120 protein-coding genes, 6 tRNA genes and 1 riboswitch (2 of these 127 running past the window's edge) are annotated in these 112,638 nt (G+C 56.0%); of the genes, 56 read left to right on the forward strand and 70 right to left on the reverse strand.

The genetic code is table 11. From position 1 onward, the window contains the following. A protein-coding gene (locus tag FY550_RS08940; RefSeq protein WP_233350186.1) for a YjbH domain-containing protein crosses the window boundary here: on the forward strand, positions 1-67 show its end. It extends 2,006 nt beyond the left edge of the window; only the last 67 of its 2,073 coding nucleotides appear in the window; its start codon lies beyond the left edge, outside the window; it ends in the stop codon at positions 65-67. Positions 68-155: 88 nt separating this feature from the next. On the opposite strand, the gene FY550_RS08945 is transcribed toward FY550_RS08940, so the two are convergent. After that, positions 156-545 carry a histone-like nucleoid-structuring protein, MvaT/MvaU family gene (locus FY550_RS08945; protein WP_070977597.1) on the reverse strand — a complete coding sequence of 130 codons (390 nt, stop codon included), beginning with the start codon at positions 543-545 and terminating at the stop codon, positions 156-158. Positions 546-883: 338 nt separating this feature from the next. Then, positions 884-1,504 (reverse strand): YrbL family protein, encoded by a 621-nt coding sequence (locus tag FY550_RS08950; protein WP_070977598.1) that lies wholly within the window; start codon positions 1,502-1,504, stop codon positions 884-886. Between the two features lie 142 nt (positions 1,505-1,646). Between FY550_RS08950 and dinB the strand changes: the two genes are divergently transcribed. After that, positions 1,647-2,693 (forward strand): DNA polymerase IV, encoded by a 1,047-nt coding sequence (gene dinB / locus FY550_RS08955; protein WP_149054488.1) that lies wholly within the window; start codon positions 1,647-1,649, stop codon positions 2,691-2,693. Between the two features lie 23 nt (positions 2,694-2,716). On the opposite strand, the gene purU is transcribed toward dinB, so the two are convergent. Beyond that, positions 2,717-3,568, reverse strand: a complete 852-nt coding sequence (gene purU / locus FY550_RS08960) for a formyltetrahydrofolate deformylase (RefSeq protein ID WP_070977599.1) — start codon at positions 3,566-3,568, stop codon at positions 2,717-2,719. 212 nt (positions 3,569-3,780) lie between these two features. On the opposite strand from purU, the gene FY550_RS08965 reads away from it, so the two are divergent. Continuing rightward, on the forward strand, positions 3,781-5,325 hold the full coding sequence (locus tag FY550_RS08965; protein WP_070977600.1) for a ribonuclease J: 1,545 nt from the start codon (positions 3,781-3,783) through the stop codon (positions 5,323-5,325). A gap of 24 nt (positions 5,326-5,349) precedes the next feature. Here the strand turns inward: FY550_RS08965 and FY550_RS08970 are convergent, their stop codons facing one another. The 11 genes from FY550_RS08970 to FY550_RS09020 form a co-directional block, all read right to left on the reverse strand. Further along, positions 5,350-5,667, reverse strand: coding sequence for an H-NS family histone-like protein (locus FY550_RS08970; RefSeq protein ID WP_070977601.1), 318 nt, complete (start codon positions 5,665-5,667; stop codon positions 5,350-5,352). 131 nt (positions 5,668-5,798) lie between these two features. After that, positions 5,799-6,788 carry a GTP 3',8-cyclase MoaA gene (gene moaA, locus FY550_RS08975; protein WP_070977602.1) on the reverse strand — a complete coding sequence of 330 codons (990 nt, stop codon included), beginning with the start codon at positions 6,786-6,788 and terminating at the stop codon, positions 5,799-5,801. Further along, positions 6,769-7,245 (reverse strand): molybdopterin synthase catalytic subunit MoaE, encoded by a 477-nt coding sequence (moaE, locus tag FY550_RS08980; protein ID WP_070977902.1) that lies wholly within the window; start codon positions 7,243-7,245, stop codon positions 6,769-6,771. The genes moaA and moaE overlap by 20 nt, the downstream gene beginning before the upstream one ends. Before the next feature lie 44 nt (positions 7,246-7,289). Further along, entirely contained in the window at positions 7,290-8,090 is an 801-nt protein-coding gene (gene moaC, locus FY550_RS08985; RefSeq protein WP_070977603.1) for a cyclic pyranopterin monophosphate synthase MoaC, read from the reverse strand. Further along, positions 8,087-8,671, reverse strand: coding sequence for a molybdopterin-guanine dinucleotide biosynthesis protein B (gene mobB, locus FY550_RS08990; protein ID WP_070977604.1), 585 nt, complete (start codon positions 8,669-8,671; stop codon positions 8,087-8,089). The genes moaC and mobB overlap by 4 nt, the downstream gene beginning before the upstream one ends. After that, a complete protein-coding gene (mobA, locus tag FY550_RS08995; RefSeq protein WP_267902455.1) occupies positions 8,671-9,288 on the reverse strand; it encodes a molybdenum cofactor guanylyltransferase MobA in 618 nt (205 codons plus the stop codon). Before mobA ends, mobB begins: the two co-directional genes overlap by 1 nt. A gap of 117 nt (positions 9,289-9,405) precedes the next feature. Continuing rightward, entirely contained in the window at positions 9,406-10,035 is a 630-nt protein-coding gene (gene upp, locus FY550_RS09000; RefSeq protein WP_070977606.1) for a uracil phosphoribosyltransferase, read from the reverse strand. Positions 10,036-10,100: 65 nt separating this feature from the next. Beyond that, positions 10,101-10,793 carry a uracil-DNA glycosylase gene (ung, locus tag FY550_RS09005; RefSeq protein WP_070977607.1) on the reverse strand — a complete coding sequence of 231 codons (693 nt, stop codon included), beginning with the start codon at positions 10,791-10,793 and terminating at the stop codon, positions 10,101-10,103. A gap of 3 nt (positions 10,794-10,796) precedes the next feature. Further along, complete coding sequence (gene gpt / locus FY550_RS09010; RefSeq protein ID WP_070977608.1) at positions 10,797-11,285, reverse strand: xanthine phosphoribosyltransferase; 489 nt, start codon at positions 11,283-11,285, stop codon at positions 10,797-10,799. An 83-nt stretch (positions 11,286-11,368) separates the two neighbouring features. Continuing rightward, complete coding sequence (locus FY550_RS09015) at positions 11,369-11,914, reverse strand: adenine phosphoribosyltransferase (protein WP_070977609.1); 546 nt, start codon at positions 11,912-11,914, stop codon at positions 11,369-11,371. Positions 11,915-12,101: 187 nt separating this feature from the next. Next, positions 12,102-12,716 (reverse strand): riboflavin synthase, encoded by a 615-nt coding sequence (locus FY550_RS09020; protein WP_070977610.1) that lies wholly within the window; start codon positions 12,714-12,716, stop codon positions 12,102-12,104. Positions 12,717-12,820: 104 nt separating this feature from the next. Beyond that, positions 12,821-12,897, forward strand: a riboswitch (SAM riboswitch). Positions 12,898-13,043: 146 nt separating this feature from the next. Between FY550_RS09020 and FY550_RS09025 the strand changes: the two genes are divergently transcribed. From FY550_RS09025 to FY550_RS09040, 4 genes are all read left to right on the forward strand, one after another. Then, positions 13,044-14,087, forward strand: a complete 1,044-nt coding sequence (locus FY550_RS09025; protein WP_149054489.1) for a methionine ABC transporter ATP-binding protein — start codon at positions 13,044-13,046, stop codon at positions 14,085-14,087. Beyond that, on the forward strand, positions 14,068-14,721 hold the full coding sequence (locus FY550_RS09030; RefSeq protein WP_149054490.1) for a methionine ABC transporter permease: 654 nt from the start codon (positions 14,068-14,070) through the stop codon (positions 14,719-14,721). The genes FY550_RS09025 and FY550_RS09030 overlap by 20 nt, the downstream gene beginning before the upstream one ends. Positions 14,722-14,770: 49 nt before the next feature. Beyond that, positions 14,771-15,637 carry a MetQ/NlpA family ABC transporter substrate-binding protein gene (locus tag FY550_RS09035; RefSeq protein ID WP_070977611.1) on the forward strand — a complete coding sequence of 289 codons (867 nt, stop codon included), beginning with the start codon at positions 14,771-14,773 and terminating at the stop codon, positions 15,635-15,637. Between the two features lie 62 nt (positions 15,638-15,699). Continuing rightward, positions 15,700-16,179, forward strand: coding sequence for a GAF domain-containing protein (locus FY550_RS09040; RefSeq protein WP_070977612.1), 480 nt, complete (start codon positions 15,700-15,702; stop codon positions 16,177-16,179). A gap of 54 nt (positions 16,180-16,233) precedes the next feature. Here FY550_RS09040 and FY550_RS09045 read toward each other — a convergent pair. The 4 genes from FY550_RS09045 to glpK form a co-directional block, all read right to left on the reverse strand. Then, positions 16,234-16,310: transfer RNA gene (locus FY550_RS09045), tRNA-Val, on the reverse strand. 42 nt (positions 16,311-16,352) lie between these two features. Next, positions 16,353-16,429: transfer RNA gene (locus FY550_RS09050), tRNA-Val, on the reverse strand. Positions 16,430-16,554: 125 nt separating this feature from the next. Next, positions 16,555-17,280, reverse strand: a complete 726-nt coding sequence (locus FY550_RS09055; protein ID WP_070977613.1) for an MIP/aquaporin family protein — start codon at positions 17,278-17,280, stop codon at positions 16,555-16,557. Between the two features lie 93 nt (positions 17,281-17,373). Then, positions 17,374-18,873, reverse strand: a complete 1,500-nt coding sequence (glpK, locus tag FY550_RS09060; protein WP_070977614.1) for a glycerol kinase GlpK — start codon at positions 18,871-18,873, stop codon at positions 17,374-17,376. A gap of 339 nt (positions 18,874-19,212) precedes the next feature. Here glpK and FY550_RS09065 point away from each other — a divergent pair, with 339 nt between their 5' ends. Together FY550_RS09065 and glpD are read left to right on the forward strand one after the other, a co-directional pair. After that, the gene (locus tag FY550_RS09065) at positions 19,213-20,022 is read left to right on the forward strand and encodes a DeoR/GlpR family transcriptional regulator (RefSeq protein WP_070977615.1); all 810 of its coding nucleotides are present in this window, start codon (positions 19,213-19,215) and stop codon (positions 20,020-20,022) included. Positions 20,023-20,194: 172 nt separating this feature from the next. Continuing rightward, positions 20,195-21,724: a glycerol-3-phosphate dehydrogenase gene (gene glpD / locus FY550_RS09070; protein ID WP_070977616.1), complete on the forward strand. Its 1,530-nt coding sequence runs from the start codon at positions 20,195-20,197 to the stop codon at positions 21,722-21,724. Between the two features lie 89 nt (positions 21,725-21,813). On the opposite strand, the gene FY550_RS09075 is transcribed toward glpD, so the two are convergent. The 3 genes from FY550_RS09075 to attM form a co-directional block, all read right to left on the reverse strand. Further along, positions 21,814-23,193, reverse strand: a complete 1,380-nt coding sequence (locus tag FY550_RS09075) for a class II fumarate hydratase (RefSeq protein ID WP_070977617.1) — start codon at positions 23,191-23,193, stop codon at positions 21,814-21,816. Between the two features lie 230 nt (positions 23,194-23,423). Next, positions 23,424-24,551 (reverse strand): zinc-dependent alcohol dehydrogenase family protein, encoded by a 1,128-nt coding sequence (locus FY550_RS09080; protein WP_070977618.1) that lies wholly within the window; start codon positions 24,549-24,551, stop codon positions 23,424-23,426. Between the two features lie 109 nt (positions 24,552-24,660). Next, entirely contained in the window at positions 24,661-25,446 is a 786-nt protein-coding gene (gene attM / locus FY550_RS09085) for an AttM family quorum-quenching N-acyl homoserine lactonase (protein WP_070977619.1), read from the reverse strand. Between the two features lie 213 nt (positions 25,447-25,659). Here attM and FY550_RS09090 point away from each other — a divergent pair, with 213 nt between their 5' ends. Further along, positions 25,660-26,079 carry a secondary thiamine-phosphate synthase enzyme YjbQ gene (locus FY550_RS09090; protein WP_070977620.1) on the forward strand — a complete coding sequence of 140 codons (420 nt, stop codon included), beginning with the start codon at positions 25,660-25,662 and terminating at the stop codon, positions 26,077-26,079. 20 nt (positions 26,080-26,099) lie between these two features. Here the strand turns inward: FY550_RS09090 and hda are convergent, their stop codons facing one another. Both hda and FY550_RS09100 read right to left on the reverse strand, forming a co-directional pair. Further along, the gene (gene hda / locus FY550_RS09095; protein ID WP_070977621.1) at positions 26,100-26,798 is read right to left on the reverse strand and encodes a DnaA regulatory inactivator Hda; all 699 of its coding nucleotides are present in this window, start codon (positions 26,796-26,798) and stop codon (positions 26,100-26,102) included. Continuing rightward, the gene (locus tag FY550_RS09100; protein WP_070977622.1) at positions 26,798-27,865 is read right to left on the reverse strand and encodes an AI-2E family transporter; all 1,068 of its coding nucleotides are present in this window, start codon (positions 27,863-27,865) and stop codon (positions 26,798-26,800) included. The genes hda and FY550_RS09100 overlap by 1 nt, the downstream gene beginning before the upstream one ends. Before the next feature lie 158 nt (positions 27,866-28,023). Between FY550_RS09100 and purM the strand changes: the two genes are divergently transcribed. The 3 genes from purM (at position 28,024) to FY550_RS09115 (ending at position 31,059) form a co-directional block, all read left to right on the forward strand. Further along, positions 28,024-29,097: a phosphoribosylformylglycinamidine cyclo-ligase gene (purM, locus tag FY550_RS09105; RefSeq protein WP_070977623.1), complete on the forward strand. Its 1,074-nt coding sequence runs from the start codon at positions 28,024-28,026 to the stop codon at positions 29,095-29,097. Then, on the forward strand, positions 29,094-29,819 hold the full coding sequence (gene purN, locus FY550_RS09110; protein WP_070977624.1) for a phosphoribosylglycinamide formyltransferase: 726 nt from the start codon (positions 29,094-29,096) through the stop codon (positions 29,817-29,819). Before purM ends, purN begins: the two co-directional genes overlap by 4 nt. 160 nt (positions 29,820-29,979) lie before the next feature. Then, a complete protein-coding gene (locus tag FY550_RS09115) occupies positions 29,980-31,059 on the forward strand; it encodes an aldo/keto reductase (RefSeq protein ID WP_070977625.1) in 1,080 nt (359 codons plus the stop codon). A 63-nt stretch (positions 31,060-31,122) separates the two neighbouring features. Here the strand turns inward: FY550_RS09115 and dcd are convergent, their stop codons facing one another. The 5 genes from dcd to FY550_RS09140 form a co-directional block, all read right to left on the reverse strand. Beyond that, positions 31,123-31,689: a dCTP deaminase gene (gene dcd, locus FY550_RS09120; RefSeq protein WP_070977626.1), complete on the reverse strand. Its 567-nt coding sequence runs from the start codon at positions 31,687-31,689 to the stop codon at positions 31,123-31,125. A gap of 140 nt (positions 31,690-31,829) precedes the next feature. Then, positions 31,830-32,648, reverse strand: a complete 819-nt coding sequence (gene apbC, locus FY550_RS09125; RefSeq protein ID WP_084388058.1) for an iron-sulfur cluster carrier protein ApbC — start codon at positions 32,646-32,648, stop codon at positions 31,830-31,832. A 72-nt stretch (positions 32,649-32,720) separates the two neighbouring features. After that, positions 32,721-33,137, reverse strand: coding sequence for an alternative ribosome rescue aminoacyl-tRNA hydrolase ArfB (arfB, locus tag FY550_RS09130; RefSeq protein ID WP_070977627.1), 417 nt, complete (start codon positions 33,135-33,137; stop codon positions 32,721-32,723). Positions 33,138-33,182: 45 nt separating this feature from the next. Then, positions 33,183-33,644, reverse strand: coding sequence for a tellurite resistance TerB family protein (locus tag FY550_RS09135; protein ID WP_070977628.1), 462 nt, complete (start codon positions 33,642-33,644; stop codon positions 33,183-33,185). Between the two features lie 115 nt (positions 33,645-33,759). Continuing rightward, positions 33,760-36,144 (reverse strand): DNA polymerase II, encoded by a 2,385-nt coding sequence (locus tag FY550_RS09140; RefSeq protein WP_149054491.1) that lies wholly within the window; start codon positions 36,142-36,144, stop codon positions 33,760-33,762. Between the two features lie 236 nt (positions 36,145-36,380). On the opposite strand from FY550_RS09140, the gene metG reads away from it, so the two are divergent. From metG to nth, 4 genes are all read left to right on the forward strand, one after another. Further along, positions 36,381-38,462, forward strand: a complete 2,082-nt coding sequence (gene metG / locus FY550_RS09145) for a methionine--tRNA ligase (protein ID WP_070977629.1) — start codon at positions 36,381-36,383, stop codon at positions 38,460-38,462. 139 nt (positions 38,463-38,601) lie between these two features. Beyond that, positions 38,602-40,185, forward strand: a complete 1,584-nt coding sequence (locus FY550_RS09150) for a sensor domain-containing diguanylate cyclase (protein WP_070977630.1) — start codon at positions 38,602-38,604, stop codon at positions 40,183-40,185. 119 nt (positions 40,186-40,304) lie between these two features. Continuing rightward, positions 40,305-41,363, forward strand: coding sequence for an RnfABCDGE type electron transport complex subunit B (locus FY550_RS09155; protein ID WP_070977631.1), 1,059 nt, complete (start codon positions 40,305-40,307; stop codon positions 41,361-41,363). Between the two features lie 31 nt (positions 41,364-41,394). Further along, positions 41,395-42,033 (forward strand): endonuclease III, encoded by a 639-nt coding sequence (gene nth, locus FY550_RS09160; RefSeq protein WP_070977632.1) that lies wholly within the window; start codon positions 41,395-41,397, stop codon positions 42,031-42,033. A 60-nt stretch (positions 42,034-42,093) separates the two neighbouring features. Here nth and FY550_RS09165 read toward each other — a convergent pair whose 3' ends face one another. Further along, positions 42,094-42,750 (reverse strand): C40 family peptidase, encoded by a 657-nt coding sequence (locus FY550_RS09165; RefSeq protein ID WP_070977633.1) that lies wholly within the window; start codon positions 42,748-42,750, stop codon positions 42,094-42,096. A 398-nt stretch (positions 42,751-43,148) separates the two neighbouring features. Between FY550_RS09165 and FY550_RS09170 the strand changes: the two genes are divergently transcribed. Next, positions 43,149-44,549, forward strand: a complete 1,401-nt coding sequence (locus tag FY550_RS09170; RefSeq protein WP_233350317.1) for an N-acetylmuramoyl-L-alanine amidase — start codon at positions 43,149-43,151, stop codon at positions 44,547-44,549. A 10-nt stretch (positions 44,550-44,559) separates the two neighbouring features. On the opposite strand, the gene FY550_RS09175 is transcribed toward FY550_RS09170, so the two are convergent. From FY550_RS09175 to FY550_RS09185, 3 genes are all read right to left on the reverse strand, one after another. Further along, the gene (locus FY550_RS09175; RefSeq protein ID WP_070977634.1) at positions 44,560-45,615 is read right to left on the reverse strand and encodes a tRNA-queuosine alpha-mannosyltransferase domain-containing protein; all 1,056 of its coding nucleotides are present in this window, start codon (positions 45,613-45,615) and stop codon (positions 44,560-44,562) included. A 29-nt stretch (positions 45,616-45,644) separates the two neighbouring features. Then, positions 45,645-45,953: an HlyU family transcriptional regulator gene (locus FY550_RS09180; RefSeq protein ID WP_070977635.1), complete on the reverse strand. Its 309-nt coding sequence runs from the start codon at positions 45,951-45,953 to the stop codon at positions 45,645-45,647. A gap of 85 nt (positions 45,954-46,038) precedes the next feature. After that, a complete protein-coding gene (locus FY550_RS09185) occupies positions 46,039-47,259 on the reverse strand; it encodes an argininosuccinate synthase (RefSeq protein ID WP_070977636.1) in 1,221 nt (406 codons plus the stop codon). A gap of 293 nt (positions 47,260-47,552) precedes the next feature. On the opposite strand from FY550_RS09185, the gene rnt reads away from it, so the two are divergent. Continuing rightward, positions 47,553-48,212 carry a ribonuclease T gene (rnt, locus tag FY550_RS09190; RefSeq protein ID WP_070977637.1) on the forward strand — a complete coding sequence of 220 codons (660 nt, stop codon included), beginning with the start codon at positions 47,553-47,555 and terminating at the stop codon, positions 48,210-48,212. An 89-nt stretch (positions 48,213-48,301) separates the two neighbouring features. Here rnt and grxD read toward each other — a convergent pair whose 3' ends face one another. Then, a complete protein-coding gene (gene grxD, locus FY550_RS09195) occupies positions 48,302-48,652 on the reverse strand; it encodes a Grx4 family monothiol glutaredoxin (RefSeq protein ID WP_070977638.1) in 351 nt (116 codons plus the stop codon). Between the two features lie 340 nt (positions 48,653-48,992). Here grxD and argF point away from each other — a divergent pair, with 340 nt between their 5' ends. Then, a complete protein-coding gene (gene argF, locus FY550_RS09200) occupies positions 48,993-49,913 on the forward strand; it encodes an ornithine carbamoyltransferase (protein ID WP_070977639.1) in 921 nt (306 codons plus the stop codon). Positions 49,914-49,982: 69 nt separating this feature from the next. Here argF and FY550_RS09205 read toward each other — a convergent pair whose 3' ends face one another. Continuing rightward, a complete protein-coding gene (locus tag FY550_RS09205) occupies positions 49,983-50,309 on the reverse strand; it encodes a hypothetical protein (RefSeq protein ID WP_070977640.1) in 327 nt (108 codons plus the stop codon). Between the two features lie 159 nt (positions 50,310-50,468). Further along, positions 50,469-50,544: transfer RNA gene (locus FY550_RS09210), tRNA-Ala, on the reverse strand. Between the two features lie 147 nt (positions 50,545-50,691). On the opposite strand from FY550_RS09210, the gene uvrC reads away from it, so the two are divergent. The 6 genes from uvrC to FY550_RS09240 all read left to right on the forward strand — a co-directional run bounded on the left by uvrC (position 50,692) and on the right by FY550_RS09240 (position 54,835). Further along, positions 50,692-52,509, forward strand: coding sequence for an excinuclease ABC subunit UvrC (gene uvrC, locus FY550_RS09215; protein WP_149054494.1), 1,818 nt, complete (start codon positions 50,692-50,694; stop codon positions 52,507-52,509). A gap of 60 nt (positions 52,510-52,569) precedes the next feature. Next, positions 52,570-53,118, forward strand: coding sequence for a CDP-diacylglycerol--glycerol-3-phosphate 3-phosphatidyltransferase (gene pgsA, locus FY550_RS09220; protein ID WP_070977641.1), 549 nt, complete (start codon positions 52,570-52,572; stop codon positions 53,116-53,118). Between the two features lie 87 nt (positions 53,119-53,205). Continuing rightward, positions 53,206-53,280 (forward strand) — tRNA-Gly (locus tag FY550_RS09225). Positions 53,281-53,289: 9 nt separating this feature from the next. Beyond that, positions 53,290-53,363 (forward strand) — tRNA-Cys (locus FY550_RS09230). A gap of 61 nt (positions 53,364-53,424) precedes the next feature. Continuing rightward, positions 53,425-53,511 (forward strand) — tRNA-Leu (locus FY550_RS09235). A 166-nt stretch (positions 53,512-53,677) separates the two neighbouring features. Continuing rightward, complete coding sequence (locus FY550_RS09240) at positions 53,678-54,835, forward strand: tyrosine-type recombinase/integrase (RefSeq protein ID WP_070977642.1); 1,158 nt, start codon at positions 53,678-53,680, stop codon at positions 54,833-54,835. On the opposite strand, the gene FY550_RS09245 is transcribed toward FY550_RS09240, so the two are convergent. The 25 genes from FY550_RS09245 to FY550_RS16860 all read right to left on the reverse strand — a co-directional run bounded on the left by FY550_RS09245 (position 54,818) and on the right by FY550_RS16860 (position 77,833). Then, on the reverse strand, positions 54,818-56,692 hold the full coding sequence (locus FY550_RS09245) for a hypothetical protein (protein WP_149054495.1): 1,875 nt from the start codon (positions 56,690-56,692) through the stop codon (positions 54,818-54,820). The genes FY550_RS09240 and FY550_RS09245 overlap by 18 nt on opposite strands. A 28-nt stretch (positions 56,693-56,720) precedes the next feature. Continuing rightward, the gene (locus tag FY550_RS09250; protein WP_149054496.1) at positions 56,721-58,478 is read right to left on the reverse strand and encodes a Kelch repeat-containing protein; all 1,758 of its coding nucleotides are present in this window, start codon (positions 58,476-58,478) and stop codon (positions 56,721-56,723) included. Next, positions 58,478-59,452, reverse strand: a complete 975-nt coding sequence (locus tag FY550_RS09255) for a carboxypeptidase regulatory-like domain-containing protein (protein WP_070977646.1) — start codon at positions 59,450-59,452, stop codon at positions 58,478-58,480. The genes FY550_RS09250 and FY550_RS09255 overlap by 1 nt, the downstream gene beginning before the upstream one ends. A 27-nt stretch (positions 59,453-59,479) precedes the next feature. Beyond that, positions 59,480-59,992 carry a hypothetical protein gene (locus FY550_RS09260; protein ID WP_070977647.1) on the reverse strand — a complete coding sequence of 171 codons (513 nt, stop codon included), beginning with the start codon at positions 59,990-59,992 and terminating at the stop codon, positions 59,480-59,482. 98 nt (positions 59,993-60,090) lie between these two features. Next, positions 60,091-63,174, reverse strand: coding sequence for a phage tail tip protein J-related protein (locus FY550_RS09265; protein ID WP_070977648.1), 3,084 nt, complete (start codon positions 63,172-63,174; stop codon positions 60,091-60,093). Further along, positions 63,167-63,562: a DUF6950 family protein gene (locus FY550_RS09270; protein WP_199287793.1), complete on the reverse strand. Its 396-nt coding sequence runs from the start codon at positions 63,560-63,562 to the stop codon at positions 63,167-63,169. Before FY550_RS09270 ends, FY550_RS09265 begins: the two co-directional genes overlap by 8 nt. An 11-nt stretch (positions 63,563-63,573) precedes the next feature. After that, positions 63,574-64,176: a hypothetical protein gene (locus FY550_RS09275; RefSeq protein ID WP_070977650.1), complete on the reverse strand. Its 603-nt coding sequence runs from the start codon at positions 64,174-64,176 to the stop codon at positions 63,574-63,576. Between the two features lie 9 nt (positions 64,177-64,185). After that, a complete protein-coding gene (locus tag FY550_RS09280; protein WP_070977651.1) occupies positions 64,186-64,785 on the reverse strand; it encodes a hypothetical protein in 600 nt (199 codons plus the stop codon). Then, the gene (locus tag FY550_RS09285; protein ID WP_070977652.1) at positions 64,782-67,958 is read right to left on the reverse strand and encodes a phage tail tape measure protein; all 3,177 of its coding nucleotides are present in this window, start codon (positions 67,956-67,958) and stop codon (positions 64,782-64,784) included. Before FY550_RS09285 ends, FY550_RS09280 begins: the two co-directional genes overlap by 4 nt. Before the next feature lie 81 nt (positions 67,959-68,039). Next, complete coding sequence (locus FY550_RS09290) at positions 68,040-68,399, reverse strand: superinfection immunity protein (protein WP_084388059.1); 360 nt, start codon at positions 68,397-68,399, stop codon at positions 68,040-68,042. A 62-nt stretch (positions 68,400-68,461) separates the two neighbouring features. Further along, entirely contained in the window at positions 68,462-68,779 is a 318-nt protein-coding gene (locus tag FY550_RS17285) for a phage tail assembly protein T (RefSeq protein WP_420843353.1), read from the reverse strand. A 14-nt stretch (positions 68,780-68,793) separates the two neighbouring features. Beyond that, positions 68,794-69,165, reverse strand: coding sequence for a hypothetical protein (locus FY550_RS09300; protein WP_070977655.1), 372 nt, complete (start codon positions 69,163-69,165; stop codon positions 68,794-68,796). 46 nt (positions 69,166-69,211) lie between these two features. Further along, a complete protein-coding gene (locus FY550_RS09305) occupies positions 69,212-69,721 on the reverse strand; it encodes a phage tail tube protein (RefSeq protein WP_070977656.1) in 510 nt (169 codons plus the stop codon). A 75-nt stretch (positions 69,722-69,796) separates the two neighbouring features. After that, the gene (gene gp17, locus FY550_RS17240) at positions 69,797-70,159 is read right to left on the reverse strand and encodes a tail completion protein gp17 (protein ID WP_070977657.1); all 363 of its coding nucleotides are present in this window, start codon (positions 70,157-70,159) and stop codon (positions 69,797-69,799) included. A 1-nt stretch (position 70,160) separates the two neighbouring features. Continuing rightward, the gene (locus FY550_RS09315; protein WP_070977658.1) at positions 70,161-70,610 is read right to left on the reverse strand and encodes an HK97-gp10 family putative phage morphogenesis protein; all 450 of its coding nucleotides are present in this window, start codon (positions 70,608-70,610) and stop codon (positions 70,161-70,163) included. Next, positions 70,597-70,947, reverse strand: coding sequence for a phage head closure protein (locus FY550_RS09320; RefSeq protein WP_070977659.1), 351 nt, complete (start codon positions 70,945-70,947; stop codon positions 70,597-70,599). The genes FY550_RS09315 and FY550_RS09320 overlap by 14 nt, the downstream gene beginning before the upstream one ends. 5 nt (positions 70,948-70,952) lie before the next feature. Continuing rightward, positions 70,953-71,180 (reverse strand): Head fiber protein, encoded by a 228-nt coding sequence (locus FY550_RS09325; protein WP_139148658.1) that lies wholly within the window; start codon positions 71,178-71,180, stop codon positions 70,953-70,955. Continuing rightward, on the reverse strand, positions 71,122-71,493 hold the full coding sequence (locus FY550_RS17245) for a head-tail connector protein (RefSeq protein ID WP_070977660.1): 372 nt from the start codon (positions 71,491-71,493) through the stop codon (positions 71,122-71,124). The genes FY550_RS09325 and FY550_RS17245 overlap by 59 nt, the downstream gene beginning before the upstream one ends. A 36-nt stretch (positions 71,494-71,529) precedes the next feature. After that, on the reverse strand, positions 71,530-72,684 hold the full coding sequence (locus FY550_RS09335) for a phage major capsid protein (protein WP_070977661.1): 1,155 nt from the start codon (positions 72,682-72,684) through the stop codon (positions 71,530-71,532). After that, positions 72,684-73,355, reverse strand: coding sequence for an HK97 family phage prohead protease (locus tag FY550_RS09340; RefSeq protein WP_070977662.1), 672 nt, complete (start codon positions 73,353-73,355; stop codon positions 72,684-72,686). Before FY550_RS09340 ends, FY550_RS09335 begins: the two co-directional genes overlap by 1 nt. Further along, entirely contained in the window at positions 73,352-74,656 is a 1,305-nt protein-coding gene (locus FY550_RS09345) for a phage portal protein (protein WP_070977663.1), read from the reverse strand. Before FY550_RS09345 ends, FY550_RS09340 begins: the two co-directional genes overlap by 4 nt. 2 nt (positions 74,657-74,658) lie before the next feature. Further along, positions 74,659-76,173 carry a terminase large subunit gene (locus FY550_RS09350; RefSeq protein ID WP_070977664.1) on the reverse strand — a complete coding sequence of 505 codons (1,515 nt, stop codon included), beginning with the start codon at positions 76,171-76,173 and terminating at the stop codon, positions 74,659-74,661. An 11-nt stretch (positions 76,174-76,184) separates the two neighbouring features. Further along, positions 76,185-76,655: a TerS protein gene (locus FY550_RS09355; RefSeq protein WP_070977665.1), complete on the reverse strand. Its 471-nt coding sequence runs from the start codon at positions 76,653-76,655 to the stop codon at positions 76,185-76,187. Between the two features lie 693 nt (positions 76,656-77,348). Beyond that, positions 77,349-77,663, reverse strand: a complete 315-nt coding sequence (locus FY550_RS17140) for an HNH endonuclease (RefSeq protein WP_084388029.1) — start codon at positions 77,661-77,663, stop codon at positions 77,349-77,351. After that, positions 77,660-77,833, reverse strand: a complete 174-nt coding sequence (locus FY550_RS16860) for a hypothetical protein (RefSeq protein ID WP_168169295.1) — start codon at positions 77,831-77,833, stop codon at positions 77,660-77,662. Before FY550_RS16860 ends, FY550_RS17140 begins: the two co-directional genes overlap by 4 nt. Before the next feature lie 208 nt (positions 77,834-78,041). On the opposite strand from FY550_RS16860, the gene FY550_RS09365 reads away from it, so the two are divergent. Next, a complete protein-coding gene (locus FY550_RS09365) occupies positions 78,042-78,809 on the forward strand; it encodes a hypothetical protein (protein ID WP_139148659.1) in 768 nt (255 codons plus the stop codon). An 81-nt stretch (positions 78,810-78,890) separates the two neighbouring features. After that, the gene (locus tag FY550_RS09370) at positions 78,891-79,208 is read left to right on the forward strand and encodes a hypothetical protein (RefSeq protein ID WP_070977667.1); all 318 of its coding nucleotides are present in this window, start codon (positions 78,891-78,893) and stop codon (positions 79,206-79,208) included. 588 nt (positions 79,209-79,796) lie between these two features. Here FY550_RS09370 and FY550_RS09375 read toward each other — a convergent pair. Continuing rightward, entirely contained in the window at positions 79,797-80,279 is a 483-nt protein-coding gene (locus FY550_RS09375; RefSeq protein WP_070977669.1) for a 3TM-type holin, read from the reverse strand. Here FY550_RS09375 and FY550_RS16865 point away from each other — a divergent pair. After that, positions 80,278-80,601 carry a hypothetical protein gene (locus FY550_RS16865; protein ID WP_168201481.1) on the forward strand — a complete coding sequence of 108 codons (324 nt, stop codon included), beginning with the start codon at positions 80,278-80,280 and terminating at the stop codon, positions 80,599-80,601. The genes FY550_RS09375 and FY550_RS16865 overlap by 2 nt on opposite strands. A 175-nt stretch (positions 80,602-80,776) precedes the next feature. Here the strand turns inward: FY550_RS16865 and FY550_RS09380 are convergent, their stop codons facing one another. Continuing rightward, the gene (locus FY550_RS09380) at positions 80,777-81,301 is read right to left on the reverse strand and encodes a glycoside hydrolase family 24 protein (RefSeq protein ID WP_070977671.1); all 525 of its coding nucleotides are present in this window, start codon (positions 81,299-81,301) and stop codon (positions 80,777-80,779) included. A gap of 325 nt (positions 81,302-81,626) precedes the next feature. After that, the gene (locus FY550_RS17250) at positions 81,627-82,004 is read right to left on the reverse strand and encodes an antiterminator Q family protein (protein ID WP_070977672.1); all 378 of its coding nucleotides are present in this window, start codon (positions 82,002-82,004) and stop codon (positions 81,627-81,629) included. Positions 82,005-82,120: 116 nt separating this feature from the next. Here FY550_RS17250 and FY550_RS16875 point away from each other — a divergent pair, with 116 nt between their 5' ends. Further along, positions 82,121-82,279, forward strand: a complete 159-nt coding sequence (locus FY550_RS16875; protein WP_168169296.1) for a hypothetical protein — start codon at positions 82,121-82,123, stop codon at positions 82,277-82,279. Between the two features lie 701 nt (positions 82,280-82,980). On the opposite strand, the gene FY550_RS09385 is transcribed toward FY550_RS16875, so the two are convergent. The 3 genes from FY550_RS09385 to FY550_RS09390 form a co-directional block, all read right to left on the reverse strand. Further along, on the reverse strand, positions 82,981-85,536 hold the full coding sequence (locus FY550_RS09385; RefSeq protein WP_070977673.1) for a virulence-associated E family protein: 2,556 nt from the start codon (positions 85,534-85,536) through the stop codon (positions 82,981-82,983). Between the two features lie 82 nt (positions 85,537-85,618). Next, a complete protein-coding gene (locus tag FY550_RS16880) occupies positions 85,619-85,789 on the reverse strand; it encodes a hypothetical protein (RefSeq protein WP_168169297.1) in 171 nt (56 codons plus the stop codon). Then, the gene (locus FY550_RS09390) at positions 85,786-86,022 is read right to left on the reverse strand and encodes a hypothetical protein (protein ID WP_070977674.1); all 237 of its coding nucleotides are present in this window, start codon (positions 86,020-86,022) and stop codon (positions 85,786-85,788) included. Before FY550_RS09390 ends, FY550_RS16880 begins: the two co-directional genes overlap by 4 nt. Between FY550_RS09390 and FY550_RS09395 the strand changes: the two genes are divergently transcribed. Together FY550_RS09395 and FY550_RS09400 are read left to right on the forward strand one after the other, a co-directional pair. Beyond that, positions 86,015-87,907, forward strand: a complete 1,893-nt coding sequence (locus tag FY550_RS09395; protein WP_139148660.1) for a hypothetical protein — start codon at positions 86,015-86,017, stop codon at positions 87,905-87,907. The two genes, FY550_RS09390 and FY550_RS09395, sit on opposite strands and share 8 nt — an antisense overlap. 117 nt (positions 87,908-88,024) lie before the next feature. Further along, positions 88,025-88,477 carry a hypothetical protein gene (locus FY550_RS09400; RefSeq protein WP_070977676.1) on the forward strand — a complete coding sequence of 151 codons (453 nt, stop codon included), beginning with the start codon at positions 88,025-88,027 and terminating at the stop codon, positions 88,475-88,477. A 23-nt stretch (positions 88,478-88,500) separates the two neighbouring features. On the opposite strand, the gene FY550_RS09405 is transcribed toward FY550_RS09400, so the two are convergent. Further along, positions 88,501-88,884: a helix-turn-helix domain-containing protein gene (locus tag FY550_RS09405; protein ID WP_139148661.1), complete on the reverse strand. Its 384-nt coding sequence runs from the start codon at positions 88,882-88,884 to the stop codon at positions 88,501-88,503. Positions 88,885-89,034: 150 nt separating this feature from the next. Here FY550_RS09405 and FY550_RS09410 point away from each other — a divergent pair, with 150 nt between their 5' ends. The 18 genes from FY550_RS09410 to FY550_RS09495 all read left to right on the forward strand — a co-directional run bounded on the left by FY550_RS09410 (position 89,035) and on the right by FY550_RS09495 (position 104,384). Beyond that, on the forward strand, positions 89,035-89,214 hold the full coding sequence (locus FY550_RS09410; RefSeq protein WP_070977678.1) for a hypothetical protein: 180 nt from the start codon (positions 89,035-89,037) through the stop codon (positions 89,212-89,214). A 171-nt stretch (positions 89,215-89,385) separates the two neighbouring features. Further along, a complete protein-coding gene (locus FY550_RS09415) occupies positions 89,386-90,555 on the forward strand; it encodes a DUF2800 domain-containing protein (RefSeq protein ID WP_070977680.1) in 1,170 nt (389 codons plus the stop codon). 77 nt (positions 90,556-90,632) lie between these two features. Further along, on the forward strand, positions 90,633-91,247 hold the full coding sequence (locus FY550_RS09420; RefSeq protein WP_070977681.1) for an ssDNA-binding protein: 615 nt from the start codon (positions 90,633-90,635) through the stop codon (positions 91,245-91,247). 179 nt (positions 91,248-91,426) lie between these two features. Continuing rightward, the gene (locus FY550_RS09425; RefSeq protein WP_070977682.1) at positions 91,427-91,765 is read left to right on the forward strand and encodes a hypothetical protein; all 339 of its coding nucleotides are present in this window, start codon (positions 91,427-91,429) and stop codon (positions 91,763-91,765) included. Continuing rightward, a complete protein-coding gene (locus FY550_RS09430) occupies positions 91,762-92,406 on the forward strand; it encodes a hypothetical protein (RefSeq protein WP_070977683.1) in 645 nt (214 codons plus the stop codon). The genes FY550_RS09425 and FY550_RS09430 overlap by 4 nt, the downstream gene beginning before the upstream one ends. Then, positions 92,403-95,426: a hypothetical protein gene (locus FY550_RS09435; protein WP_070977684.1), complete on the forward strand. Its 3,024-nt coding sequence runs from the start codon at positions 92,403-92,405 to the stop codon at positions 95,424-95,426. The genes FY550_RS09430 and FY550_RS09435 overlap by 4 nt, the downstream gene beginning before the upstream one ends. 65 nt (positions 95,427-95,491) lie before the next feature. Continuing rightward, positions 95,492-95,794 (forward strand): PDDEXK family nuclease, encoded by a 303-nt coding sequence (locus FY550_RS09440; RefSeq protein WP_070977685.1) that lies wholly within the window; start codon positions 95,492-95,494, stop codon positions 95,792-95,794. After that, positions 95,794-97,665 carry a glycyl radical enzyme family protein gene (locus FY550_RS09445; protein ID WP_070977686.1) on the forward strand — a complete coding sequence of 624 codons (1,872 nt, stop codon included), beginning with the start codon at positions 95,794-95,796 and terminating at the stop codon, positions 97,663-97,665. The genes FY550_RS09440 and FY550_RS09445 overlap by 1 nt, the downstream gene beginning before the upstream one ends. Positions 97,666-97,682: 17 nt before the next feature. Then, positions 97,683-97,997, forward strand: a complete 315-nt coding sequence (locus FY550_RS17255; protein ID WP_407657387.1) for a cysteine-rich CWC family protein — start codon at positions 97,683-97,685, stop codon at positions 97,995-97,997. Continuing rightward, positions 97,981-99,384, forward strand: a complete 1,404-nt coding sequence (locus FY550_RS09455) for a DEAD/DEAH box helicase (protein WP_070977687.1) — start codon at positions 97,981-97,983, stop codon at positions 99,382-99,384. Before FY550_RS17255 ends, FY550_RS09455 begins: the two co-directional genes overlap by 17 nt. A 25-nt stretch (positions 99,385-99,409) precedes the next feature. Then, on the forward strand, positions 99,410-99,955 hold the full coding sequence (locus tag FY550_RS17080; protein WP_233350190.1) for a DUF6378 domain-containing protein: 546 nt from the start codon (positions 99,410-99,412) through the stop codon (positions 99,953-99,955). Further along, entirely contained in the window at positions 99,952-100,131 is a 180-nt protein-coding gene (locus FY550_RS09465; RefSeq protein ID WP_070977688.1) for a hypothetical protein, read from the forward strand. Before FY550_RS17080 ends, FY550_RS09465 begins: the two co-directional genes overlap by 4 nt. Further along, a complete protein-coding gene (locus tag FY550_RS09470; protein ID WP_139148662.1) occupies positions 100,124-100,330 on the forward strand; it encodes a hypothetical protein in 207 nt (68 codons plus the stop codon). The genes FY550_RS09465 and FY550_RS09470 overlap by 8 nt, the downstream gene beginning before the upstream one ends. Next, positions 100,327-100,689 carry a hypothetical protein gene (locus FY550_RS09475; RefSeq protein ID WP_139148663.1) on the forward strand — a complete coding sequence of 121 codons (363 nt, stop codon included), beginning with the start codon at positions 100,327-100,329 and terminating at the stop codon, positions 100,687-100,689. Before FY550_RS09470 ends, FY550_RS09475 begins: the two co-directional genes overlap by 4 nt. A gap of 163 nt (positions 100,690-100,852) precedes the next feature. Next, positions 100,853-101,071: a hypothetical protein gene (locus tag FY550_RS09480; RefSeq protein WP_149054498.1), complete on the forward strand. Its 219-nt coding sequence runs from the start codon at positions 100,853-100,855 to the stop codon at positions 101,069-101,071. A gap of 656 nt (positions 101,072-101,727) precedes the next feature. After that, complete coding sequence (locus FY550_RS09485) at positions 101,728-102,147, forward strand: hypothetical protein (RefSeq protein WP_070977692.1); 420 nt, start codon at positions 101,728-101,730, stop codon at positions 102,145-102,147. Between the two features lie 108 nt (positions 102,148-102,255). Next, positions 102,256-103,278, forward strand: coding sequence for a tRNA dihydrouridine(20/20a) synthase DusA (gene dusA, locus FY550_RS09490; RefSeq protein ID WP_407657366.1), 1,023 nt, complete (start codon positions 102,256-102,258; stop codon positions 103,276-103,278). A 134-nt stretch (positions 103,279-103,412) separates the two neighbouring features. Then, entirely contained in the window at positions 103,413-104,384 is a 972-nt protein-coding gene (locus tag FY550_RS09495; protein ID WP_070977694.1) for an aldo/keto reductase, read from the forward strand. A 55-nt stretch (positions 104,385-104,439) separates the two neighbouring features. Here the strand turns inward: FY550_RS09495 and FY550_RS09500 are convergent, their stop codons facing one another. After that, positions 104,440-105,306 carry a CDP-alcohol phosphatidyltransferase family protein gene (locus FY550_RS09500; protein WP_070977695.1) on the reverse strand — a complete coding sequence of 289 codons (867 nt, stop codon included), beginning with the start codon at positions 105,304-105,306 and terminating at the stop codon, positions 104,440-104,442. Between the two features lie 168 nt (positions 105,307-105,474). On the opposite strand from FY550_RS09500, the gene FY550_RS09505 reads away from it, so the two are divergent. The 5 genes from FY550_RS09505 to FY550_RS09525 are packed head-to-tail and all read left to right on the forward strand — an operon-like array spanning position 105,475 to position 109,956. Then, positions 105,475-106,449: a zinc-dependent alcohol dehydrogenase gene (locus tag FY550_RS09505; RefSeq protein ID WP_070977904.1), complete on the forward strand. Its 975-nt coding sequence runs from the start codon at positions 105,475-105,477 to the stop codon at positions 106,447-106,449. A 35-nt stretch (positions 106,450-106,484) separates the two neighbouring features. Next, entirely contained in the window at positions 106,485-106,883 is a 399-nt protein-coding gene (locus FY550_RS09510) for a 6-pyruvoyl trahydropterin synthase family protein (protein WP_070977696.1), read from the forward strand. Continuing rightward, on the forward strand, positions 106,880-107,965 hold the full coding sequence (locus FY550_RS09515; protein WP_233350191.1) for a glycosyltransferase family 4 protein: 1,086 nt from the start codon (positions 106,880-106,882) through the stop codon (positions 107,963-107,965). Before FY550_RS09510 ends, FY550_RS09515 begins: the two co-directional genes overlap by 4 nt. Before the next feature lie 24 nt (positions 107,966-107,989). After that, entirely contained in the window at positions 107,990-108,931 is a 942-nt protein-coding gene (locus FY550_RS09520) for a class I SAM-dependent methyltransferase (RefSeq protein WP_070977697.1), read from the forward strand. Further along, positions 108,928-109,956, forward strand: coding sequence for a lysylphosphatidylglycerol synthase transmembrane domain-containing protein (locus tag FY550_RS09525; protein ID WP_070977698.1), 1,029 nt, complete (start codon positions 108,928-108,930; stop codon positions 109,954-109,956). The genes FY550_RS09520 and FY550_RS09525 overlap by 4 nt, the downstream gene beginning before the upstream one ends. Positions 109,957-109,969: 13 nt before the next feature. Here the strand turns inward: FY550_RS09525 and FY550_RS09530 are convergent, their stop codons facing one another. Further along, complete coding sequence (locus FY550_RS09530) at positions 109,970-110,809, reverse strand: RibD family protein (protein WP_070977699.1); 840 nt, start codon at positions 110,807-110,809, stop codon at positions 109,970-109,972. 277 nt (positions 110,810-111,086) lie between these two features. On the opposite strand from FY550_RS09530, the gene ribA reads away from it, so the two are divergent. After that, positions 111,087-112,238 carry a GTP cyclohydrolase II RibA gene (ribA, locus tag FY550_RS09535; RefSeq protein WP_070977700.1) on the forward strand — a complete coding sequence of 384 codons (1,152 nt, stop codon included), beginning with the start codon at positions 111,087-111,089 and terminating at the stop codon, positions 112,236-112,238. A 40-nt stretch (positions 112,239-112,278) separates the two neighbouring features. On the opposite strand, the gene FY550_RS09540 is transcribed toward ribA, so the two are convergent. Continuing rightward, a protein-coding gene (locus tag FY550_RS09540) for a creatininase family protein (RefSeq protein ID WP_070977701.1) crosses the window boundary here: on the reverse strand, positions 112,279-112,638 show its 3' portion. Its footprint extends 453 nt past the window's final position; 360 of the gene's 813 nt are visible here — the last part of the coding sequence; the start codon falls outside the window, past its right edge — the gene reads right to left on this strand; its stop codon occupies positions 112,279-112,281.

Below are 112,638 nucleotides of genomic sequence, written 5' to 3' on the forward strand. Positions count from 1 at the left end.
CTATGAGATGACGCGGCATCGCGATATGGACCATTACTGGCAGGATAACGACGCATCCTATGAATAACTGATGTATCAGCAATGAAATAACCGCCTTCCCGGGAAGGCGGTTATTTTTTCGATCACTCATGCCATATATGCAATGGCATAACGAATCAGCTCTCGGTGCGCTCGACCCAGTTTTCCACGGTGTCGTTACCGTACTCTTCCTTCCACGCCTTGAGCGTCTTGTGATTACCGCCACGTGTTTCCACAACCTCGCCGGTATGCGGATTACGATATACCTTGAGCTTGCGTTTACGACGTGAACCTGAAGTGCCATTGGAAGCCCTGGAGGTATCACGCTGGCCAGATTGGCGACGCTCCGGATCCAGAATTGCAATGATATCGCTGGCGTTCTTGTCGTACTCCGACATCAGTGCCTCAAGCTTTTCCTTGAACTCCAGCTCACTCTTCAGGCGCTGATCCTGCTCAAGCTGTTGCAACTCATCACGCAGCTGCCTGAGCTGCTGCTCTTTCTGCATATATTCATTGAGTAACGACATTAATAACCTCATTCAAAAGAGCACTGACAAGGACGTATGACCGATAACCTCGGCCAGAGGAATCTGCACAAGCCAGCGTTTCTGCCATATCGCAACAAGTGCGGATGTCTTTCACATCCTGACAATTTACAGGTGTAGAGTTATTATATTGTCACTCATGGAGTTTTTCAAAATGCATCTTCGCTTTTTTTGACTCTTTACCTGAATATGCACAAATAATGTTTGTATCAGCACATTCAGTCGAACACCATCAAAGTTTTCTCCCGACTCAAAGGACAAGGCACATTGCCGAACAATCAATTATTTCGAAGTTACCAAACAGTCTTCTCTCATATAAGCTATTGACTGACAACAATAGGCAACTGCATATCTTCGGCAGCGGATTGAGTTAGAAGTTCGTAATCCACCAGTTTCGCCAGAAAACGATTAAAGCGACGTCGTATCCTCTGACGAGCAAACCAGGGCCAGTAAGTCGCCAGCGGTAAGAGAGAAGGATTGGCGACACCATCAATTAACCAGAGCCTGAGGCCTTCCTCGCCCAGCTGACAGACTATATTACGATCATTGAGATCTGACGGGACGATCCAGTAGTTTTCCAGATACTGTCCCAGAGAGAGCAACTGCTGGCGAAAGCGTTCGCACATCAGTAATGATGGATCAGTCTGGCGATAATAACGAATAGTTCTCGATACACGCCCATCATGATCAGTAATCAGCGTATAAACCAGTCCCTCGCCATAATCCGTCATTAGAGTGCCGTAATAACGAGGAACATGATGCCAATTGTCGAGCCGCCATGTCAGCCGGGCAAAATAGGCCTTTTCACGCTCATTCTGTTCACTGCCACGCGAGGGATAGCGAGGCACCTTGACACAACGTTCAGGCTCCCCGGGGTGGCGATAGACTCGTCGGTCGTTGCCTTCGCCGATCAATACTCCAGCCGAACCGAGCCTTATCATGTCACGCATCTCCGGACATTGACCACTCCCGAAACCAGGCTGTTTCGTATCGCCTCGTGCCTCACTGAGTCTTCACCTTGAATCCAAAAACAGACTATCCTGTAAAATACTGGATATAAATACATGAACCTGCTCTAAAGCCATGCGAAAGATACTTCACGCAGACTGTGACTGCTTTTACGCAGCCGTTGAGATGCGAGACGACCCGTCGCTAAGCGATATCCCTCTGGCCATAGGAGGCCGCGCTGCACAACGTGGCGTAGTGGCAACATGCAACTATCCTGCACGCAGATTCGGCATCCATTCAGCCATGTCGATGGCTCAGGCTGTAAGGCTCTGTCCTCATCTTCATATTCTGCCACCGGACTTCGATCGCTATCGAAGGGTTTCCGCTCAGATACAAACCATATTTCATGAACTGACGCCACTGGTAGAACCCCTCTCACTGGATGAAGCCTATCTGGATGTCAGTGATATCGAAAGGTTTCACGGCAGCGCTACCTGGATGGCACGCTGGCTTAAACGTCGTATTTACGAGCAGGTCGGCATTATCATTTCCATAGGCGTAGCACCCAACAAGTTTCTGGCCAAGATCGCCAGCGACTGGGATAAACCGGATGGTCTTTTCGTCATCTCCCCCGATCAGACCGATCACTTCATTGCCAACCTGCCTATCGATAAGCTGCATGGTGTAGGCCCGGCCACAACCGAAAAGCTTCATAACATGGAGATCCGCACCTGCAGCGATCTTCAGCGGCAACCTCTCGCCCATCTACTGGAGCACTTTGGAAAGTTCGGTGCACGGCTTCACGAACTATCCAGAGGCATTGATGAACGACCGGTCAAACTGGAACGTGAACGCAAATCGATCAGCGTTGAAACAACCTTTGATCGGGATCTCAAATCATTGGAAGAGTGTCGAACAGCTCTGGCACCTCTGTTGGTAAAGCTCGACGAGCGTATCGAAAGAAACGGTCGCCCTGCCCTTCAGAAGCTGTTTGTCAAAATACGCTTCGATGACTTTTCCCTGACAACCTTCGAAATTGCCGGCACAAGTGCAGAGGCTGCGTATTTTCTACCCCTGCTGGAACAGGCCTGGCAGCGTAGTGCCAGGCCTGTTCGTCTACTGGGCGCAGGTGTGCGACTCACTCCGCCCGAGGCCGGACGCCAGATATCACTGTTTGACTGACATGGCATTGATTATCCACTTGCTCAGGCAAATACCACAGTCTTGTTACCCTGAATCAGAATACGATCCTGAAGATGCCATCGCACGCCCCGTGCCAGTACGCTCTTTTCGACATCACGCCCCAACCTGACCAGATCATCTGCCGTATGGCAGTGCGTGACCCGCTGAATATCCTGCTCGATAATGGGACCGGCATCGAGCTCATCGGTCACATAATGACAGGTAGCACCAATCAGTTTGACACCACGCTCAAAAGCCTGATGATAAGGCCGCGCGCCAGCGAATGATGGCAGAAAGCTGTGATGTATGTTGATCACCTGCCCCTGATAACGAGCACAAAACCACGGCGGCAGAATCTGCATGTATCGGGCAAGTATGATGGTATCGACATTATGGGACTCGATCAGCTGATCGATGTGCATGAATGCCGCTTCCCGGCCTTCAGACGTAACCGGTACACAGTGATACTCCAGACCGTGCCATTCAACCAGCGAACGCAAATCCTCGTGATTGGCGATGACACACGCAATCTCACAGTTGAGCTCATCGGTTGACCAGCGATAGAGCAGATCCACCAGACAATGCGACTGTCGTGAAACCATGATGGCCACTCGTCGCTTCTGCGCCGTTTCCTGCCAGCGCCATTCCATGTCGAATGATTCGGCAATGGGCTGAAAGGCTTCATTCAGTTGAGCCTGTGATCGTGGTTGTTCGAAGCGCACTTCATAGCGCATGAAAAAACGCTGTGAGGTCAGATCCGAATGCTGGCTGGCCTCGATAATCGAGCCGGAATGCGCCGCAATAAAGGTCGAGACGCGCGCCACAATACCGACCTGATCGGGACAGGCAACGACGAGTCTGTAATCGTATGACATGATAACGTAAGTACTGCCTGACAAAAGGAAAGGATAAGTTTAACGAATTCAGATACTTTTGCGCACCTTTCGTTGTTCCCCTTTCCTGCGGTGCGTATAGTAAAGCCTCCAGGGTTGAAAGGTTGTCCATGACTCAACCACGCGTACATATCCGACCGCGCCGTCGTCCCGAACTGGATATTATCCCTCTTGGCGGGTGCGGCAGCATTGGCATGAACCTGACATTATATGGTTTCGAAGGTCGCTGGATAGCCGTCGATTGCGGGATGGCCCTGCGTCAGGACCTGCCTGAAACACCTCTGCAGATCCCTGATATCGGGCCTTCTCTTGAAGAAGGCATCAGACCCGAGGCCGTTCTGGTGACCCATGGGCATGAAGACCATCTTGGGGCGCTGAGCTGGTTATGGCCACACTGGGGATGTCCAATCTTCGCCTCTCCTCTGGCCGCCGAGATCCTGCGGTGTAAATTTGCCGACAAGGGGCTGAGTACCGCCTCCATACAGACTTTCCAGCCCGGCGACTCACTGGAGCTTGCTGGATTCGGTGTGACCACTATCCCGGTCACTCACTCGATTCCTGAAAGTTGCGCGATACTGATTCAGACACGCTCGCATCGTGTATTGCATACAGGCGACTGGAAACTGGACAAAACGCCAGTGCTTGGCCCACCTATTGACGAATCTGCCTTGCAAGCACTCTCGCCGATCGATCTTGTCATTGGAGACTCCACCAACGCTAACGTCGAGGGTGTATCAGGTAGCGAAGCCGATGTATCGCAGAATCTGGCGAAAACGATTGCCGAATGCCAAAAGCGCGTTGTCGTCAGTTGCTTTGCCAGTAACCTTGCCCGTATTGCCAGTATTGGCCGTGCTGCCAACGCCAATAATCGGCGCATAGCCCTGATGGGACGCGCCATGGAGCGCATGGTCAGGATCGCTCGAAATCTGGGATATTTTGACAATTTCCCTGAAATTGTACCGCTCGGGGATATGGGATATTTACCCCCCGAAGAAGTACTGCTTATTGCCACTGGCAGCCAGGGAGAGCCTCGCGCGGCGTTATCGAAACTGGCGATGGGTCGACACCCGGAAGTTGAGCTGACAGCAGGCGATAGCGTCATTTTTTCTTCCAGGACCATCCCCGGTAACGAACCGGCCGTCGGCCGGCTGCAGAATGCTCTACGACAACTGGGCATAGAGGTATTCGAAGAACACCACCACTCCGAACTTCATGTATCCGGTCATCCGGCACAGGAAGAATTGAAACAATTCTACAAGTGGGTGCAGCCCGGCACATTGCTGCCCGTACATGGTGAGCTTCTGCATCAACAGGCACATGTCGAATTGGCAGGAAAGCTGGGGATCACCGCCCCTGTCATTCCTGTCAACGGCAACTGGCTTAAATGGGACCACCAACGGCTATGGATTCACAGCCGCCTTACACTTGAAACAAGGCTGGTGCAGAATCATCCGAAACAACCTGCTTCAACTACCAGTGTATCGCTGATTATCATCCTGCCCGTTGCTCAATCGGCTGACTATATTGAGCGGCAGGGCAGGCTCATTCTGGATGGAGAAAACGATCACCTGGTGGATGAAACATCACTTTGTGAGTGGTTTGACGAACAGCTGGCCCAATGGCGAGTAAAAGATCACAATCGTTTATATCCACTCCTTGCACCACGCCTGCAGGAATGGGTCACCCGACATTCAGGTCAATTCATCAGAATCGAACTGAATGTCGTGAATACGAGCTGATAAAGAAGCAACCACGGTTCGGATTTATTTGTTGTCCCTGCTCCTGTGGCTCTCGCCACCATCATGCTCCTTGGGGGGTCGTCCACGACGGCGGCGAGGTTGCTCGCTGACAAGGTCGTCAACAGATAGCCCTGCATCATTCATGGCAGCCCTGATCTCCGCCAGCTTTTGCTCTTTTTCGGCCTCAACCTGCTGGCGCTGACGCTCTTCATCTTCCTTCTGCTCAATAACTTCGGCAACCACCTCGGATAACTTGTGTAGCTGCTCCATGCTCAGTTGGCGCGCAGCGGCACGAGCAACATTCTTGTTGCGTGCAATGCGCTCAAGCGATTCGTTCGACATTATGGCAGTACTCCTGTCTGTTACCGATGCTTCCAATCAGTATAAAAGGAATTAACTACTTGGCAATCCGCACCAAATTAGCTGAGGAATAACCACCTGTGGGCTGATACCCAACCACCGTCGACCGAACCCTAACCCCCGGTCATATTCATGAAGCGAACTATCTGAACATCACCATCCGTTGTAAAGTGATGGCGGTGCGGCTTCAGCGACATGGCATCACGAATACGTTCCTTGAGTGGTTCCATTTCTCCCGGATGGTTACGCAGTACTTCGCGCAGATCAGTAGAGTGCTCATTGCCCAGACATAGCAGCAGCCGCCCTTCCGCTGTCACACGAACGCGGTTACAGCTATCACAGAAATTGTGGGTATGCGGTGAAATGAAACCGATACGACTATGACTGTCCGCCATCCGGTAATAACGAGAAGGCCCCAGCGAGTCTTCGGTCGAAGGCAACAGCGGATAGTGCTGTTCGATTCGATCACGAACTTCGTCGCTGGAACAGAATGTCTCTTCACGACCATGATCGGAAACATCCCCCAGGGGCATTTCCTCGATGAAGCTGATGTCGACCCCTTCCTGACGGGCAAATTCGACTAGGTCAATCACTTCATCTTCGTTGCGCCCCTTGAGCACAACAGTATTCAGCTTGACCCGTTCAAATCCGGCTTCTCTTGCCGCTCGGATACCATCGAGCACCTTGTCGAGATTACCGGTGCGGGTCAGCTGATTGAAACGGTCATGGCGGAGCGAATCCAGACTGATATTAAGCCGGGTCATGCCACCTTCACGCAGCTGTTGGGCATAGCGCCTAAGCTGCGCGCCATTGGTGGTCATTGTAAAATCCTTCAGACCATCCAACTGGCCGATATTGCTGACCAGCTTGTCGATATCTCGTCTGACCAGAGGCTCGCCTCCTGTCAGACGGATCTTTTCAACACCCAGCTCGGTAAACGCCTGAGCAACCTGGCTCAATTCTTCGATTGACAGCACTTCACTACGAGGCAGAAAAGTCATCTGCTCGCTCATGCAATAAACGCAGCGAAAATCACAGCGGTCCGTTACGGAGATTCGCACATAGCGGATCCGTCGCTGAAAATTATCGATCAACTCGCTCATCGGACCTCCAACGTTGCAACGCTTCATTATCAGAAGCGCGCTCTCTGACCCAGTGATCGCCGTTTCGGGTGTGTTCCTTTTTCCAGAAAGGCGCCCGGGTCTTCAAATGATCCATACTATAGGCACAGGCTTCGAAAGCTGCCTGGCGATGCGCACTGGCAATCAGTACGGCCACGATGTCATCTCCGGGTGATAACCGCCCGACACGATGCACAATAAGGCCGGCCGATAGAGACCAGCGAAGCCGTGCTTCTTCCAATACGTCCTGCAGGGACGACTCCGTCATGCCTGGATAGTGCTCCAGCGTCATGGCAGTGATATCAGATCTTTCGCTGAAATCTCGCACCCGCCCCGTAAAGGTAACAATAGCGCCAATATCGGTACGTCCACTGACGATCTGTTGCTGCAGAGAACCGATCTCGAACGGCTCGGTCTGGACTATCACGTTGAAACTCATGAAGACCTCAACCAGTGCACTACGACAGACGGGAAGAGCCAATTTCAACCGCCGGTAACAGGAGGGAAGAAGGCGATTTCATCGCCGGGTGCGAGCGTGATGTCTCCCTGAACCACTTCATGATTAACAGCACAGAGAATACGAGGCTGTTCAAGCAGTTCGCCGGACTGAATCCGTTGCAACAAGAAAGCACGCAGTGCAGACAAACGCGTGTCTTCAAGATCAGTCAGAGAGACATGCAGACTTTCCACGTTCAGGCGTTCACGCAATTCGGCAAAAAACCGGACAGTAACCTGCATCTCCGGGTGTTCGAGAGGCGGGATGCCGGCTGTATCATCAGCCATGGTCTGATCCATTGCCCCACTCTGCGAATCTTCCCGGTGCCATTCGCCGGAACGGCCACCAGACTTGGTCTCCAGCTGCACGCCACCGATAACCATGCCTCTATCCACAGCCTTGCACATATCGTATAGCGTCAGACAGGCCACCGAGGCTGCAGTCAGCGCCTCCATTTCGACCCCAGTACGCCCTGCCAATCGACAGAAACTCCGGACTCGAACACCCGGCAATTGATGATCGAACTCGAAATCGACACTGACCTTCGACAGCATCAGTACATGACACAAGGGAATCAATTCATGCGTACGCTTGGCCGCCTGAATACCGGCAATACGTGCCGTCGCCAGCACATCACCCTTGGGCATGTCGTCATCTACCAGCAGCTTCAATGTTTCCGGCTGCATGCGAATCCAGCCGCTGGCCAGTGCTTCGCGGCGAGTTTCATCCTTGTCGTGCACGTCAACCATACTGGCCTGGCCGCGCTCATTCAGATGCGTTAGCGTCATGCATCACCTCCCCCGGAGGTCTCCAGGCTGCGTGGTCGGCAACACATGGGCCATCTCAGAGGCCATGTCAGCAACCACTCCGACAGCATGTCGTGATCGTCCAGCGACAGACGCGTCACTGAATCAGGTAATACCATCTCGTCAGTAGTAGCCACTGCGTGAATCCAGGGATCTTCCCAGGCTCGCAGGGGTTTGTTCAGTTCAGGTCGATAAAGCTCGAGTTTGGGCAGCGGCCACTGCTTGAACCCTTCAATCAGGATCATGTCCGGATTCAGCGATTGCACCTGATCAATCAGCATGGGCAGGTCGGGTTCATCCCGGCCCGGCGTTTCCATCATCAACGCAAAGCGTCTGCCGGAGGCTACCAGCATGGGGGCAGCTCCTGCCTGACGCAATCGGTGACTGTCCTTGCCGGGCTGATCCACATCAAATTCATGATGCGCATGCTTGATAACAGCAACATGCATGCCCCGCTCACTCAGTCGGGGTAACATCGCTTCCAGAAACGTAGTCTTGCCGGTCCCGCTCCATGCTGCAATACCCAGCAGCGGCGTGGTCTGTTGGCTCAGATCGAGTGACATCATGATCCCGGATTATCGTCTCGAGGTTTATCCAGCAATGATAACAGAGCCTCACCATCGGACTCGTGATTGACATTGGCAAAGGCCATATGTGATTCGAAACAGACGCTTGCCAATCGATGGCGGGCATACCAGCGGTCAATACGACGCTCACCAGCTGCCAGCGTTGTTGCCAGATCATCGGCGAGGCTCGTACGCATCAGTGCCACGACCGGGTGTACACGCTCGCTGTCACAAGCCTGCACAATATCCCTGTCTTCGGAAGCTGCGCTCTGAAGTCGAGAAACCAGGTCATGAGGGAGGAGCGGCGTATCGCACGGTGCAATCAGCACCCAGGGGGTTCGAACATGACGCATGGCGGTCAACATACCCATCAGAGGGCCCGCATAGCCCTCTTCCTGATCTGGTATTACCGGCCATCCAAGCGCACGATAGCGCTCATGAGAACGGTTGGCATTGATAATCAGGTGTCGAACCTGCGGCGCCAGCCGCGTAATGACATGACTGATCATGGGCAGTCCTGCCAGTGGTACCAGCCCCTTGTCCTGGCCTCCCATGCGTCTCCCCTGCCCGCCGGCAAGGATCACAGCAGTCAGATTTTCAACAGACATCGGCATCAACGGCGCCTGTATATTCAACCACCACTATAGTCGGAAGCAACCGATCGATTCAAATCGATTGCCATATCCGATATAGCGTTCGTGCTGTCTGACGCCGGGCAGGGACAGAAAGAATCAACGCGTCCCGAAGATGCGATCGCCGGCATCCCCCAGACCCGGGACGATATATCCATTGCCATCGAGATGATCATCCACGGAAGCCGTATAAAGATCGACATCCGGGTGCGCCTTTCTGACGCGCTCGATACCCTCAGGCGCCGCGACCAGTACGATGACCTTGATATCCCGGCAACCTCGAGTCTTGAGCATATCCAGTGTAGCGACCATCGAGCCGCCCGTGGCCAGCATGGGATCGATGACAATGGCCAGACGCTCGCCAAGATCATGCACGAACTTCTCGAAATAAGGGACCGGTTCAAGCGTTTCTTCATTACGATAGAGACCGACAACACTGATTCGGGCACTCGGTAGCAGTGATGTCACTCCATCCAGCATCCCCAACCCGGCTCGAAGAATCGGTACTATCGTTACCTTCTTGCCCTTGATTTCTTCGATCTCAACCGGATCGCCATTCCAGCCTTCAATGGTACGTTTTGTCAGCTCCAGCCCCTGGGTCGCTTCATAAGTCAAAAGCTGTGCAAGCTCATTGGCCAGTTCGCGAAATCCCTTGGTACTGACATGAGCAGTGCGCAGGATTCCCAGTTTGTGTTTGACCAGCGGATGGTCGATGGCGTGAACAGGCATGGCCAAAAGGTCCTCTGTTTTCAGAATTTGGGAAGGCAAGGCATTCGCCTGGCAATAAATCGACTTCAGCCTTCCGGCTGAACCGGCAGCCGCCAGTCGACAGGCGTCATGCCATGCTCCTGGAGAAAGGCATTGGCTCTGGAAAAATGACGACAACCGAAAAAGCCGCGATGCGCGGATAATGGTGAAGGGTGAGGTGCATGCAGAACGAGATGGCGCTGCCGATCAACAAACGAGGCTTTCTTCTGGGCATAGCTTCCCCAGAGCAGAAACACCACATGCTCACACTGTTCATTGATCGTGGCGATCGCACGGTCGGTGAAGGTTTCCCAGCCTTGCCCGCGATGCGCGGCAGCCTGCCCTCGCTCCACCGTCAGCACACTATTGAGCAGCAATACCCCCTGGCGCGCCCAGCTTTCCAAAAAGCCGTGACTGACCGCTGAAAATGGCACGTCATCGGCTTCCAGTTCCTTGTAGATATTGATCAACGAGGGAGGGATGGCTACGCCAGGGCGTACAGAGAAGCACAGACCGTGCGCCTGCCCGGGGCCATGATAGGGGTCCTGGCCGAGTATGACGACCTTGACGCTATCCAGAGGCGTCAGGGTAAAAGCACGAAACCAGTTCTCGGAAGACGGATAAACAATCCGGCGCTGATCCTTTTGTACGCGCAGAAACTCTTTTAACGTCTGCATGTAGGGCGCATCGAATTCACCATCGAGATGGCGCCCCCAACTCTCCGGCAAGGGTGAACTCATGGCCTACTCCTGTTGCGATCGCAGCTGATCAACCAGCGGCTCGACATAGGTGACCCCCATATCCCAGGGAAACTGGATCCATGTATCCTGGGGTACTTCGACCAGATACTGATCTACCAGAGGCCGACCTTCGGGTTTGGCATACACGGTGACAAAGTGCGCCTGAGGCAGCATGTCCCGCACTGCCCGTGCCGTTCGTCCGGTATCGACAAGGTCATCCACCAGCAGCCAGCGAGCGCCGTCGTGATCAATACCCTTGAGCACCTGCAATCCACCCTGCTCCATATGCTCATAACTCTTGATACAGACGGTATCAATCAGCCGCACATCAAGCTCACGGGCAATCAGCGCCGCTGGAATCAGTCCGCCACGCGTGACGGCTGCAATACCTTCAAAGTCTCGTTCGACCAGCTGTTGACACAGACTGCGCACGTCACGGTGCAGTTGATCCCAGGAAATCACGAAGTATTGATGGTAGCGATCAACGCTCATGGCTCGGGTTCCGGACAGAGGCACATGACTTTGCCAGCAGGTGCGTTAAAAAAATGCCGATTCGAAAATCGGCGCGGTCGTCATCATTCATTTTCGGTAAATTCACAGACAGCAAAAACACTATGTCCTTCGCGTCGAATACGATCGGAACCGCCGATTTCCGGCAGATCGATGATGGCTGCAGTTTCGATCACCCGACCACCACTGCGCTCGATGAGATTGGTCGCGGCCAGCATGCTGCCACCGGTGGCAATCAGATCATCCATGACGACAATTCGATCCCCTTCCCGGAAAGCATCAGCATGTAATTCCACGGTGGCTTCACCATATTCGAGCCGATAGGTTTCACTGATGGTCTGAAAAGGCAGCTTGCCCTTCTTGCGAATTGGCACAAAGCTGCAATTCAGCTCATAGGCCACTGGTGCGCCAATAATAAACCCACGAGCATCAATGGCAGCCACTGCATCAATTTCCATCTCCTGGTAACGATGCACAAAAGAGTCGATCAGCTTGCGAAAGGCGGCGCTGTTCTGCAGTACCGGCGTAATATCGCGAAAATTGATGCCCGGTTCGGGCCAGTCGCGAACCGTACGGATTACGGACTTGAGATAGTCGCCATAGATGCTCATGCAGGCTCCAGTCAATAGCGGCAGCTGGGAACCGACTCGTCGGACCAGGTCAAATCAATCGCCCGGCCGGCATCCCGGCGACGAGCCAGAGAAAGCGTCACGATCGGATACACGGCAGGAGGGCACGACATTCTAACCAAAGCAGCGCTGCCAATCGACCGTCACTCCGGGTCAGTTGTCATTGCACTCATGTATTTGCGCGTGCGGCCATGATCCGTTCAACCGTTTCCACGATGGTTTGAGTCTGAGGGTCAATTTCAATATTGACGTAATCATCTACCCTGCGTGAGCCAATGATGGTGCGCATCAGGGTTTCGGGGATCAGATTGATACAGAACTCACCTTCACGCAGTGCTCCCACGGTCAGGCTGATACCATCAATGCCGATATATCCCTTCTCGAAAATAAAGCGATGATAGGGCTCGGGCAGAGCCAACCAGAGACGACGATTGTTGGGCGCCTCCTCGATTTCGGTGATGCGCCCCTGACAAATGACATGGCCCGACATGAGATGTCCGCCGATCTCATCGCCAAAGCGAGCAGCTCGCTCGACGTTGAGCTGACTGCCTACCACCAGCTCACCCAGGTTGGTGGTCGCAAGCGTCTCACGCATCAGGTCAAAGCTGACACGCTGCCCCTCAATATTGACCACGGTCAGACAACAACCATTATGTGAAACGGAAGCCCCGGGCTCCAGGCCTTCACACAGGGCTGGAGAAAGCTCGATCACATGACGGCGCAGGCCCTCCAACTCTTCCAGCTCGACCAGCGTGGCTACTTCCTGCACGATCCCGGTAAACATCCCTACTCCCCGTATTGCATACTCCGATCTCGCCATCATACTCGCGCAAAGTGATCCGGGCGATTCGTTGACACCCTCTCGGGGACTCCATAAAATTCGGTCTCACGTTTTACGGCGCCGATTTGTAACCGGATTGCGGGCGCTCGAGAAATACGGCTAAAGAGGTGAGGCGGCATTCGGGGCCGGAGGCCCTGCAGCGCAGTGTCATCCGCGCATCACCGATACCGTCACCCCTGTCAGGCAGTGTTCCCTCCCGTTCCCGGCATCCGTTTCCGGCGCATTTCTTTTCCGCATGGCGCTATCGCCATTCCGGCAAGGCACTGCTGCATGATTCAACTCGACAATGTTACTCGCATTTTCGGGCAGGGAGGCTCTGCCGTTAAGGCACTTGACGACGTCTCCCTGGCCGTACCCGCCGGTAGTATCACCGGCGTCATCGGCACCTCCGGCGCTGGCAAGAGCACTCTGATCCGCTGTGTCAATCTGCTGGAAAGACCCACTTCGGGACATGTCACGGTCAACGGCGTCGAACTGACGGGACTCAACGATCGTGAACTGCGTCGAGCTCGTCATGACATTGGCATGATCTTTCAGCACTTCAATCTGCTGAACTCGCGCACCGTTCGAGGCAACATTGCGCTACCTCTCGAACTGATGGGGATCGACAAGCATGACATTCAATCCCGCATCGATCCTCTACTGGAGCTGACCGGACTGAGCGGACGCGCCGATGCCTGGCCGTCCATGCTCTCCGGTGGGCAGAAGCAGCGCGTCGCCATTGCCCGGGCTCTGGCCAGTCGCCCCAGGCTACTGTTATGCGATGAAGCCACCTCGGCCCTGGATCCCCAAACCACGGCTTCGATTCTGACACTGTTGCGCGATATCAATGAGCAGCTCGGGATAACGATTCTGCTGATCACTCACGAGATGGAAGTCGTGCGCAATATCTGTGACCGGGTAGCACTGCTCAGTGAGGGACGCATTATCGAGCACGCCGCTACCGGAGAGTTCTTTACGCGCCCCGAGAGCCCGGAAGGTCGCACATTCCTCAACGACTATCTCGAACTCACCCCATCACGCAGCCTGCAATCACGCTTGTTTGCCGAACCGGCCGAGGACCGACATCCGGTTGTACGGTTGACCTTTCATGACGATAGTGTCGCCCGAGTACTGGCATCACGATTGGCCCGGGAGTTCGGGGTCGACATCAGTATTCTGCAATCGCGCATCGAAGAGGTGCGCGGACGCACGCTGGGCCTGATGATCGCCGAAATCATGGGTCCCGCTTCCCACACACGGCAGGTACTGCAACACCTGCATACGCTCGAACTCGATGTGGAGGTCCTGGGTCATGTCCAGCGCCATGATTGAACGCATTGTCAGCGCCGTTTTCGAGACACTGTACATGGTCGCCTTAAGTGGGCTCATCGGTACCGTGCTGGGCGTCGCCATGGGGGTTGCCCTGTACATTACCCGTCGCGGCAATTTCCTGGAGAAGCCTTTCTTCAATCGGGTGTTGAGCATCATCGTCAATATCGGACGCTCGGTACCCTTCATCATCCTGGCCCTGGCGATCGTCCCCTTTACCCAGTTGCTGGTCGGCACCTTCATCGGCAATACAGCGGCCGTGGTCCCTCTGACCATTGCAGCCACTCCCTTTGTTGCAAGGCTGGTCGAGGGCGCGCTGCTTGAAGTGCCCGAGGGTCTGATCGAAGCCGCCCAGGCCATGGGCGCCACACCCGGCCAGATCATCTTTCGCATTCTGTTGCCCGAAGCCAGCGCCGGCATCATTACTGCCATCACCGTAACCTTCATTTCGCTGATCGGTTACTCCGCCATGGCGGGTGGCATCGGTGCTGGCGGTCTGGGGGCAGTCGCCATCAACTATGGTTACAACCGCTACGACACCGGCGTCATGCTGATCACCGTCATCATCATGATTGTCATGGTTCAGGGCATCCAGACACTAGGGGACCGACTGGTTCGACGGGCTCAGCACCGCTGAGGCGGTGTATAGCCTTGCTGCAAAACGACACTCAAGGGAGCAAAACGCAATGCCAGTAACTTTTTCTCGTTCACTTCGACTGACCGGTGCCGTCCTGGCATTGGCCGGCACTACACTGCTCTCCGCCTGTGGCGGATCGGGAGATGACGACCAGACTGTCAAGGTTGGCACCATCGCCGGACCGGAAACCGAGCTGATGCAGGAAGCCAAACGCATCGCTCAGGAGAAATACGGGCTTGATGTCGAAATTACCGAGTTCAATGATTATGTTTCGCCCAATGTTGCTCTGGCCAATGGCAACCTCGATGCCAATGCCTACCAGCACCAGCCTTACCTTGACAGCATGAACAGTGATCGTGGCTGGGACCTGGTAGCCGCAGGCAAGACCTTCCTCTATCCGATCGGTGCCTATTCGAAAAAATATGATGCCATCAACCGGATTCCGGACGGCGCTACCATTGCCCTGCCCAACGACCCATCAAATGAGGCACGCTCTCTGCTGGTACTGGCTCGCAACAATCTGATCGAGCTGAAGGACGATAACGATCCGCTGGCTACACCTGATGACATTACCGCCAACCCTCACAATTTTAAAATTGTCGAACTTGATGCCGCTCAATTGCCACGGTCACTCTCGGATGTAGCACTGGCATTCATCAACAATACCTTTGCCAAGCCTGCCGGACTGACGCTGGACGATGCCCTGCTGCGAGAAAGCCCCGATTCACCCTATGTCAACCTGATCGTGGTGCAACAGGGAGACCAGGACAAGGACAGGATTCGACATCTGGTCGAAGCCTTCCAGAGCCAGGCAGTTGCTGACAAGGCACGCCAGCTGTTTGGCTCGGGTGCCATACCCGGCTGGCAGACGCGTGAAGAGAGCCAATCGGCAGACGCTTCTTCACAGGATCAGTAAATGAACGGCCTGACGGGGCCAGACGATGGCCTCGTCAGCCCGCAATCAAAAGGAGATGGGTGATGACCGACTATTCCATGCTGGCCAGGCAGCTCGAGGCGCTGCTTGATACACGGGACTGGCTGACCAATCTCTCACAGACAGCCGCTTTCATTTTTCATAATGTCCCGGAGCTGAACTGGGCCGGTTTCTATTTGCACCGACAACCACAGACTCTGATTCTGGGACCTTTTCAGGGGCAGCCAGCCTGTAATCCGATCCCGTTCGATCAGGGAGTCTGCGGTACGGCAGCACTCAGCGGCGAGACTCAACGCGTCGAAGACGTACATGCCTTTCCCGGGCACATTGCCTGTGATGCGGCTTCACGTTCGGAACTGGTGGTGCCGTTGCTTGTCGGGGATCGCATGATCGGCGTACTGGATCTGGACAGCCCTCTTCCAGGGCGCTTTACCGCTGATGACCAGACCGGTATTGAAGCTCTGTGTGAAGTCCTGATCAGAACGACGTCGCTGACCGATATCCCCGGTGACAACCGCGATTGAATTGATGGTCATGAATAACAAAACCCCGCTCGGTGGCGGGGTTCTGAGAAATTCTGGTAGGACCGAGCGGATTTGAACCGCTGACCTCCACGATGTCAACGTGGCGCTCTAACCAACTGAGCTACGGTCCTGCAATCGTTCATGATGCATCTGTCGATCAGACTGAAACCAACTGGTAGGACCGAGCGGATTTGAACCGCTGACCTCCACGATGTCAACGTGGCGCTCTAACCAACTGAGCTACGGTCCTGCACAATCATGACGATATTCGAGAGGCAGATCAGGCATCTGGTGTCCCCTGTGTGCCTCCCGATAACGCTGCGATATTGTACTGATTCTATTGCCCGGCGCAACCGTTGAATGACCGGTTTGTGCTTATGGTAAAAGAATCAAACCATACCAGAGCAGTCCACCCAGACCCGCGCCGATAATCGGCCCAAGGACGGGTACCCAGGCGTAGCCCCAATCACAGCCGCCCTTGCCATGAATCGGCAGCGCCGCATGCGCCAGACGCGGTCCAAGATCACGCGCCGGGTTGATTGCATAGCCTGTTGGCCCCCCCAGAGAGAGTCCGACCGCCCAGACCAGGCCCCCTACCAGAAACGGCAACAATCCCGGCGATATATTCTGCGTAGAAGCGATTCCGCCCAGACATAGTAGAAAGATGGCAGTACTGACGATTTCACACAGCACGTTGCCAAAAGGACTGCGGATACCAGGGTCGGTGCAGAACACAGCCAGTTTGAGCTCTTTCTCCGGAGTGGCCCGAAAATGGGGTAAATAGGCCAGCCAGACCAGCACACCACCAGCAAAGCCACCAGCAATCTGCGCCACGATGTAGGCGAAGATCATGGCCGGATCCTGATGCATGCCGGTAATCCATTTGGCCAACGTCACCGCTGGATTGATGTCGGCATCCGGCGAACCAGTCGCCGTTGCGACAAACACGGCCACCATGACCGCCAATCCCCAACCGGTGGCAATCACGATCCAGTCGGCTCCGGAGCCCTTTGTTTTTCTCAATACCACGTTGGCCACGACACCATCACCGAATACGATCAGTGTCATGGTGCCAAGAAACTCTCCCACCAGGGCATGCATGGCGTGCTCCTTTCAAAACACCCGAATGCGGTTGGCAACCGACTCGAAAGCCGGCGATTAAATGCGGGGCATACGCCCCGCACCATTTAGCGCTCAGCTCTCTCCGGTATCACCGGAGCGAACCCTGTCGACGGCTTCCAGCCAGCCCGTGTAAAGCGAGTCACGCTCTTCTTCGCTCATCCGTGGGGAGAAGGAACGCTCGCAATTCCACAGGGAAGTGATGTCATGGAGGGAGTCATACCAGCCGATCTGCAGCCCGGCGAGATAGGCCGACCCCAGGGCCGTGGTTTCGAGAATATAAGGTCGATCCACACGAACATTGAGAATGTCTGCAAGGAACTGCATGACCCAGTTGTTGCTGACCATTCCTCCGTCAACCCGCAGGGTTTCAGTGGGCGCTGAAGTATCAGCATTCATGCACTCCTGCAGATCACGCGTCTGATAGCAAACGGATTGCAGCCCGGCAGCGACGATTTCGGCGATTCCGGTGCTACGCGTCAGGCCGAAGATGGCACCACGTGCCTGCGGATCCCAGTGTGGCGCGCCAAGGCCGGTAAAGGCCGGTACCAGATAAACGCCATGACCCACACCGGTCTTGCGGGCCAGGGTTTCAGTTTCCGAAGCATCCTGAAACAGCTTGAGGCCATCACGCATCCATTGCACGGTAGCGCCAGCCACGAAGATACTGCCCTCCATGGCGTAGGTCACCTTGCCGTTAATACGATAACCGACAGTAGTCAGTAGCTTGTTTTTGGACAGCTCAGCCTTGTCGCCCGTATTCATGATCATGAAACACCCTGTCCCATAGGTGCTTTTGACCATGCCCGGCTCGAAACAGGCCTGTCCCACCAGCGCTGCCTGCTGATCGCCTGCCACCCCGGCGATCAGTACCGAGGCACCCAACAACTGAGCATCGGTTTTACCGAATTCGGCGCTGCAATCCATCACCTCTGGCATCATCGATTCGGGAATACCGAACAGCTCGAGCAATTCGCTATCCCAACACTGCTCATGAATGTTGAACAAACAAGTTCGGGAAGCATTGGTCGCATCGGTGCGGTGCTGGCGACCACCGGTCAGCTTCCAGATCAGATAGCTGTCAACAGTACCGAACAACAGCTCTCCACGCTCTGCACGCTCACGGGCTCCTTCGACATTTTCGAGCAGCCAGTGCACCTTGGATGCAGAGAAATAAGGATCAATCAGCAGTCCCGTTTTCGCCTGGATGGTTTCCGTATGCCCTGCCCGGCGAAGCTGCTGGCAATAATCGCTGGTACGTCGATCCTGCCAGACGATGGCATTATGGATGGGCTCACCGGTATGACGATCCCAGACAATGGCGGTTTCGCGCTGGTTGGTGATACTCAGGGCCGCAATATCATGGATGGTCTTGCCCGCATTGGTCAGCGCCTGACGCGCCGTTCGCAATGTGGATTGCCAGATATCGTCAACATTGTGCTCTACCCAGCCGCTACCGGGAAAATGCTGGGGAAATTCTTCCTGAGCCAGCCCTACGACCTGACCTTCCCGATTGAACAGAATGGTTCGGGTACTCGTTGTTCCCTGATCGATGGAAAGTATGCAGGAGGTCATGATCGTACTCCTAGTTGGGTATGAGGCGTCATGAAAAGAATGTCTGTCGATAGTGACGCCGGTTCGAAAGCATGTTCACTCACTGACGCAATTTTCGGTATCGAACTTTCGAATAGTTCATTTTCCCGTAACTGCCTCGATGAACACCGTCGTAATGATCGCTTTCGAACATATAGATTTCATCTCTCGGCAACAATTGTCCAACCCTCGAAAATGATTAGACTTTTGTCTACGCCAGCAGTAACAGCACATTTTACTTGTGCAGCGCTAACATGGGCTGCAGGCATACAACCATGTCTATCCTGATGCCATCCGCCAGCAAAATTGGACCACTGAAACGTGCGACAGTCTCAGAGACACCAGGCCATCCTGGATTTCGTCAGACAACGCGGTTACGCCTCGATCGAACAATTGACCGATCATTTCGGCGTCACGCCTCAGACCATTCGACGTGACCTCAATCAACTCGCCGATGCCGGCAAACTTCGGCGGGTACATGGCGGCGCAGGCATGGAATCCAGCACCGTCAACACTGCCTACAGTGATCGCAAGCTGATCAACCACGAAGCCAAGGCACGCATTGCACGTTGCCTGGCCGAGCAGATACCTGATCGCAGTTCGCTTTTTATCAATATCGGGACCAGTACCGAACTGGTGGCCGAGGCCCTGCTTGCTCATCACGAGCTGGAAGTTATTACCAACAACCTCAATGTCGCCGCCATTCTGCAGCATCGGGAAGACTTTAACGTGGTGATTGCCGGTGGGTCCGTACGTTCCAGGGATGGAGGCATCATCGGGGAAGCCACCATCGACTTCATCAACCAGTTCAAGGTTGATTACGGCATCATCGGCATCAGCAGCATCGATGAGGATGGGGCTTTGCTTGACTATGATTATCAGGAAGTGCGTGTCGCTCAGGCCATTATCAATAATTCGCGACAGGTATTTCTGGCAGCCGATCACTCCAAGTTTTCTCGTAATGCCGTGGTGCGCCTGGGCAACTTACGTCAGGTGAATGCCCTGTTCACCGATCGTGATCCGCCGGCAGCAATCCGTCGCCTGATGCGTGAAGAGGATATTGCACTGCATATCTGCCCTGGCACTGACGCCGATGAATCGGAGGAAACGGACCTGACCCAGACACTCTGAGCAGCCGGCAGTCACGCAAACGAAGTATCAGCGCCTTTCGCGGATGCGAAATGAAATGTTCGGAGTTGAATATTTCATTTTCATTTGCGAAAGTTGGTGACAGAAACGAAGATGGCTTCAGCTGTCGACCCTTTCCTGAATCACGTGGCGCGATCACGCGCAAGGCGGGCGCATGACTACCGAACATACCACTACCACCACGCCAACTCTGGATCTCTTTGTGATTGGCGGCGGTATCAACGGCACCGGTATCGCCAATGACGCCGCGGGCCGAGGCCTGAAAGTCGGCCTGTGTGAGCAGAATGACCTGGCCAGCGCGACATCTTCTGCTTCCAGCAAGCTCATTCATGGTGGCTTGCGTTATCTGGAACATTACGAATTCCGCCTGGTACGCGAAGCTCTGCATGAGCGCGAGGTCCTGTTGAAAAAGGCCCCTCACATCGTCTGGCCAATGCGCTTCATCCTGCCGCATCAGTCTCATTTGCGTCCGGCCTGGATGCTCCGCGCTGGCCTGTTCCTTTACGATCATCTCAGTTCCCGCGATACCCTGCCGGGTGCTCGCAGCCTGCGTTTTGGAAATGACAGCCCGCTCAAGCGCGATATCAAACGTGGCTTTGAATATTCCGATTGCTGGGTCGACGACGCCCGCATGGTCGTGCTCAATGCCCTGCAGGCGAGCCAGCAGGGAGCGGAAGTGCTTACTCGAACACGCTGCATTGAAGCGGTGGAAGAAGATAACGAGTGGGTATTAACACTTGAGAATCTTGTCAGCGGTGAGCGTGTAACCCGACGCGCCAGGGCACTGGTCAACGCAGCCGGCCCCTGGGTAGAAGCCTTTATCAGAGGCAACACGAAACGTACATCACGCTATGGCATCAACATGATCAAGGGCAGCCATATCGTGACCCGACGTATCAACCGCGATGAACGCGCCTATATCCTTCAAAATGAGGACAAGCGTATCGTTTTTGTCCTGCCCTGGCAGGGTGAGTACAGCCTTATCGGTACAACGGATGTCAATTATGATGGTGATCCTGCCAATATCACTATCAGCGAAGAAGAAACCGATTACCTGCTCAAGGTCATCAATGACCACTTTGAAGCGCCGATCAGCCGCGACGATATCGTTACCAGCTATTCCGGTGTACGCCCCCTGTGTGATGACGAATCCGATGACCCGTCTGCCATGAGTCGTGACTATACCCTCGACCTGGACAGCAAGGGCGCGCCCATGCTTTCGGTGTTTGGGGGCAAGATCACTACCTTCCGCAAACTGGCCGAAGCCGCCATGGCAGAGCTGGCCCCCTGGTTTCCGAACATGGGAGAGGCATGGACCGCTGACGCCACCATGCCAGGGGGCGCCATTCCGGGACGGCTGGAGTATGCCCGTCGGCTCGAGCAGGATTACCCTTTTCTTGGCGAAGAGCGCGCTCGGCGTTTTGCCTCCAGCTACGGTGCGCTGTGTGAACAGTTCCTGCGGGGGGTCACCTCGCTCGAGGACCTGGGAGAGGATTTCGGCGGCGGAATGACGCGTGCCGAGGTCGATTACCTTATCGATCACGAATGGGCGTTAAGCGTGGAGGATATTCTCTGGCGCCGCACCAAGATGGACATGCACTTCGATGAGACACAGCGCCAACGCCTGAATGCCTACGTCGAGGAGCGCACGGTCCAAAAGGCCGAGCATCCCGAGCCTGCCTGACACGAGCACAACACTCGTCCGTCCGAAGCTTCATGAAAGACGCCCCGGTAGCTCATACCGGGGCGTTTTTCATGGAAAGGCGCGATGACTCAGCCCTGAATGCCCCCCTGGGTCAGGTGGGCCGGGTCCAGATGTCGCTCGAGTTCCTCACGGGAAAGCTCGGTTTGTTCTTCAGCAACATCAATAATGGGACGCCCTTCCTGGTAGGCTTTCTTGGCCACCTGAGCAGCAGCGTTGTAGCCGATTACCGGATTGAGAGCCGTCACCAGTACCGGATTCTTTGCCAGGGGCTGCTCGATACTGTCACGCCGTACATTGAAGCTTTTGATTGCCTTGTCGGCCAGCAATCGCGATACGTTATTGAGCAGATGGATCGAGCCCAGCACATTGTGTGCCATCAGCGGCAGCATTACATTAAGCTGAAAGTTGCCCGACTGCCCGCCCACGGTAATCGCCGCATCATTACCGATAACCTGAGAGGCCACCTGAGCAGCTGATTCGGGAATAACCGGATTGACCTTGCCTGGCATGATCGAACTGCCCGGCTGCAAAGCCTCGAGTTCGATCTCGCCAAGACCGGCCAGCGGCCCGGAATTCATCCAGCGCAGATCGTTGCTGATCTTCATCAGAGCACAGGCATAAGCCTTGAGATGACCGGAAAGCTCGACCGTGGCGTCCTGCGATCCAAGGCTGGCAAAGAAGCTGTCGCTGGGCCGAAAGCTCAGGCCCGTATGTTCGGAGAGTTTGCGAGCGAAGCGCTCGGCAAATTCGGGATGCGCATTGATCCCGGTCCCCACGGCCGTACCGCCCTGAGCCAAACGCGCCAGACGCGACATGACACCTTCAAGGCGCTCGATGGATTGAGCGACCTGATCAGCCCAACCCCCCATTTCCTGACTCATCCGAACCGGCATGGCATCCATGAGATGAGTACGCCCGGTTTTCACGACATCATCCAGCGACTTGCCCTTCTCTTCGATCATCTGCTGAAGATGGCGCAATGTTGGCAACAAGCGCTCCTGCAGCTCCAGGCTGCAAGCGATATGCAGCGCAGTGGGAATGGTGTCGTTGCTGCTCTGCCCCATGTTGACATGATCATTGGGCCCGACTTCCAGCCCCTCCCTGGACGCCAGATGCGAAATGACCTCATTGACGTTCATATTGGTGGAAGTCCCGGAACCGGTCTGAAAAACATCGACCGGAAACTGATCACCATACTGCCCGTCGATAAGCGCATCGGCGGCTTCGATGATCGCTTTTGCCCGCGCCTCATCGAGCAGGCCAAGATCGAAATTGACCTCGGCCGCGGCTCGCTTGACCCGCGCTACCGCACGTATGAACTGGGGCGGCAATGGCTGACCGCTGACCGGAAAATTGTCAATGGCCCGCTGAGTCTGAGCGCCATAAAGCGCTTCCTGCGGGACTTCCAGCTCACCCATGCTGTCGCGTTCGATGCGGGTCTGGCTCATGATCTCCCTCCTGGTAATCACTGATGGAGCACTATGGAACGACCGCAAGACAGAAAGATCTGCAATGCGATGCGAACGATGACTGGGGACAGCGACCACTGATGAAAGAGGATACTTCCGCGTACCCGGGCACACATGCCCCCTGCACTTTGCAAGGTTAGCAGTCGGGCGGCCGGATGGCTGCTGCCCGGGTATACGCGAAGAAGGCGATGGCCAGAACCGGGTGTTTCCTATTCGAACTCGATGACCTGGCGAATGGCACTACCATCGGCCAGACGATCGAAGCCCTCATTGATCTCGTCCAGCCCAAGCCGATGAGTCAGCAACCGCTCTACCGGCAGCCGCCCGGCCTGGTGGAGCGCGATATATTCGGGCACATCCAGGGCGGGTACGTGGCCGCCAAGATAGGACCCCTTGAGAGTGCGCTGCTCCGCAACCATGCGCGTTGGGCTGATGGCCAGGCGAACATCGGGATGCGGTAGCCCCGACGTGACGGTCGTGCCCCCACGTCGTGTGCATTCAAAGGCAAATTCCAGGGCACTGGCCACCCCGGCAAACTCGGTGGCCAGATCCACCCCGCCGCCACTGATCTGTCGCACCTGCTCGATGGCATCGGGATCACTACTGTTCACGGTATGCGTCGCCCCGATACTGCTGGCCATTTCAAGCTTGCTCGGATCGATATCGGCAGCAATGATCTGACGGGCACCCGCACCAATGGCACCCAGTACCGCCGCCAGGCCAACCCCCCCCAGACCGGTCACCAGTACCGATTCTCCCAGCCGCACACCACCGGTATGCACAACCGCCCCAACCCCGGTCAAAACGGCACAACCGAACAGTGCCGCGATATGAAATGGCAGGGTCGGATCAATTCGGGTCAGTGAACGCCTTGAGGCAACCGCATGGTCAGCAAATCCCGATACACCGATGTGATGGTAAAGCTGTTCCTCGCCGCGATGGAGTCGTAGCCCCCCGCCCAGCAACACGCCTGCAGTATTGGCAGCGGCGCCGGGTTTGCAGAGCGTCGCCTCACCGGCGAGACAGAAGTTGCAGCGCCCACAGCTGGGAGCAAAGGAAAAAACCACATGATCTCCAAGCTCCAGATCGTCTACTCCGGGCCCTGTTTCGACGACCTCACCGGCTGCCTCATGGCCCAGAACCATCGGTAGTGGTCTTGGCCGAGCGCCATTGATGGTCGATAGATCCGAGTGACACAGACCGGCTGCACGAATCCGCACCAGGACTTCATTGCGCTGCGGCGCCTCCAGATCAATTTCCTCGATAGTCAATGGCCTGGAGTCCCGATAGGGACGTGGTTTTTCCATTTCACGCAGTACAGCGGCACGGGTTTTCATCTCACAACTCCAGCTGGACAGGTAGCGATACAAGGCATCCCGCAGGTTTCATAACCTCATCCGGCATGATCCTGCCGACGTCAATCTCATGCGGTCAGCGGTTGCCTTGTCACGTATAGAATTCAGGTGCATGCCGAAAACCGGGCCAGGCCTCGGGATCATGCCCAGTGACCACCATGGCACCGGTCTTGTCTGCCAGCGCATGCAGCTTCTGTACCGACCGGACGGTTTCGACAGTCGAAGCAAGAAAACCCGGTAGCGCCTGTTCATTCCAGTGATCGGTTGTGTAGGCCGCGTCCACGGCCAGCAGGATCGGGCCGCTATCAGGTAACTGCACCAGAAAGCTCGAGTGGCCCGGCGCATGACCGGAGGTATAAATGAACCGGATGGCACCATCACCGAAAACGTCATAGCCGTCTTCGTTTTCTTCCAGCAACTGCCACCTCAGGCCTGGCCGATCAAAATCGGCTCTGATATACCCCCCTTTCGCGAACCAGTCGGGCGCCATGGCATACTCGTATTCACGCCGACGCACGATGTGAGTGGCGTTCGGAAAGCGACCGGTCGCGCCGGTGTGATCCAGATGGAGATGGCTGTGCAATACGTAGCGCACCTCTTCCGGTGCAATCGACAGCGACTGCAGCGCAGTGACGCACCCCTCTTCCGGACGCATCACCGGTTGATAAACCGAGGTTATGGCGCCCCAGTAACCTTCAGGGTCGGACGCGCACTCCACGGCACAGCCGCCATCGATCACGACATTGCCCTGCGGGTGAGTAATCAGGTACCAGGGTACCGGGATCTCGTACGAGTCCAGACCAGCGTTCATTTTGATATTGCACAGGCGGCATTTGAGTGTACCCGTCTGAAGCATGTAAAGACGCATCCCCGACATGACCCCCTCCCGAATCCGAGAATTCCCTGTTGAATGATGCACTCACGCTATACCGCATCCCGGTATTGAAGGCATCACACCGGTGTTGCCTCGTAAAGCTGGACTTTGGTCGAGGTCGGATTCGATAACTTCTATCATGGAACAGGTGTATGGCAGGACGATGCAAGGATAGATCGTCCACCATCCATGTATTCACTACAGGAGAGGCGCATCATGTGGCGACGCCAGCAACTGACGCTCAAGGCCCGCAGCCGCGGTTTTCATCTGGTAACCGAGGAAATCATCAGCGGTCTTCCCGAGATGCAGGAAATCGATATCGGCTTGCTGCATGTGCAGCTGCTGCATACTTCAGCATCGCTGACACTCAATGAAAATGCAGATCCGGATGTGCGTCATGACATGGAAGCGTTCCTGAAAGATCGAGTGCCGGGCGATCTGCCCTACTTCCGTCATACCATGGAAGGCCCTGACGACATGCCGGCCCACATCAAGGCAAGCCTGCTGGGGACGCAGCTGACGCTGGCCGTTGAGAAGGGTCGACTGGCCACCGGAACCTGGCAGGGCATCTGGCTGGGGGAACATCGTGAGCATGGCGGAGCACGCCGGGTACTGGCGACACTGCAGGGTGAGTAAGACACCACTGGTCTCAAGAGCTACCAGCCCAGCGCCTGTTTGACGAACGGAATAGTCAGCTTGCGCTGAGCCGAGAGTGAAGCGCTATCCAATTGTGCCAGGGCATCGAAAAGACTGGTGAGCTGTCGCGGTGAGCGGTGCAGAATATAGCGGGCCACCTCATCGGGCAGCTCCATCCCTCGTATGCGAGCACGCAGCTTCAGTGCGTCCAGACGTCCGCTATCATCCAGTGGGCGCAGATGAAAGGTGGCCCCCCAGGTCAACCGGGATGCCAGATCGGGCAATCCGACTGACAACTGTCGTGGAGCGCTATCGGCAGCGACGATGAGTCGCGTATTGTTGTCCCTGAGCCGATTGAAGCAGTGAAACAACCCTTCCTCCCAGCGACGACGCCCCATCACGCTTTGCAGATCATCGATGGCGACCAGGTCAAGCGTTTCAAGATCCTCGAGCATATGTGGCGGAAAGTGGCCGAGATCGGCGAGTGGCAAATAAAGCGCACGTCGATCAAGATCGTCGGCAAGGTGACAGGCAGCCTGCAGCAGGTGAGTCCTACCCGACTGAGGCGCCCCCCAGAGATAGAGAAATGGCTCTCCAGAAGGCTCAAGCTGATGACGCAGCCGCTCGACCAGTGCCTGGTTGGCATCAGGAAGAAAACCAGCGAGGGTCGCATCATCTCGCAACCCCACACCAAGCGGTAATTGAGCAGGACCAGGCATCAGTTGGAAGAGTCGTCGGCATTCGGGTTGTCATAGAGCGCACTATCCAGATAGCGCGCCAGCAAGTGTCGTAACACTACCATGATGATGGCAGCAGCGGGCAATGCCAGCAGAATGCCCACAAATCCGAACAGTTGCCCACCCGCCATGACCGCGAAAATGACGGCTACGGGATGCAGGCCAATCTTGTCCCCCAGCAACAAGGGTTGCAACACCATGCCTTCAAGCAGATGCCCGATCAGAAAGACACCCGCCACACCGATCATCGGCCACATTGCCTGAAACTGGAAGAAGGTCACCAGTTCGGCTGTCAGAATGCCGGTAATCGCGCCCAGATAAGGCACGATACTGATCAACCCCGCCATCAGTCCGATCAGCAAACCGAAACGAACACCGAGCAATGACAGCCCAATGGCGTATACACCACCCAAGACCAGCATGACGATCAACTGACCGCGAAGAAAAGCCCCCAGCACTTCGTCGCACTCACGAGCCAGCCGTGTCACGGTGGGCTCGAAGGCGCGCGGCAGCAATTCGCGCAGTGCTCGTTTCATTCGATCCCAGTCCAGCAGCATGTAAAACGAGACCACCGGGATCAGCAGCAGATTGGCAATCCATATCGCCAGCGCCATGCCCGAGCGTGACAGCTGACCCAGTACCTGAGCGGCGACCGTGCTCGCCTCGCGCCAGTGCCCGAAGATTACCGCACGGATCTGCTCGAAATCGGTCGAAATATCATAATCGGTCCACTGCTCAATACGCGGAATGGCGTTACCTTGCAGCCAGTTGATCACCACGGGAATGATATCGATCAGTTGCAACAACTGTCGCCATACCAGCGGGATGACCACCAATGCCGTCAGCACGATCAACAGCAGCATGAAAATGAACACAACACTGACCGCCAACCGGCGCGATAATCCTCGGCGCTGAAGCCAGTCGGCCACCGGGTCCCCCAGATAAGCCAGCACCAGACTGATAAAGAACGGCATCAGAATGGGTTGTAGCGCGCTGAGCAACCAGAGCAGCGCGGCACCGATCAGTATGGCCCACCATTGCCGGGGCATGGCTTCTCCTGTTGCCGAAGGTGAAAGTCGAGCCGACAGCCTGTTGTTTGCCGACAGGAGGATCATGCCAGTGAAAAGCGCGAGGGGCGATGTTACAATCGCGCCCCTCTCCAGAGACCCCTGACCCCCGGCTTGAGCGCCCGTCACAGGAGCCCGACATGACCGCTTCCTCTTCCCGTGAATCGCTGTCCTACAAGGACGCAGGCGTCGATATCGATGCCGGTAATGCCCTCGTCGATCGCATCAAGGGTGTTGCCAAACGGACAGCCCGACCGGAAGTCATGGGCGGACTGGGTGGCTTCGGCGCACTCTGTCAGCTTCCGACCGGTTATCGCGAACCGGTACTGGTTTCCGGTACCGATGGTGTCGGCACCAAACTTCGTCTGGCCATGGATCTCGGTCGCCATGACACTATCGGCATCGATCTGGTCGCAATGTGCGTCAACGATCTGATTGTCTGTGGCGCCGAACCTTTGATGTTTCTGGATTATTATGCAACCGGCCAGCTGGATGTCGATATCGCCGCCAGTGTCGTCACCGGCATCGGCACAGGATGCGAACAGGCCGGTTGCGCGCTGGTGGGCGGTGAAACGGCCGAAATGCCCGGCATGTACGAAGGCTCGGATTACGATCTGGCCGGTTTCTGCGTAGGCGTGGTGGAAAAAAGTGAAATCCTTGATGGCAGCAGGGTTGGTGAAGGCGATGTTGTACTGGGGCTGGCCGCCAGCGGGCCGCATTCGAACGGCTATTCGCTGATTCGTCGTATCGTCGAGCGCAGTCAGGCCGATCTTGCCTCTCCTCTCCATGACAGCAGCGAACGCAGCCTGGGCGATGCCCTGATGGCTCCCACCCGCATCTATGTCCGTGCCCTGCTCTCGCTTCTGCGCGACAGCGATATTCCAGTGCACGCGCTGTCTCACATCACCGGTGGTGGTCTGCTGGAGAACATTCCCCGGGTATTGCCCGAACACGCCTGCGTCCATCTCGACACCCGAAGCTGGCAACGTCCAGCAGTCTTCGACTGGCTACAGCGAGAAGGCAATGTCGATGAGCATGAAATGCACCGCGTCTTCAACTGCGGCATCGGCATGATCGTGGTCGTCCCCGCCGCCGAAGCCGCGCGTGCTACTGAACACCTCTCTGCCCAGGGTGAAACCGTTTATCGACTTGGTCAGGTACGACCGCGTGGCGATCAACCCGAACAGGTACAGCTGGAGAATCTGCCGGCATGAGCGACACCCCCGAAAACAGTGATCACAGTCCGGAATATGCCGCTGAACAGGCCGAGCCACGTCGCATCGTGGTACTGATTTCAGGTAATGGCACCAATTTGCAGGCACTGATCGATGCCCAGGAAACCGAGGAACTGGGTGGAGAGATTGCTGCCGTCATTTCCAATCGTGGCGATGCCTACGGCCTGGTACGTGCCCGGGAAGCCGGCATCCCGGCCGTGGTGCTGCCTCATCACGAGTACGACTCACGCGAGCGCTATGACAGTGCCCTGATCAAGGTCATTGACCGTCATGCGCCCGATCTGATCGTGCTGGCCGGGTTCATGCGCATCCTGACACCACTACTTGTTCAGCGCTACCACGGTCGAATGGTGAATATCCATCCTTCGTTGCTGCCAGCCTATCGTGGACTGCATACCCATCAGCGCGCACTGGATGAAGGGGTCAGCGAGCATGGTGCCAGTGTGCACTTCGTGACCGAGGAGCTCGATGGCGGGCCTTTGATCGTACAGGCCGCTGTTCCGGTCATGCCGGGAGATACAGTCGAACAACTGGCCGAGCGCGTACAGACCCGCGAACATCTCATTTATCCCATGGTCATTCGCTGGTTCCTGGAGGGTCGATTGCAACTGGCAGACGATCGCCCACAACTCGACGGTCATCCTCTCCCCATGACAGGCCTGCGCCTTGCTGCAGAAGATGTCAGCGAGGAAGACCTGTAACCGCCTTCTACCGCTCTTCTTATGCCTGCTGTATGCAGACATCCCCCGGCCTGGCTCCTGAAAGCAACACTTGCGCCCCTGTCAGGCTCTGCCAGGCTGTTGATTGATCAGACTTTCGTCTATTGCGCTTGACTCATCGATCAACAGGGAAGCTGTCGATATGCAATACCGTCCACTTGGCAACTCCGGACTGCTGGTATCGGAAATCGTACTGGGCACCGTTCCCTTCGGCGGTAGCGGTGGTTTTGAAAAGGCGGCCAGCGTCGATGTTGAAGGCGCTCGGCGACAGATCGACATGGCACTCGATGCCGGCGTTAATCTGATCGACACTGCCGATCTCTACTCAATGGGTGAAGCCGAAGAAATTACCGGCAAGGCGCTGGGTGACAAGCGCAAGGACATCATCCTTGCCAGCAAGGCACGCAGCCCCATGGGGGATAACCCCAACCACAGCGGCTTCTCCCGCTATCATCTGATCGAAGCTTGCGAGGCCAGTCTCAAGCGGCTCGGCACCGACCATATCGACCTCTATCAGATGCATAACTGGGATGGTGTCACCCCCATCGAGGAGATGCTCTACGCCCTCGATCACCTGATTCAGAGCGGCAAGATTCGCTACTACGGCACCTCCAATTTCACCGGCTGGCAGATGATGAAAACCATTGGCCGTGCCGAGCTACACAATCTGGCTCGCCCCATCAGTCAGCAGATCTACTACACGCCCGAGTCGCGCGAGGCCGAATACGAGCTGATGCCGCTGGCTATCGATCAGAATCTCGGCACGCTGGTTTGGGGGCCCATGGGTGAAGGACTGTTCAACGGCAAGGTACGCCGTGGGCAAAAAGCGCCGGAGGGAACACGTCAGGGTAACAACTGGCCGGAGCCCTATATCCATGACATGGAGCGCGCCTATGACATCATCGAACTGTTTGCCGAAATCGCCGAGACACATAACACCTCGATCCCGCGCGCCTGTCTGGCATGGCTGAAGGATCGGCCCGGCGTCACCTCACTGATTATCGGCGCCCGCAACGAAGCACATCTACAGGATGATCTGGCGGCCGCTGAACTGTCGCTGAGTCAGCAGGAACTGGATCGCATCGAGGAAGCCACCCGCCCGGCGCCGCTCTATCCATACTGGCATCGGATCGTGGCCGGCATGGATCGCATCGACAAGGCCGAGCGACCTTTCATCGACAGTTTCCGCAAAACCATTGCCAACCGTAACGACTACCGATAACCGAGCAGCATGAAAAAAGCCCCTTGATGGGGCTTTTTTCATGGCTGGAAGAAGCGCCCGGCATCAGGTCCGCGGCAGGGTAACGCCACGCTGCCCCATATACTTGCCGCCACGATCCTTGTAGGAAACGTCACAGTCCTCATCGGACTCCAGAAACAACATCTGCGCAACACCCTCGTTGGCATAAATGCGGGCGGGCAGATTGGTAGTGTTGGAGAACTCCAGCGTCACATGCCCCTCCCATTCGGGTTCAAGCGGCGTGACATTGACGATGATCCCGCAGCGCGCATAGGTAGACTTGCCCAGACAGATGGTCAGTACATTCCGCGGAATACGGAAGTATTCCACGGTACGCGCCAGCGCAAAGGAATTCGGCGGGATGACACAGGCTTCACCCTTCACATCAACGAAGCTCTTGTCATCGAAGTGCTTGGGGTCAACGGTCGCCGAATGAATATTGGTGAACACCTTGAACTCATCCGAGCAGCGCACGTCATAGCCATAGCTCGAGGTCCCATAGGAGATCACTCGCTGATCGCCCACATGACGAACCTGATCGAATTCGAACGGTTCGATCATGCCATGTTCCTGCGCCATGCGGCGGATCCATTTATCAGCCTTGATACTCACGAGTGCGCTCCCTCGACATAGAGCGGAAATGTACACAGGCGTGTCATGTCGCTGCCAGGCAGCCCATGACACACACAAACGGGCCGGTATGATACCGGCCCGTGACGAGTTTTCCAAAGCGTGTCAGCGGCAACAGCATGCTACTCGCCAAAGCTGATCGAAGGCCCGCCCTGTGCCCCCTTTGCCGCCAATTGCTCATCAATCCGCGAGGCCATGCGCCGAAAGGTCATGGCCACATCACCCTCAGGCTCGGCGACTACAGTAGGTCGACCACCATCAACCTGCTCACGGATCGATAACGCCAGAGGGAGCTGCCCCAGCATTTCGGTATCATACTGGGCAGCAATCTTCTCACCGCCACCCTCACCAAAAATATGCTCGGTATGACCGCAATTCGAGCAGGTGTGCAAACTCATGTTCTCGACCACGCCAAGCACCGGTACATTGACCTTGCGGAACATCTCGATACCCTTGCGCGCATCCAGCAGGGCAATGTCCTGCGGCGTGGTCACGATCACCGACCCGGTCACCGGCACCTTCTGCGATAGCGTCAGCTGGATATCCCCGGTTCCCGGCGGCATATCGATGAACAGATAATCCAGTTCGCCCCACTCGGTCTGGGTCAACAACTGCTGAAAGGCGCCGGAGACCATCGGCCCCCGCCAAACCATGGCGGTTTCGATATCCACCAGCATCGCCATCGACATCGCCTTCAGACCATGTGCCTCGACCGGTCGCATGGTTTGATCGTCTACCATGCTCGGCCGCGTGCCCGGGGCAATACCCAGCATCTGTGCCTGACTGGGACCATAAATATCGGCATCCAGCAGGCCGACCCGATGACCTTCGGCCGCCATGGCCAGTGCCAGATTGACCGTAACGGTCGACTTGCCGACGCCTCCCTTGCCGGAAGCGACGGCCACCACATGCTTCACACTCTCGAGCACGGGATTCTCCACGAAACGAAATGCATTTGCATCAGTATAAACCGTCGGCGCCAACTCTCACCAAACGGATTGCCTTTGAATCACTCAGTGATCGACCCGGCCTCGCAGAGCCTTGCGCTGACCACGCTGCTTCTTGTGCTCGAGTCGCCGACGCTTCGCGGATCGACTGGGCCCGGTTGGCTTGCGAGGTTTGGCGGTATATATCACGCGCTTGATCAGCTGTTTCAGACGATGGCGCGCCTCCTCACGATTCTGCTGCTGGGTACGATACTGTTGAGCTCGAATGACAACCACACCCTCTTGGGTAATACGGTCATCATTGAGCGCCAGCAGTTTCTCCCTGATGCCCTCGGGCAGACTGGAGGCATGAATATCGAAACGCAGATGAATGGCAGAGGCGACCTTGTTGACGTTCTGACCACCCGCTCCCTGAGACCGCATTGCGTGCATGATGATCTCGTGATCGGGAATGACAATGTTCCGGGATACTTGTAGCGCCATTAACCCCTCCTGCCAGGCAGGGACGACAGTTGTCGTCACCGATACTCAATCGAGCCCCAGCACCTCCCAGGCGCGAAGCTTGGCATTGATGAAATCGTTATGCTCGACATGCAAAAGCTCCGCCAGCTTGCGTACCCGTGCTTCCTCCAATGGGTCCAGCTCGCCATCGGCATAGGCCAGCTGCCACATGCGCTGCACCAGGGCAATCTTGCGCTGATAGTCGTAGCGATCATTGATCAGTCGCACAAACTGATAATGATCCACGCTCTCTTCGACTTCCTGCTGCGCCAGCTGTACCAGCTCGCTGACATCAGCGTCATCGAGTGAAAAGCGTCGCTGCAGCATTTGTGTCAGTGCCGTTTGTTCACTGTCATCGATTTTGCCATCGGCACGGACGATTTCGCATAACAGTGCAGCCGTGGCCAACTCCAGCGTCAGTTCAGCATCGTTGGCCGCTTCGGGCTGACTCACCATGCGATCAAAGAAATTCTGTATGGTATCGAGCATTGCTCTCTCCTGCGCTCGGCAAAACAAACACATCACGTTACAGGAATATTCGACCCCTTTCAGACGTCAGGTTCCGCCTGACATTGCCTCATCCGGTGCCGGCAGGCGGTTAACGTCAGAACAACCCCATCTGCTGATCGATCAGCGCCTCGAAATCATCACCCACGAACGGCAGGATCGCCTCAGCCACCGGTTGTAACTGACGTGTCAGATAGTGCTGGTAATCGATGGGCAAGCGACGATTCTCCAGCGGCTCCGGGCCGGCAACCGTGATCACATAGCTGATCCAGCCGCCGCTTTGGTACTGTCGTGGTCGCCCACACTGAGCATGGTATTCATCCGCCAGCCGCGCCGCGCGGACATGCGGAGGAACGTTACGCTGATAGGCATCAAGCCGGCGCCGCAACCGTTTTCGATACACCAGTTGCTCATCGAGCTCGCCAGCCAGCAGACTTGCCACCTGCTCCCGCACAAAGCTCTGATACGGCTCACCTCGAAAGATGCGCCAGTAGAGCTCCTGCTGAAAGCGCTTTGCCAGCGGTGACCAATCGGCACGTACGGCTTCCAGACCCCGAAACAGCAGCCGCTCGCTGCCATCGACCTGTGTGATCAGACCGGCATAGCGCTTTTTGCTACCCGCTTCGGCCCCGCGAATGGTCGGCATCAGAAAGCGGCGAAAATGCGTTTCGAACTGCAACTCAAGTGCACTGGTCAGATTCATTGTGCGAGCCAGATGCTTACGCCACCACTGGTTGACGTGTGTGACCAGCGCCTGCCCGATGTGTGTTGCTTCCTCTTCCGTATGGGCTTTTCCCAGCGCTACAAATGTAGAATCCGTATCCCCGTAGATAACGGTATAACCCTTCGCTTCGATCAACTCGCGGGTTTGATGCATGATCTCGTGACCCCGCAGGGTAATCGAAGAGGCCAATCGGGGATCGAAGAATCGACAACCCCTGGCGCCAAGCACACCATAAAAGGCATTCATGATGATCTTGAGGGCCTGAGCCAGCGGCGCATTACCATCGCGCCTGGCAGCCTCGCGCCCTTGCCAGACCTGCGCTGTCAGCGCGGGCAAGGCATGCTGGGTGCGTGAGAAACGAGCGCCGAGAAATCCTGCTACCGGATGGGCATCTTCCGATTCCTGCAGCCCAATGATCAGGCCAACCGGGTCAATCAGAAAGGTCCGGATGATCGAGGGATAGAGACTCTTGAAATCCAGTACCAGCACCGAATCATATAGTCCTGGTTGCGAATCCATCACGAAACCGCCGGGACTGTGAGCTTCAGGTAGCTTTTCCCGGTCTGCGGGCAGACTCGGGGCCACATACCCCAGTCGATGCAGGCGCGGAAGGTAAAGATGAGAGAATGCCGCCACGGAACCGCCATTGCGATCGGCTGGCAGTCCGGTCACGCTCGCCCGTTCGAGTAGAAATTGCATCAGCCGGGTGTGCGCAAGGATCCGCGCAACCAGCTCACAGTCCTTCAGGTTGTAGCGAGCCAATGCCGGCTTGTTCTCGGCGAACATGCGATTGATCTCCTCCATGCGTTGCCATGGATGATCGATCGCCTTGCCCTCGCCCAATAGCTTCTGTGCTACATGCTCCAGGCTGAATGATTCAAAGTTCCAGGTCGCCGAACGCAGTGCTTCGATGCCATCGATGAGCAGCCGTCCGGGCGCAGAGGCCCGGAAATGCGCAGGGGGACCGCCACTGCCATACCCTTCCATCGGTGCCCCGCCACGTCCCAGACGCAACGGTACGCCAAATTGATCGGCATGCTTCTGTAACAGCCGCAGATCGAACTGCACCACGTTCCAGCCGATGATGGCGTCCGGATCATGCCGTGCCAACCAGTCGTTGAGCCGTTCGATCAATGCCCGGCGCGTCTCACAGTAGATCAGCTCGAAATCCCGATGACGCTCCGCCTCACCTTCCTGACCATTCGGTGGCCCCAGCATATAAACCGTGCGCTGGCCACACCCTTCAAGCGCAATCGAATAAAGCTCACCGTGCGCGCTGGTTTCAATATCCAGAGAACAAAGTCTGAGCGTCGGTCTGTAATCCGGCGCCGGCTTCAGCTGTGCCTCGATCAGTCGCTCATCACTGACCTTTTGACCAGTAAAGGATACCGGCGCCGTAATGAAACGCTCCATCAGATAACGTTCCGGTGGACGCACATCAGCTTCCAGTACTGTCATGCCCGCCTGCTTCAAACGGCGCTCAAGCTGTATCAGCTGGCGGTAATGACGACAATAGAGACCCAGCACCGGTTGAGAGTGAAAATCACGCAATTCAAGCGCACGCCATTCAACCCCCGGCTCATCCTGCAGCAGCTGCTCTACCCGGGCACGATACACTGCCGGAATGAATCCTACCGAAGTCTGCAGTGGCAGTATGATCTGGCGCGGGCCATGATCGGTCGCCAGCCAGAAGGACACTTCGGTGCCTTCAGCGGTATCATGCCAGTGGCGGGTAAGAACAAAGCCCTGCTGCTCCAAGCACAACTCTCCTGTTCGTCACAACCATTATTGTTGAAGGGTGCCTCGGCCAACCGGCAACCAGAGAGCAGCTTGCGCAGTGCCGCGCGTGCAATCCATCAGGTAAGCCATACTCTTGATTGTCACCCGCCCCCCGGGATGTCCATGGATGCAGCCATGGGCCATGCGGGCTACAATCGGCGTTTTCATCCTGATGATGTCCGTTCTCCGTTTTTCGATCCAGCCACCGAGACGCCATGCCCACTACCAACGCCAAGCGCCAGATTCTGGTCACCAGCGCCCTGCCCTATGCCAATGGTTCGATCCATCTCGGTCACCTACTGGAGTACATCCAGACCGACATCTGGGTGCGTTTCCAGAAAAGCCGCGGCCATGAGTGCTATTACGTGTGTGCTGATGATACCCATGGCACGCCGGTAATGTTGCGCGCAGAGCAGGAAGGGGTCACGCCAGAGCAATTGATCGAGCGTGTCTCGCAGGAGCACCAGGCGGATTTTGCTCGTTTCGGCATCGATTTCGACAATTATTACTCGACCCATTCGCCGGAAAACCGAGAGCACAGCGAACGCATTTATACCGCGCTGCGAGAGGCAGGCTATATCGCTACCCGGGATATCGAACAGATGTTCGACCCGGTCAAGGGCATGTTCCTCGCCGATCGTTTTGTCAAGGGCACCTGTCCGAAGTGCGGTACCGATGACCAGTATGGCGATAACTGCGAGGCATGCGGTGCCACTTACACGCCAGCCGAGCTGATCAGGCCGGTGTCGGCCATCTCCGGCGCCACTCCGGAGGTTCGCAGCTCCACACACTATTTCTTCCGACTCCCGGCCTTTGCAGATTTCCTGAAAACCTGGATTCGTGATGGGCATGTCCAGTCGCAGATCGTCAACAAGCTGCAGGAGTGGTTCGAGGCCGGGCTGAACGAATGGGATATCTCTCGCGATGCCCCATACTTCGGTTTCGAAATCCCCGATGCCCCCGGCAAGTATTTCTATGTCTGGCTGGATGCCCCGATCGGCTACCTCGCCAGCTTCCAGAATCTCTGCGAGCGCGAAGGGATCAATTTCGACGACTATTGGAAAAAGGACAGCGAGGCCGAGGTCTATCACTTCATAGGCAAGGATATTGTCTACTTCCATGCCCTGTTCTGGCCGGCCATGCTCGAAGGCGCAGGCCTGCGCACGCCGAGTGGTATCAACTGCCACGGTTTCGTGACAGTGAATGGGGCCAAGATGTCGAAATCCCGCGGGACCTTCATCAAGGCCGAGACCTTCGCCGAGCATCTCAATCCGGAGTATCTGCGCTACTACTTCGCCGCCAAACTGACTCCGGGCGTGGACGACCTCGATCTCAACCTCGAGGATTTCACCAATCGAGTCAACGCCGATCTGGTAGGAAAAGTGGTCAATATCGCCAGTCGTTGCGCCGGCTTCGTGAAAAAACAGGGCGGTACGCTTTCAGCCCAGTGTAGCCAGGCCGACCGGCTGCAGCGCTTCATCGATGAAGGCGACGCCATCGCCGAGGATTTCGAGGCCCGCGAGTTCAACCATGCAGTACGACGCATCATGGCGCTGGCAGATGAAGCCAATACCTATATTGCCGACGCCGAGCCCTGGGTATTGGCCAAGCAGGAAGGCCGCGATCAGGAGGTGCTGGATATCTGCTCGGCAGGCATCAACATGTTCCGTCAGTTGATGGTCTATCTGGCCCCCATTCTGCCGCAAACTGCCGAAGCTGCTCGACAGTTCCTCAGAGTCGACACCCTCGACTGGGAGAGTCGACGCACGCTATTGCTCGATCACCCCATCGAGAAGTTCAAGCCGCTGATGACCCGAGTCGATGCCGAGCGCATCGAACAGATGATGGCGGCCTCAAGGGAAGATCTGGTCGCGGAGCAGAAACTCAAGGCCGGCAGCCAGCTGGGTAATGAGGATCAGCCAGGAACCGGCAACGAAGCGGCAGCAGAAGATGTCGAAATCTCACCCATTGCTCCCGAAATCGGCTTCGACGACTTCAGCAAACTCGACCTTCGCATTGCCCGTATCACTCGAGCGGAGTATGTCGAAGGCGCCGACAAGCTGCTCAGACTGACGCTGGATCTTGGCAACGAAACACGTACCGTGTTTTCCGGTATTCGCAGTCAGTACTCACCCGAGGCACTGGAAGACCGGCTGACGGTCATGATTGCCAACCTGGCACCGCGAAAAATGCGCTTTGGTATCTCCGAAGGGATGGTCCTGGCTGCCGGAGACGACAATGGCATCTATCTGCTGAGCCCCGATGCCGGCGCCTTCCCCGGCATGCGCGTCAGCTGAATCAGCGGTGGCGCCGGGCAATCCGGCGTCACTATCCCTCCCTTGGCTGCTGTAATATTTTTTCCCACGTGCCGATAAGACTGCAGTCGCGCAGTTTTCTTTTCGATGGTTCCCTGAGCCCATTAAAGAGCCTATCGGCATGCATTCATTGAGAACCCGTTTTCTGATTTCCATCGGTCTGGTGACCTGCCTGGCACTGCTGGTATTGATATTGATTGCCCGCTGGCTGGTCTATCCAAACCTGATCGAAAGAGAAAACGAGTATGCCGAACAGGAGCTGACCAGGGTCCGGAGTGCTATTCAGAGCGATCTCGATAATCTCGGTGGCATCACTCGGGACTGGGCCAACTGGGACGCCAGCTACGACTTTGTACTGGGACGTCGCCCTGACTACGCAGCAGAGAATTTCAGTCAGGATATGTTCGAGGACACCAGACAGCTGATGATGGTGTACCTGGATTTACAGGGAAAACCAATCTGGGTGGCCGGTTATGATCCGGTTACGGCGTCCTATAGTAGCTGCCGCACTCCGACTGGAGAGTGCGCCTGGACAGCGAAAGTGGTTCGTGTCATCCGGGCGCATGTCAGGCAGCAGCATACCGATCTCGCTCAATGGCTATTGAGTACGCCCTCTCCCATGATGGCAGCCACCAGCTCGATTCTGCCGACCGATCCCGATGCCGCCCCCACCGTGGGCTGGCTAACCATCGTCAGCCGTCTGAATGATGACTGGCTCAAGTCGATTCGTCAGCAGACCGGCGTCAATATAGCGCTGGACGCCGTTGTGCAACCCTCTTTCGTGCAGTTACCGCAATTGATACGACTGGATCGTGATCGGCTGATGATCAATCATCCGCTTCCGGCTGACCCTGCTGGCACCATGCTCGATCTGCAGGCCGTGCTTCCCCGCCGTGATTTTGCAGCCAACTGGCGGACCTTTCATTTTGCTACATCCTGGACGGCAGTCCTGCTGATCATGGTAATAACAGTCGTACTCGCGTTGCTTGAGCGTATGGTCATTATACCCACCCGCAAGCTGGCCCGATTTACACGAGAGCGTCGACAGCAGCCCTCACCCGAGAGCAGGCTCCCCGCTTCCCTGCTGGCCCGACGGGACGAAATCGGCAGTCTGGCCCGGGAATTTCAGTGTCTGCTGCTACATCAGCAGGCGCAGACGGAGAGTCTGGAACAACTCTCCAGACGGGATCACCTGACCGGCCTCTATAATTGCCGTTATCTTGACCAGTATCTTGCCTCTGAGCAGCCATCTTCCGGCCCGAATCGCACGCCCCTGGGGCTGATTGTCATCGACATCGATTTTTTCAAGGCCTATAACGACTACTATGGTCATCCTGAAGGTGATCGTTGTCTAAGACAGGTGGCTCACGCCATGGAGGCCTGCCTCGCAGAGGGGGAAATCATTGCCCGCAGCGGCGGGGAAGAATTCACCGTAGTCATGCCAAACAGTTCAGAGAACAGCGTGATGGCTCGTGCCGAACAGCTCAGGCTGGCTGTGGCTCGGCTTGAGTTACGACATGAACGCTCGGCTATTGCTGGAACTGTTACTATCAGTCTCGGTTTCGCCGTACAGGATCCCGAGTCACCATGCCTACCAGGCGAACTTGTCCGAGAGGCAGACAAGACGCTCTATCAGGCCAAACTGGCAGGCCGCAACCGTGTTCATTACCGTGACGAATTCAGGATACTCGACACCCACTCATGAGGGCACGGGCTAACACCGAAGACTCGATGCACTGAAGCGTTGTACGTATAATTCATGATTGTTTCCGATTCGAACCGGAGTCGAAAGAACTGGATCCTTCCGCTGCATACAGCATTTCCATGAGCGAGCTCCCCACTATTACCGTTGAAGAGATCGACCGCCAACTGCCTCAGACCCAGTGTGGCAAGTGCGGCCACCCCGGTTGTTGGCCTTATGCACAAGCCATCGCGGCAGGTGAAGCCATCAACAAGTGCCCGCCCGGGGGCGAATCCACGGTCAAGGCGCTGGCCGAGCTGCTGGATCGCCCGGAAGTTCCGCTGGAGCAGAGTGCAGAACGCCCCAAACTGGCTGTTATTCGTGAAGATGAGTGCATTGGCTGCGTCAAATGTCTGCGCGCCTGCCCGGTAGATGCCATCGTGGGTGCCGCCAAACGGATGCATACCGTGATCGAACATGAGTGCACCGGTTGCGAACTCTGCATCGACCCGTGTCCGGTGGACTGTATTGATATCGTCCCCCATCCCGGGTGGGAACAGGCCGAAGACGAGCACGAGCAACAAGCCTGGCTGGAGCATCGGGCAGCACTGGGCCGAAAACGCTTTCACGCGCGCAACGAGCGTCTTGAACGCAAGCAGGCCGACCGTGAGGCGCGTCGGCGAGAGCGCATGAGTCGCCGTAGTGAGCGTTCGCCCACCGAGTCCGTCGCCAAGCCATCGGAACGCCCGATCACCACCAGTGCCTCCGCGCGTCCGGTACGCGATCAACGAAGTACGAGAGCCGCCCGTGCTGCCGCCCGGGCAGCGGTACGTCGTCTGGAGCAACGTCTCGAAAGAACTCGACAGCAGGATCAGGAAACCGCCTCGATCGAAGCCGAACTGTCACGTGCCCGACAACGACTGGCAGATATCGATGCCCAGCATGAAGCCGAGCCTCGTCAGTCCGCCTCATCGGAGGCAGCGGCAGACACTGGAAGCGATGCGGCTACGCTCAATCGCCTGCGTATGGCGATTTCCGCGGCCGATCAGGCACGTCAGCGTGCCCGCCGTCAGCTCAGTCATGCCGAACGACGGGGTAGTGATGCCGATCGCGAGGAAGCCCGGGCGACTCTCGAGGAAGCCGAGGACATGCATCAACGGGCAGTGGCCTCCCTTGATCAGGCATTGACGCTCGATAGTTGACCCGTTCCCTACAGAGATTGACCGACTGCCAATGAACAATGACAAGCGCTACCGCATCTTCGAACGTCTGCGCGAAGCCAATCCCGAACCGACCACTGAACTGAACTGGCAAACGCCCTTCGAACTATTGGTAGCAGTCGCCCTCTCCGCCCAATCCACTGATGTCGGCGTCAACAAGGCAACGGCCCGACTGTTTGCCGAGGCCAATACGCCCGAAGCCATTCTGGCGCTGGGTCTGGAAGGAGTGAAATCGCATATCAGGACACTGGGCCTTTACAACAACAAGTCCAAACACCTGATCGCCATGTGTGAACAGCTGGTAGAAAAACATGAAGGAGAAGTGCCTCGTGAGCGTAAGGCGCTTGAGGCCCTGCCCGGTGTGGGTCGCAAGACGGCCAATGTGATCCTGAACACCGCTTTCGGCGAGCCCACCATTGCCGTGGATACTCATATCTTTCGGGTCGCCAACCGCACTCGACTCGCACCAGGAAAAAACGTCAGCGAAGTCGAACAGAAGTTGATGAAAGTCGTACCGAAGGTGTTCAGGCGTGATGCCCATCACTGGCTGATTCTGCATGGGCGTTACACTTGCCTGGCTCGCAAGCCCCGCTGCGGCAGCTGTGTCATCGAGGATCTGTGCGAATACCCCGATAAGGTCGAAATCGAATGACAGTCAACGCCCTGCTGCAAGAACCGAAGCCATGGTCAGCCACCTGACGCCGTCATCACATCATCCCTGATCGGCGATGCTGGTCGGCAACGCTACACTCGCCTGGGCCGGTCGGGTCTCTCTGCTGACCCGATCGAAAGCGATGTTGCGCAGCGATAATACCCGTCTGGCACCGAGATAATGCTGCCGCCAATAGCTATTGTTCAGCGAGCTGACATGAATACGCTCACCGGTACGTGGCGCCTGAATGAAACGCCCCTTGCCCAGATAGACCCCGACATGGTCGGCCACCGCGGGGCCACTGTGGATGCGGAAAAAAACCAGATCTCCCCGTTGAAGCTTATGACGGGTGACGTGTTCGGCAGCGGAAAAATGATACATCCCGTTGGCCGTGCGTGGCAGATCGATGGCCAGCAGCTGCTGATAGGCAAAATAGACCAGACCGCTGCAATCAAACCCTGTACTGGGTGACTCGCCGCCCCATTGATAGGGCACGCCAACCTGCGCCATCAACGTCTGAATCGCCCGATGGCGTATCTGCTGATAACGCTGCAGAAAACTCAGGCTGACACGCTCGCGTGCCGCTACCAGGTGATACAGCGAATGGGGTGATCCGGAAGACGGGGGGTGCCTGAAGGAGTGAGTGTCCCGTGCCTCGACCGGCAGACACCAGGACAGTGTCGCAATCAGACACAGCAGAATGGTAACGCACCGCATATTCAAATCTATCGCAGAATCATGATGGGCTGATGCGGTGATGGCCGCCCTCCGAGGCAAGGCAAGGGTCTGAATCCATTCGAACCGACAATGATATGTTGTTGATCTCATGATCATTGACGGCTTGCACAATGCGATCACCGCTGCATGGCAGCGATAACCTTGCCACGTTTCAGCATGGAAAAAAACAGCGAGGCATGTTCTGACCACTGCCGAGAACAGAGGGAGGCCAGGCATGACGTCACACAATTTTGCAGGTTAAACTCATCGCCCCTCATCAGGGCATCGATTCACCCCTGGATGGAACCACTCTCTGCTCAAATTGCCGAAATGCCTTGCTGACCCATGTTTCATTACAACAGCGATGTCCGGTTTCGAAGAGCGATTCAGTGTACAAGATGAACAATTGGCATGAACGGCGCCGCTTCCTGCGCCAGACAGTCTCCATTCGTACAGGCGCTATTGTGGCTCTATGGCTGTGCGCTCTTTTTTCCCTTGCTGCATCGGCCGGAGAACTCAATAGCGCACAACTCGACAGGCGAAACGGCCAGAATCGACTGATCCTGGATACCTCTGCTCCGGTCGATCCCGATTCATTCGTACTCGATCATCCCGCTCGAATCGTCATCGATCTGCCGAATACGCGCCCTGGTGATACGCCGTCGCTCGATGCCATCCAATCCGATGCCATCAAGGACATTCGTCACGGCATTCGTCATGGTCATGACCTTCGCCTTGTGCTGGATATGACCCGATCATTTACCGAGGATGATATTCAGCTTGAGAGTGCCAGTAACGGACGGCGCGTCATCCTGACCCTGGGAAAACCACAGGCCTCTGCCCACTCTGAAACCCATCAGAGTACTGCCACGCCTCCTGACGATCTACGCGATATCGTGATTGCAATCGATCCCGGGCATGGTGGGAAGGACTCGGGTGCCATCGCCCCCGATGGCACCATGGAAAAGAATCTGGTGTTACCGATTGCCCGTTATGTCGCCCGGGATATCGACAGGCAGGATGGATTCAGGGCCTTTCTGACCCGGGATAACGATACCTTTGTCAGCCTGCGAGGTCGGGTACGCGAGGCGCGCAAGCATAATGCCGATTTCTTTATCTCCATTCATGCCAATACGGTCGACTCCTCCAATCCACGCGGCACCATGGTCTTCGCTCTATCTCGGCATGGGGCCACTTCGACCATGGCCAGCTGGATGGCGCGCAAGGAGAATCACGCTTCCATGCTCGGCAATGGCGGCTCGCTCGATCTCGAAGGTCGTAGCGCCCTGATGCGCCGTACCCTGCTCGATCTCAGCCTTGAAGCCAAGGTCAACGATTCACTGGAAGCTGGCGAGGACATGATCAGTGCCATCAGGAAGGTCAATCCGGTCTACAAATCGGATGTCGAGCAGGCCAATTTCGCCGTCCTGCGCTCTCCGGATATTCCATCGCTACTGGTCGAAACCGACTTCCTGTCCAATGCGCACGGATTGGCACGTCTTGAGTCGTCGTCTTTTCGTCGCAAGCTGGCTGATGCCATAGCCCATGGCATCGAGGCTCATTTTCGCAAGACGCCCCCCATGGGCAGTCTGCTGGCGTGGCGTCGGGAGCATCCCGACCCCATTGCCGAAGCTGCTGCCCGGCGCGGGAAAGATGACTACAAGGTGCAAAGTGGCGATACGCTCTCGGGCATTGCCCATCAATATGGCGTCAGCCTGCAGGCATTGCGACGCGTCAATCACCTGGCCCAGGGGAGTGTACTCAGGGTAGGAGAATCATTGACCATCCCCAGCGCATGACCGCTGCCGCTCATGCCCGAGTCAATAGTGCATCACGATAAGCGGGCAGTAATTCATCCCAGTGCCATGGTGAAATATCCGGCGGAATCGGACGGCAGGTCGGCACTGTCAGCCATTGAGTGAGCTGCTCGGTTAGCGCTTTTATTGAACCATCGTAGCGATATTGGGGAGCGTAACACTCCGGAAAGCAGAGGCGATCAGGCACCAGCGGCAGGCAACCATGTTGTACCGCTTCCATGACAGCCAACCCCTGGAACTCATGGAGCGCAGTCGAGACTACAATACCGCCTTCACTCAACTGGCGCAGATACTCGGGTCGTGACTGACTGCCCCAGCAGACAATGAATGAGGCGAACTCCTCGCGCGCCTGCTCGAACACGGCAGGTGAGCGACGAAACTGCTGACCCATGATAACCAGCTCGAAATCGATACCCTCTGCCGCCAGCGCTCGGCAGGCAGTAAAGAAATCTTCCGGATTCTTGTCATACTCCCAGCGGTGATTCCAGATCAGGCGAGCCGGCCGAGTCTCCGCCGGCCTGGCTGCCGCGCCTTCCAGGGGCACCGGCAATATGGCGCTGTCACCTGCCATTCGATCAAGTGCATCGGGCGAAAGTCGATCAGGCATGCGGGCAAGAAAACCTCTGGCGCCCGAGAGAAAACTGTCACGATTCCATGCACTGTTGAACAGCACCTGATCAGCCGCCAGGGCACTATAGAGATTGACCATCAGTGGCTCGGGACGAAAGGTTTGGTCCGAACCGATGGGATAAGCGAACTGATTCTCATGAAAATAGACCACCCGATACGCCCGACCGAGGTGCGGATACAGCCCGATCAGCGTCGCCAGATCCACCATGGAAGTTGCAACCACCAGGTCAAAATGGCGGCTGAGCGTTTCGTGTGAGTAAGCCGACCACAGTAACGGGTTGGCACGCATGCGCCACTGAAAGTGACGCGGCGCCAGCTCCAGAAGCGTCCAGTCGATTTCCGATAGATGTTCGATCAGGCTACGCGCCCAATAGCGGTGACTGGCCGCCGCATAAGCCGATAACAACAATGCTTTCATGGACAAAAGTAGCAGACGTTAATGGTCATTCAGCGCTGTTCGAAAACCCGCTCACCGTGATCGTCAATATAGCGCTCGGCCTTGAGTCGGATGAGCTCGATGCAGCCATCGCGATCAGGCACCGTATCGGAGCGCTCAAAGCGCTGCTCCTGCACCTGCCCGTCGGCATCGACCCGCTGGATGCGCCCACTGACCCGATACTGCCCGCTGACTTTCTGCGGCTCCGGAATGATATGGTAGCCGCGATACTCCACGCTTTCGGCCGCTTCGCTTTCACTGCCATTATCCGGTGCCGGGCGGCTACCGGACATCAGCCCCGATAACAAACGTTTCAACATGATCGATCTCCTGATAATAAAATCCGGCGACTCCCACTCGGGCGAGTCGCCGGATATCAATTACATCGAGCAGGATGACGAGACGTCAGTCATTCGACCGACCGCGGCTGGCGGCAATCCGCAAACGCAGGGCATTGAGTCGAATGAAACCTTCCGCATCCTTTTGATCGTAGGCACCGGCATCATCCTCGAACGTGGCGATCGATGCATCAAACAGTGAGTCTTCCGACTGGCGGCCCACCACGATGACATTGCCCTTGTACAGTTTGAGACGCACCACCCCGTTGACGACTATCTGGGACTGATCGATAGCCGCCTGGAGCATGCGTCGCTCGGGGCTCCACCAGTAGCCGTTGTAAACCAGCTCGGCATAGCGCGGCATCAGCTCATCCTTGAGATGCGCTGACTCGCGATCCAGCGTGATCGATTCGATGGCTCGATGGGCACGCAACAGAATGGTGCCACCGGGCGTTTCATAACAGCCACGCGATTTCATGCCGACATAGCGATTTTCCACGATATCCAGACGCCCGATACCGTTTTCTCCCCCCACCCGATTCAGGTACGAGAGAATGTCATGCGCTTGCATCGATTGACCATCGATGGCCACGACATCACCGTTTTCAAAACTCAGATCAAGATAGGTCGCCTGATCGGGGGCCGCTTCCGGACTGACGCTCCAGCGCCACATCTCTTCTTCGGATTCCGTCCAGGGATCTTCCAGCACGCCACCCTCGTAGGAAATATGCAGCAGGTTGGCATCCATGGAGTACGGTGATTTCTTTTTATTCTGCGCAAAATCGACCGGAATCTCGTGCTGTTCGCAATATGCCATCAGCTTTTCACGCGATGTCAGGTCCCATTCACGCCACGGTGCAATCACTTTTACACCCGGTTTGAGCGCATAGGCGCCCAGTTCGAAACGCACCTGATCGTTCCCTTTGCCGGTCGCACCATGCGCGATGGCATCGGCGCCGGTTTCATTGGCGATTTCGACCAGTCGGCGAGCGATCAGAGGTCGGGCGATCGAGGTCCCCAACAGGTACTCGCCCTCATAGACCGTATTGGCACGAAACATCGGAAAGACATAGTCGCGAACAAAGGTCTCGCGCAGATCCTCGATGTAGATTTCCTTCACTCCCAGCGCCTGCGCCTTGGCACGGGCCGGCTCGACTTCTTCTCCCTGGCCGAGGTCGGCCGTGAAGGTCACCACCTCGCAGCCGTAGGTTTCCTGCAACCATTTGACGATTACCGAGGTGTCCAGCCCACCCGAGTAGGCGAGCACGACCTTCCTGACATCCGACATGCCTGGCTCCTTGCTGACGAGTGATAAAGGGCGCATGAAAACGCCTGACAGATGATTATATCGTCGCACCTTCGGCACGAACACCGGTGGTGGGGACGCTACCTGTCTGCAACTGCTACACTATTGGCACCCTGCCGTCCAGGCACCATTTCCTCACGAACGATAAGGCGCAACGTGACGGCCAACCCTATCATTGTAGCTGCATGCAAACATCGTCGGCACTTGCCACCTGGCGTCGCGAGCCCTGCGCAAGCGAGTGCCGGATCGCCTCAGGACAACAGGAGTACGCATTCATGAGCGACCCTGCTGCCCAGCTGATGTCACGCCGCTTTCGCGGCTTTATGCCCGTGGTCATTGATATCGAGACTGGCGGATTCAACGCCGAAACCGATGCCCTGCTGGAAATAGCAGCCGTTACCCTGACCATGGATGAGCAGGGGCAGATGATGCCTCTGGAAACTCATGCCTTTCATGTTCGCCCCTTCGAGGGCGCCAATATCGAGCCTTCGGCGCTGGAATTTACCGGCATCCGGCTTGATAGTGCGCTGCGGGAAGAGGCTGCTCTGGATGAGGCCAGCGCTCTGAGCGAGATTTTCAAACCGATCCGCAAGGCCGTTAAATCCACCCAGTGCAATCGTGCCATTCTGGTGGGTCACAACGCAGCCTTCGATCACGGTTTTCTTAACGCCGCTGTACGTCGCAACAATATTCGCCGCAATCCTTTCCATCCCTTTTCAAGCTTTGATACTGCCACGCTCTCGGGGCTGGTATACGGTCAAACGGTGCTGGCCCGTGCCTGTCGGGCTGCCGGCATCGAGTTTGACAATCAGGCCGCTCATTCAGCGCGTTACGATACCGAACGCACTGCCGAACTGTTCTGTGCCATCGTCAATCGCTTTCGCGACCTGGGAGGCTGGGATCTGGCACTGCGTGAACAGAGCATGGATGAATAGACAACGGCTGCTGAACCGGCAGAAAAAACGCCCCGCCATCAGGCGGGGCGTTTTCAATCCATTCGCAACCGAAAAGGTCAGCGTCCTTTTCAGGCACTTCCCTCTTCGGATTCCGATTCGGCACTTGCTGCCGCATTTTTAACCATCGGCTGCAGCTCGCCGTTCTGATACATCTCGACGATGATGTCACATCCTCCTACCAGCTCGCCGTTGATCCACAGCTGAGGAAAGGTCGGCCAGTTGGCATGCTTGGGGAGTTCGGCACGAATGTCCGGATTGTCCAGGATATTGACGAAGGCAAAACGCTCACCGCAACCCATCAGGGCCTGTACCGCCTGCGCAGAGAAGCCGCACTGAGGCAGCTGGGGCGTGCCTTTCATATAGAGCAGAATGCTGTTTTCCGCGATCTGCTGTTTGATGGTATCGATGGTCTCACTCATGAATATAATCCTCGCAACGTCTGGCTCGGCTTACGGATAGCCGGATGCATGGGGTCGTCACATGGTGATGATTGTACGCGTCAGAGTCGGTGCATTACAGCCCCGGGCATTGTTGCGCCGGTCAGGAGCGGCGGATACGATGACATGACATCGTCATGCCCCTTGTGATCGGCCATCGGCCTCGAGCCTGCCCGGCAGATCAAGGCAGGGGCAACTGTTTGCCATGATTCCGGGCGCCGCAGCTCTCACTCAGCCGTGGCGCTCTTTTCATTCATACCGGCCGCCTGACAGCCGGAAATGCCAATCATCACCCTGATGTATGGGACAGGAGCAGAGGCCCATGGCGCCACGCCATTTTCTGACACTGCTGGATCTGAGCACCGAGGAACTGGAATATCTGATTGCCCGGTCCATCACCATGAAGCAACGCCTGAAAGACAACGGGCCGGAATATGCCCCGTTGAAGCGTCGAACCATGGCGATGATTTTCGAGAAATCCTCGACCCGCACTCGGGTATCGTTCGAAACCGGTATGGCGCAGCTCGGCGGTCATGCCCTGTTCCTCTCATCCAGAGATACCCAACTGGGCCGCGGCGAGCCGATCGGTGATACCGCGCGCGTGCTATCAGAGATGGTCGATCTGGTCATGATTCGCACTTTCTCTCATGCCGGGCTGGACACCTTTGCCCAGACCAGCAGCATTCCCGTCATCAATGCCCTGAGTGATGACTATCACCCCTGTCAGCTGCTGGCCGACATCCAGACCTGGACCGAATGCCATGGCCCGGTGGCCGGCAAGACGGCTGTCTGGGTGGGCGACGGCAACAACATGTGCAATTCCTGGATCAATGCTGCTCGGCGCTTTGATTTCAATTTGCGCATCGCCTGTCCCGAGGGTTACGACCCCGATCCGGCGCTGCTTGAAGCCGCCGGCGACTGCGTGACCATCGTGCGCGACCCGATGGCCGCCGCGGCAGGTGCCGACCTTGTCACCACCGATGTCTGGGCTTCGATGGGCCAGGAAAGCGAGCAGGCCTCTCGAGAAGCTGCCTTCCATGGCTTTCAGGTCACCGAGGCCATGCTCGATGCTGCCAGCAGCGAGGTTATCTTTCTGCACTGTCTGCCTGCTCACCGAGGCGAAGAGATCAGCGAAACCCTGCTCGATGATCCACGCGCCGTGGTCTGGCAGGAAGCAGGCAACCGCCTGCACGCCCAGAAGGCCCTGATCGAGTTCCTGCTACTGGGCCGTATCGACGACTGAATGCCCTCTGCTTGCTGCCATCGTTCAAGCGCTGACGGCAGCAAGCGGGCACCAGACGTCATTCGAATCTTATTGCCCGACGTCGTCATTGGCGTTCTTGTCAGGCAACCCCCCAGCCTCTGATGGATCAAGGTCAGCGCGCATGGCCGTAAAGCCGTTCTGGTCACCCCCGAACCCCTGACAGAGGCTGCGTACCCTATCCTCGGGAATGCCCGTATCCATTGCGAGCTGACGATATTCATAGACCTGCAGCGGCTCGGTCTGTCTGCTCAGTAATCGGTTGATGTGATTTTCGAGACGGGTAGACACGGCGTTATCGTGGCTGATCTGACGCAGCTTTCGCTTGTCTCTGCCCCTGTAGCTCGACCCCGGCACATGAACGGGATATCTGACCATGGGCTCCCCTCCTCTTTCGAAAGCGATCCCTTATCCTGTCAATGAAGCTATCAGAGAGCCCGAGTGGACGCGATAACCTGCTGAAGGTCACTATTCCTGTCGAACATAAACATAAAAAAGCCGTTCGGTACATTTTTACCGAACGGCTTTTATCAATTCTGGTGGAGCCTAGCGGGATCGAACCGCTGACCTCAACACTGCCAGTGTTGCGCTCTCCCAGCTGAGCTAAGGCCCCGTTGACGGTTGCAAATACTACGTCTCCACTCCGGCCCTGTCAATGCCACAACATACGTTTCATGTTGCAATGTCAGCCACGCGAGTACAAATGGTCTGATAAAATGGCGGTATCAACAGTCATCTGATGCGGAGCACAGACACTGACGTGAGCTTCGATGCGCGTGAATTTCTCAAAACGGTCACGGAATCCCCGGGCGTCTATCGCATGTTCGACGAGAGCAGCAACGTGCTGTATGTCGGCAAGGCACGCCGGCTGCGTCAGCGACTGTCGAGCTATTTTCGCAACAGTGGTCTCAATGCCAAGACCCAGGCACTGGTGGGCCGCATTGCCGATATTCAGGTAACGGTTACTCGCAGTGAAACCGAGGCGTTACTGCTCGAGCAGACGCTGATCAAGTCACTCAGACCTCCCTATAATATCCTGCTGCGGGACGACAAGTCCTATCCTTACGTCTTTTTAAGTGACCGCCATCCCTACCCGGCGCTGGAGTTTCGCCGTTCGCGTCAGAAGCGCGAAGATGGGCGCTATTTCGGCCCCTTTACCAGTTCGGGGGCGGTGCGGGAAAGCCTGGCACTGATGCAAAAGATCTTCCGCATCCGCAACTGCGAGGATACCGTTTTCGCCCACCGTACCCGGCCCTGCCTGCAGTATCAGATCAACCGCTGCTCGGCGCCCTGCGTTGGTTATATCAGTCAGGATGCCTATCGACGCGATCTCGAACACGCAGTGATGTGTCTGGAAGGCAAGAGCGATCAGGTTACCGAACAGCTCAATACTGAAATGGAACAGGCCAGCCAGGCCCTTGATTTCGAGCAGGCTGCTTTTCTTCGCGATCGTATTCAGCAGCTCAGACGCCTGCAGACCAGTCAATCGGTGGATACCGAAGGGGGAGACGCCGATGTTTTCGCGCTCGCCGAACGGCCGGGAGGGCTCTGCATCAGCCTGCTGTCAATTCGCCAGGGCCGAGTACTGGGGTCCCGCCACCATGCCCCCGACAATGAGCTCGACCTGCCCGCTGCCGCCCTGCTCAGCGAGTTCGTCAGCCAGTATTATCTGGGGCAGGAGCGCGAAATTCCTGATGAGATTCTGACCTCTCATGCTTCAGATGATCCAGAGCTGTTGCGTGCGGCGCTCTCCGAAAAGGCTGGCCGACGCATCCGACTGGCACACCAGGTGCGTGGCCATCGGGCCCAGTGGCTGGAGCTGGCACGCACCAATGCCGAACAGCAGTTGGCCACCCAACTGGCCGGCCGTCAGCAATTGAGTAACCGCTTCAGTCATCTGCGTGAAGCACTCGGGCTTGATGAAACACCAGCAAGGCTGGAGTGTTTCGATATCAGCCACAGTCATGGTGAGGCCACGGTGGCCTCCTGCGTGGTCTTTGATCAGAATGGACCGGTTAAATCCGATTATCGACGCTTCAACATAGAGAACATCGCACCCGGCGATGACTATGCCGCCATGGAACAGGCCCTGACACGACGCTACCGTCGTATTCGTAACGGTGAAGCCAAACGCCCTGATGTACTGATTGTCGATGGCGGCAAGGGACAACTCAACATGGCACGCGAGGTTTTCAGGGCTCAGGATATACACGACATCATGCTGCTGGGCGTGGCCAAGGGCACCTCGCGCAAGCCCGGTCTGGAAACCCTGTTTATCGATACCATCGATCGCAGCCTTTCACTGGAAGGCAACTCCCCCGCATTGCATCTGATTCAGCATATCCGCGACGAGGCGCACCGTTTTGCCATCACCGGCCACCGCCAGCGTCGTGACAAACAGCGCCGTACGTCTACCCTGCAGGATATTGCCGGCGTTGGCCCCAAACGACGACGAGAATTGCTCCGTTTCTTTGGCGGACTTCAGGGGGTACGCAATGCCTCACGTGATGATCTGGCAAGAGTCCCGGGCATCAGCAATCAGTTGGCCAGTCAGATTCATCAGGCCCTGCATGGCTGAGCCGTCCGTACAGCGTTAGAATCCCACAGTCACAAAACCGGCCAGGACACGATACGCAACATGAGCATTCCCAACCTCCTTACCCTGATGCGAATCATCCTGATCCCCCTGCTGGTAGTGACCTTCTACCTTCCATGGTGGTGGAGCTTCCCGCTGGCCGCCCTGCTGTTCGGGCTGGCGGCGATCACCGACTGGTTTGATGGTTATCTCGCCCGTCTCTGGAACCAGAGCACCTCTTTTGGCGCCTTCCTCGATCCGGTCGCCGACAAGCTGATGGTGGCCATTGCTCTGGGCCTGCTGATCGAGCGTTATGACGATGTCCTGATGACACTGCCGGCACTGGTCATCATCGGTCGTGAAATCGTTATTTCAGCACTACGGGAGTGGATGGCAGAACTGGGCAAGCGTGCCAATGTCGCCGTCTCGAAGATCGGCAAGTACAAGACGGCCTTGCAGATGATCGCCATCCTGCTGCTGCTATGCTTCCCTCCCGGCAGCCTGATCGCATGGCTTGGCATTGCTGTACTCTACATCGCAGCCATGCTGACCCTGTGGTCAATGATTCAGTATTTGCGTGCAGCCTGGTCGGAGTTGACCCGCTCGCTCTAGCCTCGGGTAAATGCATGCTACGCTGGCATTTTTCCGTCATCACGTTGACACATGTAGCGCGGCCGGTATAATGCGCATCCGTGTTCAGCGGGAATAGCTCAGTGGTAGAGCATCGCCTTGCCAAGGCGAGGGTCGCGAGTTCGAATCTCGTTTCCCGCTCCATCGAAATCGGGCTGGATGGCAGAGTGGTTATGCAGCGGACTGCAACTCCGCGTACGTCGGTTCGATTCCGGCTCCAGCCTCCATTTCGCTTACCTCATCATCCGCCTCAGTGACTACCTCTCGGCAGGCATTGATTACACCATTGCCCGGATGGCGGAACAGGTAGACGCAAGGGACTTAAAATCCCTCGACCGCAAGGTCGTGCCGGTTCGATCCCGGCTCCGGGCACCATCGTCTCTCCTTCCCTATCATTCAGAATCACTCTAAACCCCGCAATGACGTGGTATTCAGGCGTTTTCGATGACTGAGAATGCTTGGCCCACACCATCTCACCGTTGCTAATTCTGTACCGCGTGTGTACCGTCTCGGTTAGAGGTACACGGATCGGAAGCGGAACATGAAGCGCAGCGAAATCAGAAAGCGCCCCCTCTCAGACACCACCATTGCCGGGCTTGAGCCTGAAGAGCGCGAGTACCGTGAGCACGACGGCAACGGTCTGTACCTGCGCGTGAACCCGACCGGGTACAAGACCTGGATGCTCAGGTACAAGAAACCCAATGGTAAGTGGGCATGGAAGACATTGGGGAAATACCCTGCTCTGTCAGCCAAAGACGCCCGGCGCCAGGCCCTGAACGGCATAGAGGAAAAGCCCGATTCGATACTGTTCCGGGTCGCTGCCGAGGACTGGTATCAGCATAAGCTGGATTCGGGCCGCGCCCCTAGCGCTGTTCGTCAGATGCGTCTGTACTTGGATAAGGACATACTGCCCGAGATCGGGGACAAGCCTCTCGATCAGGTTACCCGTCAGGACTGCGTGAAGGTACAGGGTCGGCTGGAATCTCGCGGCGCCCGTTCGATAGCATCGAAAGTACGGGTCTGGCTTAACCAGATATTCTCTCGATCCATTGCACAGGGCCTGTGCGAATTGAACCCTGCATCCGAGCTGAATACCGTGGCGCTGCCGGTAGATGAGAAGCAGTACCCGCACCTGCTTGAGAGTGAGTTACCCGAGTTTCTGAACGCACTCCATGCGTCGCCCTGCCGAACACTGGCTATGACAGCGACATGGATGCTGCTGAGGACCGCATCGAGACCCGGGATGATCCGATGGGCGAAGTGGGAAGATATAGACTGGGAGAAGGAACTGTGGACGATTCCGGGCGAACGCATGAAGACACGCCGCGACCACCTTGTTCCGTTGCCGTCGCAAACCCTGAATGACCTGCGTCGGCTGCATGAACGCACAGGACGCTCGGATTACCTGTTTCCGGGCGTCGGAGAAAACCCGGTAATGAGTGATGGCACGATCAACAAAGTCATTCGTACTATCGGGTATAAAGGTAAGTTGGTAGGGCATGGCTCCCGACACACAGCCAGTACCCTGCTCCACGAGCACGGGTGGCCTCATGCCCACATAGAAGCTCAACTGGCTCACAAGGAAAAAGGTGTGTCAGGGGTTTACAACAAGGCCGCCTATCTCGAAGACAGGCGGCGCATGATGCAATGGTACGCTGATTATCTAGATCAGCTAGCTGAGTCAGAATCCGTGCTGTGAATTGTACAGATTAAGACTAAACCAGAAGCCTTGCGGGGTTTTAGGGTTTCCTGTACCGCGTTCGACAAAATAGAGTGTTACGCCATTCGCCCAGCGATTGCCACCGTCTCTACCAGGTTCGACGTATCCAACACCATCGAATTGGATACCCCGATCCTCAACCGTGACATCGATAATCGGGTTATCCATCGAGAAAGCGGTATGCAGTACCACTTCGCCTTCTGTAGACCAGTCCAGCGATTCAAACATGCCGACCCCGGTGGCGGTATCAGCCTGGGTCACGTAAGCTTGAGCGCGGACGCCGATGTATGCGGTCGAATCTTTAGCCACCTCAGATTTACCGACAAGTCCAGGGAGTGGTGCGTCTCCGCCATCCCACGCCTGTTCAAGCCATTCATATCGGCGTCCGGTTTCCTCGCCGCTGTCATCAGTATCGATGGCCTTCAATAACCGGAGCTTGCCACGAAACACGCCACCCTCGTCCTCGTCGTGTTTGACGGTGACGTTCTTGGCGCTGTGACGAGGCATCAGCTTCACGTCATCGGCTGCCTGCAATTCAATCGGGCAGTCGCCGTACTTTGTCCAGTCGGAACGGATCACCAGCGGCCCGATGGGAGACCAGTCATCACGACCTTGGTAAACCCCGCCAGTGGTCAGGTGCATCGCCTGGCCCGTGCTGTCAGTCACCTGTACTTTGTTGCTATCTGTAGACACACCGCCCATCTTGCCGTTGGTGAGGTCGTTATTATCTCCATCTGTGGCAATGTCGGTAAAAAATGGGTTGACCCAATTACCGCCATGAAAGTTGTTACCTGCCGACCAGCAATCCCTGAACTGTTGCGCATCTAGTGGGTACACTACTTGGATTGGATCATCCTCGGAACCTCCACCCCCTTCGGTCCAATTACCGATAAAGCCGCAATTGAAGATAACCTTGCCGACAACCATGGCATCGCTGCATTGTTCCCAGGTATTATGGGAAAAGCGTGAGCCCCAAAGCTGCCCTTCTGAGCGCATAAGGTGTTTACAGTATTGAGACAGGCAGCGCTCGACCGTATAGGTTGTCACAATGCCGCCGCTGTACGCATGGATATTGTTCGTGCAGCCAATGAAGTGACATTCGATGATATCGATATTAGCCCCGGCCCCGGCACGAATACCGTCATCCGGCATGTTGAATGTGCAGCGGGTAACCTTGTTGACGTAACCGTCCAACTCCAAGGCATGGTAGCTGTTTCCGTCCCTGCTATTATCAGGACCAAAAAAGGCCAACCCATCAGCCATGTAGACCCCAGTGAACATGGCGCCGTTCAGCTCAGATGATGGTTTGATCGCTGCACGGTTCTTAAAGAAGCCAAAATGGCTCCACATGTTCGAGCGCAACACCATACGAGCCTGCTTGCTGCGTTTACCTTTATCATCCTTGAGCCAGAATTTTACTGGCCTATCAAGCAGGTACACACCCTCATTAGGCACGATAATCGTGCCCGTAAGTTGTGAATCAATGGCTCGCTGAAAAGCGTCGGCTGAATCGTTTTGTCCGGTTGGGTCGGCACCCCAAGCGAGAACATTGCCGATGTCCTCAGTGCCCCATTCCCGTTTGAATCGGTCGCCGTTAGCGGTCACGATAAAGGCACCGCCGTCATCAACTGTACTAGTGTCACCCGGGACGTGAATAAATGTACCGCCACCGTAGCCGGTATACGTGTGGCAGCTCAGTACAACCCTCTCGCCATCCTTTTGAGGATTATAGGAGCGTAGAGATGCGAGGTCCGGGAGGACCGCGTTGCCGTTGTTATTTTTGTAGGCGTTAACGAACTCATCAAAAGACGATTTCAATGCTTCGGCCTGGTTCATGATAATTATCCTTGAGCCTTAGCCAGGTTTACAAAAGCCCGAGTTCTTCTTCTAGTGAGCGGGCATACTCATAAAGTTTGCGACTGTCCAAAGAGTTACCAATGGCTAATGCGAATATCTTACCGCGCCATGGCTCATATCCGTCCTGTCGCGAGGCAAGTGTCAGTGGTTTCTGAGCGTCATTATCTACGGCATCGGTATTCAGGGTACGGTTGAGAGCCCCGGTCTGGCGTGCCACGCCGCGAACCGTATCAACCGTCAGAACCCTCCTTTTAGGTAATACACCTATTCTGTTCAGATTCGTCTGAAACTGGTGGCATTGCTGGCTTCCACTACTACCGTTGTACCCGCCAAAGATGACCACCCGGTCCTTAACCATATCGGCGGTATTGAACCGAACTGCTTCGATAGGGGCGTCGCTTCGGTCTTCCCAACTCTCGTCGTCTCGGTAGAAAATCCAGAGCGATGAAGTCAGGCCACCACTCTGTTTACCACCGAATACATAGATGTCTCCAAGGTCCGGGTCACAAGCTACACCTGCTGTAGTGAACCCGGCGGGAGCATCCGGTAACTGGGTCCAGGTGATGTCTCCATTAGAGACCACCCCTTCGTACATATAAGGAAGGTAGCTGCCGTTGTAGCCTCCGCACAGATAGATGTGATCCTCGCTCACTGCGGAACACGGATTGTTGGCCGAGTACGGAATATCACTGATCTGATGCCAGCTTCCGTCCTCAAAATCTAACCGGTAAGCCGTTGCCGTGTGTCCCGCTGAGGAGTTGTACCCACCCAAAACGTACAAGCTGTCACCAACGACACATCCTGTACTCCAATACAATGAGAACGGTGGATCGGCCATCTGATACCACTGTCGTTCATTAATGACAAATTTCCAGGCAGTCTGATACGCATCCACGGCCCCGCTTTGCCGGGCGTCTGTTCCGCCAATCAGATAAAGCGCACCCTCGTAGTAGACCATCGTCCCACCGGAAGTGGGAGGGGGGCCATTTTCGGTGGGAAGGGTTTCATAATCCTCGAATACCGGATCGAAGCGATAGAAATCACTTAGAGCGGAGGCGGTCTGAAACCAATTAAGATCATCGTTACGCCCTCCATGAATATATAGATAACGGCCATCACTGGCTGTGTGGTGACCATAACGAGGTGAAGGGACGTTGCCATGGTCTGGCGACTCACGCCAGTCTGTCACCATCCAGTTACTCCACTTGACCTCGGATGACCCATTGTTAACGTCGATGGTGTTATATATCTCGCCGTTATCCGGCCGGGTCTCATAGATACTATACGCAGCACTGGAGCCTGCGTTGCGATCCTGAAAGAGCGGCCAGTTATAGGGCTTGTTTTCGTTTAGATCACTGCTTGTCTCCAACGCGATCACAAAGCAGGGATGGTCGAATGCCATATCCCCGGTGTCACCTACATTCAGATAGTCATCCGAACCGTCAAAGATTACGTAGCCCCGGTTCGAATCAAGCCTGTTAAAAGCAGGGCGTTCGCTGTCGCTCGCAGCCGTGGCTGTGAAGCCATTCAGGGTACGATCTTTCACCCAGCCTACCGGATCGCCAGTCGCCGGGTTACCGCCTGTACCATTTCGTTTAAGCTGCATCCGGTTTTGCTTATCGAAATCCAGCAAGCCGCCCTGATGCCCATCGGCAAAAAGCATCAGCCCGGTAGGGCCCCATACCAACTGAGAGCCTTGGTAGATCAGTACCGGCTGGTCACCCAAGCGAATGTCAGCTAACTTTCTATCTCCGAGTCTTAGCATTATTCCTCCGGCATTACGTAAAGGGTGGCACCATCCGTTGACGAGAGTTGCTGGTAATCGGAAACCGTCGTTCTGACAATTGAAGTTCCCTCGCCTTGAACAGCGGTCTGTGCCAGGGCTCCCTGCTTTGCGGTCGCATACTGATCTGGCGTCTTACCACCGAATGTTTCGACGTTCACTGTTAGGCTGACATCACTGCTACCGTCGAAGGTTGTTGACCCTGATGCGTCACCCGTCAGCGCAATTTTGCGAGAAGTGGCAAGTTTCACGGCGCTGTCAGCCGTCCCGGCTCCGGGTGAGATGTCTACCCACTTACTGCCTGACCACCGATAAATGTTGGCCGTATCATTGATCGGAACGACATAAATCTTGCCGGATTCCCCTGTTTCGGGTAGCTCGTCAACTTCGATCACATCATCCACGTAACTCGGAAGCTGCCCGGTCGGAATGACTCCGGTGTCATCAAGGGAGGCGAGTCCCCCGGGCGACCCCTTAATGTTTGTGTCGAGCTTCGTAGAGAGGTCCGGCTTGTCTGACAGGGAGTCATACGAACCATTGGTTGCCACATCCGCCAAAGAGTCAGGTTGAATAGCCGAATCCGCTTTCTCCCCCTGCTCAGATGTCGCAAAATAGGAAGCGTCATGACCATCCAGTTTGTCTGAATCCGCAGCCCTGAGAACGGGTGGGTTGGACTCAACCGGATAGTTCGCCAAGTCAAGTGCCTGGGGAATGGATAGCTCGGCATTATCACTGGATGTGATTTTACCCAACGCTGTCTTGTATCCGTCATTCGACCAGTACACCTGATAAGTACCGGGTTGCAGGTCAATATTGTAGGAACCGTCTTCATCGGTAGAAGTCTGGTACTCTGACTTCTCCAAGAGCCCACCTTTGGTGGTTTCCGTTGCGGTGAAGTAAAGGGAAACACCAGCAAGTGGTTCACCAGCGTTATAAAGAGTTCCGGTAAGCTTCATTACTTCGCTCCTTGAACAAACAAACTGTTAGTTATTATTTTCAGGCATGACATATAGTGTTTGTGGATCGAGAGACTCGATCTGCTCGAAATCAGAGGTTGTTGTCAGTACAATCGCTATTCCTTCGCCCTGAACGGCTGAATCTGCTTTTTCACCTTGTGCAGCATCAGCAAACTCATCGGCATCCGAAGAGGAAGCAGTGCCCAGGTCGGGTTTATCGGATAAATCCGAATATGAACCGCTGGTTGCGATAGTAGAGAAATCGGGCTTATCCGTGAGATCAGAATAAGAGCCACTGAAAAGAACGGGCTTGTTTTTCAGGTCGGCATAAAGACCACTAGTCGCAACCGTTTCCAGCGAATCAGATTGAACCGCAGAGTCTGCTTTTGCCCCTTGCTCTGAAGTGGCGAAGTAATCGGCATGGTGACCGTCAAGTTTATCAGCGTCGTCCGCTGTAATCGTTATCGATGTGAGTTTATCGTAAAGTTCATCAATAGTAGACTGTAATTGCTGAACATCTACCGTATCGCTGTTAGCCATAACCATTACCTGATACAAAAAAGCCCCACATAACTGCGAGGCTTATAAATAGATTAAGGGGTGGTAATTAAGATATAAAAAACCAAGCTTACCGTAGATCAGGGGATTTTAACCACGTTGGCGTTTACGGATGTAAGATAGAGAGAATCGAAGTTCTGATCCGTATCAGAAGTCTTTTGAACCGTGAGTTCAAGACTATTAGTCTTTGCAGGAAGCGCCAGACTAATCGAACCAAAGGAAAATATATCGTAGGGAAATGTATAGGTTTCCCCACCCCCGCTCAAGACAATGTTTACGAACGTCCTGATAGGTATTGTCCCGTCTTTTATATCCCAATCAAATTTAAGGGTTACGATAACTATTGGCGTATAGCCACCGTCCCTATCACCAAGATATTGATTGTGAGAATAAAAAGTCCAATTATTAGACCTACCCGACCAGTTAAAACTGGTGAAAGTGGCTACGTCGCCCTTAATGTCATCAGCAAACAGGGTTCCTCGAACAGTAGCATCATAAAACTCAACCGTGCCATTCTGCTCTATCTTCCAGCCTCTCGATCCTTGGCTATAGTTATTTGATTCAACATCTCCTGTGAATCGAGCCACTTCTTGGACATCGAGTACATCTGTACGAATATATCCATTCTCGATAAGTGATCTACCGTCATCAGTGACGATCTTACCAGCAGTAAGCTGACCGATAAGGGACTCAGGCATCACGACCCGGCCGTCTTCGACAATAAATGCCAAGACATGCTCCCCGCTCACCTCATTATAGATATAGAACTTATCGGCTACCGCACCAATCTCAGCGATGTCCCCATCCGTCTTGAGGCCCAATACCGCCTTAGAGTCTCCAACCTGAACAGTTCGAATCGCCCCAGCCTTAAACCCATTGCCGTCTTCTTGTACTACGGTATAAAGATCATCTTCTACCTGAGCCTGGGCAGTTTGAAGTGTAGTTACTTGTCGCGCCAGGTTAGACCGTACTATTTGCTCTACACGAAGGGTCGAGTTGTTTGTCTCACTGGCAGCTTTTAAAAGCAGCATCTTGACGGCCTGCTCATCACTACCACGTCGTAATTCGCTGATCGCCTTTTCGTTATTTTCAAGCTGCTGCCTAAAACCATCTAGGTCAGTATCTACCTGCTGAAGGACGCCGGGGGAAACACCTTCCACAATGTCATCATAGAGCTGGCCTTCCTGCTCAATCTCGTTTCTCAGAGCATCAAAGATGTCATCGAAGTTCTCGTTAGTTGTAGCCTGGGTCGTAAACCATTCGGACTTACCGTAAGCGTTGACTCCTCGGACCCAATAGTAATAGGTCTGTCCCGGAGTCCGGCCGCTATGAGTAACACTCGCGCCCTGCGATAGATACTCCGCCCGTTCGGTTACTTCCGCATTCGATATATCTGAAATAGTCGACCAGTAGTATTCCCAAGTACCACCACCAAGATCACCACTGTTGAGTGTCGGAATCAGCATAATGCTATCCCGAGCCTCAGTAACTACAACTCTATCTGGCTTGGGTGGCTGAAGAATATCGAAGGTCGCAACGCCCTCACCTGACGTAGCCAGAGAACCGCGAGCCGACACACCAACGGTATAGCTACCAGCCGTGAGCCCGGATACAGACAAATTTGTCACGCCGCCCGGTACTTGTGCCGACTGCACTGCGCTCCCGTCATGACGAATCACCACGTTATAATGAAGCGCGCCGGGAACAGCATTCCAAGTAATACGCCCCTGCTGTACGTCCCCGATCCGCTTGACCAGGTACCGTACGTTAGCGGGCGCGGCCATACCGCCAGTCGGCATATCAATGAAATCAGGTGGGCTGTAGGGCTGCGCTACTGAGTCATCGAAAATGTCAGCCGATACTGCGCTCAGAGTTACCTGACAACCCTCAGTACCGCTGAACTCCCAATCGGAAACAGCAAACTCGCCGTCAATATCAAGTGTCGGCAGACTGACCCTAACCACGCGCCCGGGACGGCACGCATACCCAGCGAAGTTCAGCTTCAGCTTTAGGTTACCGCCCGCACGTTTCTTGCGAAGCTGAATATTGGCAAGTCGCTGAGCCTGGTACGCATTAGTGACGAAGCGAAGATTGAGTGTATCTTCAATCTCTTCTCCATCCTGTTCGACCCATTCATCGACTTGTACCGAGGGGTAGTCGGTTTCAGTCCATCGTTGAGCGGGATCGACGAACGTGCCGCGAATGGTGTTCACCGCATCCGAACGAGAAACCTCTGTCGAACCCTGGACCTGACCAATGACCATATCTTCGGTGATGGTGAACTCAGCCGGGCCGTAATAGGCACCGGCCATGAAACCGAAACGCCCACCGATACGAACCAGGTTACCCGCACAGGTAGCCTCTATGTCGGAAATCACCTCGTCCTTGCGTTCGTCGGCCTTGAAGCCACCTGCCATAGCATAGCGCTTATCGACTCCACCATCGGGGTTAGTAACAGATTCGTCACAGATATTGGCTGCTTCACTAAACATGTCGAAAACGATCTCATCGTCTGGCACATTCAGGCGGTTACGTAGATACCAAAGCATGATAAGAGCGGGGTTATCACTATACCCGGTGCTCTCATCACGGGGGTCATAAAGCTCGTCGTTAAAACGTCCAGCGAACTTGAAGTCAGGGATGCCTGACGCGAAGTAATCAGAGTCGTAGGTCAGGGTCAGTCGAACGTAAGTCAGCCCTTTACCGATCTGGCTCTCCCGCCAATCGGGACTATTATTCAGGAGGTACTGATTTACTTCATCCGGGTCACTGACAACGTCCCATTCGATTAACCCGTCAGAGTCGTTAGCGTCCTCCTGATTGGCGTACACCGTCCTGATACCGTCGATGTGACCCTCAGTTACGGCATACACCAAATAAAGCTTCTCTTCGTCATCCCGGTCCTGGTCGCCGGTCTGCTCCTGAGCCCAAAAAAGCAGACCGCCAACGCCAATATCACCAAACACCCAGCGAACCGGCTCTTTCGACGAACGTACAGTCTGCTTAACATCCCCCTGGTTGGTATTAGCGTTGGGTTTCTGGCCTTTACTGGTAGCTGAATAAATCGTCGCCGCCGCCGTGATGCCGAAGTACGGATTACCCGTAGCGAACCCGACAGCGACACCGACTGCGACCGAGGCGACCGCTTCAACCGCGTCACCCATCTTCTACCCTCCATGCCAATTCAGGGGTTGCTTTCACACGACGAACGCCGTTCTGCGTGATCGAGAACACTGAACCAGCCCAAACGACCCCCATGGTGTTGCCGATTTCGCCCTCGAACATCACCATGTCGCCGCGCTGAGCTTTTGTGACCGGCACACGCTCAAAGTAGGCATCACACGCCTTTTCCAAGCTCCCGTGAATTTCAGTTAACTTTCGCTTAGCGCCAATCTCGGTTGTGTAATGTCCTCGGTACTTCTCAGCCGGGTCGATACCGCAGACAGCGATGCAACAGTCGGCCGCAAACGTACAGCAGTCGTTCTCACCCCACGAAAAAGCCGCCTCGTGGGCGGCTTGAATCGCGTCGTAAAGCTTTTGAGGCCAGTTCATACTTCTCATAACTATCCCGGATACTCGAATGAAGGCGCATCTTTTTCAGCGCCCCAATAGATAGGCCATTCGGACAATTGAGCAACGGCATAGAACAGGTCATCACCCGGATGCCGTGCCTTGTGATTCTCGTAGGTCCAACGTTCGGTGCCTTTACGCTGCCAATACGTCATCCGGTCGTTGATAGTGACCGTCACGGCGTTGGCACCGTCACCATTTCCGCTGTAATTGAAACTGGCAGCATCCATTTTTCCGCTGAAAAGAATGTCAGCCGAGTAGTCACCGGTTTCATCATCGATGGCAACAAGATAGACCTTGCCGTCTCTTCCTCGGCATCGATCTTTCAATGTGCTTGACACAATCGAGGAATCGAGCCCCGAGAGAGTCAAATCAAGTGATGTAGGCGAATCTCCGCCCAACTCCTCCTTGGCTGGTTCGATACTGCCAAACGACCCAACGCCCTGATATGTCCGACCGTCGATGGTGAGAACGCCGGTGCCCGAGTGAGCCAACGCTGGCGTATTCTGAAAATCGAGATAGACGGCAAATACGATCCGCACCGTCTCTCGCGATAGCATGTCGACGACGCTATCGGAAAACGGGAATGACAACATGGTTAGCTCTCACTGCGTGATGATTCGTTCGCGGCACTCAATCGTGCATGTCGATTTCGGCCCCAGTTCTCGGTTAATCGGGTTCGCCGCGTTTTTCAGGCGCATGACTGCATATGGGTCTGAGTAGTTGACCGCATCACCGCTGGCAGGCGCCTGGCGAATCCAGATATTGAGAGGTAGCGTCGCCAGGCCATCAGCATCCGACTCAACATCGTTCGTAATCTCGAACAGTTGGTCGTTGACCGTCACATAGTCACCACGTGACAGCACTTGAGTATTGGCCTGCCAACCACGAGTAGCCAAGGACCGAGAGTTTTGGCCGCCCCCGTCTACTGTGACCGTACCCAGGCCGCTGGGAGGTGTCCGCAGCCAGTCGCGCAGGCGGAAAAGTCCGGCCGGGCCGTTCAGACGCCCCAAAAACGACGAGAGGATGCGCTCCTGAAACGGCTTGAGGCCGCGAAACGTTAATGTGCAATCCCAATAGTCGCCCGGGTATGTGGCGATCTGCTGGTGATTCGTCAGTGTTGAGGTGAATACCCGGGTGTTGTACTGAACGCCCCAGTCCATTGCCTGGGGGCACAGCTCCCGGGGCCAGTCTTCAATGGTCATACATCCAGCTCCCGGCGCAGCTTGCGGTTATTGCGAAAATCGTCATACACGCGACGGTAGCCACGTTCAGCGCCCTCTTGGGCCGCTGCACGTACCAGCTCCCGGTCATGTGAGGAGGAACCGTTCCCGACGCTAATATCCTGCTGGATGGACGGTACGGAAGACGGCATGGCGCCACCCGAGGGCAACGTCATTCGCCCGGTGGAAGGTGCCGACTCCATACCCCCACGCCGGAACGATTCAATCGCAGGGATGCCGATACGATTGACATCATCCTGATTGAATACGTATTCGCCCTTGTGGACCGAGCCAGCGACATCGTATTTACCCCCGTCGCCGGTATATCCACCCGACGCAAACAGTCCGGTATCCATACCCAAAGCTCTGACGCCTCCTAGGGCCACGGAAGCGCCGCCGCCGCCCGCTGAACCGGCAAGGCCCAGCATACTACCCAGACCGAGAGCGGCCTGCTGGGCTGTTATCCGTGCAGACTGGGCGATGATGGTGTCAGCGAAATCGGAAAAGGAAATCTTCCCGTTCTTCACAAAGTTGGCGACGCTGCTTTCCCACGCATCGAACATGCCAGACATGAACGAATCAGCTTGTGACGCATGATCGCGAATAATGCTCAGGTAGTTATCCCAGGAACGAGATACACCGTTTTCCCACTCACCGCGCATGGCATCGAGCCGATCATAGTATTCACGGTTCATCGCCAGCGCCTGATCACGAGCATCGCGAATCTGCTTTACCGCCTGCTGGTATTGGTCGGACCCGAATGCCGATTCCGGCGTTTCTTCGTTCAGGTCCGACATATACCCTTGGTAGTCGCGCATGATCTTACGTTGCGCTTCTATCTGCTCCTGAGCCCTGTCGCCCTGGTCAAATACGCTCAGCTCATCGTTTTGCTGTCGGCGACGCGATGACAGGTCCGACTGAACCGACGACTCGATCTGAGCCGAGCGCTCTTTCAATTGATTCAGCGCTTCCTGCTTATCGACCTGTTCCTGGAGCGTTTCGGACACAGCCAGCGCCCGGCGCAACTCTTCTTCGTTCTGCCGAAGGGAATCGTTATCGCCATTTTGTAGCTGCTCGTTGAGTTCGACCCGCTGCTTCTCAGCCCATGTCAGGTCGCCGTTGATCTTGACCTGCTGGCGCAACTCGGCATTGTGCTTAGAGATAGACTCCAGCATTTTCTCAGCGTCTGACCGGCCGGGATCAGAGCTGCTGTCCCCTGAATCACGAATCTGCTCGATTCTGTCGGCTACCTGTTGAGCGGCAACCTTGAACTGATCGTCGCCGTGCTGGTCATAGGCGTCGAGGTACTTCTGACGCTCCTGCTGAAGGCTGTTGATCCGCTGTTCAGTGGATTCGTACTCCTTCGCGTTTTCCGACAGCTTCAGATACTCTTGAGCTGCTTCACTCTGCGCCCTGGCTTTCTCGTTCTCTTGCTGACGAATGATCTTATTCGTGGCCTGCATCCCTTCAAGAATGCCCAGCTCCGTCTTAAGATCGCCGGTACGCCCAAAAAGCGAGTTCAATGCTCGGTCGCCGCCCAGGAAACCGCCCGACAACTGGTTCTGTAAAGACTGGGTACGGTCGCTATCGTTGCCGATGCCCAGCGCCCCGGCCGCTGAACTCAGGTCTTCATTGATAGCGCTACTGACTCCGCCCCAAAAATCATTCCAGCCCGATTGCAAGCTATTCAGCAGACGGTCGACCGCGTTGAGATTATCAAGGACCTGCTTTGAAGCCTTGTCGCTGGCGTCACCCCACGCCTCCATGGCCTCCTGTACTGCCTGCTGCTTATTGCCCTGCTCAACGAGTCGCTGAATGTGCTGTGCGGTACTCTGGTCAAGAAAGTGATACTGAGAGTTCAGTTCCTGGAGCGCCGATACGGGGTCTTCTGCGATTTTGGCGTATTGAGAGACGAGGCTTTCTACTGACTCCCCTGTCGCCTGGTTCCTGAGCGCTACCGACTCGGCAACGGTGCCGATCTCACGGAACGAACGCTGCCCGGTGTTCGCCATCGAGGTAATCGCCTGCTTAGCGGCATCCGCGTTCCCCGTCTGATCTCCAATCCTCTCGGATAGCGCCTGAAGCTCTCCGGCGGTCGTGTTGGCGTAGTTGTTGGTAAGGGTCAGCGCTTGCTGAAACTCATCCTGTCGACTCGCGGCCGAGTAGATTGCTGCACCAAAGCCCGCAACCGCTGCCGCAGCAACAGTGAACGGGTTGACCATGCTGAGAACGTACTTCGCTGTCTCGCGCAGAGCCGTTCTGACATCCCCGAAGATGTCCTTGAGCTGGCCGCCCTGTTGCAACAGCACCTGCATGGGCGGCTGCCCCATCTGGAGAGATGTAGCAATATCGGTGAACTGCATCGGAAGCTGGCGAAGAGCTGCTTGCTGAGCCCGAGCCGTGGTCCCGAATTGCCCCATCACCTCGTCTGTCTGCGTTACCTCTTTGCGCATCTCACCGATGCGGGTCGAATACTCCTGATATCGTTCAGAGTCGATCCGGTTATCGGCCATATGCCGATCCAGACGCCGCTGCATCTCGTCTAGTTCTCCGAGACGCGAGGTAGTCGGATCAATCTGCTTCACCAGGGCGTTGAAGTCCCTCTGCTGATCACGAGCCTCTTTCTCCATTCGCTGGAGTGAAGCAGTGGTACCATCCGCCTGCTTCCGCAGTCGTTCCAGCTCAGCAGCGTACGTCTGATACCCCTGCTGGCCGACGTTACCGGCCGCCATGGCCGCGTCCAGACGCTGCTGCTGATCATTGATCTGTTGTAGCTTTGTAGATACAGGGTCAAGCTCGCCGACCAATTTCTGGAAATCAGCACGAGACCCCATCCCGTTCATTTCCGAATTGGTACTCTGAATCTCATCCCTGAGCCCGACGAGTTGAGACCGCATTGTGCGGAACGTCTCCCCCTCGTCCATATTCGGCATCTTGAGGTTGAAGTTTCCGCTCTCGAACGCTGTATCAAGGTCACGGATGGCCTTGTTGACCTGATTGATCTTTGACGTTGCCGGGTTCAGTTTTTCAAAAGACTTGGCGGCCCTATTACTGAACTCTTCGGCTTTGCGCTCTGATCGCGTTAGCGACCTATCGAAACCGCCTGTGCTGGCTACCAAGTCGACCGTAAGCTGACCTATTTTACGTGTCGCCATATAAACTCCGGGCACAAAAAACCCGGCGCAACGGCCGGGCATGAAAAACCCGGCGCAACGGCCGGGTCTGTATGTTTGGTATCAGGAACCTAGTAACTTATTCCTTTCCTGCTCGAACTGTTCTTCAGTTATCGCATTGTTATCTCGCAACCTCGCCAGTCGCTCAACCTGTGAGTATTTATCGGGAGCTGACTCGGCATTCGATGCCTGGTTCGCTTCCTGTAACCACGAGGGGGTGGTCGTGGGTGTCCCGGAATCGGTAGAAGCCCAAACCAAAGCGACGACCCAGCCAATAAAGGTCCAGCCGGTCAATAAGTTCAGAACTGCGATAGCGCCCGAATTTTTATGATCCTTCCTGCTTGCGACGATTGTCGGAATGAAGTAAATAGCCGCCGCAACCACAAATATGACGAGACTGTAGACTCCGTCCATGTCCACCATATTTACCCTCGCTTGTTTCTTTATGTTACATATATACATAAAACCATACACAAAACAAGCAGTCAAGCGGCCTTCCGTAGCTCATTCAGAAATTCGTCAAACGTAGCAGATTCAGTGTTATCCGGCGCTGACCACTGATGAGATGGTTCGGAAACCTCATGCGGCATGAAGTCCCCGGGAGATATATCACGATTGCCAGCCAGTCGATATACCGCTGCCAGCAAATAGGCGAAGCCTGTCTCCAATCGGCGCCCGGTATTGATCGACCCCCGTTTACGCAGATACCGAGCCCACATCAGAGTCTCCCGATATGTGAGCCGTTCCTTCGCCTCCGCGACTGTTCGCCCACCGACACCATTGAGCACCAACTCGCAAAACATCTCATCAGTGGGCGTTATGTCTTTCCCTCGTCGTCCTCTTCATCATTCTCATCGACAGGCGACCTCTCGACCTCATTCAACGCACTGCACAACGCCATCAGCAGGGACTGCTTGAATCGTTTAGCCGTGTTATAAGGGATCGCTGCGTGGTCCTGCATTCGTACCATCCGATGAACACGCCGAGCCATGAACGAACCATCACTGTCATCCTCCTCTCTACCGAGCTGAGCGGTGTTCAGGAAGATGTATTCATAGTCAGCAGCACTCATCTCTCGCTTGACGAATACCTGAAACTCCAGGGTCTCGTCACCGCTATCCCATTGAACAGTCTTCTCTTCAAAGCCGTCGTCAATGGTACCTTTCCGTACAAGCTCTTCAAGATTCATAATGTTACCTCTGTAGAAAGCGGGCCGAGGCCCGCTTCATGACCAATTAACTACCAGAAGTAGAGCCCGAACCGGAATCCGTGTCCGCCGTCTTCGGGATCGCGTTAATCCGACCGGAAATCTGAGCCGATACACTCGACTGAACAACGTCGTTCTGGTTAAACGTGAACGGATATTCGCTAATGTAGGCTTCAAAGCGAATCCAGGACCGGGTCTCCGGGAGCGTTACTGAAGCCGAATCCGACTCCAGCGACGGAGCCTCTGTGCCGTCAGACCAACCGACAAAGAAGTCCGTTTTATCACCCCTATCGTAGTGGTCGTACACAGCGATATGGGACTCATCCTGAAGGTCGGTATTGATAGTGAATGTAGCGGCTCCGGGAGTCCTGAGCCCCGCTTCATATTCACGATCCTGGTTTGCGAGGCAGGTTGTCTCAATCTGATCGCGAGGGGAGCTGATCCCGTCCAGAGAGTCGATGCAGCCGACTTCGACGATCTCGCCATTCTGTCGGTCGTGCATATAGAGTTGAGTGCCCTGCGTCTTAACGCCACTCATGGGCTTTCCTCCATATTTCAGGCATAAAAAAGCCCGGCTCGATGGCCGGGCTGTTGGCGTTTATTGAAAGGCGGATTACCGAGGTACTATCCAGTCAACGTCGAATGAAAAACGCCAGTTACGGGTATCCTCGTCCCGCTCGTTGAGGTTGTATGAGGTGACGTATGCGGCACCTTCCATCGCATGAATCAAAGCATCAGCCGCTTCATGAGCGGCCCCCTGATCCGAGGCGAAAACATCTATTTGTATTGTGAATCTATCTGTATCCGGGCGTTGAGCCAGATAGTTATAAGGCATCCCCGACGCAATCTGATGAGTAGCGTATGGCGTCGAGACCCCCTGCGGTGCTTCGGTAGGAAACAGACGAACCGGGTCTGTGCCCAGCACCGCAGTCACAGCACTTTTACCGGAACAGGTTTTGAAAACGGGTGGGTACACGTCATATGCTCCGTTCGATGCTTCGTCTCATTTCTGCCACGAATGTCGAAAAAACCGACTCGACATTTTCATTCATGGCCGGGCGGAGAAAAGGTCGGGCTCGACTGCGACCTGTACCGAACTCAACGAAACGCCAGTACGTGACTTTACCGGCTTCCTTGTCGCCTTTTCGGTAGCGAGCACCACCGCGCACCCCCACTCGTGCCGACATGTTGCCGGTCTTGCGATCAATACCCGTGTTCAAGATTATGTGGTCGGCGATGTTCAATGGGGTTCGAGGGTCATCAATACGCTCAGCGTTTTCCCTGGCGTCACGCTTAATCAGGTCCATTGATCGGCGCATGGACGGCCGCAACGCCTTCTCCTGCATTGACCCAGGAAGTCGTTTGAACTCCCGGGAAATCTGAGAGAGCCCCTTGATAGAAAACGAAACGCTTTCACTCGGCATCATCGGCCCCCCTGCTGACAGGGAGCGTGACGTACTCCATACCGGAATCCTCGTCCGGCAACTGCCCCTCGATGTTGTAAATGTGCCGCTCACCACGACGAGTATGAACAACCCGCATTGTCGGCTTGATGCCCGGTCGCCAGCGGATAACCACCCGCGCTGTAACCTGCGAGCTGACCGCTTGCGATGCGACGAACTCCCGGGCGCTCAAAGGCTCAATCGAAGCCGGTACGTTTCCCCAGCGGACCGCCCAGGATTCTTCCATGGCTCCCGTTTCCGGGTTCTGAGTCATCTGTTTTTCTTCTATATTGACCCTGTGGCTGAGTTTCCCGGCTCGCATTGGCCTTACTCCGCGAGATAACCCGCAGCCCGGAGGCTAGCGAGTAATGCGTTGAACTGAGCGGTCACATCACTACCGTCGCTGGAAGCATCAGCTACCGCTTCAGCCGGGTCTTTACCTGAAACTTCAAGGCCGGTTACAGTGCCGCCATCTTCCACTTCAAGCACCCCACCATTACCGATAACCAGTCGCTGACCGCCTTCTGTCGTATGTACTGCTGGCTGCTGTGCCATCTTCATCTCCTTTACGGTGTGCCCAGTCACGATCTGCCCACAGCAGATTCTCCGCCGTAGGGTTCGTATACGCTGAGTTCTCGAACTGAGCCTCGCGATTGGCGAACAGGTCGCCCAGGACCAGCAACATCGCTGCCTTGAAGTTGCGAGACAGTGCGTCTGCGCTGTCCTGATTCGGGTTGTCGCAATACCAGAGGCACCAATCGAGCGCTGCTCCGGCATACAGGGAGATCAACTCGTCCTCAGCGTCATGATCCAGACGTAGATGGGCCTTCATGGTGTCGAGAGACACCACCTGAGTCGGTTCAATCATGAGCTATAGAGGGCGGTCGCCCGCCCTCTCCTACGGTTAGCTGGACGTGAACGAGCCCCGGACAATGGCCTTGGGACGATAGTGGGCCAGCGCCAGGCGTTCCTCGGCGAGGATCGTAATCATGTTCTTGATGAAGTTGTCACGATCACTCTCGGAAACGGTCACGCTGGCATTCCACTGGTCCCACACCTGCGATGCCAGGCCAAAGGCGCCAACGGTGAACGTGCCCTGGGTCTGCTGCATGGTCGGAACCACAGGCAGGCCCCAAATGCGATTCGATGCGAATGCCTGCGGACCTCCCAGGATGTAGCGGCCGTCACCATCCTTCATGAGAGCGATAGTGTGCCAATCCCGAGGGTTCAGAATCAGGCCGCTGGCCGAGTAGTACGATTCGGTGACCTGGTAAATCGCATGGGCCAACTTATCCGCCATCGAGTCACCGGACGCATCGAGTTCGGTGTCATAGCCGGTAGCGACCGTATTCAGACCCTCAAGGTTATCGCCCTCGCCGTTGCCGTTGAGGAACTGCATATCCTCGACCTCACCGAGGCCGCGCAGCAGCCGGTTCTGGATATACGACTGGAGCTGCGGAGCATCACTCATTGCCTGGCGCGATGCCTGGACGAAATGCGCAATGACCTTAGTGGTGGTCGAGTGCTTCTCGAACGTGAAGTTGGATTCAGGCTTCTGTTGAGTCTCGGGGACAATGGCCGCCTGGTTATCGGTCATGTTCTCCCGGACGTACTCCAGGGCACTGGTCGACAGGCTACCCTGCATCAGCAGGTCACGAATGCGAAGCGGCATCTCCGGGTCACGAATGACACCGGGCATCCGGTAGGGCTCAACCAGCGGATCGACACCATCGGAGTCGGTGGTCAACGCCTTGTGGAAGCTACCAATTTCCTTTTTGAACGAGTTACTTCCACCCTTCAGGTGCTCAACGGCTTCCTCCGAAGCGGCCCTGAATACCGACTTCTGGTTCTGAGGATCGTTGGCAGCGCCCTTGCTCTGCTCCAGCTCAAAAAGCCGATCCCCAAGCTCTTTCTGTCGATCATTTACTGTCTGAAGCTCACCCTTCAGCTCTTCGTTAACCCGGCCATTAGCCTCGATCTGGCTCTTCTGCTCATCGTTCGCAGCCTTGAGACGACGCTCCATCTCACCGAGTTCGGCTTTGATAGTCTCAACACCCATTATTTACCACCCTTAATATCAAAATTGCGAATCATCGAGAGGACTTCATCAGCCTCTTCATCATGCTTATGACTTTCGGAATCGCTCCGAATGGTCGCCTTGACACGCGAGATCACCCCGAGTGCCTGGGACTTCGATAGATTGGCTGACTCCCTCAACCAGTCCTCGATGTCCTTGATTGTTTCGACCCCATCCAGAGACTTGACGCTGGAAACTCTGGCTCGCTCATTCGCCGGCCAAGTGCAAAGGCTGATCTCTCGAAGGGTGTCGATACTGGAAAACACAAGTCCTGTATCACTCTCCTCGACATCACTCATATTGACGGTGAATCCGACCGAAAGACCGCCAACAGTCTCATGCTTCATAGCAGCACGAAGATCGGACGATTGCTGCATCCCGGGGGTCAGTTCGCCCTTGGCATAGAGCCCGTATTCATCTTCGTGCAGGTCTAGCCATTTACCGACTGGCAAATCGAAACTGGCATGATTGAAAAACATTCCCACATTGCTTCCCTTTTCCAGGGCGGGCGCAAATGCGCCCTGGGTAACTACATCGCCGTGGGAATCTTTATTGCCGAATACGCTGGCATAGCCCTCGAATGTACCCTCATCGCCATCTTCAAATTTGACGTGGGCCTGTTCCAGCGGGATTGTTTTCTCAAACTTCTTCATTCTTTATCCCCTAAAGAAGAAGCCCCGCTTGGAGCGGGGCTTTCGTCTTCACCTGCCATCGACAAGGGCACGTTCTGTTTCTGAATAAGCGGCTCATCACCCCCCTCAACCGGCGGTAAGTTTTCGCGTGCCCTCGCTTCATTAATCGTATACACGCCGTTTCGCGTCATCGTACTGAGGAAGTTGGCCCGTGCCGTGGAATCGCCACGCAGTAGCGTCTCCAGGTTATGCTGGACGCGAATACGATTAGCACCTCGACGATCCGAGGGGCGAACCAACTGCCGTTCGATGGCGCTTTCCCAGGCCTTGAAATAATCCATCAGGGTCGATTGAACGAACTCGATGTTCTGTTGTTCGATCCCGGAGCCCCATGATGTACTATTTTCAATGTGCCCGATCTTGTGGGGAGGAACACCGAAAATTCGGGCTATTTCCGCGACCTGAAAGCTCCGTGACTCCAGTGTCTGAGCATCCGTGGGGCTGATCGTAACGTCCTCGGTTTCAAAGCCCGCTTCCAGAATCCAGAGCCGGTCGTTAACAGGGCCGTGAGCCATCTCACTGAACCTCTGTTTGACAATTTCGCGCTGATCGCTGTCCAGTATCTTGTCGCCTGTCTTCAAAATCTTGGGCGTCTTGGCGCCGTTGGCATAGAACTCCTTTTGTTGGTCTTCCATGGCAATAGCTACGCCCAGTGTTCGACTGGCGTTAGCAATCGGTGAAAGACTGACAATGCCGTCAGTTCCGAAGCCTTTCAGGTGAAAGATGCGATCCGACGTGTAATCACGAAAACCGTCGCTACGGTTCACCCGATAACGAAGCTGGCTCTCATCGTTCAGGAAAACGTCGACATTTGGAGACTGAAGCGGGATGAGCGATGTCACCTCGCCTGCGCTGTTTCGATCAATGAATGCGTAGGCATCACCGAACAGGGTTCGTTGAACGTTCATCGCCTTCCGAAAGTCGTACGGCGACATGTAGGCGTTTGGCGAACCGTGGAACAGCTTGGATAGGTAGTGTTCAGGCTCCAGGGATTCCGACTCGTCCTGACGCCATCGGTAGAACTCGATGGGCATACTGGATGTCATAGTGGAAAGCAGGCGAACGCACGCCCATACAGCGCTGATCTGCATGGCACGTCGGTCAGTAACCTCGGACTCACCAACGTGACCGTGAGCTGACGACGGGCCATTGATCTGACCCGAATCAGGGGTTACAAGACGGCCTCCTGAAAACCATGAAACCAGCCGCGCCCAAATACCCGAGTTCGTTTGCAGGTCAACTGAATAGTTGGAATCGGCCATATTCAAAAACTCAAAGGCGATGAAATGAAATCGTCGAGAAGGCCGTCTATTTCAACCTCGGTAGATGCCATGCGCATCGCCATAGCAAGGGCAACCATACCGTCGATCCGAGACGTGGCTTTCGACTTGTCGAGTTTGCGGTTTCCCGCTGCGTCCTGAGTGACAACGGCACCGGATGCACACATGGTCATGACTGGATTCATGCCGTGATTCATACGGCCATTCAGCAGTTCTGACTCCAACGTATCGAGCGCTGGGGCCATGTCCTTGTAGCCCTGACCGTGCTCAAGCAGGGGTAAGTTGACGCCTATCGACTCGGCTTCACGACGCAATAAATCAATTCGGTAACGGTCGTATGCAATACCGGCGACCTCACAGTCCCTCATGAGGTCCGCGATGTCGCGCATGACGTATGAGTAGTCCACCGTGGCCCCCGGAGTGGTCCGCAAATACCCCTCGCGTGCCCACTGGTCATACGGCCAACGGTCCCGCTTTGCCCGTTCAAGTAGTCCCTCTTCGGGAGTCCAGAAGATCGGCCAGACATGCCAGACACCCCTGCTCATGCCCACAAGCACCAGAGCCGTCAGGTCAGTACGTGTGGAGAGGTCCAGACCGCCGTATACGGTCATCCCCTCCAGGGGAACTGGCCGTTCTCCGCAACTCTCCCATACAGATTTACTGACAAACGGGGCAACGGTAGACACGCGCTGGTTCAGACACAGGTTGCGAAACGTGTTCTCGAACGCAGGCATTCGGCGAGCTTTTTCGGCCTGTTTTTCGAGGTCGGACCTCTTCCTGAAAACACCCAGTGCCGGGTTCGCCGCAGCCCACGCTTCCTGGTCATTAACCGGGGCATCCTTACCGGCTGCGTACACATGGCTGATGATGTGTGGGTCACCGGACTCTGCGGCGTCGTCGATCCAGACCGATAGCAGGTCGGCATCCTCGGCAGCCTGCGTACTGATGCACAAGAGCAACGGGTCGTCATGAGCGCCCTGTGCCGTGGTAACAGCGTCTACGAACTCATCCTGCGACCCTTTCACCTGGCCGGTCTCGTCCAGTATCGCGAGGATCGGGCTCAGCCCGTGAGTGGTTTTGCCCTCCGCCGAAAGCGCCTTGTATTCCACATTCATCGGTAGCCCGATGAGGCGCTTGCTCGACGGGATGATGTGTACCAGCCCCTCCAGGTCCGTATTCAATCGGATCATCTTCACTGCGAGGTTAAAGATGATCGACGCCTGCTCCCGTGACATGGCGCCTGAAACAATCTGACTGTTCTGTTGAGCTTCAGGCCCAATCAGGTGCGCCAACACGATACCGGCGATTAGCGCCGACTTGCCGTTCTTTCTGGCGATCGACAGGATGCCCGTATGCGAGCCATGCGGGTTGTCGTACACCGAGAGGATGAAATCGCGCTGAAAATCCTCCAGCACGATGGATTGGCCTACCTTGGCCCCCTCGGGTACTCGACAGTAACCCTCAATGAATCGAATTACCTTTTCCCCACGGGTAGCCATAACCTATCTCTTCAGTGCATCGGCCTCGGAATCAGGCCATCGTCCTCAGTGGATTCAATCGACTGCTGCGACTGGCGCTGCTTGCTGTTCTTCTTCGTCTGGTCCTCACTCGGCCCTTGCGTGGCGTGTGCATGGACCTGAATCGTCTTCGCCAGGGCTACAGCCCGGCGTGACAGGGTTTCGAGTAGCGAATGCTTCGGATTCACGATCTGTGTGCCCTTTGCGTTCACTACGATGTCGCCCTCTTCCGCGATCTCGGTAGACAGCCGCTCTATATCGGCCTGGCACCGCGCCAGATTGGCTGCATGTGCCAGGTCAACGCCCGTCCAGCTTCCACGCGCGCGTGCGCGAGTGATGTCGTACCAGAACGGCCAGTCGACATCCCGGAGCTTTACATGGGCCGGTGGTTCGAGGTCCGACTGCGCCGCGTCCATCGCCTCAGCAGCGTATTCAGCGCCGTCAGACCGTTTTCTGCGTGCCATACGGTCCTCCTTGATAGGCGTAAACAAACTGGGCATACCGCTGAAACAACGGCATCCCCTGTATGTTCATGCCCTTCAAAAAACGGTTAGATTGTTTTTTCGACTGCGCGGCCGGTCAGCCGGGTCGGGGTGGTCAACTTTTAACCACCCCCGCCAAGACATTGATTTTGAACGATTTTTTGGTAACACCGTCGGGCTTGCAATGTTATAAAGTAATAAGCAAGCAGCCACGGAAGGTTGGTAGTAGGCAACCAAAAGGGGACGGTTGGTTGTAAGTTACTGATACTGCTGGTTTTTATCTCGCATCAAAGCCAGGAAATGCTCGACAGAATCCGCACGCATACGCTTAACCATGGGCATTATTGCGCCGCGTGCCCTGTTGCATTCGCTGCAACTCGTGACAAGGTTGCGCGGACTGTTGTGCAACGGCTCATCATCCAGATGATCCGCCACAGCAGTCTCCCAGCCGAGAGCAGCGCCGCACCAGTAACAAGGCTGACAGCGACCGGCGTTTAGCTCATATAACAGCCAGCGATGCTCTAAAACGTAACCGCGTGCGTTGGCTAGTGGATGATCGTGCGCTGGTATCAGCCAATATCCATTTGACGTTTTATACCCTTTCCCAGCCATACAACTATTGACACCAAAGGCAAGATGAGTTAACGCGCACGCACGCGCTATAGAATGTCGCGCCTAGTGCCAGTGATCACCTGGATCGACAGGCTGGCCGTCGGCGTTCCCACCCGGCTCTGCGCCCTTGTGCTCGTGTCGCTGCTTTACGCTGTCGTGACATGTCTTGCACAGCGCTTGCCAGTTTGAGCGCCGCCAAAATAGTTTAGAGTCGCCACGATGTGGCTTTATATGATCGACGACTGTTGCGGCTGTCACAGCGCCTTGGCGCTCGCATATGACGCATAGCGGGTTGTTTGCAAGATATTGAGCCCGGGCGCGTTGCCATTTGCTGCCATATCCGCGCTGCGCCGTTGTCTTGTCGCTGCGCCAGGTCACAGCGGACGCCCTGCCAGGTCGGTCTGCTGCGGGCTCTCGCTTTCGTCGCTTTGCTCTAACAGCGTCAGCACAACGCGATCATTAGACGCTGCTAGAGCGTCGATGGCTCTCGTCTGATCGTGAATCGCTGCCGTTAGCTCTCTTAGCTCTGTTTCTAGTGATTCGTTCATAAGCTACTCGCGCCCAGCGGGCCGCTTTTTCTCGCCTTTCCTGACATGATTTGCAGGCCATAACTCACTGATTTTGTTGAATTAATAAAATCTTGTATGTTTTGTTGTATTTTTTGTTTGACGGTCCCGGATGTCAGATGTATTGTATTAACCATCGCAAGGCAAGACAGACAGAACACAGACAGAAATACACAGCGAGGACGAAGAAATGACTACTGTTAACGAAATGACAGACGCGCAACGCCAGGCCATCGCACAGCTCGAAACCATCGAAAACGCGATGAACGCCTATCATAACGACTGGGACGAACTGGAATCGCTGCGGCGGCTCAAAAACGATGACGCCCACCTTGCCGGGTGGTCACTTGTCGGCTGTATGCCAGACAGCGAGCCGCAGTCATACGACGACGCCGACGACGCCCGTACTGCGCTTGTTGATGAACTGAATGAACGATCCGAAAGCCTGAGCGAACTGGCCGAGGCCGCTGTCAGCGAAGATGCAGCCGAAGCGCACCGGAGGACCGCCGACAACTATCGCGAAGCCGCCGAACAAATCGAACTAGACAAACTTACGAGCATCGTCGTTAACAGCTCTAATTTCTGGATCACGCCCGACGAAAACAAGGGCCTTGATGCTGAAAGCGCCGCCGAACTAGCCGAACTGGAAGCTGCAACCGATGGCCACGACGATCAGGACGAAGCGCACGACGCAATCTACGAAATACCGCTTAGCGTCGAGTTCCGCAGCGGCTGGACAACTCCTGAACAGGGTATGCAAGCGAGCGAGTTCCGCATCGTGCTTTGCACCGGCGGGCCTCATGTCGAGCTGCGCGGCGAGCTTGATAACTACGGCGAACCTGATGATTTTGAAGTGCATTATGCTGACTGGGGAGAATCTGGCCAGCTTCACGGCTTCCCTGTTAGTAGCGACATGATCCTAGAGTTCTGCCGGATGGTCGGCACTTACTACGGCTGATGTCGCCTCGCCCCGGTGGGACGGCAGTAAAAAATTTGCCCAGATTGTCTTATTTTATGTAATTTGTAAGGATTATCAGCAATGGATAACGCAAAAATCGTTACTAATAATGTGCCGCGCCCGATAATCCTGGGCCTTGGGCTGTCAGAAAAACAGATGGCAGAGTTCGATTACATCGAAGATGTTTACGATGCGAGATTCTTTGAGTATAAGGGCGAAATATATGATTTAGGTGACGCCGAAGCAATAACGGAAAAGGAACGCCCGAACCTTTATAGCAAAGGCTGGGAGGGTATCTACGGTGAAAACTATTTTTCCGCCGTGCTCGTCAAATACTATCACGATCCCATAAGCGGTATTGATACGGATTATGTCATTGTCGGAAAGGTGTTTTCTTAACTATGCCGAAATACCGCATAACAAGCCAATCCGGGCGCTATACCCGGATTAAAGGCAACACACTACAAAACGCCATCGAATCAAACTTTCGCAAGTTATCGAAGCTGGCCGGGCTCCCGTGTCCGCCGGGGGCGCCAATTGATGTACAATCAAGCTATCAGCCAGACGTCGATAACGTCGAAACAATAATAAGCGTAAGACTATACGGGAAAAACAAAACAGCGGTGTTATGGTCAAACGCTGACGCTAATGATATGCCGCTACCCGTTCACCATGCCTTATTTATGCTCGCTTGACGCTATCGACGCCAGCAAACCACAGCCCGCCACCGTGCGGGCTTTTTAATGTATATAGGTCGGCATCGCGCCGACCTTGCGCAGCCGAGCGGAATCACTCCGCCAGGTGTTCTATCAGGGCGCCAGCTTATACGCTGCCAGGCGGCCCAGGCCATAAGGCCAAGCCAGCGCCCACTTGCACATGTATCGCCAGTCACGCCCGCCCCAAGACTCGGAACGGCCGCGCAAGTCTTTCCCAAGATTCGACAGCGCGAGCCCGACCGCAATATATGTAACTGCTACTGAATACGCTTCAATCATTGTTATCCTCTGTTTTCGCGTTCTGATAAATCCCCTGGCGGGCGCGCTCCTTTTCGGCTTTGCCGCGCTGCCAATCGCTCGCAACCTTACGGGCGCTTTCCCCCGCGACATATCCGCCGACGCCCAGCTTTAATAACGTCCACATCTGAGCGGGCAAGTCGAGCATCAGGCCGCTGTCAAAAATCCAATCTAAATACGGTGCCAGGATGTAGTTATTCCCCATGATCGCGACGATCATCAGCATCAGGATCGGCCGCCAATCTCGCGCGATTGCTGACTTGCTTTCGGCTTCAGCTTTGATAACTGACACGCGCGCTTTTAGGGACTTGCTCTGCTGGTCGATGACTTCAGACTGAATACGGCGCTTTAAGCGCTCGGCCTGGTCTTTGTCTTCCACAGTCTGGTCGATGATGTCGAGCACAGGACCGGCCACCGCGCCGATGGTCTTGCCGATCGAATCCGAAATAACGCCCATGGTTAGCGCACCGTCCGAAGAAATTGATATGCCGTCCGAAGAAATCGACGTACCGTCCGAAGAAATTGACGTACCGTCCGAAGAAATTGACGTACCGTCCGAAGAAATTGACGTACCGTCCGAAGAAATTGACGTACCGTCCGAAGAAATTGACGTACCGTCCGAAGAAATCGGCTCAGCGCCCGGATTCATCGAGGCGAGACTCGACCCGACTGACACGATCAGAGAGCGCATTGATCCGACCGTTCACGACGCCGAGATCGCTCTGCACTTCATTGTCGGTGATGAACTTGCTGCTCTGCCGGCGCAGGTCTTCGCGTAGCTGCTCTACCTGAGTTGTTAACCCTTTCAGACGCTCGTCATATCGAGCTGACGAGTCACTAAGTTCAAGAACCGTAACCCCCACCCATCCGATCAATGCAGCGATTATGGTGAGTAATAGAGACTGAATGTGGCGCTCAAGCATCGACTTTGCTCTGCCCGTGTTCATATCATTGTTATCCGGCATCATCCTTGACTACTCTATCGAACCAGTCCTTCTCTTCGTGCTTTAACTCTCCGCCAGCGTCCATATACGCCTGTATGACGTGCTCAGCGCTATTCTCGTGCTGCCCGTACCCGGCGCCGGGGAGTGACGCCCATTCCTTACGACACTGCTCTATAGCCTTGCGAATATCACCGCGCTTCACTGCCTCGGTGGCGCCACGATAGTCGATAAGGAACAGCGCCGCGCGGTCTTGATTGATCGGGCGGAAATCGTCCAGCGAAATCGACTTCTCGGCCCAGTCCCAGGTGTCGGCCAGAAACTGGTAACGACCCGCAGCACTCGAATGGATGCCCAGGCTGGGCAGGTCGATCACGCGGTCGGGATGCTCGCTATAGCCGCTGAATGTCTCACCGCCCACCAGCACGTTGTAACCGTCGTCGCTTCCGATGGACGCGGTGCCCTCGCTTACCGCGATAGCATCAATCATCGCGCACAGGTTGTAGCTTCCGGCTTCGGATGGGGTGATACGTGGCATATAACAGGGTCCGACGAAATTGGCCGCTGTGAGTGGCACCCTCATACAACGACAGGGAGACGAAAACGAAGGGCCGAAGAGGCCGAGGATGCCGTTCACAACAGCCGGATATGAAAAAACCGCCACCGGGAACTCCCAATGGCGGTCTGTGTCTGCCCGTCTTTCCGGGCTGTCTAGCCCATCTACTGTCGGCGTTGCCAGTGAGTAGGAGGACTTCCGGTGCGCGACCCGGCTTGTTTGGAATCGACTATGACTCTGCCAGTCTCACTACCCTACGGTAAGCGGCCGTAGGATACCTACAATTATGCACATTCTGGATTCCATGTCAATACTTGTATGTTATTCTTTCAGACAAATAGCAATCCATCCACGCTTCCGCCGAGTTCAGTAGAGACGTGACCCTGGACTTGGGCATATCCAGCGACCGAGCAATGCCCCTGACACTGGGCTCAGAGCTTCGATAGTAGAACGACAGTACGTTACCCATCTCGGCATGGCGGTTGCACATTGCAGCGACGCCTGTGTCCACTGTGAGCGCGTCGTCATCCATTATCTCGGCAGGAGAGGGCCCACCTGCCATGGTGGGTTCAAGAGCCGCCTGTACCGTCTCCACGTTAGTTTTCACCCGAGGGGAACCGACGCTTTGGCGTGACCAACGTCCCCACTCTCGTAGCAGTTTGGTCGTCTGCTTGCTCACCGACATGACATTGCCTCCGTAGTCGCGTATCGACGTTATTGTATACCAAATTCCACTAGTACAACATACATGTACATACGTGTTATTATAGCGACATAAGCAGATTAAGGAGTTTGGATAAAATGGAAACTACTATCCCTTACCACCGAATGACCCTGGATGAACTGCTCAGCGAAGCTCGGGTTTCTGATGACGATCTCACTGCCGCGCTGGCGAATCGACTGGAGGACTACCACAACCTGCTTTACCGATCCCCAGGACGACAGGTCGAATATGACTGATATGATAAACCCCGCTCGATGGCGGGGTTTATCTTCATTCGGTCCTCCATACCCGTAGCCCGTCATCGACCCGGCGAGACGTAAACCGCATACCCTTCCTGCGCCCTGTCTGATAAGCACTCACCTGGGCACTCCGATAGCTCCCCTCGTCGGTAATGAGAACGCTCTGCCCTACCTCCATTCGAGCAAAGGGGTATCTACCCGGACGGCCCCGGCCAGGGTTCGGAATGTCGAATCCGTTTTCTATTTCCATGTCACAAAATCCCTAAGAGAATGTATTTCGGCATACTACACAAAATCATACAAGAGGTCAACGACTTTGCCCGGTTTTGAAGGGCTGGACACGTGGACACGTTGGACAGCCAAAAACCCTTGTACCTTTTTATGGCGTTTTGGAGCCACTACACAAAGCCGCTATCTGGTCATCTCGGCTCTATATCTCCATAAAAGTTTTATAGGGGAAAATGGTGTCCCACCTGTCCATATGGTCTTAAACCCGGACATGGCAAGGGCTGAGAGACGGACACGAATTACCAAAAGTGGTGTCCAGTGCTGTCCCCTTTGTCCACATAGATGAGAATTTTTCTCATCCGATCTTGATGTTGGACACTACCCCGTCCCACCCTTTGTCCAAAAAACCCGGCCAAGTGGGCCGGGCTATTCAACAATATTATATACAACCCCTTACAACAAAAGCACAGCTATTCGGTATCATACGCCCCGCCGATTCGGAAAAACCGACGCTTACGCTGTCCGCCCAGTCGGACTCGTCGGCTATCCTTCGACCAGCCGGGCGTCCGAACAATGCAGCGTCGGACCATCGCCTGTTCTGACTGACTGGGCGGCCTGCTCGTGCCGCTTACGGCCTGCCACACCTCTCTGACATTCGCCGTCTGACGTTGTCCGTTCTGCCAATTGGGCAGCTCGTCTTCCGCCTCTTCTTCCAGGCTCTCCATGGCTGTCGGCTCGCTGGCGTTCAGGTAATCGGACACATCGTCCTGAATGGGGTCGAGGTCGACACGCTCTTCCTGAATCTCTTTCGATTTCTCCAGGGCCTCGCCTTCGAGGTCCAGATACTCGCCCTGCCTATAGCGCCAGCGGGCCTCGGCCCATAGCTGGTCACGTTCACGCCTGAGCCCGGCGATGTCGATTTCCACCACCTCTACCGGCCAGAAGCGGCGGTTCCCGGTTTCGTCTTTCAGGTATTCGCGGCTGTTGGTTGTCCCGGCGAATACACACTGGCGCGGGAAGGTCGACGCCCGCTTGGCATACGCCAGCCGGGCTCGATCCTCACGACGCGACATGAACTCCTTCACTTCCTCGACCTCGGTGCGTCGCATCGCGGACAGTTCGCCCATTTCGACGATCCAGACCCCGTTGATCTGCTCGATCACCTCCTTGCCGGAGAACGACGAGATGGAGTCACTGAACCACTCGTCGCCCGCCAGCACATTGAGAGCTGTCGATTTACCGACGCCCTGGTCCCCCTCCAGGATCATGGCACAGTCGAATTTGATGCCCGGCCGCATGATCCGGGCAACGGCGGCCACCAGCCACTTCGAGCCGATCTGCCGTGTGTACTCATCGTGCTCGACACCCATATGGTCACGCAGCCAGGTGTCGATCCGGGGCGTACCGTCCCATTCGAGTGACCGGATATAGCGCCGCACCGGATGGCGCCGGTTCAGGTCGGCCACCACGTTGACGGCATGGACCACGGACTGCGGCTGGAACTCGGCACCGTAATGGCGACGGATGTAGTCAATCAGCCGGTGGTCATCCCGATCCTCCCACAGACTACCGTTCGTCGTATCCTCGATATGGCGCCACGGGAGCGACGAAAACGCCCGGATTTCACCGCACATTTCGTTCAGGCCGATGGAGTGACGCAGCCGGTCGTCACATATCATCAGCATCTTGAGGTTGTACCCCGTCTTTTCGAGCTGGGCGGTCTTCTGGTTGCGCTCCAGCAGGCTGCGCCAGTCGTCCGGGCGATAGGCCATCAGCCGGGCGAAGAGGTTATCGTCGTCGGCCTCGGTGCCGCCGATCCCCTCGGCGTCGTCGCCACGGTCATATTCGCGCTCTTCACCGAAGGCCGCGATCTCATCCTCGGCGCCCTCGAACAGTTTCTCCGCCTGCTCATCGTTGACGTGCCCGGCCTCGGCCCGGACACGGGGATCGCTGGCGCACTGCTCCAGCATGGCCCTGTAGCTGTCCTGCTGGGTGATGTCGGTATCCGGGTCGTCCTGGTCGCCACCATGCAGATAGACGCGGCACAGGTCGAACGCATTGGTCGCATGACGCTCGCACGGGTCCGAGGCATGTGTGTTCACGATGTGATTGCCATCACCCGTCACAAAGGCGCCTCGACCCTGCCCTGAGCCCAGCAGGTAATTGAGGGTTTCTTCCTCCCGGTCATGCCACTCGAAGATGTGCGGCAGGAACTCATCCACGATTTCATTGATCGAGTACGCCCGATTGAACGCACCGACCCAACCGGCCTTTGCCGTGGCTTCGGGCATATCCTGTTCGCCCCGTGCGGCCTTCTCACGGGCGCGTTCGACCACCTCGGGGCTGATGTCCAGCTCCACCAGCTCTTCGCCCAGCAGGGATTCCACGAATCCGATGCGTTCGCCTTCCAGCGGGTCGGTTGCATCGTTGGTGAACTTCGGGTTGGCCGTATAGATCGGCTGGACCGGGTTGAACACGCTGCGGTCGATGCTGAGGTCGCTGTCCTTCGCCCAGGCGCTCAGGGTTTCGCCGTTGTAGGGCGTCTCCAGCATGAAGAAGACGTGGGCCTTCAGGGAGCGCGAGAACCCGGCGCTGGAGCTGAAGTGGTAGACGAACGACCGATCGTGGAACTCTCCGGGCAGCGTTGCCTCGATCCATTCGATCAGCGCGTCCTCGCTGGTCGGGTCGGACTCCGGTTGATAGTCGTCAACGTCGAAGCACAACCAGTGATGTGCCACATCCTCCATGGTTTGCAGGTTTCGGCGGACACGGCCTTGGCTATCAAACATATCGGGGGCCGTATCCGGGGTAACGCTCTCGCGCCGCTGGCCCCGGACCACACAGGCGTATGACTTCCGGGATACTGAAGACAGAAAATCATATACATCGGACAGCGTTTTGATCGGTGCCGTCTCAACCGAGAAATGCCGCGCCCTGTCGTAGGAGTGCCAGCTCTCGCCGTCGAACGTTTTTGCCATTCGGCGCTTGCCGCCAGCGGTCTTCAGGATCGTGATGTGGTCGGTCAACTCATGTCTCCTGTTCGGTATTTAGTTCAGCTTCCTGCCAGCTTCGGCCCGATCCCATCTTGCTTTCTGCGTGATCGCCTGCTCAATTCATGCCATCGACGATCAAAATGATGCCGAACACACATGAAACGGCCATCAATACTGTCAGCAGCGCCAGCGGGTTTTGCATGATCGTGATGTAAAACCCATACCCCATCAGGGACAGCATGGGTGTTGTCAGTGCGGCGCCCATGAGCACTTTTCCTTTTCTCATGCCGTGCCTCTCCCAGGGTCGATGGCGTCGGCATATGCACGAGCTGCTTCTGCATACTGCTGTGCGTTATTTTCCGGGTCAGATTCAGCTTTAAATTCAAGCCATCCGGCCACTTCGCGCCAATGTTTCGCCTTGAATGGTGCGAGCGCATCGCGCTCTGCTTCTGCCTTTTCGGCACGCGCTTCCGCCGCCCGAATACGTTCGTAAAGTGCAGTGCGGTCCATCTTGTCCATTCGCATCATTTTCTTCGCCGTATTATTTTATGTCTTGACGTATGAAATACAAGATAACACACTAAGCACCGTCAGCAATAGCGCTGGCATCGAAGCGCCAACGACAGCGGAGGCTGGAATGACTGAATGGAAGAACACACGGGTACGAGGCACGACGGCATTTGCGAGCAATCACGAACTGAGTGTTGGCGACATCGTTCTAACTCGTGACATAGGGAACGGTGTTCGGGTCACCAAAAACGCTAGTACGTATGGCATGACCTCCGGATATTCGCCTGAATACGAGGTAGTTGACCTGCCGAACTTCATGCGGGCTCGTGTCCTCCATACATGGACATTCGCGGGCGACCACGGCCTGAAGAGCGGTGACATCGTGCCGGTTCGACGTGTCTATAGAGGATTCGAGACGGTGATTCCCGGTACTTTCAGCGGCGACGGCGGAGCTTACGAACTCATTGACGATCAGGAGAGCGGTATGTACCCCATTAGTGGCGACACCTTTATCAGCATCCAGAGGGCTGTAGAAAACGGACGTTATGTCCATATCCGAGCCCGGGCCCGGGACCGCATGATGGGTAGTATTACCCCCGGCACCGACTATCTTATTCAAGGTCTGGATGGGGACCGTGATCTGCTGATCGCGGATGACGACCGAGACACGCGGCCGATTACAGTTAACCAGGCTCGGTTTTTCCAGCTAGTGACCGACCTGACAACCGCTCCGGGTCAGGATAGTCAGGAGAACCCGGGGACAGTAATCACCGATGACGTGTACAACTCGATCATTGGCTCTATTCGTGCCGGTCACGAGGTCGTCGTACAGGCCATCTCCAGTTTCGCGGATACGTCAAAAGGCACTACCTATTCGCTGCTATCGTTGAACGCTGATGGTCTGCCCGAGTATGGCGACGACGTGGATGATCTGATGGGCCTCCATCGACAGCGGGCGTTCTCCCATTTCCGAGTCATGTCCGGATTGTATGGTGATGTAAGTAATACAACAGAACCCATCAAGCGCGGTGACTACGTCCAACTGAGCGCTGGTCTCAGCGACGAGCAATTCGATGAAATCGTCCGGGTCATGGTGAATGCCGGTGGCTGGCGAGGTACACCGCTTCAGAATGTCAGTGGCAAGTTCCTGCTCCTGGATAAGCGGGACGGCGAAGTGTGGACCGTGAGTTATTCGTCTCTCATTGCCGGTGCGAGTCGAAAGATGACCTACGACGATATTTTTGGCACCGACCGTGACACTAATGAAGACGGCTTCACCATCTGGACGGGTGGGCGTTGCCCTGTAGATATCGGAACCCTAGTCGATGTCAAATACCGTGATGGTAAGTATAACTACGGTGTCGGAGCGGGCTGTACATGGGATACCTCCGGTTCAACTCCTGATCGTTGTGCTCATGATTGGTCTAGCCGAAATAGGCCTGCTTCCATCGTCGCCTATCGTCTGCATCAATCTGAAGAAAGCAACACTGGCGGTACCGATGTTGGCGACCTTCCCCAACTCACGTTTGATGATGTCCGGTATATCGTGGCAGAAATCCGGGCCGGGCGCTCGGTGACGCTGGTCTGCCGTTATGACGACGATGCCATGCACCAGGTCACGAAAGGTAAACGCTACTCCGTCAATGCGTTGGATTGTGCCAGAGACCCGCTTATTACCACGGACTCGGGCCGAGAGAAGGACATCACATCCGGCTGGTACGTCAACTTCAGTCTGGAGCGCGGCCGCGAGCCGCAACTCCATAGCTTTGAAGGTATGACTTCAGACGACCTGGCAACGCTAATCCGACAGCGTCAGGAAGAGTCCGCTGAAAAACTAAGCCGTGCCAACGAGGCCCGCGAGGAGCTGCAACGTCGCCTTAATGATGTCTACTGATTAAAAACTGTATGGGCACCCAGTGTTTGGCTCTGCCCTTACACGTCACAGTAGGTTACTGAACGCAGTGTTTAATCCAAGATATTGATTCAACTGAGACATCAGGGAGCCGAAGAGATGAGCGACCAGATTACGATTAACACTACGCTGCCCACCATCGGCGCTGTCGAAATCGTAACGGACGACCCGGCCAAGGCCCGGGATATGATGCAGGAAATGGCGAATCTGGATAAGGCGCTGGATGACATCTATAACAAGGCGGCCACTAAACCGGAGGCATCTGAACTTGTCGCTTCTCAGTCCGAGATCGCTCATACCGATGCGGAAACCGGGTCAGAGCCCGAACCCGAAGCCGAACCCGATAACGGCGCCGCCATCGAAGGAACTGAAGAGTCCACGATTACTCTGAAGGATATTCGGAAGGAGCTGAAGGAGATCGACAGTGATACCGCCAAGGAACTGATTGGTAGGCACCTGCCTGAAGGAGCGAGGGTCACATTGAGCAAGGTGCCGGAAGGCGAGCATCAGGAATTGTATGATGAAGTGATGGCGGCCCGACAGGCTGCCTGATGGGCAAGCGCCCTACGGGGCGCTTACTCATGCTCTTTCAGAAGGTTGAAAAGTTCTGTCAACTGCTCGAACGACATAACGCGATCCATGCGAACTCGATAAGTACCATCACTACGCTGGTCGATGCTCATATCCCCTGAAGAAGCATCCGACCCCCCTACCTCTTCTGTAGCCATCATGGAAGGAAAGTCGATACCCGTTTCATTCTGAAGAGCCCGAGCGTTTTCGGGATGCGGCAGCGAGGCCATGCGTACATACCTGCTTATATGGTCACGCGGGATGCCGGTGCGCCGACTAAGATCGGACTGCGTCATCCGATTGCTATGGATATAGTCCTTGATCGCCTCGGAGACTTTTTTCATCGCGTTCCTACGCTGGGCCCCGCGATAAGACATTGATTCACTCATTTATTCTCCCCTGCGCATGTATGTATATGACTTACATAATACCATACTTAAACGTTCAAGTGTAGGATTACATGAGTTTTATTTTTGCCTCATTGACTGTCGCTTCGTATGTATGATTTTATGTATTTTGTAAATAGAAAGGAGGCGTAGATGCCGGGCGATATTAGCGTACTGAAAACGGAAGAAGACCTCGTCAGAGCTACAAAGCCTGCATACCAGTATCGAGATGTGGTCTTGGTGGATGGCCGACTGTTTGAGGTGAATGTGGTGAGGCTTACGGAAGCTGGGCAAACGCCAAGAGCAACCATGGAGGTGCTGAAAGATGATTGAGTTTCTGCTGTGCGTACTGTACGGAACCGTATTTCTATATGTAGGGGAAATTGTATTCAGCAGCTTACGAGCCTACAGAAAGCAGCAAAAGGATTTTGAGGCGAGCTGTGAACGTCGCAAGGCTGAACTCCGCCAGCAAGCGCGACTCACCAGCAACAAGGGCCGTATTGCATGATTGAACATGGTCAACGCGCGCATTCCCGGCTTAGCCCCAGTAGTGCTCACCGCTGGATGAAATGCCCCCGCTCGTTTTGGTGGGAGCCCGACTTTCCCGATAGCACGAGCCCCCATGCCGAAGAAGGCACGGCAGCGCATGAACTATCCGAAAAGGCACTGGCCGAAGGGAAGGATGCTCGCAGCTACGAGGGCCAGACCTTTAACGGGTACAAGGCCTCCGAAGAAATGGTGACGGCTACTCAGCTATACATCGACGCAATCAACGGCACCCCCGGTGAGCATTACCTAGAGGAACGTCTGGAGCATCCCAACATCGCCGGGATGTTCGGAACGGCGGATGACGTGGCTGACGACGCCCCGACCCTGTATGTCTCGGACCTGAAGTACGGTAAGGGTGTTCAGGTGGAGGCCCCCGGCAACGCCCAGCTCAGGATTTACGGCCTCATGGCGCTGCATCGCTTTGGCGTGCTGAACGACTACGAAACCGTGGTGACTCGTATCCATCAGCCTCGGCTTAACCACACCAGCGGGGAAGAGCTTACCGTGGATGAGCTGGAGACATGGGAGCAACAGAATCTTATTCCAGCTATCAACCGGCTGGATGACGAGCCTGAAACCATGGTGGCCGGTGACCATTGTCGATGGTGCAAGGCTGCTGCGGTTTGCCCGGAGCTGGCCCGCGTCAACATGGCAGCGGCGGAAGGTATGTTTGAGGATGATGCCCCTGCCCTACCGACCGACATCACCGAACCTGAGCTACCGTCGCCCGAGAGCCTGACTCGCGATCAGATCGTGGCGATCCTGGGCCATCGTAAGCAGATCGAGAACTGGCTGCGAGCCATCGAGACTCATGTGTCTGATGCGCTACAGGCCGGTGAAGAGGTGCCCGGCTACAAGATGGTTGCTGGCCGGACTCAGCGCAAGTGGGAAGACGAGGGCCAGGCGCTGGAGGCCGCCCGGAGCGCGGCATGGGACGATGAAATCCTCACCACGCCCCGCTTGAAGACTCCGGCCCAGCTCGAAAAGGCCATCGGGAAGGAACGATTCCGGGAACTGATGGAAAACCACGTATCCCGGGCCCCGGGTAAACCGACTCTCGCCCCGGAGTCGGATAAACGCCCGGCATTGGAGCTGCGTAATCCCGAGTCCCTTTTTGACGACTAAATGTATGTTGTTGTATTGAATACATGGCAATACATTGATACCCTGATTACCGTTAAATCGAAACGAGGAAGACAGAAATGACACAAGTGAAGACTCCCACCTTCCGTGGTTCCTACATGAACAAGCTCATCGAGGGCGAGGAAAAGCAGAACAACGAGGGGAAACCGTACATGGCCTACAGCCTCCGCGCTGACTTTGAGCCGGAAGATTGCCCTGGTTTTGATGCCGGTGACCCGCGTACCTATCCGAATTGGGCGAAGGAAGCCATCGAGGAAGCCATCGAGACTGGCAAGACAAAATTCTGGAAAGGCAAGCGTCCCAATAACCTATCCATGCCATTCATGGACGGTGACGACGCCGATAAGCCGGAACTCGAAGGCAAGGTCTACTGCAACATGAAGGCGTTCGGGCGTCGCTGCCCGGTACTGGGTATGGACAACAAGGCCATCAGCCCCGACGGCGGTGGACTCAACGAACAGGTGATTTACTCCGGCGCCTACTACAAGGCTGTCATCACCTTCGCTCCTTACGATGCCCAGGGCAATCGTGGCGTCTCTGCTCGGCTGGTTGCAGTTCGGAAGGTGGATGATGGTGAGCGTATGGCAGGCGGCATCAGTGAGTCCCAGGCCGAGGACATGTTCGGTGATGAGGACGGCACCCAGGCTGCGGTGGAAGACGATTTCCTTTCGTAACCGTTGTCAATAGTTGTATGGCCCCTGCGGGGGCCTTTCTGAACAGGGAGGAAGCATGATTCGACCCTTGATTATTATCGGCGCCCTGCTGCTTATCGGAGGCGTAACCGGGGCCTCCGTTGTCACTTGGAACGACCACTCCAGCAGTCACGACCACTCCATCTGTGACGGAGGCTGAGATGAGTCTGGAAGACAGTATCAAGACCGCCTGCGTCAGAACGGGTTTCGTCGTCAGCTTGTGGGCGTTTCCGGTATCCAGTGGCGGCTGGCATAACCTGACCGGGTTTGTCGTCTGGCTTATGGCGTTCGTATCTATCTGGGCTGCGGTAGACGATTCGGTCGATCTTTCGGACGCACGCTTAACCAGGGTCAGCAAGTTGTACGACTTTCTATATGCCGTGGGGGCTCTAGCGCTAGCCTTTCATGGCTATTTCCTGCTCACGGTGCTGCTGATGCTCGGTTTTTTCGGTATGCGTGGAAAGCGATGGCAACAGCGGAAAGCCGGAGGCGAGGCATGAAAGATACAGTCCTTTGCCTTTGTGATCTCACCGGGGCCTTCGCGGCCCCGTGGATCAGAGCCGGATACCGAGCCGTATTCATCGACCCCCAGCACCCCGAGGGGGTTTACTCAAACCATTCTCAGAGAGCCGTGGGCCATGTAATCGACCACCCCGAGTCATGGCGAGTAATCCGCGAGGAAGCGCACCGTATCGCTTTCGTGGCTGCCTTCCCGCCATGCACTGACCTGGCCGTGTCCGGCGCCCGGTGGTTTTCGCACAAGGCCGAGAACGATCCGGCTTTTCAATTCCGCGCCATGCAGGTCGTCTGGCAGTGCCACGTCATCGCGGAAATGCTGGGTGCCCCCTGGTTCATCGAAAACCCTGTATCCCGTATCAGTACGTTCTGGCGCAAACCTGACCATTCGTTTCATCCGTGGCATTACGCGGGTCTGGAGCCGGAGGACAACTACACGAAGAAAACCTGTCTCTGGACGGGAGGCGGATTCTCCATGCCTGATCGCGTAACGCTGGAGAGCAATGAGGCGCCGGACGACAGGATTCACAAGGCTGCCCCTGGCCCTGAACGAGCCAACCTTCGTAGCGCCACTCCCCGTGGTTTTGCCCGTGCAGTTTTCAACGCCAACGGAGGCCGGACGTGACTGACATCAGTGACATCGTAACCCTGGATGTGGAAACCCGTTCTACGGTAGACCTGCGCAAAACCGGGCCATGGCCCTATTCGGAGCACCCCAATACGGACCTCTGGTGTGTCGCCTGGACCGTTGGTGAGGGTGAGCTGAAAACGTGGCGGCCGGGTTACCCGGTCCCTGATGAAATCGGTCATCTACTGGAAAGCGGATATTTCTTCGAGTTCTGGAACGCCGACTTCGAGATCGCCATCTGGATCAACATTCTGTCCCCGAGGTACGGGTGGCCTGCACTTCCCCTTGACGTTGTCAGCGACGGCATGATCCGTGCCTGCATGATGGGCCTCCCCCGGTCACTGGAACAGGCCGGTCATGTGATGAAGGTGGACATGCAGAAAGACGAGCAGGGCTCCCGCCTCATGAAGCAAATGGCGAAGCCTCGCCGGATTGAGGACGACGGCACCATTGTATGGTGGGACGACGCGGATCGCGTGGATCGCCTGACTGAATACTGCCGCCAGGACGTTCGTTCTCAACGCGCCCTGAGCCGGGTGCTCCGTCCCCTTCCGGCCGCTGAGCGCGCCAGCTACCTACGCACCCTGCGGGCCAATGTCCGGGGTATCCGGGTTGATACCGGATTCGTTGACCGTGCTGTTGAGCTGCTGGACTACCAGGCAGCGGCGTACCGCCAGCAGATCAGTGAGCTGACGAACTACGCCGTCACCGCGCCGACTCAGGTGGCCGAGATCAAGTCATGGCTGGCCGACCACGGCGTAGAGCTGGAAACACTCGACAAGAACCACGTCGCTGACCTCATCGAGGAAGGCAAGGTGCCGGAGAGTGTGCAGCCGGTAATCGACATTCGTGCCCAGGGTGGTAAATCCAGCGTATCCAAGTTCCCGGCGTTTCAGCGGCGGGCAAATAGCGATGGTCGTATCCGTGGCGAGTTCATCCACCACGGCGCGTCCAAGACAGGGCGATTTTCGGGTAGTGGCGTCCAGTGTGTAACCGGAGAACACGAGGTTCTGACACCCGAGGGGTGGAAACGTATTGATTCGGTGGTAGGTGGTGCCCGGATCATGCAATGGTCGTCGGATGGTTCGTTATCATGGGTCGACGCCCCGGTGAATTGCTACGGCCCGGCAGGTGAACTGGCGGAGGTATCAGGGACCATCATTCGTGGCCGTTTTACCCCGGACCACCGTATGCCGGTCAGTACAGGGGCTGGCCTGTCCGATACCTGTCCGGGTGCCCTTGGCAGGCTCAAACGGAAAGACGGCCTGGTCATCAATGGAACAGCGGATCAGCCCGGGCTTGGTCTAACAGACACCCAACTACGCATTCTGGTGGCCTTTCAGGCAGACGGCGGATGGCAGAAGAAAGCCGCCAAATGGCGGTTCACTAAACAACGCAAGATCGAAAGACTCAGCCAGCTTCTCGACCGGGCCGGTATCACTTACAAGACGACCATACAATCTGCGGGGGTGACAGCTTTCAGGATCGACACTGCTGAAGTCCCGCACTGGCTTTGTAAGCGGTTCGATAGTTGGGTGCTGGGTACATCCGGTCGGCAAGCCGGGATCATGCTCGAAGAGTTACCCTATTGGGATGGTTGGCGGCACGCGAAAAACGGTGCCATTTCCCTGTCGTCACCTGACCGGGATCAGATTGAGTGGATGGCTACCATTGCATCCCTGGCCGGGTATACGGCAACCGTTGGGTACTATCGAGCCAAGAAAGGTGGCCATTGGCGGATTTATGTGCGTAGCAGCCGAACGACATCCGTCACCGGGAGTAGTATCAGACGGTATGCCAGCAATGAGCCTGTTTACTGCCCGACCACCCCCGGTGGTTATTGGCTGTGCCGGTACGACAACAGGATTTTCGTAACGGGGAATTGCCACAACCTACCCTCTCGCGGCGGCCTGGGCTGGCAAGAGGCGGATGAAGTCCGTGAGACGGTCATGAACCATCCACCGGCTGAAGCCGCTGAAGAAATTGACCTGTTACACGCTCAGGTGCCTACCGCCTTGTCCTCCTGTCTGCGCGGGGTTATCACCGCCAGTGAGGGGTACAAGCTCTATTGTGCTGACTACTCCAACATCGAGGGGCGGTTTGCAGCGTGGCTTGCTGGAGAAGACTGGAAGCTGAAGGCGTTCAGGGAGTTTGATGCCGGTACTGGTGAAGACCTCTATAAGGTCGCGGCCAGCGGCATACTGGGTATCACCCCGGGTGAAGTCGATAAGAAGATGCGTAACGCTCTCGGTAAGGTTTCCGAGCTGTCGCTTCAGTTTCAGGGCGGGGTCGGCGCGTTCCTGTCCATGGCGAAGACCTATCGTGTGGAGATCGCGGATTACTGGGACGTTATTCAGCAGAGCGTTGAGCCGTCAGTCGTTGAGCGGACACTTGAGGCATGGGAGAGCCGAGGTAAACACTCCGATACCGAGTATCGGACCTGGGTGGCTGCCGAGGCCGTGAAACTGGCCTGGCGGGATCGGCATCCGAATATCGTCCAGGCGTGGTACGAGTGCGAAAACGCGATGGTCGAGGCCCTGCGAACGCCGGGGACCGCCCACTATGCCTGCGGCGGTAAAATGGCCTTCCAGGCTCGCCGTATCAGTGGTGTCCCCTTTCTATTGCAACGCCTACCATCCGGTCGGCTCCTGTATCTCGCGTACCCATGGTTGGAACACAAGAAAACCCCATGGGGCACGACAAAGCCCCAGGTGAACTACTTCGGAGTTGAGTCACAGTCCCGCAAATGGAAGCAGTTTACCACCTATGGCGGCGACACCTTCCAGTCGGGGGTTCAAGGCGGTGCATGCGACATCATGCGCCATGGCTGGGCCAACCTGGAGGATACAGGGGGTTACAGCGTGCTGCTGAACGTTCATGACGAGCTGGCTGGCGAACACACTGATGGTGATATAGCCGAATTTGAGCGCTTGATGTGTTCACTACCTGATTGGGCTGAGGGGCTGCCGGTAACCGCCGAAGGGTATGTAGCGGATCGTTACCGCAAGGATGATTAACATGCGCCCATTGTATGTAGTTGTATTTAACTACTACAATTTACGGTCCATACAAGGAGGTGCCCATGCCCCAGGAGATCGATATAGAAACGGCTTTTGTCCGACATGTGCGTAGACGCGGATATGAAGCCCTGAAACTGGTACTTGCCAGTCAACGCGGCTGGCCCGACAGGACATGCCCTCTGCCGGGCGGACGAATCTGTTACATCGAACTCAAACACCCCGATGGCACAGGACGTGAGTCCGCTCAGCAGAGAAAGACCCGGACGTGGCTGGAAGCACGAGGCCACCCGGTATTGGTAACAGACGACCTCGAAACCGCAAAGATGTGGTTTGACGAGCAACTTGAGATAGCGAGAGCACTGTAATGACCGACCAATCCGTAGAAATCCTGAGCGACATCACCGTTCACAACAAGTACGCACGTTATCTTTCCGAGCAACAGCGCCGGGAGACGTGGTCCGAGCTGGTGGACCGAAATGAGGGGATGCACCAGCGTCGATACCCGGCACTCTCTCATGTGCTGGAAGACCTCTATACGGACTACGTGCTCCCGAAAAACGTGCTCCCGTCGATGCGCTCTCTCCAGTTCGCGGGCTCACCGATCGAACAGTCTCCGAACCGTATCTTCAACTGCGCATATGCCCCTGTTGACCACCCTGACATGTTCAGCGAAACGATGTTTCTGTTGCTCGGGGGCACCGGGGTCGGGTACAGCGTGCAACGTCGGCACGTCGAACAACTCCCACCCCTCAAGGGGCCGAAAGAGCGCAGTCGGCGCTACGTAGTGGGAGATAGCATCGAAGGCTGGGCAGACGCCGTAAAAATGCTCATGGAGTCGTACTTTCACAACAAGGCGACAGTCCGTTTCGATTACAGCGACATCCGGCCCAAGGGCGCGGAGTTGGTGACCAGCGGCGGTAAAGCGCCGGGGCCGCAACCGTTGCGAGACTGCATCGAGACGATGAGGGGGCTTTTGGAGTCTGTCGTCGAGCTTCGTGGATATGGTACGCAGTTGAAGCCTATCGAGGTCCACGACCTGATGTGCCACATCGCTGACGCCGTTCTCGCAGGTGGCATCCGCCGAGCTGCACTTATTTCACTGTTTTCTGCTGACGACATGGAGATGATGCAGTGCAAGTCCGGCCCCTGGTGGGAACAGAACCCGCAACGTGGTCGGGCCAATAACAGCGTCATCCTGCATCGCGGCTCCACCACACGAGAGCAATTCGATGACATCTGGAAACGTGTCGAACTCAGCGGTGCCGGGGAACCGGGCATCTATTTCACAAACAACCTCGACTGGGGTACTAACCCCTGCGCAGAAATCGCTCTACGGCCGCACCAGTTCTGCAACCTGACCGAGATCAACGCATCGGATGTAACCGATCAGGAAGAGCTGGATAAACGGACCATGGCGGCGACACTCCTGGGGACGCTTCAGGCTGGCTATACCGATTTCCACTACCTGCGGGACATCTGGCGCCAAACGACCGAAGAGGATGCGCTGCTCGGTGTTTCGATGACCGGCATCGCATCGGGCGGCGTCGTTAAACTCGACCTGGATCAGGCAGCCCGGTTTGCCACCTTCGTGAACCGAGAAATTGCCGACGCTATCGGGATCAATCGAGCCGCCCGAATCACCACGGTCAAACCTGCTGGGACAACCTCCCTGGTGCTGGGGTCGTCGTCAGGTATCCATGCTTGGCACAACGACTACTACATCCGTCGAATGCGGATCGGTAAGAACGAGGCACTGTATAGCTATCTGGCAAGCAACCACCCCGAACTCGTCGAAGATGAGCTGTTCCGACCGGAAACCATGGCCGTAGTGTCGGTTCCTCAACGGGCACCGGAAAGCGCTATTACCCGCGAGGAAAGCGTATTCGACCTGCTCGAACGTGTGAAGGACTTCAACCAGCGCTGGATTCAGCCCGGTCATCGGCATGGTGATAACAGCCACAACGTGTCCTGCACGATCAGCGTTCAGGATCATGAATGGGACGCTGTAGGCGACTGGATGTGGGAGAACCGTGACCAGTACAACGGTATCGCGGTCCTGCCGTATGACGGCGGTAACTATGCCCAGGCGCCGTTTGAGGACATCAGCCGTGAGGAGTTCGAGCGGCTGTCATCCGGGTTGACAGAGATTGACCTGACGCAGGTGACCGAAGAAGAAGACAACACTGACCTCACAGGTGAGGCCGCTTGCGCCGGGGGCCAGTGCGAAATTACATGACCACATTGTATGTAAATATGTCGCCCTGTATTGGCATATGCAACCTCAACTCCGGCATATGCCGGGGTTGTTTCCGAACCTTGGACGAGATCACAGGCTGGAAAGACATGGCTATGAGCGACCGTGAATCGGTTATGAGGCAGATCAAGGGCCACCGGGCTACGCATCATTGCCCTGAATGTGGGCATCCAAGCTGGTGTGCCATGGAGAATGGCAATTCCGTTAGTGCGTGCTGGTGTTCCCGTGTCACGGCGGCTCGGGCAATCGAGGGTGAGAAATGCCTCTGCCGGCGATGCCTGTGTACGGAGTTGACTGATGGCGCAAACACTTGAGCTGGAGGACTACCAGAAAAAGGCTGCCCGGTTCGTAATCCAGATTCGTCGCTGTATGTTGGCGTTATGCCCGGGGCTGGGCAAGACAGTATCCGTGCTGGCAGCATTCAGGACGCTCAGAAAACACGGCATGGCGAGTAAAATGCTCGTCGTTGCCCCGCTCAATCCCGCCAAGATGGTCTGGCGTCAGGAGGCGTCGAAATGGGAGCCGTTCGCCGATATGGACGTTCGGCTGCTCCATGGCTCCGGGCGAGAGGCCGCTGCGCATAGTGACGCAGACATCCATGTCATCAACTATGAGAGCCTGAACTGGCTATACGACCAGTTCGATGAATGCCCTTACGACGTGATCGTTCTGGATGAGTCGACCTACTTCAAGTCGCCCCAGTCCAAGCGTCGAAAGGCCATTCTGCCGTGGACATGGGCGGTACCCTACGTTGTGGAGTTAACCGGTACGCCCTCCCCTCGTAGCCTCGAAGACCTGTGGGCTCAGATTCACATTCTGGATGGCGGCCGGGCGCTCGGTCGGTATGTCACGCACTTCCGTGACCGATATTGTTACCCGAAGCACAAACGCGGGCATGTCGTATATGAGTGGGGTTTCAAGGAAGGCGCTGAGGAAAGCATCCATGCGGCCGTAGCCCCTCGGGTTCTGCGCATGAGTGCCGAGGATTATCTTGACCTCCCTGACTATGTGTTCCGGGACATCGACGTTGAGCTACCACCAAAAGCGATGCGTCAGTACCGATCCATGGAAAAGGAGATGTTTGCGGAACTCGACAACGGCGATGAGTCCATCGCCCTGTCAGCCGGGAGCGCACGCGGTCGGTGCCACCAGATGGTCGGTGGTGGACTCTACAAGGATGATCGTGAGGGGGAAGACTACTGGCACCTGCACAATGCCAAGACCGACGCCCTGAAGGTGCTGCTTGAATCGCTACAGGGGCAACCGGTCATCATAGCAATACAGTTTCGTCATGAACGTGAGCGGGTCGCACAAGCTGTGAAGAGCATCACTGGGAAGGAGCCGCCAGCCGTAGTCAGCGGGTCGACGGTGGACACCGCCGTGTTGCAGGAGGAATGGAACGCTGGTCAGCACCCGGCCGTCATTGTTCACCCAGCGTCTTTGTCGCACGGAGCGAACCTCCAGAATGCCGGGGTCGGTATCGTCTGGTATTCAATGACCGACAATCTGGAACACTACGACCAGCTCAACCGGCGACTCCGGCGTCGCGGGCGCACATCCCCAGTTATGGTATGGCATATCAAGGCCGTGAATACAGTAGATGAGGCCATCATCTCGCGTGGCGGGGAAAAGTCACAGACGCAGCAAACACTCCTTGACGCCCTGCATTCGTATAGGCACGATGTATGTAGTTGTATTTAATACACATCAATACGAGATGGGGACGATGAGTACCGAAAAATTCACTATAGACCTCAACCATTTGGATTCTCCTGAGTTCGCTCGGTTCGTAACACAGGATCGTAATGGTCGTGTCGATTTTTGGCAGGAAAAGCCAAACCAAAGCTACTTATTTACCGGATGGGTCCCCAACAGAGCTTTCGGTGGAAGAAAAACCGTTGTGGCTCCAGAGATTGCCCTTGCGAACCCGGAATGGCGCCAAGCAATCGTCGAGCTGCCTGTTTCTATGCCCGAAATGTATGAAGATGTATCGCATACAGCGACAGATTTCTTGGATAAGGCTCGCAGCCATATGGAAGACCGGGCCGCCACTTATGACAGCCCGAGCGGTGAGCGGTCCATGGGCCTCACGGTTCAAGCGTTCAACGTCATCACGGGCCATGAGCTGACCGAGGAACAAGGCTGGCTATTCATGGAAGTCCTCAAGAAGGTTCGCAGTCAGCAAGGTGACTACCGAGAGGATAACTATGAAGACAGCGTTGCTTACGCATCCCTTCGGGGAGAGACAGCAGCCAAGGAGAGGAACCGATGAGTACCGTCTTCACTATGGTCAATCTCTTTTGCGCCATCGTCATTTATTTCCAGTCAATGGCTTACGCACTCGATAGCGAATGGCGTACGAGAAGCAGTATGACCGGCCGCGTTGTTCCGGCTCTCATGGCGGCCTATATCACGTTCGACATACTAAAGGAGATCAACATTGGCTGACGTAGCAGACAGGGGTAGCCAGCTTACTGAACAGCTTCTGGATGAGTACCTGAAGGTACGACGCCCTACCGTTCAACTCGAACCGATTGGCGAGTGCCGCAACCCGCTTTGCTGCCTCGAACTGGACGATCCCCGAGCGCTTTACTGTGACCCGGGCTGTGCTGAAGAACATCAATGGGTGATGGAGCGTGAGCGATGAGTTATATCGAAATGTTTGCCCAAGACCTGAAAACCACGGTTGAACTGTGCCTGGGTGAAGTCGATAGACAGGAAAACGAAGATATTGATCGTGCCGTTGAGGAGGAAATGTCCCGTCGATTTTTCCCGGCCAAGACCCGTGAACAGGCACTTAAACGTATGAAAAATCGAGGTGGTGCGTGCGATATTGAACGAAATTACTTCCTCATCAAGGCAACGTATGCCGAAGTCAAGCATTCCCTTCGACGCCTTCGGTCAACATGCGCTCTTGCCCTATCCGCAGACACACCCTTCAAAGCATGCGTTCAAGTTTCATCAGACGAGGCTCATCTCATTGAATGTTGGGGAGGTGCCAGATGATTCGGTATTACCTGCGAGATACCGCTGGGACTATGTACTGCCTCGACCCAAGCCAGGAAAGCAGTGTTCTGTGTGGCCTGCTGGAACGGCTCAGGAACCATGAGATCACGGAGGTCACTTACCCTGGGTCCGGCATTACCTTCAATCGTTGCATGGGGGTAGCATGACCGAGTTCGATCCGCACTACGTTCGCATCGGCCGCCAGCAGGCGGCCCATATTCTCGGCCTGAGCCTGTCAGAGTTTGATCGTCGACGCCGTGACGATCCACGTTGCCCGGACGGGGCCAAGGATTCCCCGGCCCGTGGGTCCGCCCGCCTCTTCCGCCTATCCGATATCTATGCGTATAGTGAGCAGTTGATGTTAGGGAACGACAGCCTCTGACTTGAACGGCTTGCCCATGAGTAAAAGCAGCTCCAACAAAGGTTGCGGCCGTGCGATAGAGTTTCTGATCTTCTACACGACCGTGACCACCTGCTTTATATGGTCCGAATACTGGTACGTATGGATCGCGATTGCCCTGGGGCTTCGTCTGTTGATACCGAAGAGTTGGCGGCCGAGCGTTGTGAGCCGTAGCACTTACCGCAAAATAAGAGGAAGATAACTGTTAAGCTCTGTTTTTTTTGTACCTGCTGGTGTACCGGATAGCACTAAAAATGCCCGTAGCCCGCATCAAACGGACATCGTAAGATGCAGGCTCCGGGCACCATTTCCATCGACCACGATGGGTCGGGTAGAATTTCCGAACGGTAGTGTCCCTTCCCTGCTTTTTCCTGAACCTTTCTGCACTTCCTTGCCACTTGTACGGTCATTTCTGTCTGTCACTGATACCACTTTTCAGGCGTTGCAACCGGGAATATCTTCGATACCTCTCTGGTGAAGGGCTTGGAAATAAAACTTCGCCATTCATCATTTCGAGGCCCTGGGCATAAAATTTGTGCCGAATCATACTTTTCCAGACTTTCTACTGATGCCCATGGTCCGGGTTCGGTTAATGTGTGTAAAATGAGTGCCTCAATCCGGGATGGAATCCGAACGCCGTGTCCGATTATATGAGCTTCCTGTCCGGCCACAGTGAACTGACCGAGTGGATGATCACCTTCTTCGGCAATGCCTCGCTGTTGGTCCTCTGGAGTCTGACCACGCTGGTATTGACGATCATGATGACGCTTGTGCGTTCCACCAGACAGGAGCGCCGGCTGAAACGCTGGGCTCGTGCCAGCGCCCTCAATGTCGCGATCTCCATACTGGTAATCGTGATCATCAATATCCTTTCCGAAGGGTATCTGCTGGAGTATGTCGAAGGCATGGCACGCTCGCGGCGGGCCATCTTCGTCATGAATTACGCCTCGATCTTCACCCTGGTGCTGATTCCCTTGCAGTGTCTGCTGCTCGTACTGTTTTCGCGCCGTTCTGCAAAAAGCAGAGAGCGCAGGCGTCAGCGGCACCACTACAGTTGACAGAAAAGAAGCATCTTGCGAACGACTTGAGCTGAAAAGGCGACAAGGTCGCACCCTTGCCGCCAATCCCTTATCCTGTGCCCTGGACTCAGTATCCCTTCGGAGCTCATGCCCCTCATGCAGAGTGATCAGCCAATCGCCGATCGCGCACGGCGCTTTGCCGTTGCCCCCATGATGGACTGGACTACCCGCGATCAGCGCGTCTTCGCCCGCTGTCTGACGCGGCGTGCGCTGCTTTATACCGAGATGGTAACCACCGGTGCCATTCTGCACGGCTCGCCACGTGAGCGCTTTCTCGGCTATCACGACAGCGAGCATCCGCTGGCCCTGCAGCTGGGTGGCAGTGATCCTGTCGAGCTTGCCGAATGCGCAGCCATCGCCGAAAGCTGGGGATATGATGAAATCAATCTCAACGTTGGCTGCCCCAGCGATCGAGTGCAGAACAACCTGATCGGCGCCTGCCTGATGGGTCAGCCCGAGTTGGTGGCACGATGCGTGGCCGCCATGCAGTCAGCAGTATCGATCCCGGTCACCGTCAAATGCCGCATCGGTATCGATGATCAGGATGAAGACCAGGATCTGACTCGATTTGTCGAAATCGTGGCCGCTGCCGGTTGTCGCACCTTTATCGTTCATGCCCGCAAGGCCTGGTTGCAGGGGCTTTCCCCAAAACAGAACCGAGATGTACCGCCACTGAATTATCCGCGCATTCATCGCCTCAAGCAGGCCTTTCCGGAGCTGCACATTGGTAGCAATGGCGGACTGAAGACGCTGGAAGAGTGTCGTGAACAGCTGGCATACGTCGATAGCGTCATGATCGGTCGCGAAGCCTATCAGAACCCCTGGCTGCTGGCGGGTGTCGACCATGCCATATTCGGTGAAGCTGATGCGCCTCGCACACGCGATGACGTCATGCTGGCCTTTCGCCCCTATATCAGGGAACGACTGGCAGCCGGTGTTCGGCTCAATCACATCACGCGCCACATTCTCGGCCTGTACAGTGGTTGTCGCGGTGGCCGCGCCTTTCGTCGGCATCTCTCGGAAAATGCACATCGCGATGGCGCTGGTATCGAAGTGGTCGATGATGCACTGGCACTGGTCGAAGCCCCTGCCTCCGCTCTCGCGGGATGACGCCAATCACGCGCTTGTCGATTTGTGCACGTCAACCATACTGAGTCTCATTGCACTCCCGCTTCATGCAAAGCGGGACATGTCACGATGACCATCACGTCGATATGACGCGACAAGACTCAGGAGGCAATCATATGCGCCTGCAACTACCCGGTCCCTTCGGTTTTGGCAGTGCCCCACTGGGCAACATGTTTCGCGATATCCCCGACAGTGAAGCATTCGAAACCGTACGCACCGCCTGGGAGCAGGGACTGCGCTATTTCGATACTGCGCCCCAGTATGGCGCCGGCCTGGCTGAAAGCCGACTTGGCGAGGTGCTGCATGATGAACCACGTGATCACTATGTGCTTTCTACCAAGGTAGGGCGACTGATTCTGGAAGAGACCGAAACCAAATCGGGGCTCTTCTCCGAGGGTCGTCCCAACAAGGTCGTTTTCGATTACTCCGAATCGGCCACGCTGCGCTCGATCGAGGAAAGTCTCAAACGCCTGAATACCGATCGCATCGACCTGGTCTGGATTCATGACTGTGCCGAAGACGCCCATGGCGCCGAATGGCAAAAGGTCTTCGACACTGCCATGAACGGTGCTGCGAAGGCGCTCACTCGCTTGCGCGAAGAAGGTGTCATTCAGGGGTGGGGATTAGGCGTCAACCGTGTTGAGCCCTGCACCATGACACTGGAACAGGCAGATCCCGATGGCTTTCTGTTGGCCGGGCGCTATACCCTGCTCGATCATGCCAATGCCCTGACAAATCTGCTGCCCGAATGCGAGCGTCGTGGCGTCGGGCTTGTGGTGGGAGGCCCCTTCAACTCAGGGCTGCTGGCCGGCGGCGAGCATTTCGAATATCAGCCGGCACCCGCCGAAATGATCGAGCGAACTCGGCGATTACGTGACATCTGTGAGCGCTTCGGCGTCGATATTCGTGCGGCTGCCCTGCAGTTCTCCAATGCTCATCCGGCTGTTGCCAGCGTCATTCCAGGGGCCAGCCGGCCGGAACGTATCAGCGAAAACCTGGCCCTGATGGAGAGGGTGATCCCGGGTGAGCTGTGGGAAACACTCAAGAGCGAAGGGTTGATCGAGACCAGCGCACCTACGCCCGCATGAAGACCGCAGCTCGATCCCGCAGCTGAATCTGCACCAACAGAACAGCTCATGACCTTCAATGCGAACGCTCCTTGCGAGCGTTCGCAAATCGATGGCCACTGTGCCGCAAAAGAATTGGTAGTGGCAAACGACTGCCGCGTTTCGATGAACTTTCCATCGGCAACCTGTCTGGTGAATCTTCCGGCATTGATATGCGATGACGGTACAGCCAGATAATGTCATAGCCGAAAGAGCCTACCAGCAGTAGCAGAGATAAACCCAGCAAACCTTCACTGTAGGGTGGCCTGATCCAGGGCAGCAGGCAGATCATCAGTGTTGAAACCTGCCAGACACAAAGTACCTTGCGTCTGTAACTGGCAGGTAGAGCGCGCGCCAGCCAGGGTTGATAGCGCATGGCCAGCAGAAACAGATAGCGCAGCGCACCAATCAGTACAACCCACGGCCCGGCCATTTCCTGAGCAATCAGCAGCACGCACAGCATCAGAATAAAAAAGGCGTCCAGCTCCATATCGAAGCGAGCTCCGAAAGCAGAGGCGACGCCAAGATGACGCGCCGCCCATCCATCCACGCCATCCATTACCAGCGCTGTCAGCACCAGTCCCGCCACCAGCAATGGATGGTGTTCCACCAGCTCTTCGAACAATATGGCACCGGCCACGACCATGATCAGGCTACCGCGTAACAGCGTGAGACGATTGGCCCAACCAAAGCCGCGAAGCTGATTCGGCCAATACCACAGGATCAGCAACGCCATGAGCCCGTAGCCAACCGAAGCCGCCAGCAGCAGCCTGCCAGGCAGCTCGAGCCACACGACCATCGAAGTAACGACAAGCGCCATGACACCCCAGACCATCAATAGCTCCCGCCATAATGGTCTGTGTGCCATCAGGAAAGCTTCATGACCTCGTAGCGGATTGCTCATGGGCCCCTCCTGATCACCCTGCGTCTTTACAGAACCTGAATGATCAATCATTTGCTACCAATGAAAGCGTTCTGTCAGGTCAGCTGGCTTGTCACTGCCGCTCAACTGTCATATACAATCATGGTATCAGTATTGTACAAGATGAAGACCTTCGGCAACGGACGCAACATGACTGTATCTACCGCGACAGCGTTCTGGACCATAGCCGCCGGGCAGGGTGAGTTGCGCCTTGAAGGGCTGACTTTCCCCGGCTCGGATGAGGTTCACGTGACCACACTTTACAGCGGCATCAGTCGGGGGACCGAAACGCTGGTGTTCAACGGCCGGGTACCGGAGAGCGAATATCAACGCATGAAGGCGCCCTTTCAGTCCGGCGAATTCCCCTGGCCGGTCAAGTATGGCTATACCAGTGTAGGGCGCGTCACCGAGGGCCCCGCCTCACTGGTCGATCGCAATGTCTTTTGCCTTCATCCTCATCAGGACCGCTATGTAGTACCGGCAGCGGCAGTGACGCCACTCCCCGAGGGGTTACCGCCGGAACGGGCGGTGCTGGCCTCCAACATGGAGACCGCCATCAATGGCCTATGGGATGCCGGGCCACTACCGGGAGATCGTATCGCCATCATTGGCGGTGGTGTAGTAGGTACCCTGATGGCACGTCTTTGTCAGCAGATACCCGGTACGCAAGTGACGCTGGTGGATATCGATCCCACACGGGAACCGATAGCCGATCGGTTGAACATTCCCTTTGCCACGCCGGATAATGCCCCCATGAATCAGGATCTTCTGATTCATGCCAGCGGTAGCAATACCGGCCTGATCAATGCACTACGCTCAGCCGGTATGGAGGCACGCATCATCGAGATGAGCTGGTACGGCCAGCAACCTGTCTCACTACCACTCGGTGAAGCCTTTCATTCTCAGCGTCTGACACTACGAGCAAGTCAGGTCGGGACCATCCCACCACACCAGGCAAGCCGCTGGGACTTCAAACGGCGTCTGACACTGGCACTGAGACTATTGAGAGACGATGCTGAGCTGGAGGTCCTGATTGATGGCGAATCTCCTTTCACTCGGCTGCCGGAAACCATGGCACGTATTACCGCCTCTCCCGGCACCCTGTGTCATCGGGTTTGCTACTGACCAGGGTCCACGATTCACTTGCAAGCGGAGCCGTCATGTTCAGTCTGACCATTCGCGATCACATGATGATCGCTCACAGTTTCCACGGCGAGATCTTTGGCCCTGCACAGCGACTACATGGCGCCACTTATGTGGTTGATGTCACTTTCAAGCGCCCCGAACTCGACCAGGATGATCTGATTGTCGATATCGCCCAGGCCGGACAGGTACTCAGTGAGGTACTGGGAGAATTCAACATGCGCAATCTTGATGAGATCGACGCCTTCCGAGGGCGTAATACCACAACCGAATTCATGGCCAGTATCATCTTCAAACGCCTGGCCCGGGCCATTGGCGAAGGGCAGCTGGGAGAAACCGGACGTGGCCTGACCGCGATGAGCGTTACGCTTCATGAATCCCACCTTGCCTGGGCCAGTTATGAGGGGGCATTGTGAGCTCGGCCCGTATCGACATGACGCTGATTGTCGCCGGCTCGCCCGAGCAACTGACCGGTGGCTACATTTATGATGCCCGTGTGGTCGAAGGTCTGCAGGAGCTGGGCAGTCGAGTCGAAGTGATCGGTCTCGAAGGTAATTTTCCGGATGTCGACGAGACCGCCGCAGCCGCTCTGGAGCACACCCTGGCCGCACAGGATCCCGACACACCGGTCGTGCTTGATGGGTTGGCCATGGGCGCACTTCCCGAGATCATCGAGCGCCATTGTCAGCGACTGACGCTGGTGGCACTGCTACACCATCCATTGACGGATGAGAGTGGACTCTCGGCCGAGCAGCAAAGTGCACTGTTGAACAGTGAACGCCGGGCGCTGGCTGCCACCCGCGGTGTCATTGTTACCAGCGACTTTACCGCTCGTCGGCTTGAAATGCTCGGCATGGCGGATATACCAATTCAGGTCGTACGACCAGGTGTTGACCCTGCACCGCTGGCGCAAGGCAGTGCGCCCGAAGCCCCTCTCAATCTGCTCTGCGTGGCGACGCTCATTCCGCGCAAGCGCCATACCCTGTTAATTGAATCCCTGGCTGAGCTGGCCGATCGCAGCTGGCACTGTCATCTCGTAGGTGATACGCAGCGCGACAAGGCATGTTACAAGGCAGTTCTGGAGGCCATCGAATCGCGCGGGCTTGGCGATCGAGTGACGCTTCATGGCGCCCTGGCCCCCCGGCAACTGGCCCCTTTCTGGGAAGCGGCCGACCTGTTTGTGCTGCCCTCCTGCTATGAAGGCTATGGCATGGTCATCGACGAAGCACTGGCGCACGGTGTGCCGATCGTCACGACCACCGGAGGAGCACTGGCCGATACGCTTCCAACCGAGGCAGGCCTGGCTGTGCCCCCCGATGATCCGGCGACCCTGACCCATGCACTCGCTCAAGCCATCGACGACAGCGAACAGCGTCGACAACTGGCGCAGGGAGCCCGGCAGGCACGTAGCAGGCTACCGGACTGGAATGAGACTGCCGAGCAGTTTCATGTAGCGCTTGAAGCGCTGATCAGCCCGCCTGACCGCCTCGGTATCTGAACCTATTTCATACAGGAGAGTGCCATGGTGTTGCCCAGTGCCCACTATCAAGGCTTCGGTTCCGACACCGGTTCATCTCCGCCCGAGAGTCGTCTGCCGGGTAGCATTTTTGCCGAAGGATGGCTGGATTTGCGTGAGCATGCAGACCATGCCGCCCGGGCCACAGCATTGCATGAACCATTGGTTCGCTGGCTGCAACAGCGGTCAGGCTTATTGGGCCCGCTGCAGATGGTTGATCTGGGCTGTGGACATGGCAGCAATCCACGCTATCTGACGTCACGCTTGCCCGGCCCACAACAGTGGCTATTGATGGATCATGATGGTGAGTTGCTTGAACGTACCAGTCAGCGTTGTTCGCAGCTGGTCGACAATAGCCAGCGCGCCATCAGCGTTACCAGGCGTCAGGCCGATCTGAAGCAGCCCGCAGCGCTGGATATCGAACGAGCCGATCTGATCAGCGCCTCAGCGCTCATTGATCTTGTATCCGCCCACTGGCTTGAACAGCTGGTCGAGTGTTGCCACCAACATGAAGCGGCCGCACTGCTGACACTAAGCATTGATGGCGTGATCGAGCTGTTTGATGATCAACAGCGCCGTTATGAAGAGCCACCTGATCGGCGATTGCTCGAGGCGCTGCATCAGCATCAACAGCGTGACAAGGGCTTCGGCAAGGCGCTGGGCAGTCAGGGGCCTGACAGGGCAAAAATCCTGTTCGAAGCGTGCAGCTACCAGGTCACCACTGCCCGCAGCGATTGGCAACTAAAGGCCGACAGCCCTGCCGATCGAGCGCTACTGCGTCAGCTGCTTGGTGGTTGGCGTACGGCGCTGCAGGAGCAATTACCAAAAGAAGAAACCATGATCGAGGACTGGTATCTCCGACATATCCAACGCCTTGACGACGAACAGCTCAGTGCCCGTATTGGCCATATCGATCTGCTTGCCCTGCCTCCGGAGAGCGGCATATGAAAGCTGGTGCCTCGCTTGCCACTCGGCTGCGCTGGCTGATCAGTTTAACGCTGGTGGGCGGATTGTTTGTCTGGCTGGACCCCGGGCGAATGCTGGCAACACTGGAGCGTCTTTCTCCGGGATGGTTATTGCTGGCGTTCTTACTGGTCATCCCCCAGATGCTGCTTTCTGCCTGGCGCTGGCAGCTGACGGCGCGCCAGTTGGGGCTGACATTGACGCTGCGCCGCGCTGTCAGTGAATACTGGTTGGCGGGATTTCTCAATCAGTTGCTTCCCGGCGGCGTTGCCGGCGATGCAGCTCGTGCCTGGCGACACGGCAGCAGGGATGTTACTGCAAACAACAATGGGGGGCATGGGACGACCTATCGCGGCAGAGCGCTACGCGCCGTCATCATCGAACGTGCTTCCGGCCAGTTGGCTCTGCTGCTGATTGCCCTGCTGGCTGTTTTACTCTCTGCCCCACTCCAGCCCCTGATGACTCGAGGGGCCAATAGTCTGTTGATACTCAATGAGTATCCACTGTCCTGGCGTCTGGCACTGACCCTGCTGTCATTGATCCTGTTAACCACCATGGTGGCCCTGCTGCATCGACATCCGCCGAAGTGGATGCATCAGCTGCAACAGGATATCCGCCGCAGCTGGGGAGCCCCCGGGCTGTGGTGGCGCCAGTTGCTCAGTTCCCTGCTGGTCGTCACCACCTATATCGCGGTGTTCTGCTGTACGGCGCGTGCCCTGGCACTACCGTTGGCAATCCATACACTCATACCGCTGACTGCACTGGTATTGATGGCGATGGCGATTCCGCTCTCCGTCGCTGGCTGGGGCATTCGCGAAGGCGCAGCTGCACTGGTGTGGTCATTGGCCGCCCTGCCACCGGAACAAGGCGTAACACTCTCGATCGCCTACGGCGTTGTGACGCTGTTGAGTACCCTGCCGGGGGCTCTGGTCCTGCTGATTCGCTCCAAACCGATGACTGCGGAAGGTCATTCTTCACAGGCGTTGATTCAGGGAGACTGCCGTGGCTGATTCAATGGTACGTTCATCCGGTTCTGGCAAGCAGCAGGTCAAAGAGGACATCACTCCCCAGCTGGTGCACTCTGCATGGCGGTCGGCGGGCATCTTCAAGTGTCTCGATTTCGGGCAGGGTCAGCGACGGTCGACCGGAGCCGATCAGCATCGGCGCTACCACGGTATGCAGCCGATCGAGCACTCCTGCGGCCATGAAACGCGAGATGGTGATGCCACCCCCTTCTACCAACACGCGAAAACAGCCTCGCTCATGCAAGTGGTCGAGAATCTGACTCGGCTCCACACCGATTTCATCGACCCGGATCAGTGCCGTTTCGACATGGCTACCCAGACCGGCAGGCGGACGACAACCACTCAGATACAGTACCGGTGCCTCGGCATCATGAAACAGACGGTGCTGTGCCGACAATCGGGCGCGCGGGTCGAGCACGACACGCAAAGGGTTATGACCCTCGACATGGCGTACCGTCAACCGGGGATCATCGGCTGCTACAGTACCAGCCCCTACCACTACGGCGTCCACCAGAGCCCGAAGCCGATGAAGATGGACCAGGCTCTCCTGTCCGGTGACATAGTGCGAGGCGCCCGATGCGGTCGCGATACGGCCATCAAGACTCTGGCCCAGCTGTGCCAGGGTAAAGGGACGAGAGATGCAGACACAGGGTGCCAGACGATTCAGCAGTGCTTGTGCCACTTCACTGACAGGACCGGCACACTGCCAGTCACCGTTGACATACAACGTCACACCGGTAGCCGTGCAGAGCCAGCTCGATTGTATTGCCCAGTCCATCGTCGCGGCTTCACGCAGTATCTGCCAGGCCTGCGCCTCGGACAGCGGAAGAAGTGGCATGAAGATCTCCAGGCAGCTGTATCGGTATCGGTTCCGGCAGCATGCCGCCAGCCGCTGATATCGACAACCCTGCCCTGCTTCAGACAGCGCCAGGAAGGCCCGGCAGCCCGTAAAACACCCTGGCGACACCGCTATCCACTGCACATCAGACAGGAAGTCACGCACTGAAGATCGACGCTGCATACCCTATAAGCATCCGCTCGGCGGAAATGCCGGAAGGCTGGCTCCGGGCGCGCTCGCAACAGGGCCCAGTGATGACAGGATCAAGGAGAGAGCCATGCGTCAGGTAGAAAGAGCGATATTCGATATACGCCGGGGATTGCCTGTGCTGTTACGCGACGAGGCCGGTGATACCCTGGTTCATCCTATTGAAGGGATCGGTGATGAACAGCTGCGCAAGCTGACACAAACAGCCGGATGTACCCCGGGCTTGGTGCTGACTGCACATCGATTGGCAGCCATGGGGCACAACTTTAACGATGATCGGGGCACTCGCGGCGGGCGCTTGAGAATCGAGGGTGTGAGTGACAGCGACACCCTGACCCTGCTCGCCGCATCGCGTTACGCCAGGGGTGTCGATGGCGATACCTGGCAAGCGCTGACAATGGCCGATGAAGCGGCGCTGGCCATGATGCGCCGCGCCCTTCTGATTCCTGCTGCCATCACGGCCCGCATCGACCCCGAACAAAGTGAGCGAATCGAGCAATTGATTGCCGAAGGTGAGCTGCTCGCAGTATCAGCCGAGAGCGCCAGAGCCTGTCAGAACAGTACGGTGGGATTACTCGGTCGTATCAGTGAAGCTGAAATCCCTCTGGTCGAAGCCGAAAGGACCCGCTTTATTCTCTTTCGCGAGCCGGATGGACTACGTGAGCACATTGCCGTGGTAATCGGCGATCCCGAGCAATGGGACCAGGCTGTACCGGTTCGACTGCATTCGGCCTGTCTGACCGGCGATCTGTTCGGCAGTCTGCGCTGCGACTGTGGCGAGCAACTGCGCAATGGCGTTGACTCGATCCAGCGCATGGGCGGCGGTGTACTGCTCTATCTTGCGCAGGAGGGCCGCGGCATCGGTCTGGCCAACAAGCTTCGTGCTTACGCCATGCAGGATGAAGGGCTGGACACCATCGATGCCGATCAGGTACTCGGATTCGGTGAAGACGAGCGCCACTACGCCATGGCCCTGGATATCCTTATCGAACTTGGCATCCGTCGCATTCAGCTTCTGACCAACAATCCGGCCAAGCTGGCTGCCATGAACCAGGGGGGTATCGAAGTCGTCAATCGCCAGGGAATTTATGGTCGACTGACCAATCAGAATCATCGTTACCTGACTGCCAAGGCGCACCGCGCCGGTCATCTGCTGGATGAAGTCCTGGATGAACAGGAAGAAACCGGATCCGCCACCTTCTCCAGAGCCGCCTCGAAATAACAGGATGCGCGCGCCAGTCGATCAGGACTGGCGCCGGCCTCTACCCTTTCCGATGTAGCGCCAGACTGGCCAGATCGAATTCACGAGTCTGTTGCAGTACCTCGACCGTCCGCTCGGCAAAGTGCCTCACCAGCCGCTCTCCCAGTGCCGCGTTTGCCAGGGTGGCATCCCCGGTGACGCCCTCGGAATTCAGATCTTCCGCCATCCAGGCAAACCCGGCCGGCCCTTCCGGGCCCAGCGACTGCCCTGCCTGATGACGCCGCAATCCCAGCGATGGCGCGTTGCTCATGGCCTCAACGCGTACCTGCTCGGGATGCAGATGAAGCATCATGGCTGTCTCCACGGCCCCACCATGCAGGCCGAACCGCAACTCTTCTTCCGGAAGCCAACCCGTCGGTGG

Source organism: Kushneria phosphatilytica (assembly GCF_008247605.1).
Taxonomy (GTDB): Bacteria; Pseudomonadota; Gammaproteobacteria; order Pseudomonadales; family Halomonadaceae; genus Kushneria; species Kushneria phosphatilytica.

Excerpts from the sequence above, each read along its gene's own strand:
- glpK (WP_070977614.1), bottom strand. The coding sequence starts at position 18,873 with ATGACCTCCTGCATACTTTCCATCGATCAGGGAACAACGAGTACCCGA.
- FY550_RS17250 (WP_070977672.1), bottom strand. The coding sequence starts at position 82,004 with ATGTCGGTGAGCAAGCAGACGACCAAACTGCTACGAGAGTGGGGACGT.
- FY550_RS09280 (WP_070977651.1), bottom strand. The coding sequence starts at position 64,785 with ATGACCATTGAAGACTGGCCCCGGGAGCTGTGCCCCCAGGCAATGGAC.
- FY550_RS08965 (WP_070977600.1), top strand. The coding sequence starts at position 3,781 with ATGAACCTGACATTATATGGTTTCGAAGGTCGCTGGATAGCCGTCGAT.
- FY550_RS09015 (WP_070977609.1), bottom strand. The coding sequence starts at position 11,914 with ATGAGCATCTATGGCGACTATCTCAAGTCCGTAATCCGTACGGTTCGC.
- FY550_RS09100 (WP_070977622.1), bottom strand. The coding sequence starts at position 27,865 with ATGCCCCGGCAATGGTGGGCCATACTGATCGGTGCCGCGCTGCTCTGG.
- FY550_RS09495 (WP_070977694.1), top strand. The coding sequence starts at position 103,413 with ATGCGCCTGCAACTACCCGGTCCCTTCGGTTTTGGCAGTGCCCCACTG.
- metG (WP_070977629.1), top strand. The coding sequence starts at position 36,381 with ATGCCCACTACCAACGCCAAGCGCCAGATTCTGGTCACCAGCGCCCTG.
- FY550_RS09425 (WP_070977682.1), top strand. The coding sequence starts at position 91,427 with ATGAGTCTGGAAGACAGTATCAAGACCGCCTGCGTCAGAACGGGTTTC.
- FY550_RS09270 (WP_199287793.1), bottom strand. The coding sequence starts at position 63,562 with ATGAACTGGCCTCAAAAGCTTTACGACGCGATTCAAGCCGCCCACGAG.
- FY550_RS09250 (WP_149054496.1), bottom strand. The coding sequence starts at position 58,478 with ATGCTAAGACTCGGAGATAGAAAGTTAGCTGACATTCGCTTGGGTGAC.
- FY550_RS09445 (WP_070977686.1), top strand. The coding sequence starts at position 95,794 with ATGACCGACCAATCCGTAGAAATCCTGAGCGACATCACCGTTCACAAC.
- FY550_RS09075 (WP_070977617.1), bottom strand. The coding sequence starts at position 23,193 with ATGAGCCAGACCCGCATCGAACGCGACAGCATGGGTGAGCTGGAAGTC.
- moaA (WP_070977602.1), bottom strand. The coding sequence starts at position 6,788 with ATGAGCGAGTTGATCGATAATTTTCAGCGACGGATCCGCTATGTGCGA.
- FY550_RS09170 (WP_233350317.1), top strand. The coding sequence starts at position 43,149 with ATGAACAATTGGCATGAACGGCGCCGCTTCCTGCGCCAGACAGTCTCC.
- grxD (WP_070977638.1), bottom strand. The coding sequence starts at position 48,652 with ATGAGTGAGACCATCGATACCATCAAACAGCAGATCGCGGAAAACAGC.
- FY550_RS17245 (WP_070977660.1), bottom strand. The coding sequence starts at position 71,493 with ATGATTGAACCGACTCAGGTGGTGTCTCTCGACACCATGAAGGCCCAT.
- glpD (WP_070977616.1), top strand. The coding sequence starts at position 20,195 with ATGACTACCGAACATACCACTACCACCACGCCAACTCTGGATCTCTTT.
- FY550_RS09300 (WP_070977655.1), bottom strand. The coding sequence starts at position 69,165 with ATGAATCTTGAAGAGCTTGTACGGAAAGGTACCATTGACGACGGCTTT.
- gpt (WP_070977608.1), bottom strand. The coding sequence starts at position 11,285 with ATGAGCGTTGATCGCTACCATCAATACTTCGTGATTTCCTGGGATCAA.
- FY550_RS09315 (WP_070977658.1), bottom strand. The coding sequence starts at position 70,610 with ATGATGCCGAGTGAAAGCGTTTCGTTTTCTATCAAGGGGCTCTCTCAG.
- purN (WP_070977624.1), top strand. The coding sequence starts at position 29,094 with ATGAGCGACACCCCCGAAAACAGTGATCACAGTCCGGAATATGCCGCT.
- FY550_RS09265 (WP_070977648.1), bottom strand. The coding sequence starts at position 63,174 with ATGGGTGACGCGGTTGAAGCGGTCGCCTCGGTCGCAGTCGGTGTCGCT.
- purM (WP_070977623.1), top strand. The coding sequence starts at position 28,024 with ATGACCGCTTCCTCTTCCCGTGAATCGCTGTCCTACAAGGACGCAGGC.
- FY550_RS09115 (WP_070977625.1), top strand. The coding sequence starts at position 29,980 with ATGCAATACCGTCCACTTGGCAACTCCGGACTGCTGGTATCGGAAATC.
- FY550_RS09325 (WP_139148658.1), bottom strand. The coding sequence starts at position 71,180 with ATGGCACAGCAGCCAGCAGTACATACGACAGAAGGCGGTCAGCGACTG.
- FY550_RS09400 (WP_070977676.1), top strand. The coding sequence starts at position 88,025 with ATGAGCGACCAGATTACGATTAACACTACGCTGCCCACCATCGGCGCT.
- FY550_RS09380 (WP_070977671.1), bottom strand. The coding sequence starts at position 81,301 with ATGCCACGTATCACCCCATCCGAAGCCGGAAGCTACAACCTGTGCGCG.
- mobB (WP_070977604.1), bottom strand. The coding sequence starts at position 8,671 with ATGTCACTCGATCTGAGCCAACAGACCACGCCGCTGCTGGGTATTGCA.
- attM (WP_070977619.1), bottom strand. The coding sequence starts at position 25,446 with ATGTCGGGGATGCGTCTTTACATGCTTCAGACGGGTACACTCAAATGC.
- FY550_RS09260 (WP_070977647.1), bottom strand. The coding sequence starts at position 59,992 with ATGGCTAACAGCGATACGGTAGATGTTCAGCAATTACAGTCTACTATT.
- FY550_RS09255 (WP_070977646.1), bottom strand. The coding sequence starts at position 59,452 with ATGAAGCTTACCGGAACTCTTTATAACGCTGGTGAACCACTTGCTGGT.
- FY550_RS09020 (WP_070977610.1), bottom strand. The coding sequence starts at position 12,716 with ATGTTTACCGGGATCGTGCAGGAAGTAGCCACGCTGGTCGAGCTGGAA.
- FY550_RS09370 (WP_070977667.1), top strand. The coding sequence starts at position 78,891 with ATGGATAACGCAAAAATCGTTACTAATAATGTGCCGCGCCCGATAATC.
- moaE (WP_070977902.1), bottom strand. The coding sequence starts at position 7,245 with ATGAGTTTCAACGTGATAGTCCAGACCGAGCCGTTCGAGATCGGTTCT.
- FY550_RS09205 (WP_070977640.1), bottom strand. The coding sequence starts at position 50,309 with ATGGTCAGATATCCCGTTCATGTGCCGGGGTCGAGCTACAGGGGCAGA.
- FY550_RS09245 (WP_149054495.1), bottom strand. The coding sequence starts at position 56,692 with ATGAACCAGGCCGAAGCATTGAAATCGTCTTTTGATGAGTTCGTTAAC.
- FY550_RS09505 (WP_070977904.1), top strand. The coding sequence starts at position 105,475 with ATGACTGTATCTACCGCGACAGCGTTCTGGACCATAGCCGCCGGGCAG.
- FY550_RS09340 (WP_070977662.1), bottom strand. The coding sequence starts at position 73,355 with ATGAAGAAGTTTGAGAAAACAATCCCGCTGGAACAGGCCCACGTCAAA.
- FY550_RS09345 (WP_070977663.1), bottom strand. The coding sequence starts at position 74,656 with ATGGCCGATTCCAACTATTCAGTTGACCTGCAAACGAACTCGGGTATT.
- FY550_RS09355 (WP_070977665.1), bottom strand. The coding sequence starts at position 76,655 with ATGGCACGCAGAAAACGGTCTGACGGCGCTGAATACGCTGCTGAGGCG.
- FY550_RS09240 (WP_070977642.1), top strand. The coding sequence starts at position 53,678 with ATGAAGCGCAGCGAAATCAGAAAGCGCCCCCTCTCAGACACCACCATT.
- FY550_RS09150 (WP_070977630.1), top strand. The coding sequence starts at position 38,602 with ATGCATTCATTGAGAACCCGTTTTCTGATTTCCATCGGTCTGGTGACC.
- ribA (WP_070977700.1), top strand. The coding sequence starts at position 111,087 with ATGCGTCAGGTAGAAAGAGCGATATTCGATATACGCCGGGGATTGCCT.
- FY550_RS09185 (WP_070977636.1), bottom strand. The coding sequence starts at position 47,259 with ATGTCGGATGTCAGGAAGGTCGTGCTCGCCTACTCGGGTGGGCTGGAC.
- FY550_RS16875 (WP_168169296.1), top strand. The coding sequence starts at position 82,121 with ATGGAAACTACTATCCCTTACCACCGAATGACCCTGGATGAACTGCTC.
- FY550_RS17080 (WP_233350190.1), top strand. The coding sequence starts at position 99,410 with ATGAGTACCGAAAAATTCACTATAGACCTCAACCATTTGGATTCTCCT.
- FY550_RS09500 (WP_070977695.1), bottom strand. The coding sequence starts at position 105,306 with ATGAGCAATCCGCTACGAGGTCATGAAGCTTTCCTGATGGCACACAGA.
- FY550_RS09320 (WP_070977659.1), bottom strand. The coding sequence starts at position 70,947 with ATGCGAGCCGGGAAACTCAGCCACAGGGTCAATATAGAAGAAAAACAG.
- FY550_RS09525 (WP_070977698.1), top strand. The coding sequence starts at position 108,928 with ATGAAAGCTGGTGCCTCGCTTGCCACTCGGCTGCGCTGGCTGATCAGT.
- FY550_RS09440 (WP_070977685.1), top strand. The coding sequence starts at position 95,492 with ATGCCCCAGGAGATCGATATAGAAACGGCTTTTGTCCGACATGTGCGT.
- dinB (WP_149054488.1), top strand. The coding sequence starts at position 1,647 with ATGCGAAAGATACTTCACGCAGACTGTGACTGCTTTTACGCAGCCGTT.
- FY550_RS09090 (WP_070977620.1), top strand. The coding sequence starts at position 25,660 with ATGTGGCGACGCCAGCAACTGACGCTCAAGGCCCGCAGCCGCGGTTTT.
- FY550_RS08950 (WP_070977598.1), bottom strand. The coding sequence starts at position 1,504 with ATGATAAGGCTCGGTTCGGCTGGAGTATTGATCGGCGAAGGCAACGAC.
- FY550_RS09530 (WP_070977699.1), bottom strand. The coding sequence starts at position 110,809 with ATGCCACTTCTTCCGCTGTCCGAGGCGCAGGCCTGGCAGATACTGCGT.
- FY550_RS09305 (WP_070977656.1), bottom strand. The coding sequence starts at position 69,721 with ATGAGTGGCGTTAAGACGCAGGGCACTCAACTCTATATGCACGACCGA.
- FY550_RS09290 (WP_084388059.1), bottom strand. The coding sequence starts at position 68,399 with ATGGTGGACATGGACGGAGTCTACAGTCTCGTCATATTTGTGGTTGCG.
- FY550_RS09510 (WP_070977696.1), top strand. The coding sequence starts at position 106,485 with ATGTTCAGTCTGACCATTCGCGATCACATGATGATCGCTCACAGTTTC.
- FY550_RS09335 (WP_070977661.1), bottom strand. The coding sequence starts at position 72,684 with ATGGGTGTTGAGACTATCAAAGCCGAACTCGGTGAGATGGAGCGTCGT.
- FY550_RS09475 (WP_139148663.1), top strand. The coding sequence starts at position 100,327 with ATGAGTTATATCGAAATGTTTGCCCAAGACCTGAAAACCACGGTTGAA.
- FY550_RS09410 (WP_070977678.1), top strand. The coding sequence starts at position 89,035 with ATGCCGGGCGATATTAGCGTACTGAAAACGGAAGAAGACCTCGTCAGA.
- FY550_RS09365 (WP_139148659.1), top strand. The coding sequence starts at position 78,042 with ATGACTACTGTTAACGAAATGACAGACGCGCAACGCCAGGCCATCGCA.
- FY550_RS09030 (WP_149054490.1), top strand. The coding sequence starts at position 14,068 with ATGTCCAGCGCCATGATTGAACGCATTGTCAGCGCCGTTTTCGAGACA.
- FY550_RS09180 (WP_070977635.1), bottom strand. The coding sequence starts at position 45,953 with ATGTTGAAACGTTTGTTATCGGGGCTGATGTCCGGTAGCCGCCCGGCA.
- pgsA (WP_070977641.1), top strand. The coding sequence starts at position 52,570 with ATGAGCATTCCCAACCTCCTTACCCTGATGCGAATCATCCTGATCCCC.
- FY550_RS09415 (WP_070977680.1), top strand. The coding sequence starts at position 89,386 with ATGATTGAACATGGTCAACGCGCGCATTCCCGGCTTAGCCCCAGTAGT.
- FY550_RS17255 (WP_407657387.1), top strand. The coding sequence starts at position 97,683 with ATGTCGCCCTGTATTGGCATATGCAACCTCAACTCCGGCATATGCCGG.
- FY550_RS16860 (WP_168169295.1), bottom strand. The coding sequence starts at position 77,833 with ATGAACGAATCACTAGAAACAGAGCTAAGAGAGCTAACGGCAGCGATT.
- FY550_RS09175 (WP_070977634.1), bottom strand. The coding sequence starts at position 45,615 with ATGAAAGCATTGTTGTTATCGGCTTATGCGGCGGCCAGTCACCGCTAT.
- FY550_RS09390 (WP_070977674.1), bottom strand. The coding sequence starts at position 86,022 with ATGGACAAGATGGACCGCACTGCACTTTACGAACGTATTCGGGCGGCG.
- FY550_RS17285 (WP_420843353.1), bottom strand. The coding sequence starts at position 68,779 with ATGTTTTGCGAGTTGGTGCTCAATGGTGTCGGTGGGCGAACAGTCGCG.
- nth (WP_070977632.1), top strand. The coding sequence starts at position 41,395 with ATGAACAATGACAAGCGCTACCGCATCTTCGAACGTCTGCGCGAAGCC.
- hda (WP_070977621.1), bottom strand. The coding sequence starts at position 26,798 with ATGCCTGGTCCTGCTCAATTACCGCTTGGTGTGGGGTTGCGAGATGAT.
- FY550_RS09350 (WP_070977664.1), bottom strand. The coding sequence starts at position 76,173 with ATGGCTACCCGTGGGGAAAAGGTAATTCGATTCATTGAGGGTTACTGT.
- FY550_RS09430 (WP_070977683.1), top strand. The coding sequence starts at position 91,762 with ATGAAAGATACAGTCCTTTGCCTTTGTGATCTCACCGGGGCCTTCGCG.
- FY550_RS09420 (WP_070977681.1), top strand. The coding sequence starts at position 90,633 with ATGACACAAGTGAAGACTCCCACCTTCCGTGGTTCCTACATGAACAAG.
- FY550_RS09080 (WP_070977618.1), bottom strand. The coding sequence starts at position 24,551 with ATGAAAACCCGTGCCGCTGTACTGCGTGAAATGGAAAAACCACGTCCC.
- upp (WP_070977606.1), bottom strand. The coding sequence starts at position 10,035 with ATGCCTGTTCACGCCATCGACCATCCGCTGGTCAAACACAAACTGGGA.
- purU (WP_070977599.1), bottom strand. The coding sequence starts at position 3,568 with ATGTCATACGATTACAGACTCGTCGTTGCCTGTCCCGATCAGGTCGGT.
- mobA (WP_267902455.1), bottom strand. The coding sequence starts at position 9,288 with ATGCCGATGTCTGTTGAAAATCTGACTGCTGTGATCCTTGCCGGCGGG.
- FY550_RS09455 (WP_070977687.1), top strand. The coding sequence starts at position 97,981 with ATGGCGCAAACACTTGAGCTGGAGGACTACCAGAAAAAGGCTGCCCGG.
- FY550_RS09480 (WP_149054498.1), top strand. The coding sequence starts at position 100,853 with ATGACCGAGTTCGATCCGCACTACGTTCGCATCGGCCGCCAGCAGGCG.
- FY550_RS09135 (WP_070977628.1), bottom strand. The coding sequence starts at position 33,644 with ATGCTCGATACCATACAGAATTTCTTTGATCGCATGGTGAGTCAGCCC.
- FY550_RS16865 (WP_168201481.1), top strand. The coding sequence starts at position 80,278 with ATGGTTAGCGCACCGTCCGAAGAAATTGATATGCCGTCCGAAGAAATC.
- rnt (WP_070977637.1), top strand. The coding sequence starts at position 47,553 with ATGAGCGACCCTGCTGCCCAGCTGATGTCACGCCGCTTTCGCGGCTTT.
- FY550_RS09285 (WP_070977652.1), bottom strand. The coding sequence starts at position 67,958 with ATGGCGACACGTAAAATAGGTCAGCTTACGGTCGACTTGGTAGCCAGC.
- FY550_RS09035 (WP_070977611.1), top strand. The coding sequence starts at position 14,771 with ATGCCAGTAACTTTTTCTCGTTCACTTCGACTGACCGGTGCCGTCCTG.
- FY550_RS09155 (WP_070977631.1), top strand. The coding sequence starts at position 40,305 with ATGAGCGAGCTCCCCACTATTACCGTTGAAGAGATCGACCGCCAACTG.
- FY550_RS09055 (WP_070977613.1), bottom strand. The coding sequence starts at position 17,280 with ATGCATGCCCTGGTGGGAGAGTTTCTTGGCACCATGACACTGATCGTA.
- FY550_RS09165 (WP_070977633.1), bottom strand. The coding sequence starts at position 42,750 with ATGCGGTGCGTTACCATTCTGCTGTGTCTGATTGCGACACTGTCCTGG.
- FY550_RS16880 (WP_168169297.1), bottom strand. The coding sequence starts at position 85,789 with ATGAGAAAAGGAAAAGTGCTCATGGGCGCCGCACTGACAACACCCATG.
- FY550_RS09375 (WP_070977669.1), bottom strand. The coding sequence starts at position 80,279 with ATGGGCGTTATTTCGGATTCGATCGGCAAGACCATCGGCGCGGTGGCC.
- FY550_RS09040 (WP_070977612.1), top strand. The coding sequence starts at position 15,700 with ATGACCGACTATTCCATGCTGGCCAGGCAGCTCGAGGCGCTGCTTGAT.
- dusA (WP_407657366.1), top strand. The coding sequence starts at position 102,256 with ATGCCCCTCATGCAGAGTGATCAGCCAATCGCCGATCGCGCACGGCGC.
- FY550_RS09405 (WP_139148661.1), bottom strand. The coding sequence starts at position 88,884 with ATGAGTGAATCAATGTCTTATCGCGGGGCCCAGCGTAGGAACGCGATG.
- FY550_RS08970 (WP_070977601.1), bottom strand. The coding sequence starts at position 5,667 with ATGTCGAACGAATCGCTTGAGCGCATTGCACGCAACAAGAATGTTGCT.
- FY550_RS08945 (WP_070977597.1), bottom strand. The coding sequence starts at position 545 with ATGTCGTTACTCAATGAATATATGCAGAAAGAGCAGCAGCTCAGGCAG.
- FY550_RS09465 (WP_070977688.1), top strand. The coding sequence starts at position 99,952 with ATGAGTACCGTCTTCACTATGGTCAATCTCTTTTGCGCCATCGTCATT.
- ung (WP_070977607.1), bottom strand. The coding sequence starts at position 10,793 with ATGAGTTCACCCTTGCCGGAGAGTTGGGGGCGCCATCTCGATGGTGAA.
- FY550_RS09520 (WP_070977697.1), top strand. The coding sequence starts at position 107,990 with ATGGTGTTGCCCAGTGCCCACTATCAAGGCTTCGGTTCCGACACCGGT.
- moaC (WP_070977603.1), bottom strand. The coding sequence starts at position 8,090 with ATGACGCTAACGCATCTGAATGAGCGCGGCCAGGCCAGTATGGTTGAC.
- argF (WP_070977639.1), top strand. The coding sequence starts at position 48,993 with ATGGCGCCACGCCATTTTCTGACACTGCTGGATCTGAGCACCGAGGAA.
- arfB (WP_070977627.1), bottom strand. The coding sequence starts at position 33,137 with ATGGCGCTACAAGTATCCCGGAACATTGTCATTCCCGATCACGAGATC.
- FY550_RS09025 (WP_149054489.1), top strand. The coding sequence starts at position 13,044 with ATGATTCAACTCGACAATGTTACTCGCATTTTCGGGCAGGGAGGCTCT.
- FY550_RS09275 (WP_070977650.1), bottom strand. The coding sequence starts at position 64,176 with ATGTTGTCATTCCCGTTTTCCGATAGCGTCGTCGACATGCTATCGCGA.